An 83745-nucleotide genomic window follows, 5' to 3' on the forward strand; every position below is an offset into this window, starting at 1 on the left:
CATCTTCAATATCAACCCATTGTTTTCTGTATAACAATCCGAAAGACAGATTCTCTTTCGAACCTGCATATGCAGGATTGATGACGTTCATGTTATACATATACTGCGTGTAATGAGGGTCTTGTTGGGCGTTGGCATCGATGCTAAAGAGCGAGGCAAGTAATAAAATCAAGTAGGCTTTTTTACTCATGTTTTTATATTTTTTTTGGTATTGCATCGCCAATTCGCTGGCGCTCGGGTCGTGAATCTTCGATTTCATGGGTTGTGTTTTAAAATTGGTCACTAAATGTATTGGTTATTTGTTGATGTATACCCAGCCAGTTTTCGCTTTGCCGGTTTCAAAATTAATTACATAATAATAAGTTCCGTCAGGCAGTTCTTTGCCGCTATTGGTAGTTCCGTTCCATTCTTTTTTATAATTTGATTTAGAATACACTTCAGTTCCGTATCTATTGAAAATTTGTAACTGTTTTACATTTAAATTACTCAAATCGAAAAAATCATTCAAATGATCTGTATTAGGAGAAATTCCTTTTGGGATTTTACAATAAATAGTAGGAATATTGATTGGCTGTTCTCGACTACATCCATTGTCTAGAACCACCAATTTATAATCTCCTGCTGTTGTAATAATTACCGATGGCGTGGTTGCAATAGCTACATTTTGGTCATTATACCAAGTAAATGTAGTGCTTTCAGTTTGTGAAAAATCGGTGCTCAAAACAAAATCAGTTCCGTCGCAACCAGCGTTGATGGTAAATTCCGGAACTTCTATAATATTGACTTTCAACACAAAATTGGTTACGCAAGTATTGACTGGATTGGGCGTAAAAGTATAAACGGTAGTACCTATCAACGAATAACTCAAAGTGGGGGGTGCCCATAATCCATCAATGCCATTATTTGAGGTAGTCGGCAATACAATTTCAGGGACTTCGATGAGAGGATTATAACAGCTTGTGATATTGGGCCCTAAATTGAAATCAGGGATGAGGTTAGCAGTAACTATAACTACTTCCAGAGTAGTGGTTGTAGCGCATTGTCCGGAATCTGGTGTAAAAGTATAAGTTGTAGTTGCCATGTTGTTGAATATTGGTGTCCAGTTTCCGGAAATTCCTTCAGAAGAAATTGTTGGTAAAGGATCGCTGATGATTTCGCCTGAACAAAAAGGTCCAACAGAACCAAATGTCGGCGTTATAATAGGAGTCACAACAAGCTCTAAAGTTACTGCAGATGCGCATTGGCCTGGAGTCGGGTTGAAAGTATAAATTGTCGTTGCAGTATTGTTGAAAGCCGGTGTCCAAAGTCCGACAATATTATTGGAAGAAGTTGTAGGTAATGGACTCACAGTGGTTCCTTCACAAATCGGATTGGTAATAGTAAAGGTTGGTGCAACAGCATTGTTGACAGTGATGGTTACCGATTGCGAAAGATTGCAAACCGAAGGCGGTCCTACAAAAGAAAGATCATCAATTGCAAAATCATTTCCGGTGGCATCAGTTGTTCGGTCGTAGATGCAAATTTGAGCAGTTGTATTGGCGCCTGAAAACCAAGTATAAGAACGTTCTTCCCAAAGGCAAGTCGTTGCTGAAGCAGTTTGAATTCCGATCGACACGCCATTAATAACGACCGCAATATTGGCAGGAATTGGTAATGCTACAGTTTGAATCCAATACTTAAAAGTATAATTCTGATTTGGCGTTACAGGAATGGTTTGGCACCAAAGTTTGTCATTGCCTGAATTAACATTCGATCCGTCAGCCACCAACATTTTTCCTGTTCCTGAAGTATGATCGGTACAATTTGAAAAAAAGTTTGACCATGTATTCGAATTGTCAGTAATGCCATAAGCCCGCTGCAAACCACTCGGATTGCTTGGGTTGTAGTATACGTAGTTCGTTGTAAAACCTATATTTCCTTGTGAAAAATCGCCGTTGAAAACTAAATTAGTATTGTCGGAAACGTTAGAAGTTACAGTATAAGTAGTTGTTTGATTTGGATGTACAACAGGATTTGTACTATTGGGTGTAGTTAATGTATTATCCGCAGGCGATGCTGTCCATGTATAGCCTGATGAACTACCGCTAAAGGATAAAGTGGTTTGTGCTCCATTGCAAATCGTAGTTGGATTGCTCACGGTCAAGCTTTGCGGACCAGTCAAAATAATATTGTTAATGGTAATTTCGCCGTCGGCACCTTCTAAAATATTCAATGAATAATTTCCTGCCGGTAATCCTGTAAAAATACCGGTGCCATTAATAACGGTATTGGTTGGTCCGGTTAAAGTAAATACATAGGGTGAATTCCCGCCGGCACCATAGCCAACAATACTGCCATCGGAAGTATTGCTACAAGAAGGATTGACAATCGAATAGCTCAAAGTAAATGGTTGTGGTGGTCCGGTTAATGAAAAGTCATCTACAGCAAAATCATTTCCGATATCAGTTGTTGTAGTATCCCATAATTCAAAATTGACGCAATTGTTCGTGGGTGTAAAAGTATAAACAACTTGTTGCCAACCTTCAGCAGGTAAGGGTGCTAAGGTGCTTCCTGAAAACAATATGACATTGCTGGCACCTACAAATTGATGGTCGATATTGGCTCTGTTTTGTGTCGAAACCGATTTAATCCAAAAACTAAACGTATAAGTTGTTCCTATAGTAAGACCACAAATGCCACCACCATTATTACCGGCACGCCAAAAACGTTGCCCGCCGGCGGTTGTAGTTCCATCGACGATTAACATTTTTCCGGTTCCCGTCGTATGATCACCACCGGCAAAGAAATTGGTATTCATCGCTTGCGGATTGGCAGTTACGGCATAGTTGCCTGTAAAAGTGGAACCTGAGAAAGGTTCCATAATTTCATTGTAACAACAGCTATTAATACTAAAACCAACACCATTACTACCGCTTTCGAAATCGCCATTGTTGAGCAGGTTTTGAGCATTAATCGATAAACAACTCAATATCAAAAGGCAAGTCCATAAAGAATACTGTTTACTCATAAAACTATTATATAGTATAATTGAAATGTGAAAAGACAAAACACAATCCTCAAATATATAGACAATAATTTTTCTTTACAATGTTGCAGTACATAAATATGAAATTTAAAAATAAACTTCATATCAATATCATATTGTATGCGTCGCTAAAAAACGCAAGTGAAAATTAAGAAATTCGGAATGAGATCACTTTGATTTTTTGTAAAGCTGAAAAATTCAGTTTAAGGCTTCGTAATATTCGTCAAAACTGCTTTGTCAGTATAATTGATGACTTCAAGCGTTATCGGTTGGTCTTTTGTGGTTTTTCCTTCAATGATGTAGCGTTTTCCTTTTCCGACTTCAATATTGCTTCTGTCGAAATCAACATCGCCATAAGTCAAAGTGTTTTTGATGTCGGTGCTGTCCATCCATTTTTGATTCAGTATCGCAATGGCTTTGTCTGAGTACTCGAAAGGTTTGTTTCTCAAATCATTCAACACTCGAGCATTTGGAAAATAATTGCAACGTGTATCTTTTCCAATAAATACAGCAGTAACGAAGAATAATCCGAATGTAAATCCGATTAAATAATAAGCAAAACGATGGCGTAATCTCATTGTAAATTTTTAACTAAAAAGTTCAGTTCGGCCTCATGGCCTCGGGTGCCCAAAGGTAAACGAAAGTTTGCTTAAAACACAATTAAATTGATGTCGCTGTCAGGCAAATCAAACCAATCGCCAATGGCTTTGTTGGTTAGGATTCCATGATATAAATAGACCCCATTTTTCAATCCTTTGTTGCAACGAATGGCACTTTCAATACCGCCATCTTCAGCAATTTGAAGCAAGTAAGGCGTGATGATATTGCTAATCGAAAGCGAAGCGGTTTTAGAATAACGCGAAGGAATGTTAGGAACGCAATAATGCACAATGTCATGTTTGATGAACGTTGGTTTTTCGTGTGTGGTCACTTCAGAAGTTTCGAAACAACCGCCGGTATCAATGCTGACATCAACAATCACAGCGCCTTTTTTCATATGTTCAACCATAGATTCTGAAACGACCACCGGGCAACGTTCTTTGCCGCGCATCGCACCAATCGCAACATCGCAACGACGTAAAGCTTTGAGCAATGCTTTGGGTTGAATCGTAGAAGTGAAAATACGTTGATTCAAATTATTCTGCAATCGTCTTAATTTCGTAATCGAATTGTCGAAAACTTTGACACTGGCACCCAATCCTAAAGCGGTTTTTGCAGCAAATTCTCCAACGGTTCCAGCGCCTAAAATCACCACATCAGTAGGAGGAACGCCTGTAATATTGCCGAACAATAACCCTTTTCCGAATTGGTTGTTGATCATTAGTTCAGCTGCGACAAGTATCGAAGCGGTGCCTGCAATTTCGCTTAATGATTTTACTGCAGGATACGAACCGTCTTCGTCTTTGATGTATTCAAAAGCTAAAGCGGTGATTTTCTTTTTCATCAACACATCGAAGTATTCCTTTTTGCGTGTTTTCAATTGAATGGCTGAAATGACAATGGTTTCGGGATTGACCATTTTGATTTCTTCTCTCGTGAGCGGTTCTACTTTGAGTAGCATTGGGCAACTCAATACTTTTTTAGTATCGCCGGTAATTTCAGCACCGGCATCACTATATTCTTTATCGCTATAACTCGAACTCAATCCTGCCCCAGATTCGAGCATCACGCGATGACCATGAGAAGTTAACGAATTGACAGCATCGGGCGTCAAACAAATGCGACGTTCCTGATAACTGGTTTCTTTTGGGATGCCTATGAAGAGTTCACTTTTGTGTCTTGCAATCTCGAGCTTTTCTTCTTGCGGAAGCAACTGTTGTTTGGTAAATGGAGTTAACGCCATAATGCTACATGCTAATTTCGGTCTAAGTTATAAAAAAAGGTTCAATGTTAAATCATAGAAATGAAACAAATTGAAACCTGATTATCGAAATTCGAGTTCACGTTGGTCGTTCGGAAGCGTTTTAATTTTAATGACGCTGTGTTCGTGTGGAATCAAAGTTGGAATTTTTTCGGGCCATTCGATAAAACACCAATGACCTGAATAAAGGTATTCATCCATGCCCATATCGTAAGCTTCGTTTTCGTTTTTGAGTCGGTACATATCGAAGTGATAAATCAAATCATCGTTGTCAGTTTCATATTCATTCACCAAAGAAAAAGTAGGGCTACTTGTGGCGTTATCGACTCCAAGTTTTTTCGATAAAGCTTTGATTAGCGTTGTTTTACCGGCGCCCATTTCGCCATAGAATAAAATAATTTTTCTTGGATTTTGTTCGAGAATTTTTTGAGCAACCTGATGAATCTCATCAAGTGAAAACGTAATATTCATTTGGATAATGCAATGGTTTCGATTTCAAATTTACTTGAAAAGCGATTCGTATTCACTAACAAATATTTAGCTTATTAAGGTAGTTTTCAACATAAAAAATGTTGTAGGTTGTAAGTTGTAGGTTTTGTTCTGATGTAACGAGATGCCCTAGCCCCGATTGAAGGGAAAATCCTTGGCATTGCGCCGTTAGCATCGAACAGATTGCTTCACTTCGTTCGCAATGACAAGATTGGAATGATAGCGGGATCAGCTCCTAAAAACTTTTAACCTACAACCTACAACTAAATATTATTTAGGATTAAACACCATAAACGGAACAATCATTTCCTCCAAAGAAATCCCGCCATGCTGATACGTATTGCGGTAGTAACTCACGTAATGATTGTAATTGTTGACGTAAGCCAGAAAATAATCATTCTTCGCAAAAATATAAGAACTGCTCATATTAATCGCCGGCAAACCAACGCTTTTCGGGTCGCGAATCGCATAAACATCACGGTCTTCATAGGTTAAACTTCTTCCGGTTTTGTAGCGAAGGTTTAAACTGGTGTTTTTATCGCCAATGACTTTCGAAGGATTTTTTACGTTAATCGTTCCGTGATCCGTGGTAATAATAAGCTTGAATCCTAGTTTTTGCGCTTGCTGAATGATTTCGAGTAAAGGTGAATTTTTAAACCAACTTAATGTCAACGAACGATATGCTTTGTCATCGGAAGCCAATTCTTTGACGACATCCATTTCGGTTTTGGCGTGCGATAACATGTCGACAAAATTGTAAACGACCGTTACCAAATCATTTTCTTTCAAGGCTTTGAAGTTCTCCGCCAATTTTTTACCATTCGCAAGATTCGTGATTTTGAAATATTCTTGTTTGATATTCAAGCCCAAACGTTTTAAATGTGCCGTTAAGAATTCCGCTTCATACAGATTTTTCCCGCCTTCTTCAACGTCGTTTTTCCAATATTGTGGAAATTGTTTTTCCATTTCCAACGGTGTTAATCCTGAGAAAATAGCATTTCGCGCGTATTGTGTTGCCGTTGGAAGAATCGCATAATAGGGTACTTCTTTTTCTAATTTGTAATGGTTGGCGACCACGCTTTCAATCACTTTCCATTGGTCATACCGCAAATTATCAATCACCACAAATAGAATTGATTTGTCTTTTTTGGTCAATTCCGGCACCACCAATTCTCGAAATAAAGTATGCGATTGAATGGGTTTATCAGCTTTGGGTTTAAACCAATCTTCGTAGTTTTTTTCGATGAATTTTCCGAACTGCATATTGGCTTCGACCTTTTGCGATTCGAGGATTTCTACCATACTTTGGTCTTGAATATTCTCCAATTCGAGTTCCCAAAAAATGAGCTTTTTATAACATTCAATCCATTCTTCATACGAATTGACCATGGCCATTTCCATCGCGATTTTACGGAATTCTTTTTGGTAATCTAAAGTCGTTTTTTCGGATATCAATCGGGAATGATCGAGATTCTTTTTAATGCTCAGTAGAATTTGATTCGGATTCACCGGCTTGATCAAATAGTCGGCAATTTTGGAACCGATAGCTTCTTCCATGATGTATTCTTCTTCACTTTTGGTAATCATAATTACCGGTGTTGAAGATTTTTTTTCTTTGATTTCCGACAGTGTTTCCAAGCCGCTCATGCCGGGCATGTTTTCATCTAAAAAGACAATATCGAAATCGCCTTCTTCAAAAACATCAATGGCATCGCGACCATTATTGCAAGTGGTGACATGGTAGTCTTTTTTCTCTAAAAATAAGATATGAGGCTTGAGTAAATCAATTTCATCATCGACCCAAAGTATTTTGATTTGCTCCATTTTTATTAAGGTTTTGAATTGTTTTTTAGCTGAGGCAATTTAACATTTATACAACGAGTAGTTCTTAAAGTTATTGTAAAGTTGTTTTTTTGAAATCGACATTAATTATTTTAAATGCAAGATTTTAACTTGAGATAAGTTTTCTTCGATTAACTTGTATTGCTTATATTTGTTTTGTGAAAATTGTTTAAAGCAAAGCAAATTAGTATTTTATGACGGATTCAGTGCTTCATTATTTTAAAGCGGAAAAGAAAGACAGTATTTATGCTATTTTTTTGGGTTTGTTTTCGGTCGTTCTTACGATTTGTTTTTTAATCAAAGGGCATCCTTTTTATAACGGAATGTCGTATGCATTCATCGCGATTGGATTGATTCAATTGGTGGCAGGAACAACGGTATATTTGCGAAGTGATATGGATATTGTCAGCATCGATTATTTCATTCATAAAGACATGAATATTATAAAAGAAAAGGAAATTCCAAGAATGGAATTAATAATGAAAAATTTTGCTGTGTATCGTAAGGCAGCCATCGTTTGTATTACTTTAGGTTTGTTGCTTTGGCTTTGTTGCCAGCCACTCACTTTGGGAAAAGGTATTGGTATTGGACTAACGATTCAATCGACAATAATGCTCATTTTAGATTACCTTGCTGAACAAAGAGGCAAAGTATATTTGAATTTTTTACAATCTTTACTAAACCAAGAATCATGAAATCGAAGATTCACGAATACCAAAAAAAATATAAAAACATGAGTAAAAAACTTTACATTTTTATAATGGCTTTGATTGCTTTTCAACTGCAAGCCCAAGCGGTTTATAATTCGACTAATTATGCCGTAGTGGGTGATAGTTTTTATAATACTTCCGCGAGCAATTTACTATTAGATTTTGAAAGTACAGGCACAAATTTCAATTGGGATTTTGCGGCTTTAACGGGCACATCTCAAACACAATTGCAATTCAGAAATCCAACCGTAACTGGATTTTTATGGTTGTTTATATACAATACTAACAATACCAATTTGTCTTCAACGACTAACGAAAATTCGACTTTAAACACTCCGGGTCAAGTGGTTGGCGTTACTGATGCGAACAATTACTATAAAAAATCCACGACCGATTTGAGACAAACCGGAAGTGCTTATAAAGTGGATTATAACGGCACTCAGATTCCGGTTACCAATCAGTATACAGATTCGGATATTATTTATCATTTCCCTATTCAGTATGGAGATACCGATACAGACGATTCTGCTTACACCATCAATATTCCGAGTTTATATTATCAGGACAATACTTTGCAACGCAGTAACGAAGTGGATGGTTGGGGCAGTCTGACCACGCCATACGGTTCGTTTACCAATGTATTGCGAATGAAAACGACATTGGTTCAAAACGATACTATTGCACTTTTAGGTGCCGGATTGCCTAGAACGATTCGCACGACTCGAGAATTGAAATGGTTTGATACTTCTAAAAAACAACCTGTACTTACGGTGACGCAAAGCAATGCAACAGGCAATTGGGTCACTACGGATGTTACTTATTTAGACAACCAACACGACTTTCAAACCACTGCTTTTTTTACGCATGCGCCTCTAAATCCTGCTGCTGGTGAAACGGTATATTTTCAAAATTTAAGTACCAATGCTACAACCTATACATGGGATTTTGGTGACCCAAGCAGTGTAACAGACAACACGAGTTCCGAAGAATATCCAACGCATACTTTTGCTGCTGACGGTGTATACCAAGTGACGCTAACCGCTAGTAATGCTACGTTTACCAACACTTATAATATTACTATTGTTGTAGGAACCTTGGCGGTGCATCAAAGTGACATTGAAAATAATGCTGTGGTTTATCCCAATCCGTTTACGACTCATTTCAAAATGACTGTTAAATTAGATGATGCGAATTATGTATTGACCAATATGAATGGTCAACAAATCTTCGCAGGGAAAAATATAGAAGTGCAAGATTTCTCCGCTTTGAATTCGGGCGTTTATATTTTAACAGTTTGGAATAATCGAGACATTAAAAAATATAAAATCATTAAAGAATAAACCTAATTCTAAATATTTTATAAATAAGCTATTACTGCTATTTCACACACTTTGAAATATTACCATCTATTAAAATTTACCGTTTCTATAATTTTTTGTAACAAAAAGAATATTCAAAGACTGATGGTAATTAAATTTAAATCTTTTAGTATGAAAAGCACTGCTGTTAAAGTCAGCTTATTATTGACTTTATTTTTCCAAACATTTTCCACGAATGCACAACAAGCACCCGTAGTTTCAAAATACGATTATCACGATGCTTTTGCTCCTAATTTTTATACTAAAAATGGTACAGATACACGTTCAGCTAGTGGTCAACCTGGCCCGAAGTATTGGCAAAACAGAGCCGATTATCAATTGACAGCACAGCTCAATGAAGTTACCAATGAAATATTGGGAACGGAAACTTTAACGTACACCAACAACAGCCCTGATGCTTTATCCTTTTTATGGATGAATTTAGAACAAAATGCGTTCAAATCAGATTCACGAGGTAATGCTATAATAGGCCTTTCAGGTAGCAGGGGCGGAGCAAAAGGCGAAATTCTCGATGGTGGTTTTAAAATAAAATCGGTTGTTGTAGTTTCTACAGTTAACGGAAAACCATCTGAAAAAGAAGCGAAGTTTGTGATTTCCGATACGAGAATGCAAGTGCAATTGCCTCAAGATTTGAAATCCAATGGAACTAGTGTTAAAGTAAAAATTACCTTTTCTTATATTTCACCAAAATATGGTTCTGACAGAACAGGTGTTCAAGATACCAAAAACGGAAAAATCTTTACCATTGCACAATGGTATCCTAGAATGTGCGTGTATGATGACGTAAAAGGTTGGAACACCAATCCATATATTGGTGCGGAGTTTTACTTAGAGTATGGCGATTTCGATGTAGCCATCACGGCACCATCAAGTCATATTGTAGTGTGTTCGGGTGAATTGCAAAATCCTGCGGAAGTATACACTACTGAACAACAAAAACGTTGGGCAACCGCCAAACAAAGCGATAAAACGGTTATCATTCGTTCTGCGGAAGAAGTGACAAATCCGACTTCACGTCCGTCAGGAAAAGCCACTTTGACATGGAAGTTTAAAATTAAAAATGCCCGCGATGTGTCATGGGCTTCTTCAGCGGCATTCATTGTCGATGCTGCTAAAATCAATTTGCCAAGCGGTAAAAAATCATTGGCGATTTCTACTTATCCAATCGAAAGCAATGGTAATGATGCTTGGAGCAGAGCTACTGAATATACCAAAACATCGATTGAAAATTATTCAAAACGTTGGTTTGAATTTCCTTATCCGGCAGCAACGAACGTAGCTGGTAATGAAGGCGGAATGGAATATCCCGGTATTGTTTTCTGTGAGTATACTTCAAAAGGAAATGATTTATGGGGCGTAACCGATCACGAGTTCGGACACAGTTGGTTCCCAATGATTGTTGGTTCTAACGAGCGTATATTTGCTTGGATGGATGAAGGTTTCAATACGTTTATTAATTCCTTAAGCTCTCAAGATTTTAATAATGGTGAATACAAAGGCCGTGTAGACAATATGAATAACAGTAGTGTTTTTCTAACAGATCCTAATTTAGAAACTGTTATGAGCACACCCGATGCGATGAAAGAAGAAAGTATTGGATTGTTGTGTTATTACAAACCAGGTTCAGGACTCACGATGTTGCGTGAGCAAATCTTAGGAACAGAACGTTTCGATTATGCTTTCAGAACTTATATTGCGCGTTGGGCTTTCAAACATCCAACACCTGATGATTTCTTTAGAACTATGGAAAATGTTGGTGGAGAAGATTTGAATTGGTTTTGGCGAGGTTGGTTTATCAACAATTGGCGTTTAGATCAAGGGATTCGCAAAGTGAAATACCTTAAAAACGATCCTTCAAAAGGGGCCATTATTACGCTTGACAATCTCGAAAAGATGGCAATGCCTGTGGTTTTAGAAATCAAAACCAAAAGCGGAAAAACATCAGAAATTAAACTTCCGGTTGAAGTTTGGATGCGCAACAACACATGGCAAATTAAGTCAGGAACGACAGAAGAAATAGAAAGTATTACACTCGATCCGAACCACAAATTACCGGATTATAATGTATCGAACAATACTTGGACGACAGGAAAAAGTGAGTTAGAAGCGGATGTCATTCTCGACCCTTATTTTGGAACTTTTTCAAGCAAAGTAATTCCAATTAAAATAACTTTCTCGGAAGAAAATAATATGTTGAAAGGTGTGGCTACAGGTCAAGGCCCAATATATTTAGAACCTGCGGGTAAAGACCGTTTCAAATTTGCGGCTTATGGCATTGAAATTCAATTCAACGAAGCCAAAACAGAAATGACTTTGATTCAAGGGGGTGAAATTTTATTCACGAGAGATAAATAAAAGAAGCATTTAAAAATAGATAGTCCCGAATTAACACTGATTAATTCGGGACTATTTTTTTATATAGACTAGAGGCTACTTTTTATTATCAATGGGCTCCCAAAGTTCAATCTTGTTGCCTTCTGCATCCATGATATGTACAAACTTCCCATAGTCGTAAGTCGCAATACTGTCGACAATGGTTACGCCATTTTCTTTGAGTTTGTTCACGAGTTCTTCGATATGTTGAACACGGTAATTAATCATAAACTCCTTTTTTGAAGGTGCGAAATAATCACTACCTTTTTTAAAAGGACTCCATTGAAGCGCATTGATTTCTTCAGGCTTGTCAACATTTCGGGATCTAAATGTCGAACCCCAATCATTGATTTCAATCCCTAAATTTTTGGCATACCATGCTCTGGTTTCCTTCGGATTGTCTGAAAAAAAGAAAATGCCGCCAATTCCCGTCGCCTTTGGTGTGTTGTCTGTTTGATTTTTTTTATCTTCCATAGTATTTGTTTTTTTTGTTGTCGAGGCACAGCTTGCGAATAGTATTATAGAAACTATTATCAATAATCTTTTCATAGTGTTTTATTATATACTTGCTTCAGTTGCTTGCTTTTTCTTTAAGATTAATGCGCTGATTAATGCAATTAACAATCCGATTGGAAAAATTTCTGCATAAGTCATTAATATCACCAATAGCGGATTTTTATACCATTCTTTATACATAGCCATTTCTTGAGTTTTGGCCGCCAATTCTGCACCGGTTAAACCACTTTCTTGTGCTTGTTTTAATGCTGTTGCTGCAAATTTTCCATAAAATCAGGAAAGAAGCAATAGTATTCAATCAACCAAACGCCTACATAACAAGTCGAAGCAATCAAAGTAATCAATAATCCGATTTTGAATGCTTGGCCAAAAGTAATATAACCTTGATTTTGTTTGTCTCTAAAGTTTTTAATCCCAATAAATACAAACGTAAAAGCAATGAGCATTGTGGCATAACCAAAAATTTCACTGGCTTTAAAATTGGTGTCTTTGTAGCAGGAATACGTTGAATAAATCATCATCAAAGTCACAATGGCTCCGGCAATAAGCCCATAAGTAATCACAGTTTTTTTCATAAGATATCAATTAAGTTAATACTGCAAAGATTAGTATTCACGCTTGATAAACACTCATACTTAAGGATGATTTTATAAAAATCGAACTAAAGTACTACGGTAAAATCTGAAGCTTTTTTGCTGTTTCTATCGCTTGGGTTCTTCGCTTAGCATCGAGTTTTTCGAATAAATTGGCGGCGTGCGTTTTAATAGTACTCAGCGAAACGTATAACTGGGCTGCAATTTCCTGATTGCTTTTTCCTGAAGCCATCAATGAAAGTACTTCGAGTTCTCGTTTGCTGATTTTTAATTGACTTAAAACTTCTTCATTAACAGTAAATGGAATGTCATTGACAAGTACTTCTTTTTCAATGATAATGGTTTTTGGACTGGTGATTTTATTGGCCAACCAAATGCCTAAAGCGGTAAAAAGTATGGCAATGGCACCCACGTAAATTTCGTATTGGTGACTGAAAATCAGTAATCGAATTTCGAGCCATCGCAATAAAAAAAAGAGTAATGCTAAAGATATTCCGTAGCCAATACTCTCTTTGTATTTTTTGATGGTCACTAACATGATGAAGTTGACATCGATTTATTCAATATTAAAATTGATGGGATAATTATACAAACAACGTACAGGTTTTCCGCCTTTTAATGCCGGTTCCCAGTTTTTCTTGAATAATTTGAGTACACGAACCGCTTCGCCTTTCATGGTTTCGATTTGATCCGCTTCATTAATTTTTTCGTCTTGTGTAGCGATCTTCACGACATCGGTTTTGATGTAATCTTTCACAGTGATATGAAACGCTTTAATCTCAGTCATGCTGCCATCCGGTTCGATAATGAAGCTCGCAAAGATGGTAATTTTCTTATTTTTCACCGCCGGTGGAAATTTGAAATTATCACTGATAAACATCGAAAGCGTATAATTGCCTTCTTTGATTTGAGGTTTAAGATCAACTTCCGTTGAGCGATACGTTTTTTCAGTAGGTGTAGGAACTGTAGTTGTAGCAGTATCTTGCGCCGATACATGAATCGTAAAACCGAGTAATAAAATAAGTAATTGTTTCATGTTTGTTTAGTAAAGATTTCAAAAATAAAGAATTAATGGTTACGATTTATTTTTTTTGTCAATAAATTAGAATTGTTAGGTTTTATGAAGCAACAGAAAAAAACAACACGGATTTCACGGATTAACACGGATTAAATCTGTGCTAATCTGTGAAATCCGTGTTATATAAATTCTATTTACTCCACCAATTCTGCCTGATTTCTAAAAACCAATTTTCCATCAAACGCATCAATCAATACAATGCTGTCAGTCGCGATTTTACCAGCGAGAATTTCTTTCGACAATTCGTTGAGCACTTCTCTTTGAATCACACGTTTCACAGGTCGAGCTCCAAATTGCGGATCGTATCCTTTTTCTGAAAGATACTCAATGGCTTCCGGAGTGGCGTCCATCGTGATGCCTTGTAGGGCGAGCATTTTAGTGACACTTTTGAGTTGCAATCCGACGATTTGAACAATATCAGCATGGGTCAAAGGCGTAAACATCACAATCTCATCGATACGATTGATGAATTCTGGTCGAACCGTTTGTTTCAATAAGCCTAAGATTTCTACTTTCGCTGCTTCGGTTGCCGCTTCAATACCGCCTTTTAAATTCTCGAATTTCTCTTGTATGATTTGACTTCCCATATTCGAAGTCATGATGATAATCGTGTTTTTAAAATCGGCCAATCTTCCTTTGTTGTCGGTCAATCGTCCTTCGTCTAAAACTTGCAACAAAATATTGAAAGTATCGGGATGCGCTTTTTCGATCTCATCTAGCAAAATCACGGAATATGGTTTTCTTCTAACGGCTTCGGTCAATTGTCCACCTTCGTCATAGCCTACATAGCCCGGAGGCGCACCAACCAATCGACTCACACTGTGGCGTTCTTGGTATTCGCTCATGTCAATTCGGGTCATCGCATTTTCATCATCAAACAAATATTCGGCTAAAGCTTTGGCCAATTCGGTTTTTCCGACACCGGTAGTTCCTAAGAAAAGAAACGTTCCTACCGGTTTTTTCATGTCTTGCAAACCCGCGCGACTTCTGCGAACAGCATCGCTTACGGCCACAATAGCTTCTTCTTGACCGACTACACGTTTGTGCAATTCGCCTTCGAGTCGCAATAGTTTTTCTCTTTCGCCTTGCAGCATTTTTGTCACCGGAATGCCTGTCCATTTGGCTACGACTTCTGCGATATCTTCTCGGGTGACTTCTTCTTTTATCAACGAAGTTCCCGATTGATTTTCTAACAATTGTTTTTGTAAAACATCAAGTCGCTCTTGCGCTTCTTTGATTTTACCGTATCTGATTTCGGCCACTTTTCCATAATCGCCTTCGCGTTCGGCACGTTCGGCTTCGTATTTAAAATCTTCGATTTCGGTTTTGACGGCTTGGATATTATCGACTACATCTTTTTCCGATTTCCATTTGGCGAAGATTTCGTTGCGGCTTTCTTTTAAGTTCGCTAGTTCCATGCCTAGACCTTTGAGTTTGCTTTCGTCTTTTTCGCGTTTGATGGCTTCAATTTCAATTTCTAACTGCATGATTTTTCTATCGAAAGCGTCGAGTTCTTCGGGTTTAGAATTGATTTCCATGCGCAGTTTTGAAGCCGCTTCATCCATCAAGTCAATCGCTTTGTCTGGTAGAAAACGGTTGGTGATGTAGCGTTGCGATAATTCGACTGCGGCAATAATCGCATCGTCTTTGATCTGCACTTTGTGGTGCGTTTCGTATTTTTCTTTGATACCACGTAAAATCGAAATGGCACTTTCAGTATCGGGTTCATCGACCATAATCTTTTGAAATCGACGCTCTAAAGCTTTGTCTTTTTCGAAGTATTTTTGGTATTCGTCTAAAGTTGTGGCACCAATGGCTCTGAGTTCACCACGCGCTAAAGCAGGTTTTAAAATATTCGCGGCATCCATCGCGCCTTCGCCACCGCCCGCACCAACGAGTGTGTGGATTTCGTCAATGAATAAGACGATATCACCTTCTGCAGCTGTGACTTCTTTGACTACAGATTTGAGTCGTTCTTCAAATTCTCCTTTGTATTTGGCTCCGGCGATTAAGGCACCCATATCGAGTGAGAATACGATTTTGTCTTTGAGGTTATCGGGCACATCGCCATCAACTATTCTGTGTGCTAAACCTTCGGCAATGGCGGTTTTACCAACACCGGGTTCGCCGACCAACATCGGATTGTTTTTGGTACGTCGGGTCAGGATTTGCAATACACGACGGATTTCTTCATCACGACCAATAACCGGATCTAGTTTGCCGTTTTTGGCCAATTCGTTGAGGTTTCTGGCGTATTTATTTAATGCGTTGTAAGTTTCTTCGGCAGAAGCTGAAGTCACACGTTCGCCTTTTCGCAATTCGTCAATCGCAGTTTGCAACCCTTTTTCGGTGACGCCTTGGTCTTTTAAGATTTGGGCAACTTTACTTTTGGAAGCGAATATGGCTAGGATTAAATGTTCAATGGAAACGAATTCATCATTCATTTTTTTGGCGATGATTTCGGCTTCGTTTAAAGTCGTGTTGGCTGTTCTGGAAAGCATTACATCGCCGCCCGAAACTTTTGGAAAGCTTTGTAAGGTGCTGTCTAAGATTTGCAAAAACAACGGTACATTGACATTGAGTTTTTTCAATAGGAAAGGAGCAACGTTTTCATCGACTTCAAAAATGGCTTTGAAAAGATGTTCGTTTTCTATTTGTTGGTGCCCTAAACTTTGCGCCAACTGTTGCGATTGTTGAATCGCTTCTTGGGATTTGATTGTAAATTTAGATATGTTCATATTTTTGGGGTAATAGTTGTGTTTAATAATTAACTTTGCCGGCGATTCGTCAATAGTTATTCCAATGCTAAAATTAGGACAAAGTGTCTGTTTTCAAGGGTTTACAAACGACAATTTGACTTAAAACACGACAAAATGAGTATATTTTCTTCTTTATTTGGCTATTCTGAAAATGATAATAAATCCACTTCAAATGTGAATTGGATTTCGTTGGTTGATTTGGGACAATTGAATGAAATTATTACGCTTTCCGCAACGCAACCGGTTTTGATATTCAAACACAGTACTACTTGTGGTATTAGCAGAATGGCGATGAAGCAATTTGAAAGTCAGTTTGATTTGAATGATCGAGTGACATCTTATTATCTGGATTTGTTGTCGTATCGCGCTGTTTCAAATGAAGTTGCTGCGCGTTTTGGAGTGCAACATCAATCGCCGCAGTTGTTGTTGATTGAAGATGGAAAAGTGGTGTATGATGTTTCGCATGGCGACATTGATGTGGCGGATTTGCGAATGAAGTTAAGTTTGTAATTTTTTTTTGTTAGAGGTTGCTTCGCTCTGCGAGCTCGCAATGACGGTGGTTTTGATTGGTGATTATGTTAGGTTGAGGTTGCTTCGTGCTTTGCACTCGCAATGACAGATGGAGTTTGCGTTAGGGATAGGAGCATTGTTTGAGCTCTTTTTGCGCTGGCGTTCAGCGCAAAAAAGCGAGTGCGGATAGCCCGACCTTTAGGGAACGCCCAAAAAATATAAAAAATAAATCGGGACAAGGTGCTGCACTTTGTCCCGATTTTGTTTTATAAACGTTGCTTTAAATCAGTGTCGATTGGGAAGAATAGTAATTCGCCACTCAGCATTGATGGGATGATGAGTTGGTTGTTATCGATGATGAAATCTGCCGGGCCGGCGATGAGATTGGGAAGGTTGACGCGGGCTACTTTTGTGGAGGTTAAATCGACCGAAAGGATGAATCCTTTTTTCTCGAATGCCATCCAATTGCTCAGATACAGCACATCGTTTTTGATACAAATACCGTCGTAATAACCGGTTATGGCTGTGATTTGTGTGAAGGTGTTGTCTTTGAGATTGATGCATCCGAAGACGCCGTTGGGTTGGTTGTTGCTGCCGAATCCGTTGACGTAGAGTTTGTTGGATTTGGGCGCGCAGTACAATCCGTTGATGCCCGAAATGGTGGTGTTTAGTTTTACTTCTGTGAACGATTTGTTGGTTAGATCGACTTTGTAAAGTTTGCTCGTATCGGTGGCGGAAACGTATAAGGTGTTTTTGTCCCAGATGGCTATGTCGTTGAGGAAAGTGGTTTCTTGGCCGAAATTGATTTCGTAGATTTTGGTTCCAGTTTCGAGATTGATCGCTACAATGCGATTGATGTCGTTGATGAATAAGATGTCTTTGAAGACCGCCAAGCCTTTTGGTGCGTTGAGTGGCTCTTTTACAAACGAAGCGTCTAGGATTTTTCCTTTGCGGTCGAGTTTGGCAATTTGACCATCGCCGTCTTTGGCGCTTGGTTTGAGTTCGGTGCCGATATCGGCTACGTAAAGGAATTTGCCATCAGAAACCACGCTTTCGATGTGGTGGAAATTGTTGGCTTTTTTAGTGTCTTGAGCATTGGCGTTTGTGGCTGTTAATGCGCTGAATGCAAAACTGATTAGAAGTGATTTTTTCATGTGATTGGTTTTTAATATTTAAAATTGCTAATGTTTTTCTTGTAATTGAGGGTTGGTGTTGGTGAATTTTCTTTGGATGCTTTCTTCGTGGTGCTGCGTGTGAATGATGATAAAATAGAGCAGTTCTCTAACTGTAATGTTGCCCAAAGCAGGATGTGGACAGAAGTAAAGATCGAGTTGTTGATCAGACCAATTTTGAATGGCTTCTATCATTTTTTGTAGGGTTTCTTGGCCATCGAGGATTAGTTCATCTGAGTTGAAAATGGCGTTGGGTTCGGGGGTGAATTTCGATAGGTTTTTAGAGTTTGCTTCGCCTTTCAGGCTCGCAATGACGGTTTTGTATTCAACTTTTAGGGATTCGTATGAAACCGATGCTCTGTTGGCTAAACCATATTTTAAGCCTATGCTCGTTTTGGGCACGGAGAAGAATTTGGTTTGTTGCAGCAGTGATTTGTTGATGTGATCGAGGTTTTCATTGACGGACCATTTGCCGTCTTGATTGTTGTTGGTTAATTCGTTTGGAATTTTGCGAGCTGTTTCCCAAAGCGATTGGTGTGCGGCTGTAATTTGTGGGATGAGTGTTGTTTTATTCATAATTCATTGATGTTTAAAATATACCGATTGGTATATTATTGTTTAAAATTTTTTACTTTTTAAGGTTGAGAATGATGCGTTCGAGATATTCCATAGTGGTGTTGAGGGTGTTGGTTTTTCCGGTGAGTTTGCATTGCAATAAACTGCCTTGGATGAGTGCTATAAGCACACCGATAAATTCATCGACATTGACATCGGGTTTGATTTCGCCTGTTTCAATACCGATTTTGAGCTGTTTCTCTAGTGAGTTTCTCCAAAACAACATCGCATTGTTTGCTTTGGTTTTTAATTTAGGATGTGTGTCATCGGCTTCAGTTGCCGTATTGGTAATCGGACAACCCAAACTTAGAAATGACAATTGGCTATAATTGCGATAGGTTTCGGGATAAACCAAAAGTTTGTCAACAATAGCTGGTCGCTGATCCATCTGACTTTTGATGTAAAGGATTACTTTTTGAAAATTATAATCGAAAGCTTCTAGTGCTACATCGTCTTTGCTTTCAAAGTTACCATAAATGCTTCCTTTGGTTAAGCCGGTTGCGACCATCAAGTCATTAATCGATGTGCCGCAATATCCTTTAGCATTGAATATCGGCGCTGTTTTTTCGATAATGAATTGTTTGGTACGTTCTGCTTTTGAAGCCATTTCGTTGTATTTGCATACAAATATAAATAATATACCAATTGGTATATTGTTTTTTATAATTATTTTTCGATAATTGGATGGATTGAATGATGTTAAAATTTAATGCAAACAATTTCCGTTTTTACTTTAATTCTGAAAACTAAAACTGCAATTCTATAACAGCCTAGGTTAGTCATAGCAATACATTTGCATCATACATTTTACTAATCAAATTTGAACTATCATGAAAAAGATCCTTTTTGCCCTAGCTATCTTTGGTTTCGCTTCAGTTTCGGGACAAGTCACCAAAACTACAACCGTTGTTACTGCTCCGGTCCAGACTCATACAGAAATTAAAACGGTACCTAATCAGGAAAGAGTCATCATTACGGAGCCGGTCAGAACAGAGACAACCATTAAAAAGGTTCCCGGTCAAAATGCGGTGGTGACCAAGAAGAAAGTAATTGTTAAAAAGCGGGTTGCGTACCGCAGAAATGGTAGCCGTCACGTAGTCAAAAAAACAGTAATTAAACCTGCGGCAACCATTGAGACTAAGATTTCTGCAGAGTAATATTAAAAAATAAAGAATCCCCGTATTGGGGATTTTTGCTTTAAAACCTTTAGTGCAAACTCACAACTCTAACAATTTTCCACGTCTTATTTTCAGATTTCCAAATGACCATAAAACGACCCGTTTTTGAAATGGCGTTGGGTTCAGCACTGTTGTGAAATTTGTGCAAGCCAATTTCAATCGCACCAAAGTCTTTGATGGGATATACTTCGATACTGCCTTCAACCAATTCGCGTGTGACTTTTCCGCAAACATTTTTTTTGGTGGCAGCAATGATATCGGGTTTAGAAGTCATGAGTCCACCTTTGTCGTGGTAGAATTCGATGTTGTCTGAAAAATAGGCGGCGTAAGTGTCGAGGTTTTTTTCACAAGTATTGTAAGCGCCAAAGAACATGGAATCTGCATGAACGATTTCTTGGTATAGTTCGGGATTGTCGGGTTTGTAATTTTTGGTAAGTTGATAATTGTTGTGTTGCGTGGGTGAGCAGCCTATTAGAGTCAGTATAAGCCCGATCGGAATGATTGTTTTGAAAGCCATGATTTTGATTTTTGATGATTGATGTAATGTTAGTAGGGTTGTGTGTTGATTCGTTACATGTCCTAAATTCTTGCTCAAAACATAAGGTTGATTATGCACCATCGTAATTAATATTGAAACGTTTTTGGACTGTCGAAAATCAGTAATTTGGATAAAACCTAAGTGCTGAAATCGTAATAGGTGGATGCTTTGAACCTATCTATTGATGTATACAGGGATTTGGGTGGTGGTTGGAAATAGTGTAGTGTTGAAAAAAAGCCGGATCGATAGTACGGCTTTTTTGTTGGTTGATGATGAAAATTTTTTCTTTAACTCGTTGGGTGTAATTTCTTTTTATTTTTCAATCACATAGAAACATAGTTTTTATCAAAATTATCAAGACACTTCATTTTATCATAGCAAATCCTAATTATGTGAACCAGTAATTGGTCTCTAAAATTCTTTTTTTTCTATGCTTCTATGTGGTTTTTTTGGAAATTTTTAATTTCTATTAATTTTATTCTTTAATTAGTTTTTGTGTTTTAAAACCATCCAAAGTGACCATATAAGTTCCTGACGGCAAAGTACTGATTTCAATTGGTGCGTTAGATGGCACTGCAAAATGCATCACAGCTTGACCTAGCATATTATAGATGATTCCTTTACCGGAATTGATATTATGAAAATACAGTTGGTCTTTTGCCGGATTAGGATACAATAAAGATTGGTCTTTAACATTGGAATTGCTTTTTAGCGTATTATTAATTTTAGTCAAATACGGAAAATAGGAAGGTGCACTGTAAGCAAATTGCCCGAAGTTAGTATCGCCGTAACCCATACCACTCGCATAAATAGCTCCGTTGCTATCAACACTGATGCCGTCTACACGATCATCCCAAGTGCCGCCACCGGTAATGACTTGTTGAATGGTTCCATCAGAATCATATTGCAGGATTGCGGCATCGTCACTATTTCCGGGAATATCACTCAAAATAGAATTGCCCCAATTGATGGTTCTCGATGTTGCGCCACCAACATAAATTTTACCGGTATTATCCAACGCCAGAAAATTTCGATTGCCGAGACTGACCGCTCCAAATCCGTTGCCGGGTACTTCGCGAACCCATTGAAATTCGCCATTGGCATTAAGCTTTGTCAGAAAAAAATCGCCAAAGGAATTACTATCAGGGCCTTCGGCAGTTAAATCACCAAAAGCAAAAGCACCGAAAAGGTAGGAGCAAAAATAAACCTCATCAGGTGTTCTTGCAACTACCATTGGCGCCGGACAGGTAAGATCTTCAACATATTTAACCCATTGGTATTGTCCTGTCGCATTATATTTTACGATGTAGGTATTATAAAACAAATTCGTAGGTGCATTTACACCTGCATAAGTTGAATTGCTTGATGCGCAAGCACCGGCACCGTATATGTTTTTCTCGGTATCGATGGCTAGTGAAGTGAGGCGTGTGTGGGCTTGATTAATAGTACTTAAAATAGTGCCGTCAGGAGCAATTTTTTGAATGTAAACGTCATCATAATTGTCAAATGCAATATAGCAATTGTTTGTATCAGCATCAATAACTAGCGCTTCAGCATGTTCGATAAACGGATCGATGGTGTTTAGCGCAAGGTGCCATAATAAATTGCCATCAGCATCAAATTTGAGTAATAATGGTTGAATACCTTGTTGCAGGGTACTTAAGGTCAAACTGCCAATGGTGATGGTTTCTACATAACCAACCAACATCAGGATATTGCCCTGCGAATCCGATTTGATATTGTATACTTGAGCATGGCCTTCGATAGTTTTAGAAAAAAGCAGGTTGCCGTTGGCGGTGTATTTAGTCAAAAATAAATGTCCAAACACGGTTCCGTAAAGGTATTTATGATCTTGATAACCCGCCACATAAACATGATCAAACGGATCGACGGTATTCGGATAGCCAATCAAAGTTGGATTGGCATCAAAAGCAATCGGTGGCGTTTTGAACCATTCAAAAGATTGCGCCTGACAAATTAGAGTAAATAGGGTGAGGCAAAAAGGAATTGTTTTTTTCATAGCGTTATTTATTAATGTAATACTCAGCTGAAAACCAAACGTTTCAGTAAAGCAAATTTATAAATTAATATATGCTATGGTTGGTTTTTGAGGTACGAAAAAGTATACTTTTGGTAGACAAAATGGAGGTTTAGGTTGCTTCGCCTTGGAGGCTCGTAATGTTGGTTTTGATTGTACTTTATTGGATTATTTGAAGGCACCAATCGCTTTGTCTTGGATTTTGCTAAACAATAGTACCATCGTTATCGCGCCAATTGTTGCGAAAAGCATGTCAGACTGCGTGTCCCAGACATAACCTTGTGTGCCTAAAAAAGCATCACCTCCGTCGCCTGTAGTAATTGAAACGCCCCACTCAATCCATTCATAAGCAGCGCTAATGGCGAGACATATCGATACAATGATAAAGTTGAAAAAGGCTTGATTGGCTACCACCTTTTTGCGAACAAACAATTCGCGGACAACCATGGCAGGAACGAAGCCTTGCGCAAAATGCCCAACCTTATCATAATTGTTGCGTGATTGGTGGAAAGTATCTTTAATCCAGTCGAATAACGGCACTTCGGCATAAGTATAATGACCGCCGACAAACAAGATAATGCAGTGCAAAAGAATAAATGCATAAGTAAAGTTTGTAAATGCAAAACGTTTGTAGGTTAACGTTAAAACTACAAAACCAATTAGCGCAGGAACCACTTCGAGAAACCAAGTGAAATATTCTTTGGGATGAATGGCGGAAAGGAGTAATGTTATGAAGAAGATTGCGGTGTATAAGGTGATGGTTTTGGTCATGTTTTGAAGATAATTATTGGCCCAAATTGTTTGCAATCATTTTTTTAATCAAAACGATTTGCCCTAAATGATAATAGCTATGTTCAATCATGCCGTCAATGTTGCGTTGGTAGGTTCCGTACTTTTCATCAACGAAGACTTGGTCTAATTTTTCATCGGGCATTTGTTCAATTAAAGAAGCGAATGTTTCGGCATCATGCCACAGCTTTGATAAAAAGGTTTCCCATTCACTTTGTGAAGTAATCGCCGAAAAATCGAAACTAAATTGGTCTTTGATGTCGAGTGTTCCGCCTTTAAAGACTTGATTGATACCGTTGATATAATAATGGATATGTTGCGCTAAAATAGCAATGGTGTTTAAAGATTTCAATTGGGTGGTTGCGATTTCCCAATGTAGGTTTTGCAATTGGTCTTTAAAATTGGTGTTGGCGACCCAAGTTCCATTGAGAAGAACTTCTCTAAAGCGTTTCGCTATTTGATGCGTTTTTTCCATTTGTTTTTATAATGCAGATGATACAAATAAGCACTATTGCAACTTAGCAATTGCAATCATTAGCTGTTACCACAGAAATCAATGAAAACCTGCGTTATTCCTTTTGATTAAAATAAGCAACGCCCATCCAAACTAAGCCCAAGCCAACTCCTAAAGTTGCTGAAAGCTGAATGGTGTCATATATAAATCCGATAACCAGCCCGATGATCACACAGCAAAAAAACACCATTAGGGCTTGTATAAAACCTTTTTTCTTTGTTTCGTTAAGTGCCTTTGAAAAAAAACTTTCCTTTGCTTCTTTATTTTCCATGTTTGTATGTTTTAAATGTTAGTCTACTGTTGTTTCATTTGCATAAAACGAATATAGGAAAAAAACTTTTGCAATAAGCTAAAAATTTGTGATGCAGTTAGTTATTATAGGAAGTTTTGTTTACCAAAATGATATCATATTGGTTTGATCATTACCGCGATACTATTTTCAGAACCTTCAACGACTTAAATACAAAAAAAAAGCCGCTATTGCTAACGGCTTCTATGCTTTATTTTAGGATTAGTTATGATGCGGTCCGTCGTGCATATGACAACCGCCACCAATATGCTCGTGCAATTGAGTAGCGAGCCCATTGTTACCGTCGGTATCGTCAGGGCCAATTTCGATAGTACCATTACCGTTTCCATCTACGGCCGTGCCTAAATCGATGTGGCTAAAGATTTCGTTGAGGTCGAAGTTGAATATAAGATCATAAGTACCATTAGCAATCACTAAGTTTTGATCGGTATCTTCATAATCTATTTTTAATTTTTCATTGAGATTATGCCAAAAGACAAAAGGTGTACCGTTGATTGTGCCGGTAACTTCCACTGTTTTGTTATAGATTGGCGAAGTTGATACCAGACTTGGACTTAATTTAAACTCTACTTCCTCATAAGTTCCGTTTGGAACTGTTAATGTAGTCACAGGAAGGGTTTGGTTTAACAAGTCAAATTCCCATGGACCTTGAAGTTCTGTTGTGTCATCACTATTGAAAAAGTTGTGGTCATTATCGCCATCCATGTGCCCATTGTCATGCCCGTTGTGCTCATGATGTTCGTGGTTTCCTGTTTCATCAGCTACTTCGAATTCGATTTCCCTGATGTTGACTTTAAAACTGGTAATGTCAATCGCATCGTTTAACCGACCAGCAGTAGGTACGTATGTTGCGCGTGCGCTGATTTGCATAGTGCTACCGGTACTACTGCTACTGTTACTGTCGCTCGAACAAGAAGCCATTGCGAAAAGTAGGGTAGTGGCGGCAATAAGTGTCTTTAAGTTTTTCATAATTGTATAATTTTAAGTGGTTAAGTAATGTAGTATTAACAGACCTGAGTAAGTAAACCCTACATGCAACAATGTTAATTTTTAATATAACAATGATTACTTGTAAATTTAAGAATAGCAACAACCATGAGGGTTACATCGACAATAGGAAAAGTTATAAAATTAAAAGCACAACCTCAGTGCCTCAGAACCTCAGAACCTTAGCACCTTTTTCAAAAAAAAATCCTTAATTTCGTTCTGACTGATTTTCAATCCGTTGCCAACTAAAAACTAAACAACCATGAAAAAATTAACCGCATTATTAATTCTGACTCTATCTATTTTTAATGCTTCCCACGCACAAGTCACTTTGGGAGGCACGACATTACAACAAACCGTAGTCGCATCAAATCTCAATGTGCCGTGGGACATGGTTTACGGACCCGATGGATGGATCTGGTTTACGGAATTGAGCGGTAACATTAAAAGAATGAATCCGGATACTTATCAAATGCAACAGGTTTTTGCGATTGGCGATGTGGCACTTTTTGGTTTTAGTGTAGGATTGCATTCGATGGTCATGCATCCCGATTTTAACACGAATCATTATTTGTATGTGCATTATGCTTACACGACAACGGCTTCAAAAATTGTTAGGTACGAGTATGATGTTGCCAACAATACTCTGATCAATCCCACCATTATTCTTGGAAATATCTTAGCGGGAGTTTCCCATAACGGGTCGAGAATGGTGATTTTAGATGATAAGTTGTTTATCACTTTAGGCGATACTTATAATGCTCCGGCACTGGCTCAGAATTTAAATTCTATCAACGGCAAAGTGCTTAGGATGAATTTAGATGGTAGCATTCCAGCCGATAATCCCATACCGAATAGTTTAATCTGGTCTTTTGGTCATAGAAATCCACAAGGATTGTGTTACGGAAATGGTAGACTCTATAGTTCTGAGCATGGCACGGGTAACAATGATGAGATTAATATCATTGAAGAAAACAGAAATTATGGCTGGTCAACCGTTGAAGGTGTCTGCAACACTGCTGCTGAAATCACTTTCTGCACCGCCAATAATGTGAAAGAACCGATTTGGAGTTGGTCGCCATCGATAGCGCCTTGTGGTTTGGATATCTACCAAAATGAAGCCATCCCTGAATGGAATAACTCGTTGTTATTAGCCGTTTTAAAAGACAAAAAATTACTCCAGTTGAAACTCAATGATGATGGATCACAAATTGTGCAGCAGACTGCAATCATTACTAACACCTACGGAAGACTGCGCGATGTTCTCGTGATTCCTGATGGACGTGTTTTTATATGCACTTCTAACCGAGATTATACAGGAACTCCGATTGCAACAGACGACAGGATTATTGAAATAAAAAACAGCGCTTTAGGGATAACTCATTTTGGCGATGATACTAAAACTTCGGTATATCCGGTGCCGTCAGATCACATGCTTTTTATTGAATCAGCCACTAATGTTGGGTTTGTTTCGATATTTGATGGAAATGGAAAAGAAGTATACTCCGGGAAGTATTCTAATAAGGTTGATGTGAGCGCACTTACTTCAGGGATGTATTATTTGCAATTGATGGATGCGGATAAAAGAGTAGTGGATAAGAAGAAGATTTTGATTAAATAAGGTTGCTTCGCCGTGCAGGCAGGCAATGACAGTGGTTTATAGAAACTCTCGATTGCTTTGGTGATTGGGAGTTTTTTGTGTTTTTTAATTGGGTGTTGATTATCAAGAACTGCAATTCCACACTGTCGGCTCTAATTATATATGTTTAATGAGAAAATAAGGCAATACCGATTTCAAAAAGGATTAGAATAATAATCACCCATTCTAAACGAGAACTTTCTCGAACATTCAATACATCGGTAAACAAAGTTAAATTATCTTCTATAATCTGTAGGCGATAATCGATATCCTTAAATCGCGTATTGATCTCAAAATTAGCTTTGAGTTGCCGGTTTAATATGTTGAGTTCTTCGTTGTCCCAAACCAGATTGGGATCATCCAGAATGTATAAATTATCAATGATGCTGTTTTTTACATTGAGTACTTTTCCGATGTATTTGAGTAGATTGGTTTTAGAAATAGACAGTTTCCCACGGCGTTCTAATTCTAAAATATAGTGTTTGGACGACGTAATCATTTCGTCTGTCAAGACTTCATAATATTCTAAAGCTACCGATTGACCTGTGTTTAGCGTAATGATACGCATCAACGATGGTGTTATGGCAGATACGGTAACAAAATTGTTTTTTACGATACTGCTGCTGAGTTGTGCATTGATTTCTATTTGGTATTGTTCAAATAAAGGAGTTTCAATAAGGGTGGTGGTATATTTTTTGGCAAATGCCATCAATGCTGTTTTGGCTAGCGCATCATAATTAGCCAATACAATAACACCATAATCAAACACGTAGAGATACTGGTTTGTTTCGGCAAATACATAAAAAACTTCGGATTGCGTACCAAAGTACTCCTCAGTATGAAAGTCTTCTCTAAACTTCTTGATATTGAAAGATTCCGCAATTTGAAGTGCTTCTATTTTTATTGGCATGGTGCAGTATTTACTACAAAGATATTAAAATTGCCTTTTGATTAAAGTATAGTTTATCAGTTGATTTTATAGGGTATGGATTGCTTTTTAAATAGCAACCCTTGTGCGAAAGTCTGCGCGATTTTGATTCAGTTAGCTCAAATTCAAAAGACTTTGCACAGTTTGAAAATACTTATTTTTCCACACTCCATAAAGCTACTTAATGGTTCTTTTTTATATGCTTAATGATTTTACTATACAATAATTTTTCATCAACAGGTTTGGATATATAATCATTCATGCCCACCGCTTCGCATTTTCCAACATCAACAGTAGTGACATCAGCTGTAAGCGCAATGATGGGGATTTGAGAATTCATTTTGATGCGAATATGCTCCGTGGCCTCAAAGCCATTCATTACGGGCATTTGCAAATCCATCAACACTAGGTCGTACTGCTTTTGTTGTAGTTTTTCAATTGCGATTTTCCCGTTGTCGGCGATGTCTACTTCAAAACCAAAGTCAACGAGTAGTATTTTTATTAAGAGCTGGTTGAGCGGCATGTCTTCGGCAACCAAAACCTTTATGTTTTTGATCTCGACTGGCTTGTTGGAGACCAGTTCCGTTTTGTGGGTTATTTTTTGATTTGTTTTAGCAAAGCTTAATTGAAAACTAAAGGCAGACCCTTTCCCTAATTTGCTTTCCACGTGTATGCTTCCCCCTTGCTGTTCTATCAATTTTTTAACAATGGTAAGCCCTAGACCTGTGCCACCATAGAGGCGCGAGTTTTCATACGTTGCCTGTCCAAAATCGTCAAATATATGGTCCAGTTTGTTTTTATGAATACCGATGCCGGTGTCGGTTATGGTAAATGCAATGGTTACTTTCTCGGCATCTTGTTGAAGCAGGGAAACATCCATGGTTATTTTTCCGGTCTCGGTAAACTTAACGGCGTTGCTGATCAAATTCAAAATGATCTGCCGCAAACGTATGGGGTCGCCCAATACAATTTCGGGTAGTGCTGGGTCAAATTGTTCTGCCAGTTCTAAATTTTTCTCCTTTATTTTTATATCGAACAATTGGAGCATAGCGGAGAGCGAATCGGCTAAATGGAACGGTGTTTGTTCAAAGGTCATTTTACCTGCATCCACTTTAGCAAGGTCGAGAATATCGTTAATTAAGACAAGCAAGGCATCGCCCGACACCTTAATTGCTGTTAAATATTCTTCCTGCGTTTGGTCTAATTTCGATTTTAAGAGCACATTGGCAAACCCTAAGATGGCGTTCATAGGGGTTCTTATTTCGTGGCTCATGTTGCTCAAAAATTGCTGCTTTCCCTGCATGGCATCCTCGGCTGCCGTTTGGGCAGTTTCTGCCTTACTTTTGGCTTCTTTGAGTTCATGAATATCGGTGTTGCTTCCCACCCACATGATTATTTTACCTGTTTCATCTTTAACAGGTACAGCCCTGCTTAGGTACCATCTAAAATCGCCTTCTTTGTTTTGAATGCGACACTCCATGTCAAAAATGTCTCCTGTTGCAACAGAATGTTTCCAATTATTTACCGTGGGTTCTAAATCATCGGGGTGCATGGCTTTTTCCCAGCCCCAATCTCTAAGTTCTTCAAATGTGAGGCCTGTATCGTCAAGCCATTGTTGATTGAAGAAGGTAACATTGCCCTCGGCATCGGCATTGGTTATTTTTTGAGGCATATTGTTGGTTAAGAGACGAAATTTTTTCTCGTTTACTTCAACAGCCTTTCGTGCATTTACCTGAACGGTAATTTCTTCTGCCAATACCATCACGCCAGAGACAGTTCCATCGGCTTCACGCAACGGCTCATAGACGAATTTTACAAATACATCTTCCAATTTTCCGTTTCGATGGATGACGAGGGGAAGTTCTTGTGATACAAAGCGAGTACCGGTTTTATAAACAGTATCCAACAGTCCTTTATAAACTTGGTCTTTCACCTCAGATATAACATCAAAGAGAGGTTTGTTTAGTGAATCTTCTATTTCCCTATCCAAAAAATTAGACATTTCTTGGTTCATGGTTTCGATTATAAAATCTTCCCCTCGCAATACAAAAATGGCTACTGGTGCTTGTATTACCAAAAGCCTAAATCGTTCTTCACTTGCTTTAATTTTTTCAGCTACTATTTTTTGTTCGTGTATTTCTGTGGTAACACCTATCCACATTTTATGTATTCCGTTTTTATCTTTTATAGGCGATGCAATATTTAAATGCCATACGTAATCACCCTGTTTATTTTTAAACCGCATTTCCATTACTAAGTCCGTTCCTGTTTCGGTTGCCTTTTGAAAACGCTGCTGAAATTCTTCCATTTCATCTGGATGCATCATTTTATGGTATCCAAAATCTCTCAATTCTTTAAAAGTATATCCGCTGAAATCTACCCATTTTTTACTAAAATACGTAACACTGCCATCTGCTGCTGCATTGCTGATTTTTGACGGCATTAAATCAGCCATCTGGCGAAAATGTTCTTCACTTTCTTCTACTTTTTGGCGGGCAAGTACCTGTTCAGTTACTTCGCTGGCAACCACAACGATTCCAGTTACCGACTCGTCATCAGCTCTCAATTGTTTAATAATAAAATTGTAAAACCCTTGTGTGCTTATGTTGTTTTTATCGATATTAAATGCCAATTCATTTCCGTAATAGGTTGTTCCGCTTTCCATTACATTATCCATAAGACCTTTGAATCCTTGTGTTTCCAGTTCGGGCAAACTGTCAAAAAGGGGTTTGCCTACAAAGTCCACACCTTTATTAATCATTTGCAAACAGTGTTCGTTGGCTATTTCTGCAATGTATTCTTTGCCTTTATAAATACCTATTGCCACAGGTGTTTGCATTACAATCGACTTAAACCGAGCTTCACTTGTTTCTATTTTTTTGCGTGCCATCACCATTTCTGTTACTTCATACGCTATTTGTGTGACACCAGAAATGGAGTTGTCTGCTTCATAGTAAGGTTGGAAAACAACGTTAAAATACTTATGTTTTAGCTGACCATTGTAGGTTACTTTTCCGAGTATTTCATTGGCATACACTGGAATACCTGTCGTATAAACTTTCTCGATCATTCCGGGAAATGGCTGGTCTATAAGTTCGGGCAATAGTTGCAATAATGGTTTACCTTCTACATCCGTCCCTTTGCCCCAAAATTCTTTTATCAAATCGTTGGCAAGGGTAATCACCATGTCTTTTCCTTTCATAACAGAAAAAGCAAATGGCGATTGCATGAGCATGGTGTGATAACGTGTATTGCTTTCTTCCACCAGCTTCAATGCTTTGTGCTCTGCCTCGTTCTTTGCGGCTAATGCGTTTTTTACAATTACAGAGTCGGTTACTTCATACGCAATAACCGTAACACCCGAAATAGTTTCGTCTGCTTCCAAATAGGGTTGATACACAAAATTGAAATAAACGTCTTCCTGTTTTCCATTACGCAAAATCGGGGCAAACAGCTCATCGCCGTAAAACGGGATGCCCGTGGTGTATACCTTATCCAGCAACCCCGGAAATGCAGAATCTTTAAGTTCCGGTATTACTTCAAATAGGGGTTTTCCTTCTACTTCCTTTCCTTTACCCCAAAATTCTTTTATGCTATCATTAGCAAGCGTAATCACCATCTTATTACCTTTAAAAACAGCAAAACCAAAAGGCGATTTCATGAGCATCATGCTGTACCGTTTTTCACTGTCTTCATGCAGTTTCAATGCTTTTTGCTCATACTCAAGCTGCGTGATCAAAGTATTATTTTCCGTAACATCCTGAGCGCGCTGAATGATATACTTAACATTATTGTTTTCGTCGAGCAAAGGCGAGTTAGTGGCTTGCCAATATTTGACCTCAAACCCACCGTCCTTCAATTCTGGTTTAGGAGTATGGTATTTTACAACCGGTAATGCATCCGGTATTTTATTTTTAAGAACCCGATTAAAAGAATCGCTAATCCTGCTTTTTCTATTGGCAGTTTCATCATTAGGATTATCAGGAAACACATCAAAAATATTACAGCCGACAATATTTTCTCTTACAGTTGATGTAGATTTTAAAAATAAATCAGATGCCGCCACGATAACAAAACCAGTATCAATCACAACCAACAGTTCCGATGACTGTTCAAATATCTTTATATAATCGCTTATCTCCATAGTTTAGTAAATGTAACATAAAGAATTCGATTACTAGGTGCTTATTTTTGCCAAATAATAAAAGGACAAATGAGACTTGCCCTCGCTCAAGTCCTGCGTGATTTGGGATTGTAGATTATTCTGGCTTTGGCTGTTGGACGTTTATTTGTCGCAGATTTGACCAATTAAAGCCTACATTTGGAATTATTAAAATAACATTTCGCACATTCAACTGAAATTTAATGATTCAAAAATGAAAAATACATTACGCATCTTATTTTTAATAGTCCCTTTTTTAAGCCTGATGGCACAAGAAAAGCCACAACTTGAATTTTCTCATACAACCACAGAAGAATGTAGTTCCGATGCCATCCATCAAAAAATGATGCAAACCAATCCGGGCTACGCTGCAAGGATGAATGCGTTCGAAGCCTCTTTAATAAATCCCTCAGCTAACAAAATAACGTCTGCCGCCACTTATATTATTCCAGTGGTGGTTCATATCATGCATAAAGGCGAAGCAGTCGGAATCGGCACCAATATTTCGGACGAATCGGTCTATGGTAAAATAAAAGCCATCAACGAAGAATACCGCAAAATCTCAGGTTCGCTCGGAGACGGAACCGGTGTTGATGTGGGTATCGAATTTGCACTCGCAGTTAAAGATCCTTCAGGCGCCTGCACCAACGGTATCGACCGCGTCAATATGACCGCGTACGCAAACTATATGTCCTATGGCGTCAGGCTGAATGGCAGCGTAGGCATGACGGACGCCGCATTAAAGGCCGTCGCATTTTGGGATTCCAATAACTACTACAACATATGGGTTGTGTCTGCGCTCGACAATATCACCAGCGGATTAGGGTCAGTTGGCTACACGTATTTAGCCCCTGCACATGGCACAGCAACCGACGGAGCTGTTCTTGTGAGCCACTCCTTTAGGGACATTGGTTCTAAAGGAGAAACCCATGAGTTAGCACATTCGTTAAACCTATATCATACGTTCGAAGGAGACGGAACCGGAAACACTTGTCCTGTCGGAAATGGCTGCGGTAGTGGACTCGGCGATTGTTGCCTCGATACACCTCCACACAAAAGAAGCACAACGACTTGTAATACATCAGGCAGCAATTCTTGTGATGCCAATTCCTCCAATGCTCTTTTTGTAACCAATTATATGGAATATTCGATTAATGAATGCCGAAACAAGTTTACTGCTGACCAAAAAACAAGAATGGTAACCGCATTAACCACCATCAGAGGTTCGCTCTTGTCAGCAAACGGTAATGATAAATTGATGCCTTCCGACATTCCGGTTGCCGCTTTTATCCAAAATGTTCAATCGGTATGTAGTGGCGGAACAGTCACTTTTTCAGACAAATCAGCTTGTATTCCCAATACTTTTTTGAATGATGATGTTTTTCCGGGAGTATCCTTTAGTTGGACCTTGACAAGCGGATCTACTATTTTGACTTCCGTATTGCAAAACCCTTCCTTTACACTTACCCAGACAGGCAATTACAATTTAGCGTATACTGTTACCAATTCATTGGGTTCGAATACGATCAATGTACCCAATGCTGTGGTAGTGACTGCTCCCGCAATTGCCGCCTGCGTGCCTCAATCGCAGTATGTCGGATTTTATGGTTCTACGATCAACGCTGTTAGCTTTAATAACATTCAGAATTATACCTCTGTAATGACCAATGTCGCCTATACTGATTATTCTTGTACAAAAAACACCATACTAATCGCCGGCACAACGTATCCGTTGACGGTTTCGTTTAAAGGTGGAAACTTTACAGAATACCTTGAAGTTTATATCGATTACAACAACAATGGTGCATTCGAAACAACCGAAAAAATCCTCGCAAGCAGTTTGGCTACCGGTGTTTTGAATTATATTACTTCTAATATTGTAATCCCAACCACGGCGGTCAACAATACTTTATTGCGAATGCGGGTTATTGGTGATGCGGCCACGATTACAGCTGCAAATCGCAATTGTACCGATAGTTTTTATACGGGCGATATTGAAGATTATAGCGTTTATATTACGGCTGCGCTATCTACCGAAAATTTTGCCGATGCAGGATTGCATTATTTTCCAAATCCCGTAAAAGATTTCCTGAATATCAACACTACTAGCGAATTTGAAAAAATACAGGTTTATAATATTGTAGGACAAATAGTTTTTGAAAGCAATAATCAATCGAAGGAAATCAGAATCGATTGCGCTTCATTGAATAAAGGAATTTATTTGGTTAGCGTTTTTAATAAAGGTAAAAAATCGACTTTAAAAGTAATCAAAGAGTAATTAGGATTGACAATCTGTCGCGCGAGTAACATCCACGCAATCACGAAACACTTATACTGGAATCACCATCAGTTGCTATGAATTATATAGCAGTTACCCCGTTAAAAAATAATGCGAAATGATATTGTTATACCTTTGCCCATTACTTTAAAAATAGCTATTATGAAAAAAATATTACTTTTTGTTGCATCAGTTGTTGCACTTTCTTCGCAGGCACAATTGCGGTTGGTAAAAAACCACGACGGCAACAATTCGTCTGATGCACAACCAAGATTGGTTATCAATAACCAATTGGTTTATACCGCTACGGAAGCAGGAATCAACTATCCGTTTTTTACAGATGGTACTACCGATAACAGTTCAAATATTATCGATGCCACTTCGGGTTTGACGGCTATGACTACCGCAACAGCCTTTAGCAATGCGGTCATGAACGGTGAAGCACATTTTTTGGCTAGTTACAATAGCGTCAGTACGGGTTCGTTTAGCCGCATCACCAAAGCCGGATTTACCAATACCGTTTGCAATGCCTACGGAGATTTATCAGCATTCACAGGATTAGCCAATTCGCAATTGAGTTCTAAGGTTGTATTAAATAATCAAATACTTTTTGCTCCTAATACAGTTGCCACGGGGAATACTGTGGGTATTGAATTGTATAAATCGAATGGTTCCGCCATTAGTTTGGTCAAGAATATCAACCCAACATCGACTATGTCTTCTCAGCCCTCGGAACTAAACGTGATTAATTCGCTGTGTTTTTTTACTGCCAATGATGGAAGTGGTAAAAAGCTATGGAAAACCGACGGTACTACTGCTGGAACTATACCTTATGTTGATCTCGGTACCAACAATACCATTGCCAATCCATCAGGTTTAGAAGTTTTCGGAACAGATTTGGTTTATGCAGCCAATCCGAACTCGAATACGGGTAACGAATTGTATAAAACCGACGGAGCAGGCAATGTGACACTCATCAAAGATATTGCAAGCACGGTTCTGGCGAGCAGCAACCCGCAACAGATTACAGCTTTGGGCAATTGGGTCTATTTTACAGCTGATAACGGGATCAACGGTCGGGAATTGTGGCGAACAACAGGCACCCAAGCAAGCACCCAAATGGTTCAAGATATCAATATGCAAGGCGGAGGCGGAGGCCAACCCAACTTTAGCAGCAATCCATCTGACTTGATGCAGGTAGGGTCAACGGTCTATTTTACAGCGAATGATGGCCTTCACGGAACGGAACTCTGGAAAACAGGCGGTTTAACGTCTATGGTAAAAGACATTACTGTTGGCACGGGTAGCACTATTATCGATTACATGACTGCCTACAACGGCAAGCTCTATTTTACGGCTTATAACGTCACTGATTTCCAGTCGCAATTGTGGGTCACCGACGGAACAACGGCAGGCACAACAAAAATCACCATCAATCCGACAGGCAACAGCAACTTAAGCAACCTTGTGGTATACGGCAACGATTTATATTTCGGAGCCGATGAAGGTACCGGTATGGGCAAAGAATTGTATGCTTTTCACGATCCAACATTGGGAACGGAAACACTTACTGCTATAGAAAAAAGTGTTGTCTTATTTCCAAATCCATCACGTGATTATTTCGAGTTGCAATCGGATGGTAGAATTCAGAATGTATCGGTTTATTCTTTACAAGGACAATTAGTGAAGTCGTTCGGTAAGCAGCAACAATACGATGTTTCAGATTTAGCCAAGGGTGTTTATTTGGTTAAGGTTATGGGAGAAGAAACAGTCTATCGAAAATTCACCAAGCAGTAGGCATTAAAACCTATTGCATTTGAATGTATCAATAACAAAAAAGGCTACACCATGTGCAGCCTTTTTTTTATTATTCCTTAAAAAACGATTACAGTTTTTTAACGGTCTTGGCTACAATCTTTTCGATTCTTTTGTCAAGATCAGCCATAAGTTCTTCAAGTGCACTTTGGCACATCGGTAATATTTTGTCCGGTTTCATCACCGGAACGCCGCCCACCATGATACCGGTTTTCTTCGAATTCGCATGTTCGTTGATTGTAAACACTTTCTCGCCTTTTTTGTTATACAAAACAATGTTCGTATAGGCTTGCATTTTGGTCGAAGCAGTACCGCCTATCCCGAAACCTTTGTTGAGTTCAAACGTAATATATACAAACAGCACGCCATCGGCATCGCCAAACAATTTAGTCATAGCCTGCACATTCGCCTTTCCATAATTCGGAGTAATCGATTGGTAGCCTGGAGCAGTCACATAACGAGTAGCCTCAAAACCCGGTTCGAATTCAGGCTTAAAACTTTGGTAAGCGGCATTGCTAGTCACTGTGGTTTCAGGCAGTAGCGTGAAAGGCAGTTTTGTCGCATACTCTTTGAAGAACTTGTCATGGAACTGTTGTACGAGCGGCGCCAAATTGAAACTAGGGTCGTTACGCAAATCAGTCACCAGCGATACGGCTTCAAGACCGACATCTTTCAAACCCACTTGTTTATCAGCATAAAACGTAACCACAGCTACCTTTTTGGTTTGGGCAATACCCATCATGCTGACAGTACACAACACAACAGCGAACATCATTTTTATTTTTTTCATTAAAGATTTGGATTACACTATTTTATATTTGGAATAGTAGTGCAAAGGAAATGTTTAATACGACGTCGGGTTCATTCTTTTTGTTAAAGTTGGGGTTGCTTCGCTTTGCTCGCAATGAAGGTGTTTATTTGTGGCATCTGTAAAGTATCAGTTTTTAATTAGTACCCCCGTTATTGCGAGGAGGAACGACGAAGCAATCTGTACAACTAACTACAAAAGCTCAAACAAATCATTCCACTTAGGGTTTAAAGCATTGATTAATGCTTCTTTCTTAGCTCGTGAACCCGCTTTAAGTTGTTTTTCTCGGGCTATTGCTTCTATCATAGTGGGTATACTTTCAAAGTAAACAAGCTTGTCAAGGTTGTATTGTGCTGAAAAGGATTTTTGGTACTTTTTTTCTTTGTGTTGTGTGATACGTTCTTTTAAGTTCGACGTTACACCAATGTAGAGCGTTGTGTTGTTTTTGTTTGTGAGGATGTAGATGTGTGGTGATTTCATGGCGTATAATTATTATGGTTACTTAGCACCCCCATCATTGCGAGGAGGAACGACGAAGCAATCTGCACCAAATAAACTAAACTTCTATCAAAGTGACTTACGGTTAGTTGAAGAGGTTGCTTCGCCCAGCGGACTCGCAAGGACGAGTATTAATAGAAACTCTTGGTTGCTTTGACGATTGAGCGCTTTTTTAATTAGTCATTATTTTTTAAGGGGAAAGAGAAGCCCAAGGCAGCGGCTCCTGAGAATTGGTTTATGCTAGGCTGAAAGTAATAAGTAAAAGCAAATTCTACAAGGTGTTTACGCCCCAATGCTAACCCTAATGAGAAAGGAATATGCGGAATGACGCCACTTTTCTTAATGTGCTCGTCGGGGGTATAGGTTTCAAACGCGCCTATCGAGAGTCCAAGACCCGCTTCTAAATACGGAGCGACATACGGAATAGGGGCGCAAATACGGACTTTCCCTCCAAGTAACAATGCTTTGGTGGTGGCGGTATAATCGGGTTGGGTTTCTGGTTTTTCGTTTTTGTCCGGTGATGTTATTACAAATCCAACATAGGGCCTAATGCCAAACCAATCGGATGTGGCATGCACATATTCTGCTTGTGCATAAAAGCCTTTGCCACCGATATCTTGTTCTTGATATGAAGCAGCGCTAATGCCTAAACCGACAGCGGCATTGATAAATTCGCCAGTTTTGGGTTGGGCTTTGGTGGGGTTGGGGATTAAGATTGTGAGTAATGCTAATATGAAAAGTTTTTTGCGGTGTGGTCATGTTTTTTTTTTGGTTTATATTTTTAGGGGTTTTAATTAGCGATTGGGTTAAGTTGAGGTTGCTTCGTCCTGCGTCCTCGCAATGACGTTGGTTTGATTGATGATTGGTTTGGGTTGCTTGGCATCTGTAAAGTACTAGTTTTTAATTTATACGACCGTCATTGCGAGGAGGAACGACGAAGCAATCTTTGACAGTTAATACTGAGCCGCAAATCATTTCATTCTGGTTTAATTTATAAATGTATCTTGCTTTTTTATTTTTACTTGTGTTAGTGGTATGAACTTCAGATACGCGCGATCGGCTTTATAAATTATAAAATTGTTAGAGCGGTTAATATTCTACTATATTCAAGATTTGTTACTATAGGATTGTTTAAAATACCAGTTAAAATATTTCTTGCAATATCATTAGAAATAATAAACCATTGTGGGTGAGCAAATACTTTTGGGTATCCATTACCATCGTCAGCATTATTCCACCTCATGGCTAAACAAGAATCTCCTGTTTCGTTCCAAACACCATAACTAATAGCAAAATCATCGTGGTTATATAAAACGTCTATTACTGTAAATGCTTGCGGATTAACATCTTCTGGTCTTGGCATGATTATTTTTTTTAGTGGTTTTTTATTTTTATAATAGGGATCATAAATTTGTGCTTTCAATAATATAATTATATTATTTCAAATTATTAAATTCATACAAAGTAAAATCTGTTAAATAAATAACGGATTTAGTAATAAAATAGAGAAATTGAAACATAAAGAAAACAAACAAGAAACGGTATATAACGATGATGCTAACTTTAATTGTTAAAAAATAATCTATACTCTCAAGATTATAATACACTGTCGATAGATGAAAACTTAATAATGAAGTAAAAAATGAACTAGCAATAACAAAAAATATACAAACTATTGCCACTAGAATCGAATAGGATAAAGTAAATGAAAAATTTTTTAAATAATTGAATGTTCTATTATTAAGAATATTTGCTTCTTCTCTTTCTTTTAGTTCTTTAATTGTTTCACCATCTTTTAATTTTATTGTTTCTAACTTTGTTAGTTTATCTGGAATTTTTAATAATACACTATACATCAATCCGGAAAATAAAGATAATAGCATTGCTAGTATTTTTGAGTCTTCAATAAATTTAGCTTGCTTATAGAATACAAGTGAAACACTTATTGTAGCGATTACGATATATACAATAACCAACTCTAGATAATTTACTTTATTATTTTCTTTAAGATAGATGCTTTTGACAGCATTCAAATAAATATTCCATACTTTTTTTATCATCGCCTTGCTATTCTTGTATATTGACCAGCAATTAGTTCTCTTAACAACTCATCACAAAAGATTTTTAAATTTACAAAATTTGGTGTTCCATAAATATCCAAAGGCACTTTACCATCTAAATAAATTCTTGGCATAACATCTTGAACATCCAATTCAAAAGTTGAGGTTTTATTGGAACTTAAATTTTCCAATGCTACTTTCTTTTTTCTTGAATTTGACAGCGGTAAATTATTGAATTTTAAACCAGATAATACTCTATTCATAATACCAACTCTCTCACTTGATACAATGTTTTGACCAGCAGGTTTAATTGTAATTTCAATATTATAATTGGCACACAAATTAGCAAATTCACTATCTTGTGTCATAGCAGATGATAGAACATTGGTATTATAAGTTAAACCTACAACGCGACTATTATTTTTAAATTCATCTCTTACACTATTAGGTAAAACAGGATGACAGACCGCTTTATTATAACAACGTGTTACTTTAAACAAATCAGTGATGTGTTGTATAAATTCTTTACGAATGCTCTCACCGCCATAAATATGAAAGAATAAGAAACCAGAATAGCTATCAGGTGGAAAATGTAGGCAAAAGAAATATTTATCATTTATTACATCACCACTTAAATCTTCTTCATCTTCTCTGTTTTCTAATGGAGATTTAGTTTTTCCATTGCCTTTTGGACCACCTTTTAAAACGCCCCAAATAGAGTGATTTGTTATATCAAACCCATAATCATAAGCATTTGTACTTAATGTAAAAGCTTTATTTCTAATTTCTGTATATCCTAAATCAATATGATTAATGAATAATTGAGTAAACTGTTCAAATAGTTCTTGACTAACATCAATACCATTAATTTTTGAAATCAAATCTTCAAAACTATTGTTAGGATAATCCTCAACAGGTTTTAATACAATAGTAAATACTTCTAATTTTACACTTTCTGGATTATTCATATTTTGAATTTAGTATATCTACTCAAACTTTACTTTCGGCAATCCCTCAACAATTTCCACCGTCTGCACACTTACATTAATAACACTCAACAACAAGTCAAAAATATAACTTGCGTTATCCACTTCCTTACTCCAATCATTCGGGTCATTTTTAATACCACTTTCTTTATGCACCGTTACCTGATAACGCTCCATAATCCACTCAATAGCTGACTTTCCGTTTACTACGTATTCATAAGCTTTGGCAGGAATGTTATCTATAGTAAAATTACCATTATAGATAATGGTATCTTTTTGGTCTTTTTTAGGAAAACGCATTTTGGTTACACGATACATTTCATTAGGTGTCATCATGTAAATTTTATCAGGGCTTTTAATGGTTACACTATCATAAGCAGGAACCGTTTCATAGCTCAAATGCAATTCCGCCAGTTTTCTACCACCTTTGCTAAACGCCCAAAAATCACGAACATCTTCTACCAACGGCAGTCGTGGCAGCATTTTCTTTAGATCGTTGGCAAAGGTTTCTCGATATTCGGGGCTGTGTAAAAAACCATATACATAGTAGAAAACATCTTCTTTAGTTACGTTTTTACCATATTGTTTTTTAGCTCGCTCTAATATAAAATCACTCACCCCATCACGACGGATATAGTCACCTTCGCTACCTACATCAAACAATCCTTTTTGAGCAGAGTTGTTTTCTTCGTAATAGTATAAAGGGAAGCATTGAGTTGTTCCATTTCTACCATTCAATAAGCCAAATTCTGAAACTTTATTTGTTATGAGCGCTGAAAATGAAAATAAGCTTTTACCAGTAACACATATTACAAAATTTTCAGAATTTTCATTTGGGAAAAATTTAGGTAATTGATATCGTTCTTGATTTAGGTTATCTGCAAAATAAGTATTACTCTTCACAAAAGGACGATATTGTGAAATTCTATATTCTTTCTCTTCAATGAATGGAATATTCTTTTTAACTTGATTCTGCCAATCTCTTGACCAACTTCCTTTTTTTGAATCTGAAATAGGCTCAGCTACCTTTCCAGTATTTAGTAATTCTCGTTGTTCATTATAATGTTCAATAGTTTTTTTTATGTTATCACTCAATATGTTTTTTGAAAAATTAAAACACCAAGCATCTCTACTTGAAACAACAGACCCTGAAACAGTAACAAAAAAACAATTAGTTTTTGGGTCGTATTTTTTAAATGTATCAGAAATTAGTGGTATGTAATTTTCAAAATTTGAGTTTCTCATACTTAACCAATCACTTTCTTTGTTAGGTAACAATTCGACAAATGGTAAATTAGAAATTGTTTTAAAGTTTTTAATTAGTTCAAGTTTCTCGCTTTGTGACAAATAATCACCAATATCATGATAATGAATAGTCGCTTTTGGGTTTTTATTTTCTGGATTTTTAATCAATAACGTTATTGATATAGGTGTTCGTGAACCAGAACCAAATATTTTACCGCCTTCTTTTCTAGAAAGTTCACCGCTCGTTCGTTGATTACCTCTTAAATTGAAAATATAAATAGCTGAGAATTCGTTTTCTAAACTTTTGCGAAAACCATCGGTACTATTACTATCGAGCCAAGCTCCATTAGATACAAAACTAATAATTCCCCCATGCTTGGAGTCTAATCGGTCTGAACTCCATCTGAATGCTTTGATGTAGGCGTCATATAAAGATTTATTTAAACCAGCTGTTGATTCCTTCGCATATGTACTAGCAATTTTAGCATCAAGTTTAGGATAACTTTGATTTTGTGCATTGTCATTGGCAGACTTTTGCCCAATAGAATACGGAGGATTTCCAATAATAACACGCAACGGCGCTTTCTTCTGTTTGTCAACACGTTCTGAATTTTGTGGGAACATTTCAGAAAACATCTTTTCGCTGGCATCGGTTTCGCCTAGTTGGAAAGTATCTGTAAGCACTATACCGTCAAATGGAGTGTATTTTTCTTTACCTATACCATCATCGGGGTCAAGCGTGGCATCGTGGTAGGCGTTTTCAATATTAACTGCGGCAATATAATAAGCTAATAACACGATTTCGTTTGCGTGTATCTCGTGTTTGTATTTGCGTTCTAAATCTTTTTCTTCAATCAAGCCGCTTTGCAGTAATCGGGTAATAAACGTTCCGGTTCCTGTAAAAGGGTCAAGAATATGAATGTTTTCGTCCGTAAGGCTTCTGCTAAATTCTTTTTTCAAGACATCGTTTACTGAGTGAATGATAAAATCAACGACTTCTATAGGCGTGTAAACAATACCCAACTGCTCTACCATTTTAGGGAAAGCCGTTTTAAAGAACTTGTCGTACAACTCAATGATGATGCGTTGTTTCCCTTCGGCATTATCAATACCAGAGGCACGCATTTTTACGGAGTCATAAAACTTCTGTAATGTTTCCGCATCTTTGTCAAACGATTGGTCTTCCAACAAATCCAACATCGATTGCATTGAAACTGAGATTGGGTTGTTCTTAACAAACGAATAGCCTTCAAACAAGGCTTCGAAAACAGGTTTGGTAATAATATGTTGCGATAGCATTTCTACCGCTTGTTGTTGCGTAATACTTGGGTTGATGTTCTTTTGCAATCCTTGCAGGAAGTTTTCAAAAACTTGTTGATGCGTTTGGTCTTCAACAATCAATCGGTTAATACGGGCTACTTGTCGCTCGGCAATTTCAGCTACACTTTTTGCCCATTGTTCCCAATAGCGCCGGTCACCTACTTTATCAACCATACGAGCAAAAACTACATTTTGTAGTTGTTCAAACTGCAAAGCCATTTGTTGGTTGATGTCTTTTGTAGTTTTGTTGATATCGCCGGAATCATGCACCATATCTGGATTACCATTTTCATCAAAGGTATATTCGGGTCTGCCGATTAATATTTGTTCGGGTCTGTTTTTGTTGAGTTCTATTTTATTGACAATGGCGTTAAAACGGTCATCGTGTGCACGAAGCGCATTGAGTACCGTCCAAACTACTTTGTAACGTTCGTTATCATCTAAGGCTTTGTCAGCTTCAACATCTGACGGAACGACTACAGGAATAATGATATAACCGTAATTTTTCCCGGGAGATTTACGCATTACGCGTCCTACCGATTGCACAACATCAACCTGAGAGTTACGGGCTGATAAAAACAAAACGGCATCCAATGAAGGTACGTCAACACCTTCACTCAAACAGCGTACATTGGTTAATATTTTACATTCGTTATCGGTGCCATCTGCTTTTAACCAACCCAATAATTCGTCACGGTCTGGTGCTGACATTGTTCCGTCAATATGTTTAGACGAAACCGAAACCATTTTACTTTTTTTGTTAGTTGGTAAGGAATCTATATAAGCATCAGTTGCTGTGTTAAAAGTAGCTGTAATCTTTTTGGACGTAGCAATACTCGCACAGAAAGCTACCGCTTTTCGCATTGGGTCTGGGTCTGTTTTTTCTAAAATACCCATCTGCCCAAGAAACTGTTTAGACAAAGCATTAATACAACCAATAAGTTTTGAAGCGTCATCAGTAGTGATTTCGCTTTCCTTGTCCATGATCATTTTTTGCACCGCTGGCGGTACATCTTTATCATTAAGTGTAAGGATTAACACTTTGTAATCGGTCAATAAATCTTTTTCTACAGCTTCACCAAAACCTATGCGATATATTTCGTCACCATAGAGTTTCTCATCATCCATAGAGCAAAGAATAGCTTCGGCTTGTGCGGCTTTACTCTTTGTTTCTAAGTCATACAATCGCGGCGTTGCGGTCATATAAACTCTTTTCTTTGCTTTGATAAAAGTATTATCGTGTACTTTCGTAAACGCTGACTCATCTTGACCTGCTAATGAAACTCCGGTGGTTCTATGTGCTTCATCACAAATGATTAAATCAAATTCAGGATAGCCATTTTTAATCAATTCTTTTTGAGCAGCAGCAATAACTGCAATAGATTGATAGGTAGAAAAAACAACGGTCATACCATTATTCCCTTTATTGGAATGATGATTAAACTGATTCAATATTTCAGCAGTATTAGTAGAAGCAGGTAGAGCCAAATCTACAGTACTGGTATTGTCGTTATCTTCGTTTTTATTTTTTGTTTTGGATATTTCTGGGTCAGAGCAAATACAAATAGCATTGATTGGTTCTTTAGCATAAGTAGACCATTCGCGCAAAGTCTGTCCCAATAAAGCTATAGAAGGGACTAAGAATAAAATCAATCCTTTATTGTTCGTTTGATTTTCAGCAATACGCAATGCGGTAAAGGTTTTACCTGTTCCGCAAGCCATGATAAGTTTTCCTCTGTCGTTGGTTTTAAAATGAGCTTCGGTTAAATTTAAAGCTGTTTTTTGATGCAATGATAAATGACGAGTAGTAATTCTGGCTTTTTCACCATGAATATCATTTTCTAGTTTTTCCCAATTAACAGGAGCAACTAGTAAATCATATAATTTTATCCTTGAAACAGGAGGGTGCTGATTCTTTATAGCTTCATTAGCATTAGCTCCCCATTTGTTGGTAGTAGCAATCCAAAGCCGGTGTGCAAAATGTGTAGTTTTTAGTTCCTCATTTTTAAAGGTGCGACTAGAGGTAGATAGGAAAGAATCTACAGCGGGTTTGTCAATAGCAGAACCCTCTTGAAAACATTTACATTGTATAGCCCAATAATCGCCATCATGGGTTAGTGCCACTAGATCAATACCGGTATCACCACCACCTAAATCATTTTTACCAGGGAATTCATTCCACAGCCAAACATTTTTGAATTTAGATGCATATATAGGGTCGGTTTGTAAATAACCCTGCATTAATCGTTCAAAGCGGTCACCTTTGTCTCTTTGGGAATAAGATAATTTTCGATATTTCTCTAGAACTCTGGTAAAGTCATTCATTTAAAATGGATTGGAGATATTTATTTTAATTATTTATATTTTCTCAAACATACCAATAATTCCCCACACCAACAATACGATTTGTATAGGATTTTGCGAATACGTTGAAACTTGACCAGTCCTCAGGTCTTTAGGATTGGGCCGCCATCTTTTTTTCATATTCGCTTGAAAATGCTTTCATAGCATCAGAAGCCCTTGTGATATCGACCTCTATGCCAATCAGATTCCTGTAACCCCTTTTTTCCTTTTCGTCACCATCGGGTTCGAGATATTCTACGGTATCTGCCGTTAATTTGATATGGTGCACTTTTTTGCCAGGGTTTTCTGGTTCGATGTCGTCATTAACCAGCGACCCATCCGACTTTATCTTGACACTGCCCTTTGTGAATATCGTGTCTAAAGGAACTGCAAGGTTATACGATTTCTCCTCTATGACTTCATGGCCATCATCACTGCCTACATATTCTACCCTCTTGATTGTCGAAAGTCCGCCAGTTATATTTTTCCTACCCATCGAATGGACGATCGTATAGTCGGCCTTGTTTTCGATGATTTCATTGGCGTCGGGATTTGATTTAGAATGGCTTGCATCGACTTCTATCTGCAGCAGGTGAACCGTTATTTTGATATAAGTGAAATCATCGCGCATAGGTTTGAGATGGTGCTTGTCCGGGTATTGCTCTTTTTCGGTGCGCCCCAAAATATGTCCCAAATCGGCTTTAATCGTTGAAGCCAGAAACACGATTAGTTTTTCAATATCGGTCTTGTCAGCAAGATCAAGACGTTTAGTATCATTGAGTAATGTAAGGATATCGGTTTTCAGGTCAGGGTGACTCGTCAGGAAAGGCAAACCGGCCAAGTCTGGGTCTTTGGCTTTGCGGGAATTTTTTTTGGCGTATATTTTAAAGGCAGCAATGCCTTCATTGCCATCAATAAATTTGAATTCCTCATGATATTCCTTACAATAAAATGTTGCTATGATGCGCTTCGGAACTACCATCTCCACTTTTTCTCCAGAAACTACTTCTTTATGTGTGACTACCTTTACTTTAGTTGCATCAAGTGGGTCTGCTTTATCGGGCTGGATGGCGAGGTAATTTTCATCATATTTGAAATAAAATTTATATAGGATATTGAGCATGTCTTTTACATGTTGCCCGATGTGTATTTCGTACATCCCTACAGGTACAAAACAATACCCTTTGGTTCCGAGTTGTCGGTTAACATGATTGCCGTCCCTTAGGCTGATTTTATGTTCATGCACGTATTTCAATTTATACATTGACGCCGTATCATCATCGGCATCAGAGCTTAGTTCTGTAGTCTTCCTGATTCTCGATTGGGCAAAACGGTATAGTGACTTATTTTTTTCATAATCAATCTTTTCAATCTTCACAAACCGTATTTCACCGTCATGAATCAGTTGGAAGGTATGGTCGTTCCTGATCTCGTCAAGTAGGTCGTTATCATTGAATGCGCTACCAGATATGAAGACAGGTAAATCGTGATTGAAGCTGTCGGAACCCCAGGGTATTTTTTTTACAATTCGTTTTGATGCATCAAGCCTAGCCAATTTTACATATAGGTAATCATCGAGATTGACTGCTTCGTTCCACAAAGCGTCAAAATGCTGTTGGAAATAGGTAGATAGAGGCGTGTTTTTGGCCATGCTGAAAGTCTCGACACTATCAATCTGGCTTGGCGGGAGTACTGAGAAATTGATGTTGTCATCCCACGAGGCGAAGACGATGGAATGCGTCGACTTGAACAATTTTACTTCAATTTTATCCCTATATTTTTCGCTGTATTTTTGGATATCATTAAAATCAGTGACGATTTCATTGAGTCTCCTGAGCCCTTCACGCATACTTTCGAAAACGTCGAAGTTTGCGGGTTTTACCAATGCCAGGTCGTTATTTCGCTGGTGTGCGGCGTGAGAGTTCGGATGCAGCAACAAGATTTGTATTTTTTCATTGGCATCAAGCGTTTTTACCGCATTATCGAGATGCGTCCTGAAATTGTAAAAGTCGAGTCGTTCTTCTTTGAGTATCTTGATCTCACGAATCGATTTGTTTTCTTCTATCGGGCCGATGAAGTAGGAATTGATGTCGTTATCGAGTATACGAATACCGCGCTTGCTTTCTGCCATTTCCCGCGCCACTTGCCAATAGGTTCTCTTGCCATTATTTCTTGGCATACCGGCATATTTATCGAGTTTTTTCTCAATCAGAATATATAAAAAGATGCCGCTCAGGATTTCAATCCAGAAATGCTTAAAGAACATATGAAACGCTCCTATGAGGCCTGTTTCGTTACCTCCCATATATTCGTTACTAAACCAACCTTTGCTTCCCAACTGGTGCGCAAAAGTCTGATACCAGCCCATCGTGTATGCCAGAAAAAGATAGAAGCATAATAATATGGCCACTATCATACCCCTTCTTTTCCAGCCATAAGGCCACCAGCGCTGGAATTTTATTTTTATAAACGGATGCTCGATGATTGCTATGAAGACTACTATTACCGGAATGACAGTATATAGCAAATTTGGATTCATTACATAAGCAATGAATACTACCAGCGCGACAATAATTGTCCAGAGGATGATATTTTCTTTGTTAAGGCTTATTGCCAATTTTTTTTTGGCTCTATTTTCTTTTTCCATATTGCTTATAATTTTGCGCCGGTACATCAATGGCTATGATTCTCGTTTGATTCTTTTTAAGCCTTTATGGTGTTGTGCGTGTTGAAATGGGTTTAAAAAATGTGCCAATCTTGTCAAAATCAAATGCTTTGGAAAGGGTAACACCATAAAAAGGAGTTGGGTGCTTCAGGTTGTTGTTGATTTCTCCTTGAAGTGTAATGCCTGTCGTCCGCTCGGTAATCCATAATTTACCGGTATAGAAAAAGTCTTCAGTATTGACATATTGGCTTTCGGCAGTTGCGAGCGAGCTTGAGGTGCTGAAGTATGATGGCGCGTATCGGGTGGCATATCCAGTATTCATATTAAGGCGTACACTGATGTAGTCATTCTCATGGCAAAGCCAGAATCCTATGATACCGATATTGAAATCATAAATGTCGTATGTATATTTTTGTATATAGGGTAAGTCAGAATTACTAGTTGGTACACGCGTTGCTACTAGGATTGGTTCTAGTTCACGAGGATTGACATAACGGATATTCACTGTTGAACGGCGCCATATAAATTCTAATGATGGTGCATAGTATATGAAGGTAGCCGAAACTTGTTTATTGAGATTCAAAAAAGGGATTCTGATAAGCGGCGAAAAGTAAGCACCAAGGTTATCTGATTGCACTGTCCTTAAGATATCGGTTTTTTCCTGGATTCGATAACGATTGCCATCAGTACTGTCCATTACTTTTTTTTCCCTCACAATATCGAGGATTGAATCCGTTCTTGTAATGGCCCTGTTTCCGTATAAGCTGATGTAAAAACCAGCCCATTCATCAACTTTTGGGGTAACCATAATGTTGGTGGCAAAAAAAAGGTTTTTGGCCTTTAGCCCATCTACGAGATCGAAATTGGTGCCCACATATCCTAAATAACTGTAACTGAGTATTTTTTCTTTTCCTTGAATTTTATTGAATAACTCTTCTAATTTTTTTACATTATCATTACTGGCAATGTCGATAGCTTTTATGGAATTTAAATTTTCAGCAGTAAAAAGTAATTGGATTGTTGCATTATCAGTTTTACAATCATCATATAAAATTTTAAAAAATCCATCTTCAGAACTGGCTTTTATTTCTGAAAGTGTTGCTGCATTCTTATATAATTCAAATTTATTCGTTGCAGTACATTTAATAGAATATTTATTTACTCCGGGGAAAACTTCTACAGTTTGACCAACGGTGGTGATTGCTTCAACATATTTTTTATAATTGGTTTTATTGGACGGAATATTAAAATATGCCCTAGATTTTAGAAATAAGATAAATGTAGCTTCATCCATACTTTGAATTGCAGTTGCAACATCTGCAAGGGTTATTTTATCTTGTGCAACTGATATTTTTAAAGGAATTTTTGGGTCTGTATTGGGTATATAATAATTAAAGTTAGAAGAACTTTCGGTTATTTTTTTTATAACTTTTGAATTTAAAAGTGATACCGGAATATTATCTTTTTCAGTAAATCGTTGGGAAACCATACTATTTTTACTATCTGTAATATAGACATCGATATCTCCTGTTGTGTTTTTTTCAAATTTAATTTCATACTCATTCACGATATTGGGATCGGTAAGCTTAGTTGTTTGCGCAAAACCAAAAACGTTCATTAATAATACTGCAAATAATAATTTTGTTTTCATAACTTAAAATTTAAAGTAAATACTACCTAACATAAAATTATGTTTATGACATTAAAGTAACCTGAAACTGTTCAACAATAAGGTTTGTTACGAAATGGGAGAAATGAGGGAACAACAATAAAATGGCTTGAAATAATTACGGGCAAAAGACAAAAGTTATATGGAGTATAAAAGTAATCAGCAATTTGAATTCAATAAAACTAAAACATATTCAACAAAATAAAATCAGGGTTTTCCCTAATAAATAAAAGGAAATGCCCTAGGGAAAACCCTAAGAAATCATTGGTTGTAAGTATTTTACTAAAAAACAATAATACCATATCATGATATTATAAAACCAAAACACACAACAAAAAAAACGCCCTATCACTAAGGCGTTCTAAAAACACAACCGTCATTGCGAGCCGCAGGCGCGGCAACCTCAACCGCTAACGCCCAAAATCACCACGTCATTGCGAGCCGCAGGCGCGGCAACCTCAACCGCTAACGCCCAAAATCACCACGTCATTGCGAGCCGTAGGCGCGGCAACCTCATTGCCAGCCCATAGGGCTAAGCAATGCTACAACACATCCAACAACGTCAAACTATTATAATTCCCATTGTTCAAAGCATACTGCACCCCATTCACTTCTTGGTAAAACTCAATAAGCAACAGATAAAACGAATTACCAGCCCCGGAAGGAACAGCAGTAGGAGTGAGCGCTAGGTTCACCGGAGTAACATTCAAGGGCAAGTTCTCTACTGGGCTGTAAAATACCTCCGAGATTTCGGTATCAAAATCCAAGTTCATAAAAGCACTCTGAAAAGAAACATGCGTCGCATGTGCCGGTGCAACCAACTGCTCCGCCGGAATTAGATTGTCAATACTAACTTTACCGGTGGCCGTATCCAAAGCATAAGGAGCCGCCAATAGCGAGCGTAAAGAACTACGACCGTTAAGATCCAAACCTTTCAAAAAGACTTTACCGGCAGCCGTAGCAAGCCCAATACCAATTTTGCGCTCCCCGCGAACCGAAACCAAATCGGCATTCTTTACACCCGCAAGCACATGCATCAAGCGGTTGTTCAAAGTACCGTCATAAGCCTTGCGAATCAATATGGCCGCAGCATTCCGAAACACCTTACTGCCTTTAGCCAAAATATTAAATTCGCTGCCATTTTCACGAGTACGCTTAAAAGCGGGGTCATTCATAATGCGTTCCTTACTAACGCCACCTTTCTGACGCATATAAAAAGCGTCACCTTTACGATAAAAAGAAACGTCATCATACGTCCCTTTAATCTTCAAAAATCCAAATTGTTTTGGCATAATCGATATATTTAATGATTAATAATAACCCAAAGCTATAAAGCACGCGCAAAGTCTAAAAATAGGAGCTTCCGCTTTCGACCCTTTTTGCCGATTTTGCCGAAAACGCCGTTTATTGCCGCTTATTTAGTAAGTTTTTCCTACAATTACAGTTCCCACCAACCACCACGTCATTGCGAGCCGCAGGCGCGGCAACCTCTCCCACCAACCACCACGTCATTGCGAGCCGCAGGCGCGGCAACCTCTCACACCAACCACCCCGTCATTGGGAGCCGCAGGCGCGGCAACCTCTCCCACCAACCACAAACGACTACCGATATACTGCAACGCATTGAGGTTCAAAGTGTAGTTGCGTTAGATTATTTTGTTAATGAATTGCAAATGGCCACAAATGGCGATTTTTTGGCACACTTACTGTCAATCTCAAAATGCGCCTCCAAATCAGAAAAGAATCAATCAATCATCTAAATCAAAGCACTATGGAACGCATCACGATTTACACCAAAGACATCCAGATCCTTACCGGTAAAAGCGAACGCTGCTGCCGCAACATCCTCAAACAAATCAAAAAAGCCAACAACAAAAAGCCACACCAGATCGTTACCTTCAAAGAGTGTTTTGAGTATCTGGGCATACCAACAGAGGAATCCCTAATGATCTTAAAAACCCGCAAATAACCACCACGTCATTGCGAGCCCGCAAGGCGAAGCAACCTCTTCCACAAACCACAAACCCTCAAACCCACCGCGTCATTGCGAGCCTGCAAGGCGCGGCAACCTCTCCGCACCCGAAAAAAGACTCATAAATCTTAAAGTCTTATAATCCAAAAATCTTACAATCCAACACCGTTTCGCCGCCATGCGCTGCCATAGCCTTGGTCGTCTGCAATGACATGAAATAGAAAAGCCCGAAACAAAATTTCGGGCTTTATATACTGCCATAAATTGCTGTTTAACTTACTGGTCTTTATTCTTTTGGCATTTTGCTCATATCCATATACAACATACTCCACCGATGTCCATCTAAGTCAGTAAAACCGCAACCATACATCCAACCATCTTTATCTTCGGGTCCTCTGTAAATTTCGCCACCGGCTTTTTTAATTTTTTCGGCGAATTGATCTACTGCTTCTTTGTTTTCTGCGCCAATATTAAACAATACTTCGGTAGCATTCTTGGTGTCGGCAATTTCGTTGCCGCTATAACCTTTGAATTCTGTTTCTTCAAATAGATTGATTACAACATCTTGTTTGCCGACAAGTAAACTCAATAAGTTTTTAGGAGCATCTTTAAATGAAAATCCAAGTTGTGTAAAGAAATCTTTAGACTTTTTGAGGTCTTTTACGGGTAAGTTTAACCAAAATTCGTTTTTCATAATTTCATATTAATGATTAGCATTGTCCTAAATTATTGTTTTTTTTAACCGCAAATAACGCGAGAGTATACGCTAAGTTCGCTATGAAAATTTTATGCTCGCCAAAAAACCTTGCGCACTTTGCGACCCGAGCGTAGCGAACTGACGAAGTAAAATCTTAGCGCACTTTGTGGTTAATTTATTTAAAGTTTTCTTCTAATTTATCAAATGATGATTGCCACCCTTTGATACATTCTTCACTTATCTCAGCAGGTAAGCCGGCGTGTTGCAACGATATGTTTGTTTTGCCGTCTACTTCTTCAAATGCTGTAGTTACCTGTAGTTCCTGCTCCCAATCTCCGGGCATTTTATAATAAGAAGCAGCTACTATATTGCCACTACTATCTGCAAAGCTGTCGGTATTAACTATTTTTTTGAATGGTACAATTTCTTTGTATGTACCCGTCGACCAAACCTTTTTACCGTCTGCCGCTTGCATGGATGCTAAAAATTTTCCACCGACTTTAAAATCGATAGTGCAGTCAGGACAGGTATATTCTTTCGGACCCCACCATTTCTTCATATTTTGAGGTTCGGTCCAAGCGCTCCATACGGTATTAAGGGGAAGGTTAAATGTTCTTTCAACCGTAATTGTTTTGTGTTCCTCAATTGTTGCATTTTCTTTCATCATATTTTATTTTAAAGTTTGAACTAATATTGAAGTCATAAAGGTCAGCGCTTTTTCAATGAAAGGGATTACACAACTTTAGAAAGAAGTTATGTAATTGATACATTTCGGTCGTCTTTTTTATGAGTCAGTTTCAGTTATGCAGCGTCATGCTACAATGACCGCTAACATGCATACTTCGCTGTTAAACCCAAAACCAACGTCATTACGAGTGCGCAGTACGAAGCAACCTCTCCCCACCAACCACTAGAGCTCAAAACCACCACGTCATTGCGAGCCACAGGCGCGGCAACCTCTCCCCACCAAACGCTAAAGCCCAAAATCACCACGTCATTGCGAGCCGCAGGCGCGGCAACCTCTCCCCACCAAACGCTAAAGCCCAAAATCACCACGTCATTGCGAGCCGCAGGCGCGGCAACCTCTCCCCACTAACCACTAAAGCCCAAAATCACCACGTCATTGCGAGCCGCAGGCGCAGCAACCTCTCCCCACCAACCACTATAGTTCAAAATCACCACGTCATTGCGAGCCGCAGGCGCGGCAACCTCTCCCCACCAACCACTAAAGTTCAAAATCACCACGTCATTGCGAGCCGCAGGCGCGGCAACCTAACCAATAGTATACTAATACTTCGTATACCAAGCGTATACCAAGCGTGTATACAGTGTCTCGAATTCGTGTTGTTCGTGTTTATCAATATTTAAACCGCTAACACAGCATCACATTCCACTCACATGCACCACTACTATAGAAAATCTTAAGAATAAAATAATTCGCATACCATTTAAAAAGGACTAATTTTACTTGTATCAAAAAACAAGAACATGGTAACCATCGACAATTATTTAGACAATCATTACATCCACAGAAGCAATTGGCTTCGGGCTGCCGTTTTAGGAGCCAACGATGGGATCATATCGGTTTCGAGTTTGGCCATAGGTGTTGCTGCGGCTAGTGCCACAAGAGAACCTGTAATTCTCGCTACTGTTGCGGGTCTTGTTGCCGGAGCTTTGTCGATGGCTGCGGGCGAATATGTTTCGGTAAGTTCACAAACCGATACAGAGAAAGCCGATATTGCAAGAGAAATGCAAGAACTCGAGGAAATGCCTGAAGAAGAGTTGCAAATATTGGCTCAGATTTATGAAAAAAGAGGACTCAAAAAAGAAACCGCATTGCAAGTAGCCATCGAATTGACGGAGCATGATGTTTTGGGCGCCCATATCAGAGACGAGTTGGGCATCAACGAAATTAGCCAGGCGAATCCGATACAAGCTGCTATGGCTTCGGGAGCTGCGTTTACTGTTGGCGGTGTATTGCCGCTGCTGGTGATTCTTTTGGCACCCTTGAAAAATTTAGAATATTCGATGTATGGGTTTACCATCATTTTTCTAATGATATTAGGCACCATTGCAGCAAAAACCGGAGGTTCAAGCATAAGAAAAGCCATCTTGCGCATTACCGTTTGGGGCACTATTGCTATGGGATTGTCTGCTTTGGTGGGGTATCTTTTTGGTGTTAAGTTATAAGGATTTAACAATCAATCAATAATTTTTCAGGGGTCATTCGTTTTTCATTTTCAGGGAATTAAATTATTCTACCAGGATTTTGAATTTAACGTACTATCGGGAACTTTACACCAAAATCTACTTACAGATATTATACTTTTTGCGTCTTAGCGACTTTGCGAGATATAAAATTAGCTCGCAAAGGCGCTAAGACGCAAAGTTTTAAAAGAGATGATATGTAAAATAATGTATTGATCTAATTTCTTTGTTGGGTATAAACTTCCGATAGTGATTTAAATTCATTGAGGCTTTCAAGTTTTTTGATGATTAAGCTTGGACGAATAATTTGGAAAATATTGATCGGCAAAAACATATAAATCTTAAAATCTTCCCAACCTCAAAATCTAAATCATAAATAGTCGTAATTTTGCCCATCGATTTTTAAAAATTCCTATGAAAATATTATACACTTATATCAAAGCGCACAAACCGATGTTGTTCTTAGCGCTTTTCCTTGCTGCCATCAACCAATGTTTTTCTTTGTGCGATTCTATTATTATCGGAAAACTGCTCAACGAATGTGGCGTGGGCGTCAAGAACTTCAATCATGATTATGCTGCGTTTACCAAAGCCGTATTGGGCTGGTTGGCGTTGTCGTTAGGTGCGGCTATGATGTCGAGAATTGCTAAGAATTTTCAAGATTATTTCACCAATATTATCATCCAACGTACCGGAGCTCAGATGTATACCGATGGTATTCAGAAAGCGTTGCAGTTGCCGTATCAAGATTTTGAAGACCAACGCAGTGGCGAAACTTTAGGCAAGTTGCAAAAAGTGAAAATCGATTGTGAGAAGTTCATCACCTTATCCATTTCAATGGTGTTTCAAACCGTCATTGGGATAACGTTTGTGGTGGTTTATGCGATTAACATCCATTGGCTTTTAGGACCGGTCTTCTTAGCGACCATCCCTGTGGTGGCTTTTGTAAGTTCATTTTTAGGTAAGAAAATCAAGAAGGTATCTAAAGAAATCTTAGGCGAAACTACTGCATTAGCAGGTGCTACAACCGAGTCGTTGCGCAATATCGAATTGGTCAAAAGTTTGGGGCTGACACAACAGGAAGTCAACCGACTCAACAGTACCACAATTAAAATCCTCGGATTAGAATTGAAGAAAGTGCGTTTCATTCGCTCGTTGAGTTTTATTCAAGGAACGACGGTGCATTTTATGAGAACCAGTTTGGTGTTTGCGTTGTATATGTTTGTGTTCCGCGACATCATACAACCTGGCGATGTGATTACGCTGATGTTCTTTTCGTTCTTTTTATTCAACCCATTACAAGAACTTGGGAATGTCATTGCCACGTTCAATGAAACCAAAGCATCAATGGACAATTTCAGCGATTTGATGCATGCCAAAAGCGAAGAGAAACCACTAACTCCAGAAACGATTGGGTTTATCAACCATTTGAAATTCTCTCATATTTCGTTCAAGCACCGAACCGCCAAAAGTTATGCTGTAAAAGATATTTCGTTTGAAGCCAAAGCCGGTGAAACCATAGCGTTTGTCGGACCTTCAGGAAGCGGTAAAACCACACTCGTAAAAATGCTTGTCGGACTATACAAACCCGAAGAAGGGGCTATTTTCTATAATGAAAAGAACGCCAACGATATCGATCTTACAGAGTTGCGCCAACAATTGGGGTTTGTGACTCAGGATGCGCAGTTGTTTTCTGGCACCATTAAAGACAATTTGCTGTTTGTAAAACCCAATGCTACCGATGAAGAACTCAATGATGTGTTGCAAAAATCGGCTTGTCAGAATTTGTTGTCACGTGCCGAAAATGGTATCAACACTACAATCGGAGAAGGTGGAATCAAAGTATCGGGCGGCGAGAAGCAAAGGTTGTCGATAGCCAGAGCGTTATTGAGAAGCCCAAGATTGTTAATTTTTGATGAAGCCACTTCGGCGTTAGATTCGATTACGGAAGAGGAAATTACGCAAACCATTAGGAGTATCTCGTCAAAACAAGATCAGATTACAGTTTTGATTGCACATCGTTTGTCGACGATTATGCATGCGGATAGAATTTATGTACTAGAGCAGGGGCAAATTATCGAACAAGGGAAGCATTTGGATTTGTTGGATGAAAAAGGGTTGTATTATGCTATGTGGAGACAGCAGATTGGGGAAAGAAAATAGGTTCTAAGGTGCTGACGTTGTTTGGTGCTTTGTACTCGCAATGACTCAGGGTGATAGCAATTTGGTTTGAAGGTTATTTCCAGATGTGGAAGTTTAGTTTTAGTTTTTTATCTTCGATTAGTGTGAGCCAATCGATGAACAGTAAACCACCGATTAATAGCACCCCAATAGATAAACTTACGATTGATTTCCATGATAGGGCACTGTCCCACATATTGTCAAAGTTGAGGGCTGCATAATTACCCAAATGCACCGCAATAGCATCACTAATAAATTTGCCAACGAAAAAGGAGGGAATAATCTGGATGGGTTTCAACCGAGCCATTCCGGCTGCTAAAAATAAAGGTGTCGTAGGAATGGGCAATAAAGAATAGGCTATAATAAGCAGTTGGCTTTTCCAACCTTTTTCTTTCATTTTTTTTCCCAGATACTGTACGTCTTTGTTCTTGGAGGGTTTAAATACTTTATCTGCGAGTAATGGAATATAAAGTGTAAGCACATACCGCCCTAAAATAGAACCAGCAACTCCGATAATAATGACCCACCAAGTATTGAGTTTAAATAGTATCTGAAGCGGAACCATAATCGAACAAGCCGGAGGAAAAGGGATGGGGACAACATCAAATATAAAAGCGCCCACAAAAACCAAAAGATACTGCCACCACATTGTATTTCAATTAATCAGCAACAGAAGTATTGCACCGTAAAGGTAGCTGAAATGTGTTGTATTTTCTTTACTATAAATTACAGGATTCACTGTAAATAATAGCGCAGTAGATTTTCTTATTCGATATTTAATCCAGCAATAAAAAGGCGTCTCCTCCCAAAGACGCCAATCTAACAATCTAACAATCTTATAATCTTACGATCTTATAATCTTACGATCTTATAATCTCTCCCTTACCATAGCACTTTTTTCACTACAACCACTCCCGTAGCCGAGCTAATGCGCACGAAAAGCACACCATTGGCCCCAAGATTCTGAAAGCTTGTTGTTGGTTTATTGAGTTCTTTCTTTTCTGCTAGCAAGCGCCCTCTGGAATCAAAAATCTGAACTGATGTCATCAATGCAATTCCGCTATCAATCATCAAAGCATCGTTGTTTTTATATACGATTACTGGATTGCTTGATGCAGTAACCGTTGGTGTACTTAACAAATCAGTATAAACAATTTCAAATCTGTTGTCGAAAGTACCGCTTTCGGAAGCAAACGTATAAGCGTTGGCTTTCAAATCATGTTCCGTACCCATCAAATGGTCTTTCAGATATATCGTCTGTGTGCCACTAAACAATCCATCAACATGATCGATGGCAATGGTGTAAGTACCGGCTGTAGTAGCTTTAAATCCTAAAGGCACCATGTCAGTAGCATCAAAAGGCAACGCTCGCCCTTGAATCACCAAAGGCTGTGCATCTATCAAACTATATAAGGCAATCGCACCGTCATTCATAAATTGACCATCATAAGCATCACGTTCTGTAACAGCATTGGTAACATAACCTACTTCTGTTTGTGAAAAAGCGCCTGACGTATCGGTGGCATTGAGCCAAATACGATGCTGTTCTTCGGTATCCGTAGTTCTGAAAAACTGGTTCGCAATATTGGAAACCCGTTGGGTATTGGCAAACAAAACCGAACTGGCTGCAGCCTTAGCTTCAACAAAGAAACCTTGCCCTGTTCTGATGATGCCACTTGGGTCGAACACTTGTGCTTCGCCATTGTTTACGAAAGTTCCTCCTACCCAAGAGCAGTACGATGGACTTGCGGCATTGTTTGTTTTTCTCCAAAAGTAAAGCGTCCCTGTAATGCTATTGCTGTTTTCGGTAACAAATTGCGCCATACTAATCGGTGATGGGTAAGGGTTTCCAACCAGATTAAAACGATGGGTGGCATCGCCAACATTCATAGTATAAGAATAATTACCATTGTGTGGCACGCCTGAAAAGCTACCATTCCATACAGTAGCGGTAGCCGGATGAGTGTTTGGTACGCGAATTAAGTAGCCTTTGGCATTTTCGAAATTTACAGTAGGCGTTAGCGCAGCATATACATTCGTTGGTGAATCATACTGGTAAAAACGCGTAGGCAAAGTAGCCGGTGAAAATGCGAGTAATTGTTGTCCCGAAACAGGCGAGGACCATAACGTATAATCCTGGCGTATCAGCGCAGAACTTGAGCGTTTGACGATGATGTTTCCTGAATTCGCGGCATTGGTATTTTGCAACAAATTGGCATTATTCTCTAAAGTGAAACTGCCTGAACTTACCGTTAAAGCACCATTCAAAGTCACATTCATTCCCGATGGAATATTGACTACGGCATTATTGTTTACCGTAAGTGAACAGCAAGCCAACGAAGCGGCGGCAGTATAATTGGCAGCGATGACTACGGTGCTTATGGCTGTAGGTACTCCGTTATCCCATGTTCCGTTATAAGTAGTTGTATTTCCCGCAGTGACAGTTCCGGTGGCGTTTGCACTGATGCCGTTTCCGTCTTTTATGGTTACTGTATAGGCGGTGGTCGCTGTGATTGCAGTAGCAATAGGATTAGCAATCGTGGTGCTGCTTAGGAAATCAGAAGGTGTCCAATTGTAAAGTACTGTTCCTTCTGCTGTAACGGTTGTTCCTAAAGCAACATCTGAACCCGAACAAGTGCTTGTGGCTCCGAGCATGGTTACAGTTGGATTAGCTCCTTTGATTCCAGAGAATACTGTAGTTTGGCTTGCCGCTATAGGAATATTGGTCATCGTAATGGTATTTCCCGACAAAGCATTGTATTTTATCCATGGATTATTCAATTGGTCAAAATTACCTGTGATGCATGCTCCTGAAATACTTGTTTGAGTCCCTACAATATCTGATGAAGTACAGGTAGCAGCGATGTTTGCTATATGAGGATTATTTCCAGATCGTGTCAAACTCCAATACCTATTTAAATAATCAGTAGTGCTGGCATTATTTGGATGTTTGGCATTGGTTACTTTTACGCCATAATAATTATTCGCCGCGCCATCGTCGGCAAGTGTAATGGTAATTGGAGAATATTCGGGAGTTCCGGTATTATCGCCAATGGGATACGTAAAGGAACTTCCCGTAATCATCATCTTTCTTACTTCTCCTGTACCACTGGCTATAATCATTTTTGTTGGACTTGGAGAAACAATTGTAATAGTACCTAAGGCTTCTATTGTTAGGTTATTGTTACCAATAGTTAGATTTCCTGATGTCATATTTAATGCCCCATTCACAGTCATACTTTGACCTAAAGTAAGTCCGCCGGAACGGTTGATGGTAAGGTTGTTTAAACTGGGTTGCGCGCTAAATAAGTCACTGGCAAAAACCATTGCGCCACTACCGCCAATGTTTAAAGACGAAGCAGGAGTCGTTTCAAGAGAACCAAAAGTTTTGGTTATAGTGCCCAAAATTCCGAGCGTGTTATCAATTTTGAAGACTCCGTTTGTAAGTGTAAGCAAAGTGTTCACATTTGTGGGTTCATCCACGGTGACGCCACTGTTGTTATTAATGGTCAGCTGACTAAAAACAGTTACCGATGTTCCTAATATGGATTGTGGCGAAGTCCCGTTTAAGGAAATAGTATGGCCTGATGCAGCGTTGAAAGTACCACTATCATCAAAATTACCGGCAATGGTATGGTCGAAATTGCCCGTATTAAAGGTTGCGTTTTGTCCGATAGCGACATTTCCAGCAATAGTTAAAGCAGATGCAGCTGTTGCAGTGACTGTATCAGCAAGACTAAAATTACCATAGATATTTACAAGTGCCGAGACCATGGTTTTGGTAGCACTACCACTAAGAATAAGATTAGAGTAACCTGCCGTTGTGCCATTAGGATTGATGACGGTCTGTGCCGCACCGTTATATTCGACTGTGGTAGGCCCCGATACAATAGTTTTCCAAATGCCATTGTTGGTGATGGTTCCGGCGATCCGCATCGTGCTATCTTGCGTCATCGATAGCTTTTTTCCACTATTGATGGTGACATCATAAAAATTGGTAGTGCCTGAAATCGTAGCAGTCGCATTGTTGATGATAACATTACTGGTATTGGGATTGAAGGTACCGCCGTAATTGCTCCAAGCATTAGTTCCTTCTATGGTAAGTTGCGCTGAAGTGACTGCGTTGAGGATTCCGCCTGCTTCAATGGTGAGACTATTGATATCAGTGACCGAAGGCAATGTAGGAGCATTAGGTGTTGTCGTTGTATTAGGAATGATGATGTTTTTGGTAGCGGATGGGCCAACATTAGGTGTCCAGTTTTGAACAGACGTCCACGAAGTGGATAGCGAACCATTCCAGGTTATAGTATTGGTGGTGCTGTATTCTGCTAAAGTTACGTTTCGCGTTCCATCAAAGGCGGCATTGAAGAAAGCAATATTAACATTGGAAAGCGCAACCCAATTTTCTGTTGTATTAAAAGCTGAACTGCCATATTCAAAGTTTCCGATTTTCACCCATAAAACCAAATGGTCTTCGTTGTTTCCGTTGAGTTCACTATCAAGATAATGATACGACACCACGCAACTCGTTCCGACAGCGCCGGTTTGGATGACTTCAATTTCGCGATTGATGGCTCCTGTTTTCCATGAAGGTGCTGTACCAATGCTGACTTTTAAACTTACTTGACTCGGAAGTGTTCCTATGTTGGAAAAATAAACTTTCATAAACTCATTTCCAAAAGTATAGCTTACTGCGTCCGTAATCGTGGTACGCTTGATAATTCCGGTCGTATCGCCAATTCCTATGCTCGTGGCATTGCTTGTCATAGTAAGTGTTTTTATGGTAGCACCATTCAACATGTCTAGAGCGCCTTTCGTTGCCGAAGGATTATTACCAACCAAATGCAACACACCATTGATAGTAAAATCGTCCGCTGAAGTGATTCCTCCTAAGCCGTCAATAGTAAGATTGTTTACATTGCCTGCGAAGAATGCAATTGGAAGTGTTATGGCGACTGTATTGGTGAAAGCTAAAGTAGCAGCGGTATTGCTTACATCAACAGCGCCACTGACGCGTGTTGGTGAATTTCCGGACAATGTCAGTGTATTGGCTCCAACCGAAATAGTTCCGGCTGTTAAAGCTAATGTACCTGCGACCGATACCGATCCGGTTAAGCTGATTCCCGTTGCACGATTGACTGTTAAGTTGTTCAGCGAAATAGCAGGTAAGCCAAACACACCACTACCGCCAATGACTATATTGCTGCTACTGCCTCCAACCATAGTTCCTGTGGTGGTGGTGATGGTTCCGCTGAGGGTTAAAGTACGAGCACCTATAGTCAATGCTCCAGTGGTTAATGTTAATGGATGCGCAATTGTAATGTTGTCATTGATTGTCAACCCCGCAATATTGTTGAGCGTTAAGCCATCCATAGTATTGCTGACTAAAGCTCCTGACGGAATGCTTTGTGCTGCGGTTCCGCTGAATTGTATTGAAGAGGAAGTTGCGGTAGCATCGATCTTTGCACTATTGGAAAAAGTTAAATTGCCTGTCAATGTCAGTTGCTTTCCATTGAGTAATAACTGATAGGTAGCCTGTGCATTAGTAATATTCCTGAGTGATCTGTTTTGATCTAAAACACAATTTCTGGTAGGTGAAACAGCAAAGGAGATGTCAGACCCATTGGTTGGCACCAAACCATTTTGCCAGTTGGCTGCATTTGCAAAATCGGTACTGACTGCGCCAGACCATACATAAGCGGTTATTTCTAACGCTCCCATTTTAGGAGCAACGCTTCTTGCAAGACCCGTATAATCTGAAGCAATGCCTGTTCCTGTTGCAGCATTTAAAATGGCTGAGGTGTAATAATTCAATGGGTTTGTACCGCCAGCACTTGTAAATAATGGGTTGGTATTCAAACTATTGGTGTCTTGTCCGGTAGCGGTTTTCCATGTTGCTAACGTTGTCTTATCAGTACCGCTGTACCCTGAAAATGTTCCGGCATTGCAGTAGTAATCATTATAATCAATCGTCAAACCGGAAAGCCCGGCTATTTTGATAGCATAATGTTTACCGGTGGTTCCTCCGGTGCGCACATTCATCAGAATGTTGTTTCTGTAATTGCGCAACGCAATATTATTGGCGTTCCATAACGCAGCGGTTGCAGAAGTAACTGTAGAAGAAACTGTCCCTGCCAGATAAACGGAATTGAAATAGATACTATTGTTATTGGTTGCACTGGCACTGCTATTATCATTGATGCCATATATCTTATAGCCCGTTGTTACACTTGTTCCAAGATTGATAATATTATTGGCAACAGTCGTTGCACCATTACCAATCAAAATTCCGTCAATCTCACAAAGAACGTTGGAAGAAGTGGCCGATAAGCCATATATAAAATTTCCTGAAACGACATTCGTACCGGATGTTGGTCCTGTATAATCAATCCCAATCACGACTAAAGAAGCCGTTGGATGCGTATTTGATAAATTATAAACTGTATTACCCGTGATGGTTTGATTGGTACCAGTAGTTGTAACGAATTGTTGTATGCCTCTAACTGTTATACTATTCATACAAGCAGTAATGTCTCTAATCGTGTTGTTTTGGATGACGTTGTTGTCAGCATTAGAGCAAATACCATCTACTTTAGAAGTTGAGCTTCCAGTATAGGAATTTGTCATATTAGCAATGGTATTTCCTGAAGCAGTTACAAGATTAACAGCAGAATTAATATATATCCCTCTAACATCTTGTTTAAAAATAGACGACGTTGCTGGTGAACTTGTTTTAATGCTGTTGGCAGTGCTAAGACTTCCAATTAAATTGTTATTAACCGTAATAACAGAAGTGGGAAAACCGCTGATAACAATACCTTCGAAACAATGCGAGTAGGCAACATTTCCAAAAGTAGTAACAGAGCCTATGCTATTATTCTCTATCGTGACTGTACCACTGTTCAAGCAACGTATTCCGTGCGTAGTAGAATATCCAGCACCATTAACATTCACATTGGGAGTACTGGTATAACCCGAACCTCCGTTGGTAATCGTGAATCCTGTAACCACTCCACCAGAAATAGTTGCTGTCGCTGTAGCTTGAGTTGTGCTTCCTGAAAGTGTAAAAGTAATTAGAGGAGCAGTCAAAAAACCACTACCACCACCTACCAAGTTAATGGCTGTCACAACGCCTCCCGAAATAGTTGCTGTAGCTGTAGCGTTTGGCGTTGTAACCACAATAGAATTTGTTCCTGTGGATGCTCCAATTGTATTCCCTATAAAAGAAACACTACCTGATGACAAGTAAAGTCCATCCCATGGATTGGTACTGGTACTACTATAATTGAAATTCTGTATGGTATTGTTTTGAACCAAAGGAGGTGTTGTGTTATTTCCTGTGACAAAAATACCACTGAAATACGTATCGAAACTCGAGATCATCGTAAATGGAGTTCCCCCGCAAAAGGGCTGACTTCCTCCAATATAATTTCCGCTAACAGTATGCATGTTTGGTGTGGCAATACGTATGGCTCCATAGGTATAATTTCCTGTTGGTGCCAATGCACTAGTCTCATAAAAGCTATTGTTGTTTATATTCCAATCCGAACTATAGATAGAAATATTGACTCCAAACGAATTGTTATTGTTGTTTATAAAATTAAATAACGTATTATTCCGAATGCTATTTCCACTATTTTCACGACCTGCACTTCCAGTGCTCAAAATAGCATTAAAGGGGCGATTTCCACCTGCATTGGTAAGGTTGCAAAATTCTACGACATTGGTATCATTTCCATTCCCTGAAGCGGAAGTTGAAAAAGTAACAATGGCGGTTCCGAGGCTAAGACCTGAGGCAGCAAGTGTTGCATATTTGATAATGTTATTCTCCGCAGAATTGGTTAACCTCAAAGCACATGCATTGATTCCTGTATCACTATTGGTGATGACCAAATTAGCAGTTGCTCCAGTAGCATTGACTCTACCGTCAATAACAACATTATCAGCACCATTTAAATTGATTAGAGGATTGGATATAGCACCACTAATGGAGTAGCCAGTTCCTGTTGTATAAATTAAAACCGAACTGTAATTGGCTAATCCAGTTCCACTAGCATTTAAACTAGCCATAGCGGTTTCTGTTGTACTGCTTATGATTTGAAGCGTAACGAGTCCGGTAATTGTACCGGCATTAATCGCATCGAATGCCGCTTTTAATGTAGCGTAATTACCACCTGTTCCGACAGTAACAGTCGATAACAATAAACTGGTATTCCTGCTCTCGTAATGAGGTTTGGATTTCCACATCGCATCAGCGGAAGTTAGTTTCAACAATAGTAGGCAAACAATAATCCAGGTAGTAGTTCCGGAAAATTTTACTTTAAATAAAGGCATCGTAGGCTTGCCTAAGCACCAAAGTAGTTTTAGGGTCTTCATAATAATTTGGGGTTATTTTAGGCGCAGTAATATTCTTTTTTTAAGTAGGATATCTTACAAAAAAATACAAAAAGCGTCTTTTATCGGACAAATGTACTTATAAACGACACTTTGCAATATATTAATCCATTTAAATATGAACATTTGCAATAATAATTTGAGAGACCGCTTGTTTGCTCATAAGTTGCTTTTAAGGCTTGTAAGTTATTGTGCTATTATAGCTGTTAATATTTTAAAATAATTTATAAATAAAAAAAACGCGCTCTCTCGAACACGTTTATCCTATAATCTTACAGTCTTAAAATCTAATAATCCAATCTCTATTTCCCAATCGAATGGCTACTGATAATGTCTTTCAATTTATTCTTCAAATCCTCACCACAATCATAAACCATCTGCTCATTTGTCGGAAACGGCACTTGTCTTCGGTCGAAATTCTGCAAATAATCTGCCTCACAAGCACGACGATCGCCTTTATAACGCGCATATACATTTTGAAAAACAAACTCACTACTGAGTGGAAAAGTCTCCAACAGCTGATTCGTTTTCAAATTCACATAATCCACTTTAGCCGTAACTTGAGCTGCTTTCTGTTGTGCCGATTCATAAATGGCAATCTGAACAGTTTTCATATTATCCACATAAATAGGTTTTCCCAAACTGTCTTTCACTTCACGACCACGTGCATCCAATAGTTTTTTGACACCATCTTTGATGATTTTTTCTTTGTAAAACTCTTTTTCATTAATGCGTTCGGGTGAAATATTAATGCCTCTAAAGTGAATTTCAACCCCATAATCATACACAATACCTTGCTGTTTCGCGTTGTGATATGCAGTCCATTTATCATTCAAACCAAACGTACTAAAATCCAGTAAATCATCGTTTAAACGTTTCGGAACAATGGCATTTGTTTCGTTTTTTGCCGACACAATGACGAAATCCGTACCTTTCAATTGCGCATCACCAATCAACTTCGTCACATCTTTATAACCGGGATTAATCTGATTCAAATACACCAAATCATCATAAGCTCGACGGCAGCGCATTTTGTCATTCGAAATCAAAGCAGCCACCGAATTAAGATACAAATATTTCGACAACGCATTTTTACTGTTCATGATTTGCTCTGTATAATCGTCCATCGGAAATTTGGCATCGCGATTTTCCTTAAGTAATTTCAATGGTAATAACGGTCGAATCATTTCTTGCCGGTCATTAAGCAGCTTATACGTATTGAAAATAGCCTCAAAATCCTTCGGATTAGCATCCTTAAACCAGCCCCAACCTGCAATATCGCGCAAATCACGCTCTTTGGCTTTGGCAAACGCTTCCTCTAAAAGGTACACATAATCCTGTTTTCCTTTCGCATTTTTGTTGCTCTGCAAACCACCAACAGCTTTCGAAATCGCGCTGTCATAATCACCTGAAGCCACCATTTTACGGGTTTGTTTGACGCCACATGCGGCTAATAACACCAATGTAAATAATAATATAACCTGTTTCATAATAGTATCAGTCATTCTGAGTGTAACGAAGAATCTTTAGCAATGCATCTTACATCTCAATCATAATAATGGTCAGGAGCTTAATCCTGGTGCACGTAAAAGGATAACCGTTATCGTTTTGCTGTTAGCGGATTTAATTTTTTATTAGCTTTTCTGTCTTTTTTTCTCCGTTTTCGATTTCTATTTGAATGATGTAATTGCCATTTGTCAAACTTTGAATATTTATTTTTTCATTAAACTTTGAATGACCACTTTTTGCAACCTTACCGGATGCGTCTACAATAATATATTTGAAATTATTGTTTGATTTATCATCGTCTTGAAAAGTAATATAATTGCTAGATGGATTAGGCAACATGCTAATATTAGGTTGGATTTGAATCTCATTCGTTGAAAGAAGAAATTCTTGATTTAATTTTACTACCCAAAAGTCTTCATTGCCATGATTTCCAGAGACATCGCCATCGTTCGAAGAAGTACCACCTGCTATAACATACATACCGTCTGTAGTTTGTTGTACACTATAAGCAACATCATCACCTCCTGATCCACCTAAAGATTTTTGCGCCAAAATTGTACCAGACGAATTTAATAATATAACCCAAAAGTCATAGTACTCATGATGTCCAGAGACAATATCTCCATCGTTTGAGTAAGACCTGCCTGCTACAATATACTCGCCGTTTGTAGTTTGTTGTATGCTATTAGCATAATCAGCATTTGTTCCACCTAAACATTTTTTCCAAACAATATCACCTAACGAACTTAATTTTACGACCCAAAAGTCATAAGAGCCATGATTTATAGATACATCGCCATTGTTTGACATACTTTGACCTACTACAATGTACTCACCGTCAGAAGTTTGTTGTATGCTATTAGCATTATCATAATCGGTTCCACCTAAAGATTTTTGCCAAACAATGTCACCTTCTGAACTTAATTTTACGACCCAAAAGTCATAAGAGCCATGATTTCCAGAAGCATCACCATTGTTTGAGTCACTCCCACCTGCTACAATATACCCATGGTCAGAGGTTTGTTGTATGCTAGTAGCATAATCACCATTAGTTCCACCTAAAGATTTTTGCCAAACAATATCACCTAACGAACTTAATTTGACCACCCAATAGTCTTGAGAGCCATGATTTCCAGAAGCATCGCCATTGTTTGACATACTAATACCTGCTACAATATACCCATCGTCAGAGGTTTGTTGTATGCTAGTAGCATAATCATATCCTGTTCCACCTAAAGATTTTTGCCAAACAATATTACCTACTGGACTTAATTTTACCACCCAAAAGTCAGAATCGCCATGATTTCCAGAAATATCGCCATTGGTTGAGCTACTCGAACCTGCTACAATATACCCTTCGTCTGTAGTTAGTTGTATGCTAGTAGCATAATCACCTCCTGATCCACCTAAAGATTTTTGCCAAATAATATCACCTAACGAACTTAATTTCACTACCCAAACGTCAGAACCGCCATGATTTCCGGATACATCGCCATTGTTTGAGATACTCGAACCTGCTACAATATACCCACCGTCAGGAGTTTGTAGTATACTTCTAGCAGAATCAAATTCCGTTCCTCCTAATGTTTTTTGCCATTCTATACAAGGTGCTTGAGCAAATACAACACTACAAAATAAACCAGTCATGAATAAAATCAAATAAGTTTTCATAGTATTAAAATTAAATTAAATTCCTTTCAGATTGTTTAAAGTCACTGTTTCTACTTGTTCGACTATTAATAGTGAATTTTTAAATTTTCATTTTTCCGAGGTGTCTATTTTTAGCCTGAATGCTGATAAAACTTTATACTAACATCAGAGCTAAGGTCACAGTTTGTTATTTGTAAACCGTCATTGCGAGTGCACAGCACGAAGCAATCTCTACAACAAAACCCACACGTCTATAAATCCATTATTTCCTAACAAAAGGCGGCAACAACTTACTACTCACTTCACCAAAACCAATACGCACTTCATTGTTCTTACAAAAACCTTTCATAATCACCGTGTCATTGTCATTGATAAACTTGCGGTCAGAGCCATCTTTCATTACAATCGGATTTTTTCCATTCCAAGTCAATTCCAACATAGAACCAAAACTGTTCGGCGTCGGACCCGAAATGGTTCCCGAACCCATCATATCACCCGAATTCACGCGGCAACCATTTGAAGTATGGTGCGCCAATTGCTGGCTCATCGACCAATACATGTATTTAAAATTAGAACTCGAAACAATACTCGCTTCGACATTTTCAGGTTCAATAGCCACTTCCAAATTGATATCAAAAGCATGCTTTCCTTTCTGTTGTAAATATGGCAACGGATTCGGATCTTGTTTCGGCCCTTTGGTTCTAAACGGTTCCAAAGCATCCATCGTCACAATCCAAGGAGAAATGGAAGTCGCAAAGTTCTTCGCCAAAAACGGACCAAGTGGCACGTATTCCCATTTCTGAATATCACGCGCACTCCAATCGTTAAGCAACACCATTCCAAAAATATAATCTTCAGTTTCATGCACCGGAATATTCTCGCCCATAATATTGGCATCCGTAGTGATGAAACCCATTTCAAGTTCAAAATCAATAGACCGTGACGGACCAAAAACGGGTGTGCTTTCACCATTCGGCAAAGTTTGTCCCATCGGTCGGTGCACCGGAATTCCAGAAGGTACAATCGTTGAACTCCTACCATGATAACCCATAGGAATGTGAAGCCAGTTTGGCAACAACGCATTGCTCGGATCGCGGAACATGGCGCCTACATTGGTGGCGTGTTCTTTACTCGAATAGAAATCGGTATAATCACCAATCAAAACCGGCAATTGCATTTCTACATCTTCGACTTTGCAAACTACGATGGCTTTGTGGTTTTTATTGTCTCTTAATTGGGCATTGTTGCTATCGAAAATATCCGCAATACGATTGCGTACGAGTCGCCAAGTTTTCTTTCCGTCAGAAATAAAATCATTGAGCGTGTCCTGCATAAACATATCGTCGGTCAATTCGATACCGTCGAAATAATTGAGTTGTTGCAGTGCACCCAAATCGATAGCGTAATCGCCAATTCGAGTGCCTATAGTAATGACGTCGTCTTTGGTAATAAAAACACCAAACGGAATATTTTGTATTGGAAAATCGCTATCTTTTGGTACATCTAACCAAGATTTTCTTGAAGGATTGTTAGCAGTTATCGGCATTTGTAATGTTGATTGTTTGTTGAAAATTCAGTTATCAAATATATCATTATATGTCAATTTTACAAACCGATTTTGTAATTTTGGACAGTTTTTAACGAAAAAATATAAAATGCGACACGACCAACAGATTTTCGATTTAATTCTTGAAGAACAAGACCGACAAATACACGGAATAGAACTTATTGCTTCAGAGAACTTTGTCAGCGACCAAGTCATGGAAGCGGCAGGTTCTTGCCTAACCAACAAATATGCAGAAGGCTATCCAGGAAAACGCTATTATGGAGGATGCGAAGTCGTAGATGTCGTAGAACAAATCGCGATCGACAGAGCCAAAGAATTGTTCGGAGCCGAATATGCCAACGTACAGCCACATTCGGGTTCACAAGCCAATACAGCGGTTTACTTTGCTTGCTTAAAACCTGGCGATAAGATTTTAGGTTTCGATTTGTCGCATGGTGGTCACTTGACACATGGTTCTCCTGTGAATTTCTCAGGACGTTTATACAACCCGGTTTTCTACGGCGTTGAAAAAGAAACCGGACAATTCAATTATGATAAAATCCAAGAAATTGCCACACGCGAAATGCCGAAAATGATTATTGCCGGCGCTTCAGCTTATTGTCGTGATATGGATTTTGCACGTTTCAGACAAATCGCTGATAGTGTAGGCGCATTGTTGCTGGCTGATATTTCACATCCTGCAGGTTTAATCGCTAAGGGATTGATGAATGATCCAATTCCACATTGTCATATTGTAACTACAACCACACACAAAACATTACGCGGCCCAAGAGGCGGCATGATTTTGATGGGCAAAGATTTCGAAAATCCTTGGGGATTGACCACGCCAAAAGGAGAAATCAGAATGATGTCTTCGTTGTTGGATTTAGCCGTTTTTCCAGGAAATCAAGGTGGTCCGTTGATGCACATTATCGCCGCAAAAGCAGTAGCGTTTGGAGAATGTTTGACCGATGAGTTCTTCCATTATTCGATGCAAGTGCAAAAAAATGCCAAAGCCATGGCAGCAGCTTTTATGAAAAGAGGTTATGATTTAATTTCTGGAGGAACTGACAACCACATGATGTTAATCGATTTAAGAAATAAAAACATCACGGGTAAAGAAGCAGAAAATGCTTTAGTTCGCGCTGAAATTACCGTCAATAAAAATATGGTGCCGTTTGATGACAAATCACCATTCATCACTTCAGGAATTCGCGTTGGCACACCAGCGATAACTACACGCGGTTTAATTGAAAGTGATATGGAAACGATTGTAGATATGATAGACCGTGTTTTGATGAACCATACCAATGAAGAAGTTATCGAACAAGTGGCCGACGAAGTCAATGAAATGATGGGCGAGCGCGCGATGTTTGTTTTTTAGAAAAGTTGATGGTTGTAGGTTGTAAGTTGTAGGTCACTACTATTTTAACTTACAACATACAACCTACAACAAAAACCCACACTGTCAAGTGTGGGTTTTTTTATTTATGTTAAAGTTTTAAAAAATTATACGTTATAATTTATTCGTACGAAATTTTTCCTACCTTTGATTTGTTGAAATTCAAAAATGAAAAAGATCATGCAATCGGAACCTACCAAATCAGAATTAGAAATATTGCAAGTGTTGTGGCAATTCGGGCCATCGACCGTTAGATTTGTCAATGACCAACTCAATGAACAGAAGCGGGCAGTGCAATATACATCAACGTTAAAATTGATGCAGATTATGGCTGAGAAAGGCATGCTTATTACTGATAAATCAAGTATGAAGCACATCTACAGTCCGGCGATTGAAGAGAAAAAAACCAAAGGATTCTTGCTCGATAAATTTGTCGATGCTATGTATAATGGTTCCAGCAGCAGCCTGATGATGCAATTGCTTGGAAATAAAAAAACATCGCAAGAAGAAATTGATGAGATTAGGAAAATGCTCGATCAACTTGAAAAGAAATAATTCATAAAATAATCGATTATGATTTTAAATGACACTTTATTGAAAGCCATTTCATGGACATTAGTGCATTCTGTATGGCAAGGGTTTCTGCTGGCTTTGGGTGCTGGAATCGTGATTTTTATGACGCGAAAATCATCTGCTAGCTTGCGTTATAATTTACTTTCAAGTTTGTTTTTAAGTTTTATAATCATGGTAGGTTTTACGTTTGATTATGAATTTCAAAATGAAAATACCGAAGTCACTACACGTTTAAATTTACCTATTAATCAATTGAATACTTCCATTGGAAATATTTCAACCAACGGAAATGTTGTCGTGGTTTCGGATAATATCATCAGTTTTTTAAACCGTCATGCGGACACCATTGCTTTGATTTGGTTCCTGATTTTTTGTATTAAATGTTTCGGAATTTTTACAGGGATGAGCCACATTTATAAAATCAGAAACTATAAAACTTTCTCGCCACCAGAATATTGGAGCAAAAGGCTTGAAGTATTAACACGTCGCATTCATATCAGAAAACCGGTTGTTTTATTAGAATCGACTTTGGTGAAAGTGCCTCTGGTTACCGGTTTTTTCAAACCAATATTGCTCGTTCCGTTCGGCTTGTTAACGAGTTTGCCTGAAGATCAAATTGAAGCAATTCTGTTGCATGAACTAGCCCATATTCGCAGAAAAGATTATGGAATCAACTTGTTGCAGGCTTTTGCTGAAACAATATTTTTCTTTAATCCTGGTGTTTTGTGGTTGTCTTCATTGATCAAAGAAGAACGCGAAAATTGTTGTGATGATATTGCCATTGATGCTACGGAAAATAAAATCAATTTTGTTCAGGCACTAGTGACTTTCGAAGCATACAACAGGGAAAATATCGCATTGGCTATTGGTTTCGGAGGTGCCAATAATCATTTGTTGCGACGTGCCAAACGCATTATTTACAATAACAATAAATCACTCAATATAGTAGAAAAAGCATTTCTTGCCACGAGCCTTTTGTTGACATTGATTATTGTCATCGCATGTTCGAATCCTAAAATCAGCAATGTGGCAATACCCATCATGCCTATTGATATTTTATCAACAAAAGCTGTTCCTGAGCCACTATGCAGTACCAATAATACATCGGCAATTTTTCCAAAAACGGAAGCATATTATGATGCCATTGAAGTCCAAAAAGCAGCCATCGAAGTTGCAAAAGCTGATGAAGAAACCAGAAAAGCTGATGAAGCAACCAGAAAGGCTGATGATGAAACCAGAAAGGCTGACGATGAAACCAGAAAGGCAGATGATGAAGCTAGAAAAGCAGATGATGAAGCGCGATTTTACGATGATCAAGCCAGCAAAGCGGAACGTCAGGCTCAAAAATATGCAACTACTGCTAAGTCCGTTACTACAAGAACTGTCTTGAAAGATACCAAAAGCGCCAAAACTTTTGAAAAAGAAGTAACTGAAAACAACACCAAAAAGGTTTCGATCAGAACTGGGATTTCAGGGGAAGATTTGCCCGAAAATCTCAATGTTGATCAACTTACCAGCAATATCATTTCAGATCTTATTGTTGAAAATATTATCAAAGACACCAAAAATCTGTCGTATAAACTTTCAAAAGATAACCTAATCGTCAACGGAAAAGTACAAGCTGAAAACATGTTTAGAAAAATCCGTCAGAAATATATAAAATCCCAGTATCACAGCATCTGCTACAATTATTCGTTTTAGGAGAGCGTTGCAGTAGACGCGAAATAATCAATATATTCCTTTACTCTTTTTAATATTCACTTAGTTGGAAAGGAATTTTATTGCCATCAATTAAAAAAATCAATCCATCATCAATCCATCATCAATCAAAAAACGAAATCAGTATGAATCCTTATTTTAAATGCATTCTTTGTAGCTTATTGCTCAGTTCCGGGTTTGTGTCCGCACAGTTGGGTAAAATTAACGGGAATGTTCAAACTACTGAAAAGCAACTTGTAGCTGCTGCAGTGGTTACGCTGACACTTGTCAAAGACAATTCGCTCGTAAAAACCGAAGTCACGCAGGCTGATGGCAGTTTTGAATTTACCAATCTCAAGAATGAAACCTATCAAATTGCTATTGATAATCCGGGTTATAAGCCTTATTCGAGTTCACCAATAATCATCGATGAATCAAAACAAGAACTTCTTGTACCACAGATTGTTCTTGAAACCCAGAAAACCAATACGATCAATGAAGTCGTGGTCAAAAAAAAGAAAGCATTCGTAGAAAATAAAATCGACAGAACGGTTGTCAATGTGGAGGCCTTCATTACTGCAGCCGGTGGCGATGCGATGGATGTTTTAGAAAAATCTCCCGGTATTAGCGTTGATCAAAACGGAACTATAACTTTCAAAGGAAAATCGGGTGTTCAAGTTTTCATTGATGATAAACCAACGTATTTGTCAGGTGCGGATTTAGAAGCCTATTTGAAATCACTTCCCGCAAGTACCTTAGATAAAATTGAATTGATGACCAATCCGCCAGCGAAATACGACGCAGCCGGAAGCGCCGGTGTGATTAATATTGTGAGTAAAAAATCGAAATCGAAAGGTTTTAATGGTAGCGCAACGTCGAGATATTCACAAGGAAAAAGACCACAAACACGGCAAGGTTTGAATTTAAATTATCTCAATGATAAAATCAGATTGTTTGGAAATGTGGGTTATGCGTATCAAAATCCGATCAATGATTTGTTTATTTTTCGTCGATTTAAAAATGCTGATGCCTCTACTAAAAGCCTCTTTTATCAAAACAGTTTTCTTCGAAGTCAAGTCAATACCGGCAACGCTAAAATCGGATTGGATTATTACGCTTCCGATAAAACCACTTTTGGAATTGGCTTCACCGGAATCCTAAAATCAAGCCATCAAAAAACCGATGTACGCAGCACTTTAACCAATGCCGCTTCAGTCGTAGATTCTACAATCGTTGCAAACAATCGCGAAAATGAAAAATTCAAAAATGGAGGCATCAACCTCAATTATCGCCATGACATCGATACGCTTGGACAAAAAATTACGGTCGATCTCGATTACTTGAATTACAATACAGTCACTGATCAGCGTTTTAAAAATTTTGTATACCAACCTGACAATTCCTTAAGCAGTCAGGATGAATTGAAAGGAAATCTGCCCACCGACATTGTTATTTATTCTTTGAAAGCGGATTATACGCATCCATTGCCAAACCAAGGCACGATTGAAGCCGGTTATAAAGGAAGTTTTTCCAAAACCGATAACATTGCAGATTATCGTGATGTGATTTCAGGAAGTGAAGTGCCAAATTATGACACGAGCAATCATTTTAAGTATGATGAAGTCATCCATGCGGTTTATCTGAATTTCAATACAAGCTACAAAAGATTTACTTTCCAAACCGGACTGCGACTCGAAAACACGGAATCAAAAGGAAACCAATTGGGGAACGTGGAGAAGCCGGCTTCCACATTCAAAAAAAATTACACCAATCTTTTTCCGACAATTTATGTGATGTATAAATTGGATTCGATTGGCAACAACCAACTGGTGGTGAATTATGGCAGAAGAATCAACCGTCCGTATTTTCAGGATTTGAATCCGTTTGTGAGTCCGTTGGATAAGTTTACGTTTTACTCCGGAAACCCGTATTTGAATCCATCTTTTTCTAATAATTATGAGTTTTCGTATCGTTACAAAGGCAACTTCTCATCGACTTTAAGCTATGGAAACACGAGTGATGATATCAATGAAACGATTGAAATCAAAGACGAAATCTATTACAGCCGCCCCGGAAATATTGGTAAAAGCGAGTATTACAGCATCAATGTCAATGGCGACATTCCGTTCAACAAATGGTGGTCGGCCAATGTCTATTCGGAGCTTACGTATTCGCATTTCCAAAGTCGATTGTATACCGAAAATCTCGACTCTTCAGGCACCTTTTGGTTTTTTATGATGAACAACAGTTTTAAGTTTAAAAAAGATTGGTCTGCCGAACTCAGCGGAACCTATACGACAGATGTGACTTCAACGCAATTTGTTTTGTTGTCGCGATCGAATATCAACGTTGGCATTCAAAAGAAAATACTCAAAGGCAAAGGCAGTTTGAAACTCGCAGCGAATGATATATTCTATTCGAGTCTCAACAATGGCATCATTAAAAATTTGAAACTCACTGACGCGAATTGGAGAAACAAAGGCGATTCAAGATTCGTCGCATTGACTTTCACCTACAGTTTTGGGAAATCATTTGAAACCAAATCACAGCATGATGCCACAGGTGCGGATAGTGAAAAGAATCGTGTGAAAAATTAAACAGGCATAGAGTCCACTTCTTATTAAATGTTGTAATTTTGGGGCTGAAATGTTGTAGGTTGTAAGTTGTAGGTTACTACTATTTTTAACCTACAACCTACAACTTATAACCTATGTCAACGTTCAGATTACAACTTCCAACCGACCCACGCTGGGTAAACATCGTCGAAAAAAATATCGAAGAAATCCTTACGGATCATGCTTGGTGCGAGCAAAAAGCAGCATCGAATGCGATTACGATTATTACGATTAATTCTGAATATCCGGATTTGGTTTCTGATATGCTTGCCTTGGCAAAAGAAGAAATCGAACATTTTGAAATGGTGCATGACATCATCAAAAAGCGCGGTTTGAAATTGGGTCGAGAACGCAAAGATGACTATGTTGGAGAACTAGCACAATACATGAAACGCAGCAATACGGGCAGTCGGGTATCGGGTTTCGTAGAACGCATGCTGTTTTCAGCGATGATAGAAGCCAGAAGTTGCGAACGTTTTAAAGTGTTGTCAGAAAATATTCAAGACGAAGAATTGTCGAAGTTTTATTGGGAACTCATGGAAAGCGAAGCCGGGCATTACACGACTTTTATAACTTACGCACGCAAATACGGACAAGGTATTGATGTTGAAAAACGTTGGCGAGAATGGCTGGATTTCGAAGCTTCGATTATTTCGAATTATGGGAAAAGCGAGACCATTCACGGATAAACTGCAATAAATAAAATTGGATTTAATAGTCTCATTTTAGTTTGGTTACAGTATTTGCTGCTTTTTCTTTAAATTTTTTCTTTCACATTTGTTGAACTTTTGAGGTTTTTTGATTTATATTTATATTCTAATATCAAATTAAAATCCAACAACCAATGAGACTTTATTTCAATTCTGATGGTATCGTTGCTAGTCGTGTCATTTTGCAAGAGCAATTGGAACAACTCAATATCAATTATAAACTCTTGGATTTTGGTGAAGTCGAAATTAAAGAAGTTATTTCCAAAGAATGTTTAGCAACACTTCAAGCGGCTTTGAATCGCTACGGAATTACCTTAATCGACAATCAAAAAAACCAGTTGATTCAGAAAATTAAAGATACTATTGTTGAATTGGTTTACGAAAAAGACAAACTTCCGTTGACTACAACTTCCGTATATCTTGCAGACAAACTCAATTTGAGTTATGGTTATTTGTCTAATATATTTTCGGAGTATACGTTTACATCGATTGAAAATTATATCATTATTCAAAAAATTGAACGTGCTAAAAAAATGATTATGGAGGAGGAATTTAACTTAACCGAGATATCTTATAAATTAAATTACAGCAGTTTAGCACATTTGTCAAGTCAGTTTAAAAAAGTAACCGGATTAACGCCTTCCGTTTTTAAACGCATCGTCAACAAAAGAAAATCATTGACTAATCAATAATTTTTCCCCAACCTAACACCTTAAATTTATGACAACGAATCAAAAGCCATTGCGAATTCTTTTAGCCGATGATGACGAAGATGATCGCATGTTTTTTAGCGAAGCCATAGCCGAAATTAAAATGAGTAATGAATTGCTCTTATTTGAAGACGGTAAAGATTTGATGGAGCATTTGATCCATCCTGAATCGGAGTTGCCGCATATTTTATTTCTCGATTTGAATATGCCTTATAAAAATGGTTTGGAATGCCTTAAAGAAATCAGAGCCGACGAGCGTTTTAAAGAAGTATCCGTAGCGATTTATTCTACTTCTTCTTCAGAAAGTGATATCGAAGATACTTTTGTTGAAGGTGCTAATATTTATATCAAAAAGCCCAATGATTTTTCTGAATTGAAAAGGGTTATCAAAGAAGTATTGCATTTGAATTGGCAATTTCATACTTCGGGTTTAAACAAAGAAACTTTTTTCTTTAGTATATAATGAAAATAAAACTCTTAGGATTATATAAAAATTCTCAAGTATTCAAATTCGCGTTAGGAGTAGCCATTGTCTTGGTATGCTATGTTGCTTCTGTGTTTTACAGCCAGATGCAACGGCTCGATTCTTCGCTCGATTTAATCGCAAAATCGAATCAGACACAATTGGAGCTCGAAAAAGTATTGTCTGTTATCAGTATGTATGAAACGAGTTTGCGAAGTTATATCATCACTAAAGATGAAACCTATTTGAAAAACCGGTTTTTAGACCGCGCACAAGTTGAACTCAACTTAGAAAAAATTCAAAAATTATCGTTTAATACGGTTAGAAGTAAAGATATTGACAGCCTTGAGAAATTGATTGATTATCGGTTTAAACTTTTCAGACAAACCTTAACCATCGCCAAAGACAGGAAAGTGAATCCGGTCGATTTGAATGCCAAGCTATTAGAAAGTAGCAACTGCACCAAAGCGATGCGTGATTTTGTGTATAAAAGCATCAGTAAGGAAACCAACATTGTGAAACTTCACAATTCCTCACATCAATACGAACTTCGCCATTCGATGATCAATGTTTTTTTGTTGGTGATTATATCGCTATTGATGGTGTTGCTGTCTTACAATAAAATGAATGTTGATATTGATGAACTCAAGAAGACCAATGATGAACTCAAATTCCTAAATCATTCGTTTAATAACGCTGAGAAAATAGCCGGATTTGGACATTGGAAGTTTAACCTGGTGACCAATACGTTTAAATTTTCAGAAAATTTTTATCGATTGATGGGTGTAGCGCCGAATTCCTTCGAACCTAAATTAGAAAACTCTAATAAGTATATACATCCTGATGATTTTGATAGGGTCATGAAAGTCCATAAGGATTCTTTAAAAACACGCCAGCCAACCAATGTGACTTTCCGTTATTTATTGGATGATGGTAGTATTCGTCATATCATGTCGGTGGGAAGTTTTACCAAAAACGCGAATGGAGATGATGTCAAGATTGGAGTCAATTATGATATTACAGAACAATACAAAAGGACTTTAGAGCTCGAAGAAAATAACAAGCAACTAGAAATGATTAATGACGAACTGCAAGCGTTTAATAATATTGCAAGTCATGATTTACAAGAACCGCTTCGTAAGATTCAAATGTTTATTTCTCGATTAGAAGAAAAAGAAATCGAATTGCTTACGCCATCGGGTAAAGATTATTTTTCAAAAATTAAACTTGCTTCGAACAGAATGCAATCCTTACTGATTGATTTGCTCAATTATTCCCGAGCGGTCAAAGGCGATAAAGTTTTTGTAAAAACAAATCTGAATGACGTAATGCAACAAGTACTTCACGATTTGGCAACGAATATAGAAGATAAAAAAGCCGAGATTGAAATAGGAAACCTGCCTAAGATGAAAGCGATTGCTTTTCAGATGGAGCAGTTGTTTGTCAATTTAATCTCCAATTCACTCAAGTATAGCAAAGATGATGTGCTGCCTAAAATTATGATTTTTGCTGAACCGATTGAATCTGAAGTATTGCATAACGGCAAACCAGTCACGAATGAAGAATATCATAAAATTGTAGTGATTGACAATGGTATTGGTTTTAAACAAGAATATGCTGATAAAGCTTTTCAATTGTTTAAACGCTTGGAAACTAATGCGAAATATACCGGAACCGGACTTGGTTTGGCCATTTGTAAACGCATTATCGAGAACCACAATGGGTTTATTACAGTTGATGCAAAACCCAATGAAGGTGTAAAATTCTCCATTTTTATTCCGAAAGCCATTTAATTTTTTATGAAATAAGCGTTAGACTTTGATCCAAATTTTAACTCATAATCAGCAACCACTGACACCTAAAATGCTAACCATTACTGAAGCCACTGCACAAGATTTCCCTACAATACAAAAAATCGCTTACGAAACTTGGCCAATTACTTATGGCAATATTTTATCGAAAACCCAACTTGATTATATGCTTGAAAAGTTTTATTCAGATGAAACATTGCTCAACAATCTCACCCAAAAAGGCCACAGATTTTTATTGATTTCTGATCATAATGGCGTTTTAGGATTTGCCTCATACGAACACCATTATCAACAAAATCACATGACACGCTTGCATAAATTGTATGTGCTTTCTACAGCCCAAGGCAAAGGAGCAGGGAAGTTGTTGCTTGAAGAAGTGGAACGATTGGCTCAAGAAAATCAGGCTAATACAGTTTCATTAAACGTCAATAAATTCAATAATGCTTACACTTTCTATCTTAAAAGCGGTTATGAAAAACTCGCCGAAATCGACATTCCGATTGGAGATGGTTTTTTGATGGAAGATTATGTGATGCAGAAAAAGCTCTAACGAAGTGTTACACCACAATATGACCCCAATTTTCTCCTGATAGAATTCTGTTCAAATGCGTGGCACTAATTCCGAATTGCTTTGCGATGATGCTTTTTCGGGTAATTCCTTTCGGGTTTTTCATCATTTTCTTGATTCGAATGACATTGGTTACCGATAGTTTTCTACCGTCAGATTTGATGTTGTGCTCTAATAAATCTTGTTTCGCCCGAATCACTTTTGGGCTTCTTTTGTAGTGCGCAATTTTTTCTTCATACGTTACCCAGCGCAGATTTTTCACATCATCATGGTTGCGCACATAATCAATATGTATGACGTACTTCTGATCTTCGGAAGTTTTAGGAATAAACAGTTCTGCAATCGATTTATAAATAAACAACACTCGGTTTTTGGGTTGTCCGTCAGCGAGTAATTCTCTGTAGCGTAAAACTACATAACCATCGGAGTTACCGCCATTAAGGATGTCGCCATCATCAAGGTTGTTTGTGAAACTCGCCAATCGACCTTTATTGGATAAGGCATAGCGCTTTTTCATCAGTGAACCTAAAGAAATTTCTTTAAATTCTTCATTAGGAAAAATTCTAATCATTAGTTTTTAAAAGGAATAATAAAACATTAGTTTTTGATTTCCCAAACGAAAGGCTTTGAAAGGTGCAGGTTTTAAGGGTGTAATCTATTGGGAAATCTTAGTGGTATCGATATCAAAAGTAAAAAAAAAATCCCACACAACAACTAATTAACTTTTATTTTGCAATTTATGAACCTTAAAAACCAATAACGATGATGTCATGCTTATACAATAATCCTTTGACAGCATTTAATGAGAAGATGGCGTTCTTAACTTTAGTTTTTTGCGGATCGATGGTATAATTGAAACTGGTTTTAAAATTCGCTTTAACAGCAATCGCTTTTTCAAATTCACTGCGGTATAAATCGCATGCATCAAAAATTACGGAAGTCAAATCAGCATTCATAAAATCGACAGCAATCAAGCTGCAATTTCTAAACACCGTGTCTTTGATTTTTAAAGTGTAAAATTTTGAAAAATCTAAAATGCAATCGGTAAAAGCAATTTCAAAAATCAACTTGTCGCACATCGAAAAATTAATTTCTTTCATTTGACAGTTGTAAAATCCGACTGTTCTCAATGCAACATGATTGATTTTAGCACCATTGAAATGGCAATCATAAAAGTGACAATCAATAAAAGTGACGCCAATAAAATTGCACGCAGACAAATCACAATGGCGAAATGTGCATTGCTCAAATTCCTTTAAATTGAACGCATCCTGATCATAAGTGAGGTTTGTGAATTCTTGGTCAAGGAAATATTCGGTCATAAAAGCGTTCGATTCGTTGCGCACAAAAGAACAAAATTCTGCGGTTTCAAAACGTACAATTGCAATAAACTTTCATATCATTTAAATCAAATTTTTTTGAAAGACGATTGAAAATTAAATACTATTTTTACGCTACAATCGTTAGCACAATATGGAGCATGACAACAATGATTCACTTCCCACGTCGGGTTTTTTCTTTAAAAATCCTTCATTAAAAATAAAGGAATTTATTGCTTATCTCAAGTTGCGTTTTGGAATCATATTTTCCTTAAACATGCAATCGACCATCATTTATTTTTGGGTATACCAGCTCACCAATGACAAACTTTCTTTAGGATTGGTAGGTCTAGCCGAAGTAATTCCGGCCATAAGTTGCTCTTTTTTTTCGGGTCATGTAGTCGACCAAAATGAAAAACGTAAAATGGTATCGCTGTGTCTAATCGGTTATATTTTGGTTGGACTTGGTCTTTTTGGAGTTGCATTGCCTTACACGCAAACCTACTTTTCAGTAAGCACATCGCAATGTTTGATTTATGTATTTGTATTTTTAGGTGGTGTCATTCGCGCATTCTACAGTCCATCGATGTTTTCGCTTTTCGGTTTGGTGGTGCCACGAGAACATTTTCCTAACGCCACCAGTTGGAGCAGTATGTCATGGCAATTGGGTGCGGTGCTTGGTCCTTTGGCTGCAGGATTTCTCATTGCTTGGGTTGGAATTCCGTTTGGATTGCTTTCGGTTGTAATTCTCGAAATCGCGATGTTCTATCCATTGCTCAAAATTACGGTGAAGCCAATACTCAAAAAAGTAAAAGAACCCGTACTTCAAAGTGTAGCCGAAGGATTGCGATTTGTTTTGAAAACACCTACGCTATTGGCAGCACAATGTTTGGATATGTTTTCCGTATTGTTTGGTGGAGCTGTTGCTTTGTTGCCTGTGTATCAGAAGGAAATCCTGCATGTCAATGAAATGGGTTTTGGAATCCTACGCTCGGCACCGGGAGTAGGAGCATTACTAACTTTAGGATTACTCGCTTTCTTGCCATTGAAAACGTATCCGGGAAGAAAATTATTCCTCTGCGTTACAGGTTTTGCAATATCAATCATCATTTTTGGAATTTCTAAAAATTTCTATCTTTCGTTTTCGATGCTACTGCTTTCCGGTATGTTCGACGCCGTCAGTGTTGTCATTAGAAGTACCATTTTGCAACTCGTAACACCCGATGAAATGCGTGGTCGCGTTTCTGCAGTGAATACGATGTTTGTAAGTTCCTCAAACGAACTTGGAGATTTCGAAAGCGGTGTCATGGCGCATTGGCTCGGCACGGTTAGAGCAGTAGTTACCGGCGGTTATTTGACGTTGGGTGTGATTGCATTTACTTTCTTTAAAGCACCTCAATTGCGGGAATTTAGTTTTGAGGATAAGGAAAAAGAGTAGTTTAAAATCAGTGTGATTTTTTTTAACCGCAAAGAGCGCAAGGTTATGCGCTAAGTTCGCTATGAAAATAAAAAATCCTAAACAACAAATAATTAGTTGTTTAGGATTTATTGTGACCTCGACTGGATTCAAACCAGTAACCTCTTGAGCCGTAATCAAGTGCGCTATTCAGTTGCGCCACGAGGCCTTAATGCGGGTGCAAATATAGGCATAAATATGGCATTTGCAAATCTATATTCAAAAAATAGACTGTAAGACTGTAAGATTTCAAGACTGCAGGAGAAAATCTTATAGTCTTAAAATCTTACCATCACAAAATCTTACAATCCAACAACCTAAGCATCAATCCAAAGCGCGGATGGTCACATAATAACGCCAGCCAATCAGTACCAATTGCCACTTTTTAGCTTTGGTAATATCTAGCCGTTGCTTCGTAAAACTCGGTAAAAGAATTCGGTTAATTTTCGCCAGGACTTTAAACATAAGCTTTTCTGTTTTAACAAATATAACTATATTTAAAACTTTGCGCCTTTGCGCCTTTGCGTCTTTGCGAGACAATTAAAGTATTTATCGCAAAGACGCAAAGGCG

64 protein-coding genes and 1 tRNA gene are annotated in these 83745 nt (G+C 38.3%); 21 read left to right on the forward strand and 44 right to left on the reverse strand.

What is annotated here, in order from left to right:
- From RMO03_RS04855 to RMO03_RS04880, 6 genes are all read right to left on the reverse strand, one after another.
- Nucleotides 1-190 (reverse strand): type IX secretion system membrane protein PorP/SprF (locus RMO03_RS04855; protein ID WP_309641026.1); only part of this gene is annotated, 190 nt, incomplete at its 3' end.
- A gap of 105 nt (nt 191-295) precedes the next feature.
- The gene (locus RMO03_RS04860) at nt 296-3007 is read right to left on the reverse strand and encodes a gliding motility-associated C-terminal domain-containing protein (protein WP_309640963.1); all 2712 of its coding nucleotides are present in this window, start codon (nt 3005-3007) and stop codon (nt 296-298) included.
- 221 nt (nt 3008-3228) lie between these two features.
- Nucleotides 3229-3603 (reverse strand): DUF4258 domain-containing protein, encoded by a 375-nt coding sequence (locus tag RMO03_RS04865; protein WP_309640964.1) that lies wholly within the window; start codon nt 3601-3603, stop codon nt 3229-3231.
- A 71-nt stretch (nt 3604-3674) separates the two neighbouring features.
- Nucleotides 3675-4868 carry an alanine dehydrogenase gene (locus RMO03_RS04870; RefSeq protein ID WP_309640965.1) on the reverse strand — a complete coding sequence of 398 codons (1194 nt, stop codon included), beginning with the start codon at nt 4866-4868 and terminating at the stop codon, nt 3675-3677.
- Nucleotides 4869-4949: 81 nt separating this feature from the next.
- Complete coding sequence (tsaE, locus tag RMO03_RS04875; RefSeq protein WP_309640966.1) at nt 4950-5357, reverse strand: tRNA (adenosine(37)-N6)-threonylcarbamoyltransferase complex ATPase subunit type 1 TsaE; 408 nt, start codon at nt 5355-5357, stop codon at nt 4950-4952.
- A 288-nt stretch (nt 5358-5645) separates the two neighbouring features.
- Nucleotides 5646-7199 carry a bifunctional response regulator/alkaline phosphatase family protein gene (locus RMO03_RS04880; protein ID WP_309640967.1) on the reverse strand — a complete coding sequence of 518 codons (1554 nt, stop codon included), beginning with the start codon at nt 7197-7199 and terminating at the stop codon, nt 5646-5648.
- Nucleotides 7200-7411: 212 nt separating this feature from the next.
- Between RMO03_RS04880 and RMO03_RS04885 the strand changes: the two genes are divergently transcribed.
- From RMO03_RS04885 to RMO03_RS04895, 3 genes are all read left to right on the forward strand, one after another.
- Nucleotides 7412-7912: a hypothetical protein gene (locus RMO03_RS04885; protein WP_309640968.1), complete on the forward strand. Its 501-nt coding sequence runs from the start codon at nt 7412-7414 to the stop codon at nt 7910-7912.
- Nucleotides 7909-9267 (forward strand): PKD domain-containing protein, encoded by a 1359-nt coding sequence (locus RMO03_RS04890; protein ID WP_309640969.1) that lies wholly within the window; start codon nt 7909-7911, stop codon nt 9265-9267. Before RMO03_RS04885 ends, RMO03_RS04890 begins: the two co-directional genes overlap by 4 nt.
- 150 nt (nt 9268-9417) lie before the next feature.
- Nucleotides 9418-11661, forward strand: a complete 2244-nt coding sequence (locus RMO03_RS04895) for a M1 family metallopeptidase (RefSeq protein ID WP_309640970.1) — start codon at nt 9418-9420, stop codon at nt 11659-11661.
- A gap of 75 nt (nt 11662-11736) precedes the next feature.
- Here RMO03_RS04895 and RMO03_RS04900 read toward each other — a convergent pair whose 3' ends face one another.
- From RMO03_RS04900 to clpB, 6 genes are all read right to left on the reverse strand, one after another.
- A complete protein-coding gene (locus RMO03_RS04900) occupies nt 11737-12153 on the reverse strand; it encodes a VOC family protein (RefSeq protein WP_309640971.1) in 417 nt (138 codons plus the stop codon).
- Nucleotides 12154-12237: 84 nt separating this feature from the next.
- A complete protein-coding gene (locus RMO03_RS04905) occupies nt 12238-12381 on the reverse strand; it encodes a hypothetical protein (protein WP_309640972.1) in 144 nt (47 codons plus the stop codon).
- A gap of 56 nt (nt 12382-12437) precedes the next feature.
- Nucleotides 12438-12770: a DUF4199 domain-containing protein gene (locus RMO03_RS04910; RefSeq protein ID WP_309640973.1), complete on the reverse strand. Its 333-nt coding sequence runs from the start codon at nt 12768-12770 to the stop codon at nt 12438-12440.
- Between the two features lie 94 nt (nt 12771-12864).
- On the reverse strand, nt 12865-13326 hold the full coding sequence (locus RMO03_RS04915; protein WP_309640974.1) for a LuxR C-terminal-related transcriptional regulator: 462 nt from the start codon (nt 13324-13326) through the stop codon (nt 12865-12867).
- Nucleotides 13327-13344: 18 nt separating this feature from the next.
- Nucleotides 13345-13824, reverse strand: a complete 480-nt coding sequence (locus tag RMO03_RS04920) for a hypothetical protein (protein WP_309640975.1) — start codon at nt 13822-13824, stop codon at nt 13345-13347.
- A gap of 176 nt (nt 13825-14000) precedes the next feature.
- On the reverse strand, nt 14001-16604 hold the full coding sequence (clpB, locus tag RMO03_RS04925) for an ATP-dependent chaperone ClpB (protein WP_309640976.1): 2604 nt from the start codon (nt 16602-16604) through the stop codon (nt 14001-14003).
- A gap of 135 nt (nt 16605-16739) precedes the next feature.
- Here clpB and ytxJ point away from each other — a divergent pair, with 135 nt between their 5' ends.
- A complete protein-coding gene (ytxJ, locus tag RMO03_RS04930) occupies nt 16740-17135 on the forward strand; it encodes a bacillithiol system redox-active protein YtxJ (protein ID WP_309640977.1) in 396 nt (131 codons plus the stop codon).
- Between the two features lie 266 nt (nt 17136-17401).
- On the opposite strand, the gene RMO03_RS04935 is transcribed toward ytxJ, so the two are convergent.
- Genes RMO03_RS04935 through RMO03_RS04945 form a run of 3 tightly spaced genes read right to left on the reverse strand, consistent with a single transcriptional unit; the run spans nt 17402 to nt 19529 of the window.
- On the reverse strand, nt 17402-18289 hold the full coding sequence (locus RMO03_RS04935) for a hypothetical protein (RefSeq protein WP_309640978.1): 888 nt from the start codon (nt 18287-18289) through the stop codon (nt 17402-17404).
- 27 nt (nt 18290-18316) lie between these two features.
- Nucleotides 18317-18883, reverse strand: coding sequence for a DinB family protein (locus RMO03_RS04940; RefSeq protein ID WP_309640979.1), 567 nt, complete (start codon nt 18881-18883; stop codon nt 18317-18319).
- Nucleotides 18884-18935: 52 nt separating this feature from the next.
- A complete protein-coding gene (locus RMO03_RS04945; RefSeq protein WP_309640980.1) occupies nt 18936-19529 on the reverse strand; it encodes a TetR/AcrR family transcriptional regulator in 594 nt (197 codons plus the stop codon).
- A gap of 223 nt (nt 19530-19752) precedes the next feature.
- Here RMO03_RS04945 and RMO03_RS04950 point away from each other — a divergent pair, with 223 nt between their 5' ends.
- Nucleotides 19753-20079 carry a hypothetical protein gene (locus RMO03_RS04950; RefSeq protein WP_309640981.1) on the forward strand — a complete coding sequence of 109 codons (327 nt, stop codon included), beginning with the start codon at nt 19753-19755 and terminating at the stop codon, nt 20077-20079.
- Between the two features lie 49 nt (nt 20080-20128).
- On the opposite strand, the gene RMO03_RS04955 is transcribed toward RMO03_RS04950, so the two are convergent.
- The 6 genes from RMO03_RS04955 to RMO03_RS04980 all read right to left on the reverse strand — a co-directional run bounded on the left by RMO03_RS04955 (nt 20129) and on the right by RMO03_RS04980 (nt 25258).
- The gene (locus RMO03_RS04955) at nt 20129-20719 is read right to left on the reverse strand and encodes a nuclear transport factor 2 family protein (RefSeq protein WP_309640982.1); all 591 of its coding nucleotides are present in this window, start codon (nt 20717-20719) and stop codon (nt 20129-20131) included.
- 394 nt (nt 20720-21113) lie between these two features.
- Nucleotides 21114-22658: a T9SS type A sorting domain-containing protein gene (locus RMO03_RS04960; protein ID WP_309640983.1), complete on the reverse strand. Its 1545-nt coding sequence runs from the start codon at nt 22656-22658 to the stop codon at nt 21114-21116.
- A 186-nt stretch (nt 22659-22844) separates the two neighbouring features.
- A complete protein-coding gene (locus tag RMO03_RS04965; RefSeq protein ID WP_309640984.1) occupies nt 22845-23447 on the reverse strand; it encodes a DUF2238 domain-containing protein in 603 nt (200 codons plus the stop codon).
- A gap of 13 nt (nt 23448-23460) precedes the next feature.
- Nucleotides 23461-23940 (reverse strand): DUF1572 domain-containing protein, encoded by a 480-nt coding sequence (locus RMO03_RS04970; protein WP_309640985.1) that lies wholly within the window; start codon nt 23938-23940, stop codon nt 23461-23463.
- Nucleotides 23941-24034: 94 nt separating this feature from the next.
- Nucleotides 24035-24250 carry a hypothetical protein gene (locus RMO03_RS04975; RefSeq protein ID WP_309640986.1) on the reverse strand — a complete coding sequence of 72 codons (216 nt, stop codon included), beginning with the start codon at nt 24248-24250 and terminating at the stop codon, nt 24035-24037.
- Between the two features lie 240 nt (nt 24251-24490).
- Nucleotides 24491-25258, reverse strand: coding sequence for a DUF4382 domain-containing protein (locus RMO03_RS04980; protein ID WP_309640987.1), 768 nt, complete (start codon nt 25256-25258; stop codon nt 24491-24493).
- A gap of 280 nt (nt 25259-25538) precedes the next feature.
- Here RMO03_RS04980 and RMO03_RS04985 point away from each other — a divergent pair, with 280 nt between their 5' ends.
- Nucleotides 25539-26897, forward strand: coding sequence for a PQQ-dependent sugar dehydrogenase (locus tag RMO03_RS04985; RefSeq protein WP_309640988.1), 1359 nt, complete (start codon nt 25539-25541; stop codon nt 26895-26897).
- Between the two features lie 145 nt (nt 26898-27042).
- Here RMO03_RS04985 and RMO03_RS04990 read toward each other — a convergent pair whose 3' ends face one another.
- Nucleotides 27043-27825, reverse strand: a complete 783-nt coding sequence (locus RMO03_RS04990) for an RMD1 family protein (protein ID WP_309640989.1) — start codon at nt 27823-27825, stop codon at nt 27043-27045.
- 199 nt (nt 27826-28024) lie between these two features.
- Nucleotides 28025-31987, reverse strand: coding sequence for a PAS domain S-box protein (locus RMO03_RS04995; RefSeq protein WP_309640990.1), 3963 nt, complete (start codon nt 31985-31987; stop codon nt 28025-28027).
- A gap of 232 nt (nt 31988-32219) precedes the next feature.
- Here RMO03_RS04995 and RMO03_RS05000 point away from each other — a divergent pair, with 232 nt between their 5' ends.
- Together RMO03_RS05000 and RMO03_RS05005 are read left to right on the forward strand one after the other, a co-directional pair.
- Nucleotides 32220-34283 (forward strand): M43 family zinc metalloprotease, encoded by a 2064-nt coding sequence (locus RMO03_RS05000; protein ID WP_309640991.1) that lies wholly within the window; start codon nt 32220-32222, stop codon nt 34281-34283.
- A gap of 162 nt (nt 34284-34445) precedes the next feature.
- Complete coding sequence (locus tag RMO03_RS05005; RefSeq protein WP_309640992.1) at nt 34446-36080, forward strand: T9SS type A sorting domain-containing protein; 1635 nt, start codon at nt 34446-34448, stop codon at nt 36078-36080.
- A gap of 88 nt (nt 36081-36168) precedes the next feature.
- Here RMO03_RS05005 and RMO03_RS05010 read toward each other — a convergent pair whose 3' ends face one another.
- From RMO03_RS05010 to RMO03_RS05055, 10 genes are all read right to left on the reverse strand, one after another.
- The gene (locus RMO03_RS05010) at nt 36169-36888 is read right to left on the reverse strand and encodes a hypothetical protein (protein WP_309640993.1); all 720 of its coding nucleotides are present in this window, start codon (nt 36886-36888) and stop codon (nt 36169-36171) included.
- A gap of 210 nt (nt 36889-37098) precedes the next feature.
- Complete coding sequence (locus RMO03_RS05015) at nt 37099-37386, reverse strand: GIY-YIG nuclease family protein (protein WP_309640994.1); 288 nt, start codon at nt 37384-37386, stop codon at nt 37099-37101.
- Between the two features lie 194 nt (nt 37387-37580).
- Nucleotides 37581-37982 carry a hypothetical protein gene (locus RMO03_RS05020; protein WP_309640995.1) on the reverse strand — a complete coding sequence of 134 codons (402 nt, stop codon included), beginning with the start codon at nt 37980-37982 and terminating at the stop codon, nt 37581-37583.
- A gap of 491 nt (nt 37983-38473) precedes the next feature.
- Nucleotides 38474-38827, reverse strand: a complete 354-nt coding sequence (locus RMO03_RS05025) for a hypothetical protein (RefSeq protein WP_309640996.1) — start codon at nt 38825-38827, stop codon at nt 38474-38476.
- A gap of 13 nt (nt 38828-38840) precedes the next feature.
- Nucleotides 38841-39464 (reverse strand): hypothetical protein, encoded by a 624-nt coding sequence (locus RMO03_RS05030; protein WP_309640997.1) that lies wholly within the window; start codon nt 39462-39464, stop codon nt 38841-38843.
- Nucleotides 39461-40432 (reverse strand): hypothetical protein, encoded by a 972-nt coding sequence (locus tag RMO03_RS05035; RefSeq protein ID WP_309640998.1) that lies wholly within the window; start codon nt 40430-40432, stop codon nt 39461-39463. The genes RMO03_RS05030 and RMO03_RS05035 overlap by 4 nt, the downstream gene beginning before the upstream one ends.
- Nucleotides 40433-40450: 18 nt before the next feature.
- The gene (locus tag RMO03_RS05040; protein WP_309640999.1) at nt 40451-45340 is read right to left on the reverse strand and encodes a type ISP restriction/modification enzyme; all 4890 of its coding nucleotides are present in this window, start codon (nt 45338-45340) and stop codon (nt 40451-40453) included.
- 130 nt (nt 45341-45470) lie between these two features.
- Nucleotides 45471-48005 carry a hypothetical protein gene (locus RMO03_RS05045; protein ID WP_309641000.1) on the reverse strand — a complete coding sequence of 845 codons (2535 nt, stop codon included), beginning with the start codon at nt 48003-48005 and terminating at the stop codon, nt 45471-45473.
- Between the two features lie 64 nt (nt 48006-48069).
- The gene (locus RMO03_RS05050) at nt 48070-49674 is read right to left on the reverse strand and encodes a hypothetical protein (RefSeq protein ID WP_309641001.1); all 1605 of its coding nucleotides are present in this window, start codon (nt 49672-49674) and stop codon (nt 48070-48072) included.
- Nucleotides 49675-50234: 560 nt separating this feature from the next.
- Nucleotides 50235-50903 carry a hypothetical protein gene (locus RMO03_RS05055; protein ID WP_309641002.1) on the reverse strand — a complete coding sequence of 223 codons (669 nt, stop codon included), beginning with the start codon at nt 50901-50903 and terminating at the stop codon, nt 50235-50237.
- Nucleotides 50904-51463: 560 nt separating this feature from the next.
- Between RMO03_RS05055 and RMO03_RS05060 the strand changes: the two genes are divergently transcribed.
- Complete coding sequence (locus RMO03_RS05060; RefSeq protein ID WP_309641003.1) at nt 51464-51661, forward strand: hypothetical protein; 198 nt, start codon at nt 51464-51466, stop codon at nt 51659-51661.
- 289 nt (nt 51662-51950) lie between these two features.
- Here RMO03_RS05060 and RMO03_RS05065 read toward each other — a convergent pair whose 3' ends face one another.
- Both RMO03_RS05065 and RMO03_RS05070 read right to left on the reverse strand, forming a co-directional pair.
- Nucleotides 51951-52358, reverse strand: a complete 408-nt coding sequence (locus RMO03_RS05065) for a VOC family protein (protein ID WP_309641004.1) — start codon at nt 52356-52358, stop codon at nt 51951-51953.
- A 178-nt stretch (nt 52359-52536) separates the two neighbouring features.
- Nucleotides 52537-53028, reverse strand: a complete 492-nt coding sequence (locus RMO03_RS05070) for an SRPBCC domain-containing protein (RefSeq protein ID WP_309641005.1) — start codon at nt 53026-53028, stop codon at nt 52537-52539.
- An 821-nt stretch (nt 53029-53849) separates the two neighbouring features.
- Between RMO03_RS05070 and RMO03_RS05075 the strand changes: the two genes are divergently transcribed.
- Together RMO03_RS05075 and RMO03_RS05080 are read left to right on the forward strand one after the other, a co-directional pair.
- Nucleotides 53850-54551, forward strand: coding sequence for a VIT family protein (locus RMO03_RS05075; RefSeq protein ID WP_309641006.1), 702 nt, complete (start codon nt 53850-53852; stop codon nt 54549-54551).
- A 432-nt stretch (nt 54552-54983) separates the two neighbouring features.
- Nucleotides 54984-56732, forward strand: a complete 1749-nt coding sequence (locus tag RMO03_RS05080; RefSeq protein ID WP_309641007.1) for an ABC transporter ATP-binding protein — start codon at nt 54984-54986, stop codon at nt 56730-56732.
- A 73-nt stretch (nt 56733-56805) separates the two neighbouring features.
- On the opposite strand, the gene RMO03_RS05085 is transcribed toward RMO03_RS05080, so the two are convergent.
- The 5 genes from RMO03_RS05085 to fahA all read right to left on the reverse strand — a co-directional run bounded on the left by RMO03_RS05085 (nt 56806) and on the right by fahA (nt 69849).
- Complete coding sequence (locus tag RMO03_RS05085) at nt 56806-57399, reverse strand: hypothetical protein (RefSeq protein ID WP_309641008.1); 594 nt, start codon at nt 57397-57399, stop codon at nt 56806-56808.
- 233 nt (nt 57400-57632) lie between these two features.
- On the reverse strand, nt 57633-65126 hold the full coding sequence (locus tag RMO03_RS05090; RefSeq protein ID WP_309641009.1) for a hypothetical protein: 7494 nt from the start codon (nt 65124-65126) through the stop codon (nt 57633-57635).
- Between the two features lie 320 nt (nt 65127-65446).
- The gene (locus RMO03_RS05095; RefSeq protein ID WP_309641010.1) at nt 65447-66649 is read right to left on the reverse strand and encodes a hypothetical protein; all 1203 of its coding nucleotides are present in this window, start codon (nt 66647-66649) and stop codon (nt 65447-65449) included.
- Nucleotides 66650-66767: 118 nt separating this feature from the next.
- A complete protein-coding gene (locus tag RMO03_RS05100) occupies nt 66768-68324 on the reverse strand; it encodes a T9SS type A sorting domain-containing protein (protein WP_309641011.1) in 1557 nt (518 codons plus the stop codon).
- A gap of 241 nt (nt 68325-68565) precedes the next feature.
- On the reverse strand, nt 68566-69849 hold the full coding sequence (gene fahA / locus RMO03_RS05105; RefSeq protein ID WP_309641012.1) for a fumarylacetoacetase: 1284 nt from the start codon (nt 69847-69849) through the stop codon (nt 68566-68568).
- Nucleotides 69850-69958: 109 nt separating this feature from the next.
- Here fahA and glyA point away from each other — a divergent pair, with 109 nt between their 5' ends.
- From glyA to RMO03_RS05150, 9 genes are all read left to right on the forward strand, one after another.
- Nucleotides 69959-71233 carry a serine hydroxymethyltransferase gene (gene glyA / locus RMO03_RS05110; protein ID WP_309641013.1) on the forward strand — a complete coding sequence of 425 codons (1275 nt, stop codon included), beginning with the start codon at nt 69959-69961 and terminating at the stop codon, nt 71231-71233.
- 186 nt (nt 71234-71419) lie between these two features.
- Nucleotides 71420-71806, forward strand: coding sequence for a BlaI/MecI/CopY family transcriptional regulator (locus RMO03_RS05115; RefSeq protein ID WP_309641014.1), 387 nt, complete (start codon nt 71420-71422; stop codon nt 71804-71806).
- 18 nt (nt 71807-71824) lie between these two features.
- Complete coding sequence (locus RMO03_RS05120; protein ID WP_309641015.1) at nt 71825-73525, forward strand: M56 family metallopeptidase; 1701 nt, start codon at nt 71825-71827, stop codon at nt 73523-73525.
- A 143-nt stretch (nt 73526-73668) separates the two neighbouring features.
- Nucleotides 73669-76119, forward strand: coding sequence for a TonB-dependent receptor (locus RMO03_RS05125; RefSeq protein WP_309641016.1), 2451 nt, complete (start codon nt 73669-73671; stop codon nt 76117-76119).
- Nucleotides 76120-76232: 113 nt separating this feature from the next.
- Nucleotides 76233-76826: a tRNA-(ms[2]io[6]A)-hydroxylase gene (locus RMO03_RS05130; protein WP_309641017.1), complete on the forward strand. Its 594-nt coding sequence runs from the start codon at nt 76233-76235 to the stop codon at nt 76824-76826.
- Between the two features lie 155 nt (nt 76827-76981).
- Complete coding sequence (locus RMO03_RS05135) at nt 76982-77539, forward strand: AraC family transcriptional regulator (protein WP_309641018.1); 558 nt, start codon at nt 76982-76984, stop codon at nt 77537-77539.
- 28 nt (nt 77540-77567) lie between these two features.
- Nucleotides 77568-78020, forward strand: coding sequence for a response regulator (locus RMO03_RS05140; protein WP_309641019.1), 453 nt, complete (start codon nt 77568-77570; stop codon nt 78018-78020).
- A complete protein-coding gene (locus tag RMO03_RS05145; RefSeq protein ID WP_309641020.1) occupies nt 78020-79813 on the forward strand; it encodes an ATP-binding protein in 1794 nt (597 codons plus the stop codon). The genes RMO03_RS05140 and RMO03_RS05145 overlap by 1 nt, the downstream gene beginning before the upstream one ends.
- 70 nt (nt 79814-79883) lie before the next feature.
- The gene (locus RMO03_RS05150) at nt 79884-80381 is read left to right on the forward strand and encodes a GNAT family N-acetyltransferase (protein ID WP_309641021.1); all 498 of its coding nucleotides are present in this window, start codon (nt 79884-79886) and stop codon (nt 80379-80381) included.
- A gap of 7 nt (nt 80382-80388) precedes the next feature.
- On the opposite strand, the gene RMO03_RS05155 is transcribed toward RMO03_RS05150, so the two are convergent.
- Both RMO03_RS05155 and RMO03_RS05160 read right to left on the reverse strand, forming a co-directional pair.
- Complete coding sequence (locus tag RMO03_RS05155) at nt 80389-80970, reverse strand: hypothetical protein (protein ID WP_309641022.1); 582 nt, start codon at nt 80968-80970, stop codon at nt 80389-80391.
- Nucleotides 80971-81145: 175 nt separating this feature from the next.
- Nucleotides 81146-81721, reverse strand: coding sequence for a pentapeptide repeat-containing protein (locus RMO03_RS05160; protein WP_309641023.1), 576 nt, complete (start codon nt 81719-81721; stop codon nt 81146-81148).
- 151 nt (nt 81722-81872) lie between these two features.
- On the opposite strand from RMO03_RS05160, the gene RMO03_RS05165 reads away from it, so the two are divergent.
- Complete coding sequence (locus RMO03_RS05165) at nt 81873-83156, forward strand: MFS transporter (RefSeq protein ID WP_309641024.1); 1284 nt, start codon at nt 81873-81875, stop codon at nt 83154-83156.
- A 113-nt stretch (nt 83157-83269) separates the two neighbouring features.
- On the opposite strand, the gene RMO03_RS05170 is transcribed toward RMO03_RS05165, so the two are convergent.
- Nucleotides 83270-83343: transfer RNA gene (locus RMO03_RS05170), tRNA-Arg, on the reverse strand.
- Nucleotides 83344-83498: 155 nt separating this feature from the next.
- Nucleotides 83499-83639 (reverse strand): SsrA-binding protein, encoded by a 141-nt coding sequence (locus tag RMO03_RS05175; RefSeq protein ID WP_309641025.1) that lies wholly within the window; start codon nt 83637-83639, stop codon nt 83499-83501.
- Nucleotides 83640-83745: the final 106 nt, after the last annotated feature.

It is taken from the genome of Flavobacterium sp., from assembly GCF_031411595.1.
GTDB lineage: Bacteria > Bacteroidota > Bacteroidia > Flavobacteriales > Flavobacteriaceae > Flavobacterium.

Excerpts from the sequence above, each read along its gene's own strand:
- RMO03_RS04980 (WP_309640987.1), bottom strand. The coding sequence starts at position 25,258 with ATGAAAAACTTAAAGACACTTATTGCCGCCACTACCCTACTTTTCGCA.
- RMO03_RS05010 (WP_309640993.1), bottom strand. The coding sequence starts at position 36,888 with ATGAAAAAAATAAAAATGATGTTCGCTGTTGTGTTGTGTACTGTCAGC.
- RMO03_RS05165 (WP_309641024.1), top strand. The coding sequence starts at position 81,873 with ATGGAGCATGACAACAATGATTCACTTCCCACGTCGGGTTTTTTCTTT.
- RMO03_RS04970 (WP_309640985.1), bottom strand. The coding sequence starts at position 23,940 with ATGGAAAAAACGCATCAAATAGCGAAACGCTTTAGAGAAGTTCTTCTC.
- tsaE (WP_309640966.1), bottom strand. The coding sequence starts at position 5,357 with ATGAATATTACGTTTTCACTTGATGAGATTCATCAGGTTGCTCAAAAA.
- RMO03_RS05045 (WP_309641000.1), bottom strand. The coding sequence starts at position 48,005 with ATGGAAAAAGAAAATAGAGCCAAAAAAAAATTGGCAATAAGCCTTAAC.
- RMO03_RS05090 (WP_309641009.1), bottom strand. The coding sequence starts at position 65,126 with ATGAAGACCCTAAAACTACTTTGGTGCTTAGGCAAGCCTACGATGCCT.
- RMO03_RS05095 (WP_309641010.1), bottom strand. The coding sequence starts at position 66,649 with ATGACTGATACTATTATGAAACAGGTTATATTATTATTTACATTGGTG.
- RMO03_RS05050 (WP_309641001.1), bottom strand. The coding sequence starts at position 49,674 with ATGAAAACAAAATTATTATTTGCAGTATTATTAATGAACGTTTTTGGT.
- RMO03_RS04890 (WP_309640969.1), top strand. The coding sequence starts at position 7,909 with ATGAAATCGAAGATTCACGAATACCAAAAAAAATATAAAAACATGAGT.
- RMO03_RS04900 (WP_309640971.1), bottom strand. The coding sequence starts at position 12,153 with ATGGAAGATAAAAAAAATCAAACAGACAACACACCAAAGGCGACGGGA.
- RMO03_RS05115 (WP_309641014.1), top strand. The coding sequence starts at position 71,420 with ATGAAAAAGATCATGCAATCGGAACCTACCAAATCAGAATTAGAAATA.
- RMO03_RS04995 (WP_309640990.1), bottom strand. The coding sequence starts at position 31,987 with ATGGAGATAAGCGATTATATAAAGATATTTGAACAGTCATCGGAACTG.
- RMO03_RS04960 (WP_309640983.1), bottom strand. The coding sequence starts at position 22,658 with ATGAAAAAAACAATTCCTTTTTGCCTCACCCTATTTACTCTAATTTGT.
- RMO03_RS05035 (WP_309640998.1), bottom strand. The coding sequence starts at position 40,432 with ATGAATAATCCAGAAAGTGTAAAATTAGAAGTATTTACTATTGTATTA.
- RMO03_RS05155 (WP_309641022.1), bottom strand. The coding sequence starts at position 80,970 with ATGATTAGAATTTTTCCTAATGAAGAATTTAAAGAAATTTCTTTAGGT.
- RMO03_RS04920 (WP_309640975.1), bottom strand. The coding sequence starts at position 13,824 with ATGAAACAATTACTTATTTTATTACTCGGTTTTACGATTCATGTATCG.
- fahA (WP_309641012.1), bottom strand. The coding sequence starts at position 69,849 with ATGCCGATAACTGCTAACAATCCTTCAAGAAAATCTTGGTTAGATGTA.
- RMO03_RS05040 (WP_309640999.1), bottom strand. The coding sequence starts at position 45,340 with ATGAATGACTTTACCAGAGTTCTAGAGAAATATCGAAAATTATCTTAT.
- RMO03_RS04955 (WP_309640982.1), bottom strand. The coding sequence starts at position 20,719 with ATGGTGCATAATCAACCTTATGTTTTGAGCAAGAATTTAGGACATGTA.
- RMO03_RS04905 (WP_309640972.1), bottom strand. The coding sequence starts at position 12,381 with ATGGCTATGTATAAAGAATGGTATAAAAATCCGCTATTGGTGATATTA.
- RMO03_RS04945 (WP_309640980.1), bottom strand. The coding sequence starts at position 19,529 with ATGGCTTCAAAAGCAGAACGTACCAAACAATTCATTATCGAAAAAACA.
- RMO03_RS05030 (WP_309640997.1), bottom strand. The coding sequence starts at position 39,464 with ATGATAAAAAAAGTATGGAATATTTATTTGAATGCTGTCAAAAGCATC.
- RMO03_RS05100 (WP_309641011.1), bottom strand. The coding sequence starts at position 68,324 with ATGAAAACTTATTTGATTTTATTCATGACTGGTTTATTTTGTAGTGTT.
- RMO03_RS04915 (WP_309640974.1), bottom strand. The coding sequence starts at position 13,326 with ATGTTAGTGACCATCAAAAAATACAAAGAGAGTATTGGCTACGGAATA.
- clpB (WP_309640976.1), bottom strand. The coding sequence starts at position 16,604 with ATGAACATATCTAAATTTACAATCAAATCCCAAGAAGCGATTCAACAA.
- RMO03_RS05005 (WP_309640992.1), top strand. The coding sequence starts at position 34,446 with ATGAAAAAAATATTACTTTTTGTTGCATCAGTTGTTGCACTTTCTTCG.
- RMO03_RS05070 (WP_309641005.1), bottom strand. The coding sequence starts at position 53,028 with ATGATGAAAGAAAATGCAACAATTGAGGAACACAAAACAATTACGGTT.
- RMO03_RS04975 (WP_309640986.1), bottom strand. The coding sequence starts at position 24,250 with ATGGAAAATAAAGAAGCAAAGGAAAGTTTTTTTTCAAAGGCACTTAAC.
- RMO03_RS04985 (WP_309640988.1), top strand. The coding sequence starts at position 25,539 with ATGAAAAAATTAACCGCATTATTAATTCTGACTCTATCTATTTTTAAT.
- RMO03_RS05085 (WP_309641008.1), bottom strand. The coding sequence starts at position 57,399 with ATGTGGTGGCAGTATCTTTTGGTTTTTGTGGGCGCTTTTATATTTGAT.
- glyA (WP_309641013.1), top strand. The coding sequence starts at position 69,959 with ATGCGACACGACCAACAGATTTTCGATTTAATTCTTGAAGAACAAGAC.
- RMO03_RS04910 (WP_309640973.1), bottom strand. The coding sequence starts at position 12,770 with ATGAAAAAAACTGTGATTACTTATGGGCTTATTGCCGGAGCCATTGTG.
- RMO03_RS05125 (WP_309641016.1), top strand. The coding sequence starts at position 73,669 with ATGAATCCTTATTTTAAATGCATTCTTTGTAGCTTATTGCTCAGTTCC.
- RMO03_RS04880 (WP_309640967.1), bottom strand. The coding sequence starts at position 7,199 with ATGGAGCAAATCAAAATACTTTGGGTCGATGATGAAATTGATTTACTC.
- RMO03_RS05060 (WP_309641003.1), top strand. The coding sequence starts at position 51,464 with ATGGAACGCATCACGATTTACACCAAAGACATCCAGATCCTTACCGGT.
- RMO03_RS05145 (WP_309641020.1), top strand. The coding sequence starts at position 78,020 with ATGAAAATAAAACTCTTAGGATTATATAAAAATTCTCAAGTATTCAAA.
- RMO03_RS05150 (WP_309641021.1), top strand. The coding sequence starts at position 79,884 with ATGCTAACCATTACTGAAGCCACTGCACAAGATTTCCCTACAATACAA.
- RMO03_RS05065 (WP_309641004.1), bottom strand. The coding sequence starts at position 52,358 with ATGAAAAACGAATTTTGGTTAAACTTACCCGTAAAAGACCTCAAAAAG.
- RMO03_RS05130 (WP_309641017.1), top strand. The coding sequence starts at position 76,233 with ATGTCAACGTTCAGATTACAACTTCCAACCGACCCACGCTGGGTAAAC.
- RMO03_RS05000 (WP_309640991.1), top strand. The coding sequence starts at position 32,220 with ATGAAAAATACATTACGCATCTTATTTTTAATAGTCCCTTTTTTAAGC.
- RMO03_RS04865 (WP_309640964.1), bottom strand. The coding sequence starts at position 3,603 with ATGAGATTACGCCATCGTTTTGCTTATTATTTAATCGGATTTACATTC.
- RMO03_RS04990 (WP_309640989.1), bottom strand. The coding sequence starts at position 27,825 with ATGCCAATAAAAATAGAAGCACTTCAAATTGCGGAATCTTTCAATATC.
- RMO03_RS05015 (WP_309640994.1), bottom strand. The coding sequence starts at position 37,386 with ATGAAATCACCACACATCTACATCCTCACAAACAAAAACAACACAACG.
- RMO03_RS04940 (WP_309640979.1), bottom strand. The coding sequence starts at position 18,883 with ATGAATAAAACAACACTCATCCCACAAATTACAGCCGCACACCAATCG.
- RMO03_RS05075 (WP_309641006.1), top strand. The coding sequence starts at position 53,850 with ATGGTAACCATCGACAATTATTTAGACAATCATTACATCCACAGAAGC.
- RMO03_RS05135 (WP_309641018.1), top strand. The coding sequence starts at position 76,982 with ATGAGACTTTATTTCAATTCTGATGGTATCGTTGCTAGTCGTGTCATT.
- RMO03_RS05160 (WP_309641023.1), bottom strand. The coding sequence starts at position 81,721 with ATGACCGAATATTTCCTTGACCAAGAATTCACAAACCTCACTTATGAT.
- RMO03_RS04895 (WP_309640970.1), top strand. The coding sequence starts at position 9,418 with ATGAAAAGCACTGCTGTTAAAGTCAGCTTATTATTGACTTTATTTTTC.
- RMO03_RS04950 (WP_309640981.1), top strand. The coding sequence starts at position 19,753 with ATGAAAAAGATCCTTTTTGCCCTAGCTATCTTTGGTTTCGCTTCAGTT.
- RMO03_RS04870 (WP_309640965.1), bottom strand. The coding sequence starts at position 4,868 with ATGGCGTTAACTCCATTTACCAAACAACAGTTGCTTCCGCAAGAAGAA.
- RMO03_RS05120 (WP_309641015.1), top strand. The coding sequence starts at position 71,825 with ATGATTTTAAATGACACTTTATTGAAAGCCATTTCATGGACATTAGTG.
- RMO03_RS04860 (WP_309640963.1), bottom strand. The coding sequence starts at position 3,007 with ATGAGTAAACAGTATTCTTTATGGACTTGCCTTTTGATATTGAGTTGT.
- ytxJ (WP_309640977.1), top strand. The coding sequence starts at position 16,740 with ATGAGTATATTTTCTTCTTTATTTGGCTATTCTGAAAATGATAATAAA.
- RMO03_RS04885 (WP_309640968.1), top strand. The coding sequence starts at position 7,412 with ATGACGGATTCAGTGCTTCATTATTTTAAAGCGGAAAAGAAAGACAGT.
- RMO03_RS05080 (WP_309641007.1), top strand. The coding sequence starts at position 54,984 with ATGAAAATATTATACACTTATATCAAAGCGCACAAACCGATGTTGTTC.
- RMO03_RS05055 (WP_309641002.1), bottom strand. The coding sequence starts at position 50,903 with ATGCGTCAGAAAGGTGGCGTTAGTAAGGAACGCATTATGAATGACCCC.
- RMO03_RS04965 (WP_309640984.1), bottom strand. The coding sequence starts at position 23,447 with ATGACCAAAACCATCACCTTATACACCGCAATCTTCTTCATAACATTA.
- RMO03_RS05175 (WP_309641025.1), bottom strand. The coding sequence starts at position 83,639 with ATGTTTAAAGTCCTGGCGAAAATTAACCGAATTCTTTTACCGAGTTTT.
- RMO03_RS05140 (WP_309641019.1), top strand. The coding sequence starts at position 77,568 with ATGACAACGAATCAAAAGCCATTGCGAATTCTTTTAGCCGATGATGAC.
- RMO03_RS04935 (WP_309640978.1), bottom strand. The coding sequence starts at position 18,289 with ATGAAAAAATCACTTCTAATCAGTTTTGCATTCAGCGCATTAACAGCC.